97 protein-coding genes (1 of these 97 cut by a window edge) are annotated in these 115,343 nt (G+C 45.3%); 58 read left to right on the forward strand and 39 right to left on the reverse strand.

Going from position 1 to position 115,343, the window contains the following annotated elements; all coding sequences use genetic code 11:
* The 6 genes from PTW35_RS20580 to PTW35_RS20605 all read left to right on the forward strand — a co-directional run.
* Window positions 1-1,725, forward strand: the 3' portion of a protein-coding gene (locus PTW35_RS20580) for a VPA1269 family protein (protein ID WP_281028752.1). Its footprint begins 1,071 nt before the window's first position; the window shows 1,725 of its 2,796 coding nt (coding positions 1,072-2,796); its start codon lies off the left edge, out of view; it ends in the stop codon at window positions 1,723-1,725.
* Window positions 1,725-2,405 (forward strand): gamma-mobile-trio protein GmtX, encoded by a 681-nt coding sequence (gene gmtX, locus PTW35_RS20585; RefSeq protein ID WP_281028753.1) that lies wholly within the window; start codon window positions 1,725-1,727, stop codon window positions 2,403-2,405. The genes PTW35_RS20580 and gmtX overlap by 1 nt, the downstream gene beginning before the upstream one ends.
* On the forward strand, window positions 2,398-2,844 hold the full coding sequence (locus PTW35_RS20590) for a VPA1267 family protein (RefSeq protein ID WP_281028754.1): 447 nt from the start codon (window positions 2,398-2,400) through the stop codon (window positions 2,842-2,844). Before gmtX ends, PTW35_RS20590 begins: the two co-directional genes overlap by 8 nt.
* Window positions 2,841-5,042, forward strand: a complete 2,202-nt coding sequence (locus PTW35_RS20595; RefSeq protein WP_348637743.1) for an AAA family ATPase — start codon at window positions 2,841-2,843, stop codon at window positions 5,040-5,042. The genes PTW35_RS20590 and PTW35_RS20595 overlap by 4 nt, the downstream gene beginning before the upstream one ends.
* A gap of 582 nt (window positions 5,043-5,624) precedes the next feature.
* On the forward strand, window positions 5,625-6,290 hold the full coding sequence (locus PTW35_RS20600; RefSeq protein ID WP_281028755.1) for a QnrS family quinolone resistance pentapeptide repeat protein: 666 nt from the start codon (window positions 5,625-5,627) through the stop codon (window positions 6,288-6,290).
* Between the two features lie 76 nt (window positions 6,291-6,366).
* Window positions 6,367-7,587 carry an amidase family protein gene (locus PTW35_RS20605; RefSeq protein ID WP_281028756.1) on the forward strand — a complete coding sequence of 407 codons (1,221 nt, stop codon included), beginning with the start codon at window positions 6,367-6,369 and terminating at the stop codon, window positions 7,585-7,587.
* A gap of 373 nt (window positions 7,588-7,960) precedes the next feature.
* Here PTW35_RS20605 and PTW35_RS20610 read toward each other — a convergent pair whose 3' ends face one another.
* From PTW35_RS20610 to PTW35_RS20620, 3 genes are all read right to left on the reverse strand, one after another.
* A complete protein-coding gene (locus tag PTW35_RS20610; protein WP_281028757.1) occupies window positions 7,961-8,881 on the reverse strand; it encodes a DMT family transporter in 921 nt (306 codons plus the stop codon).
* 181 nt (window positions 8,882-9,062) lie between these two features.
* Window positions 9,063-10,322 (reverse strand): hydroxymethylglutaryl-CoA reductase, encoded by a 1,260-nt coding sequence (locus tag PTW35_RS20615; RefSeq protein ID WP_281028758.1) that lies wholly within the window; start codon window positions 10,320-10,322, stop codon window positions 9,063-9,065.
* A 95-nt stretch (window positions 10,323-10,417) separates the two neighbouring features.
* Window positions 10,418-10,825, reverse strand: coding sequence for an XRE family transcriptional regulator (locus PTW35_RS20620; protein WP_281028759.1), 408 nt, complete (start codon window positions 10,823-10,825; stop codon window positions 10,418-10,420).
* 102 nt (window positions 10,826-10,927) lie between these two features.
* On the opposite strand from PTW35_RS20620, the gene PTW35_RS20625 reads away from it, so the two are divergent.
* Window positions 10,928-11,836 (forward strand): aldo/keto reductase family oxidoreductase, encoded by a 909-nt coding sequence (locus PTW35_RS20625; RefSeq protein ID WP_281028760.1) that lies wholly within the window; start codon window positions 10,928-10,930, stop codon window positions 11,834-11,836.
* 103 nt (window positions 11,837-11,939) lie between these two features.
* Here PTW35_RS20625 and PTW35_RS20630 read toward each other — a convergent pair whose 3' ends face one another.
* Together PTW35_RS20630 and PTW35_RS20635 are read right to left on the reverse strand one after the other, a co-directional pair.
* Window positions 11,940-12,380, reverse strand: coding sequence for a VOC family protein (locus PTW35_RS20630; RefSeq protein WP_044621275.1), 441 nt, complete (start codon window positions 12,378-12,380; stop codon window positions 11,940-11,942).
* A gap of 41 nt (window positions 12,381-12,421) precedes the next feature.
* The gene (locus PTW35_RS20635) at window positions 12,422-13,099 is read right to left on the reverse strand and encodes a type 1 glutamine amidotransferase domain-containing protein (RefSeq protein ID WP_107291752.1); all 678 of its coding nucleotides are present in this window, start codon (window positions 13,097-13,099) and stop codon (window positions 12,422-12,424) included.
* A 167-nt stretch (window positions 13,100-13,266) separates the two neighbouring features.
* On the opposite strand from PTW35_RS20635, the gene PTW35_RS20640 reads away from it, so the two are divergent.
* Window positions 13,267-13,641 carry a DUF393 domain-containing protein gene (locus PTW35_RS20640; protein WP_281028761.1) on the forward strand — a complete coding sequence of 125 codons (375 nt, stop codon included), beginning with the start codon at window positions 13,267-13,269 and terminating at the stop codon, window positions 13,639-13,641.
* Window positions 13,642-13,697: 56 nt separating this feature from the next.
* Here the strand turns inward: PTW35_RS20640 and PTW35_RS20645 are convergent, their stop codons facing one another.
* The gene (locus tag PTW35_RS20645) at window positions 13,698-14,126 is read right to left on the reverse strand and encodes a MarR family transcriptional regulator (RefSeq protein WP_281028762.1); all 429 of its coding nucleotides are present in this window, start codon (window positions 14,124-14,126) and stop codon (window positions 13,698-13,700) included.
* Window positions 14,127-14,149: 23 nt separating this feature from the next.
* Window positions 14,150-14,779 (reverse strand): cytochrome b/b6 domain-containing protein, encoded by a 630-nt coding sequence (locus tag PTW35_RS20650; RefSeq protein ID WP_281028763.1) that lies wholly within the window; start codon window positions 14,777-14,779, stop codon window positions 14,150-14,152.
* Window positions 14,780-14,919: 140 nt separating this feature from the next.
* Here PTW35_RS20650 and PTW35_RS20655 point away from each other — a divergent pair, with 140 nt between their 5' ends.
* The 4 genes from PTW35_RS20655 (at window position 14,920) to PTW35_RS20670 (ending at window position 18,809) form a co-directional block, all read left to right on the forward strand.
* Window positions 14,920-15,408 carry a cytochrome c gene (locus tag PTW35_RS20655; RefSeq protein WP_281028764.1) on the forward strand — a complete coding sequence of 163 codons (489 nt, stop codon included), beginning with the start codon at window positions 14,920-14,922 and terminating at the stop codon, window positions 15,406-15,408.
* An 81-nt stretch (window positions 15,409-15,489) separates the two neighbouring features.
* The gene (locus tag PTW35_RS20660) at window positions 15,490-16,677 is read left to right on the forward strand and encodes an MFS transporter (protein ID WP_281028765.1); all 1,188 of its coding nucleotides are present in this window, start codon (window positions 15,490-15,492) and stop codon (window positions 16,675-16,677) included.
* A gap of 141 nt (window positions 16,678-16,818) precedes the next feature.
* Window positions 16,819-17,274 (forward strand): cytidine/deoxycytidylate deaminase family protein, encoded by a 456-nt coding sequence (locus tag PTW35_RS20665; protein ID WP_039458964.1) that lies wholly within the window; start codon window positions 16,819-16,821, stop codon window positions 17,272-17,274.
* Window positions 17,275-17,420: 146 nt separating this feature from the next.
* Window positions 17,421-18,809 carry an IS4 family transposase gene (locus PTW35_RS20670; protein WP_281025132.1) on the forward strand — a complete coding sequence of 463 codons (1,389 nt, stop codon included), beginning with the start codon at window positions 17,421-17,423 and terminating at the stop codon, window positions 18,807-18,809.
* 57 nt (window positions 18,810-18,866) lie between these two features.
* Here PTW35_RS20670 and PTW35_RS20675 read toward each other — a convergent pair whose 3' ends face one another.
* A complete protein-coding gene (locus PTW35_RS20675) occupies window positions 18,867-19,748 on the reverse strand; it encodes a patatin family protein (protein ID WP_281028766.1) in 882 nt (293 codons plus the stop codon).
* Window positions 19,749-19,864: 116 nt separating this feature from the next.
* Between PTW35_RS20675 and PTW35_RS20680 the strand changes: the two genes are divergently transcribed.
* A complete protein-coding gene (locus tag PTW35_RS20680; protein ID WP_281028767.1) occupies window positions 19,865-20,377 on the forward strand; it encodes an O-acetyl-ADP-ribose deacetylase in 513 nt (170 codons plus the stop codon).
* 294 nt (window positions 20,378-20,671) lie between these two features.
* Complete coding sequence (locus PTW35_RS20685) at window positions 20,672-21,217, forward strand: hypothetical protein (protein WP_281028768.1); 546 nt, start codon at window positions 20,672-20,674, stop codon at window positions 21,215-21,217.
* A 106-nt stretch (window positions 21,218-21,323) separates the two neighbouring features.
* Here PTW35_RS20685 and PTW35_RS20690 read toward each other — a convergent pair whose 3' ends face one another.
* Together PTW35_RS20690 and PTW35_RS20695 are read right to left on the reverse strand one after the other, a co-directional pair.
* Window positions 21,324-23,003: an RluA family pseudouridine synthase gene (locus PTW35_RS20690; RefSeq protein ID WP_281028769.1), complete on the reverse strand. Its 1,680-nt coding sequence runs from the start codon at window positions 23,001-23,003 to the stop codon at window positions 21,324-21,326.
* A 218-nt stretch (window positions 23,004-23,221) separates the two neighbouring features.
* Window positions 23,222-24,610: a class II fumarate hydratase gene (locus PTW35_RS20695; protein WP_281028770.1), complete on the reverse strand. Its 1,389-nt coding sequence runs from the start codon at window positions 24,608-24,610 to the stop codon at window positions 23,222-23,224.
* Window positions 24,611-24,882: 272 nt separating this feature from the next.
* Here PTW35_RS20695 and PTW35_RS20700 point away from each other — a divergent pair, with 272 nt between their 5' ends.
* Window positions 24,883-25,161 carry a PepSY domain-containing protein gene (locus tag PTW35_RS20700; RefSeq protein WP_281028771.1) on the forward strand — a complete coding sequence of 93 codons (279 nt, stop codon included), beginning with the start codon at window positions 24,883-24,885 and terminating at the stop codon, window positions 25,159-25,161.
* A gap of 99 nt (window positions 25,162-25,260) precedes the next feature.
* Here PTW35_RS20700 and PTW35_RS20705 read toward each other — a convergent pair whose 3' ends face one another.
* A complete protein-coding gene (locus tag PTW35_RS20705) occupies window positions 25,261-26,649 on the reverse strand; it encodes an alpha-amylase family glycosyl hydrolase (protein WP_281028772.1) in 1,389 nt (462 codons plus the stop codon).
* A 364-nt stretch (window positions 26,650-27,013) separates the two neighbouring features.
* Between PTW35_RS20705 and glgC the strand changes: the two genes are divergently transcribed.
* A complete protein-coding gene (gene glgC / locus PTW35_RS20710; RefSeq protein ID WP_281028773.1) occupies window positions 27,014-28,231 on the forward strand; it encodes a glucose-1-phosphate adenylyltransferase in 1,218 nt (405 codons plus the stop codon).
* Complete coding sequence (gene glgA, locus PTW35_RS20715) at window positions 28,221-29,738, forward strand: glycogen synthase GlgA (protein ID WP_281028774.1); 1,518 nt, start codon at window positions 28,221-28,223, stop codon at window positions 29,736-29,738. Before glgC ends, glgA begins: the two co-directional genes overlap by 11 nt.
* A gap of 105 nt (window positions 29,739-29,843) precedes the next feature.
* On the opposite strand, the gene PTW35_RS20720 is transcribed toward glgA, so the two are convergent.
* Complete coding sequence (locus PTW35_RS20720) at window positions 29,844-30,149, reverse strand: metalloregulator ArsR/SmtB family transcription factor (protein WP_281028775.1); 306 nt, start codon at window positions 30,147-30,149, stop codon at window positions 29,844-29,846.
* A 436-nt stretch (window positions 30,150-30,585) separates the two neighbouring features.
* Between PTW35_RS20720 and rsgA the strand changes: the two genes are divergently transcribed.
* Window positions 30,586-31,629: a ribosome small subunit-dependent GTPase A gene (gene rsgA, locus PTW35_RS20725; protein ID WP_281028776.1), complete on the forward strand. Its 1,044-nt coding sequence runs from the start codon at window positions 30,586-30,588 to the stop codon at window positions 31,627-31,629.
* An 80-nt stretch (window positions 31,630-31,709) separates the two neighbouring features.
* Here the strand turns inward: rsgA and PTW35_RS20730 are convergent, their stop codons facing one another.
* The 3 genes from PTW35_RS20730 to PTW35_RS20740 form a co-directional block, all read right to left on the reverse strand.
* On the reverse strand, window positions 31,710-32,306 hold the full coding sequence (locus PTW35_RS20730) for a murein L,D-transpeptidase catalytic domain family protein (protein ID WP_281028777.1): 597 nt from the start codon (window positions 32,304-32,306) through the stop codon (window positions 31,710-31,712).
* Window positions 32,307-32,448: 142 nt separating this feature from the next.
* The gene (locus PTW35_RS20735; RefSeq protein WP_281028778.1) at window positions 32,449-33,384 is read right to left on the reverse strand and encodes a bile acid:sodium symporter family protein; all 936 of its coding nucleotides are present in this window, start codon (window positions 33,382-33,384) and stop codon (window positions 32,449-32,451) included.
* 283 nt (window positions 33,385-33,667) lie between these two features.
* Complete coding sequence (locus tag PTW35_RS20740; protein ID WP_281028779.1) at window positions 33,668-34,447, reverse strand: transporter substrate-binding domain-containing protein; 780 nt, start codon at window positions 34,445-34,447, stop codon at window positions 33,668-33,670.
* Between the two features lie 337 nt (window positions 34,448-34,784).
* On the opposite strand from PTW35_RS20740, the gene PTW35_RS20745 reads away from it, so the two are divergent.
* Both PTW35_RS20745 and PTW35_RS20750 read left to right on the forward strand, forming a co-directional pair.
* Window positions 34,785-35,717, forward strand: a complete 933-nt coding sequence (locus PTW35_RS20745) for an endonuclease (RefSeq protein WP_281028780.1) — start codon at window positions 34,785-34,787, stop codon at window positions 35,715-35,717.
* A 341-nt stretch (window positions 35,718-36,058) separates the two neighbouring features.
* Entirely contained in the window at window positions 36,059-36,370 is a 312-nt protein-coding gene (locus PTW35_RS20750; protein ID WP_281028781.1) for a hypothetical protein, read from the forward strand.
* A 27-nt stretch (window positions 36,371-36,397) separates the two neighbouring features.
* Here the strand turns inward: PTW35_RS20750 and PTW35_RS20755 are convergent, their stop codons facing one another.
* Window positions 36,398-37,078: a hypothetical protein gene (locus tag PTW35_RS20755; protein ID WP_281028782.1), complete on the reverse strand. Its 681-nt coding sequence runs from the start codon at window positions 37,076-37,078 to the stop codon at window positions 36,398-36,400.
* A 380-nt stretch (window positions 37,079-37,458) separates the two neighbouring features.
* Between PTW35_RS20755 and PTW35_RS20760 the strand changes: the two genes are divergently transcribed.
* Window positions 37,459-38,706 (forward strand): SGNH/GDSL hydrolase family protein, encoded by a 1,248-nt coding sequence (locus tag PTW35_RS20760; protein ID WP_281028783.1) that lies wholly within the window; start codon window positions 37,459-37,461, stop codon window positions 38,704-38,706.
* A 291-nt stretch (window positions 38,707-38,997) separates the two neighbouring features.
* Entirely contained in the window at window positions 38,998-39,765 is a 768-nt protein-coding gene (locus tag PTW35_RS20765; protein WP_281028784.1) for a hypothetical protein, read from the forward strand.
* 187 nt (window positions 39,766-39,952) lie between these two features.
* Here PTW35_RS20765 and PTW35_RS20770 read toward each other — a convergent pair whose 3' ends face one another.
* Entirely contained in the window at window positions 39,953-41,275 is a 1,323-nt protein-coding gene (locus PTW35_RS20770) for an anaerobic sulfatase maturase (RefSeq protein ID WP_281028785.1), read from the reverse strand.
* A 198-nt stretch (window positions 41,276-41,473) separates the two neighbouring features.
* Between PTW35_RS20770 and PTW35_RS20775 the strand changes: the two genes are divergently transcribed.
* From PTW35_RS20775 to PTW35_RS20800, 6 genes are all read left to right on the forward strand, one after another.
* Complete coding sequence (locus tag PTW35_RS20775; RefSeq protein WP_281028786.1) at window positions 41,474-42,379, forward strand: transporter; 906 nt, start codon at window positions 41,474-41,476, stop codon at window positions 42,377-42,379.
* 15 nt (window positions 42,380-42,394) lie between these two features.
* Entirely contained in the window at window positions 42,395-43,837 is a 1,443-nt protein-coding gene (locus tag PTW35_RS20780; protein WP_281028787.1) for an arylsulfatase, read from the forward strand.
* Between the two features lie 90 nt (window positions 43,838-43,927).
* Window positions 43,928-44,743: a hypothetical protein gene (locus PTW35_RS20785; RefSeq protein WP_281028788.1), complete on the forward strand. Its 816-nt coding sequence runs from the start codon at window positions 43,928-43,930 to the stop codon at window positions 44,741-44,743.
* Between the two features lie 50 nt (window positions 44,744-44,793).
* Window positions 44,794-45,969: a patatin-like phospholipase family protein gene (locus PTW35_RS20790; protein WP_281028789.1), complete on the forward strand. Its 1,176-nt coding sequence runs from the start codon at window positions 44,794-44,796 to the stop codon at window positions 45,967-45,969.
* Between the two features lie 97 nt (window positions 45,970-46,066).
* The gene (locus tag PTW35_RS20795) at window positions 46,067-47,080 is read left to right on the forward strand and encodes a helix-turn-helix transcriptional regulator (protein ID WP_281028790.1); all 1,014 of its coding nucleotides are present in this window, start codon (window positions 46,067-46,069) and stop codon (window positions 47,078-47,080) included.
* Window positions 47,081-47,239: 159 nt separating this feature from the next.
* Entirely contained in the window at window positions 47,240-47,470 is a 231-nt protein-coding gene (locus PTW35_RS20800; protein ID WP_281028791.1) for a hypothetical protein, read from the forward strand.
* Between the two features lie 761 nt (window positions 47,471-48,231).
* Here PTW35_RS20800 and PTW35_RS20805 read toward each other — a convergent pair.
* From PTW35_RS20805 to PTW35_RS20815, 3 genes are all read right to left on the reverse strand, one after another.
* A complete protein-coding gene (locus PTW35_RS20805) occupies window positions 48,232-49,338 on the reverse strand; it encodes a carbohydrate porin (protein WP_281028792.1) in 1,107 nt (368 codons plus the stop codon).
* Window positions 49,339-49,427: 89 nt separating this feature from the next.
* Window positions 49,428-50,516, reverse strand: coding sequence for a sn-glycerol-3-phosphate ABC transporter ATP-binding protein UgpC (gene ugpC, locus PTW35_RS20810; RefSeq protein WP_281028793.1), 1,089 nt, complete (start codon window positions 50,514-50,516; stop codon window positions 49,428-49,430).
* Window positions 50,517-50,575: 59 nt separating this feature from the next.
* Window positions 50,576-52,210, reverse strand: a complete 1,635-nt coding sequence (locus tag PTW35_RS20815; protein ID WP_281029113.1) for an alpha-glucosidase — start codon at window positions 52,208-52,210, stop codon at window positions 50,576-50,578.
* 244 nt (window positions 52,211-52,454) lie between these two features.
* Here PTW35_RS20815 and PTW35_RS20820 point away from each other — a divergent pair, with 244 nt between their 5' ends.
* From PTW35_RS20820 to nagK, 7 genes are all read left to right on the forward strand, one after another.
* Window positions 52,455-53,357: a LysR family transcriptional regulator gene (locus PTW35_RS20820; RefSeq protein ID WP_281028794.1), complete on the forward strand. Its 903-nt coding sequence runs from the start codon at window positions 52,455-52,457 to the stop codon at window positions 53,355-53,357.
* 194 nt (window positions 53,358-53,551) lie between these two features.
* Entirely contained in the window at window positions 53,552-54,427 is an 876-nt protein-coding gene (locus tag PTW35_RS20825; protein ID WP_281028795.1) for a sugar ABC transporter permease, read from the forward strand.
* Window positions 54,417-55,229, forward strand: coding sequence for a carbohydrate ABC transporter permease (locus tag PTW35_RS20830; protein WP_281028796.1), 813 nt, complete (start codon window positions 54,417-54,419; stop codon window positions 55,227-55,229). Before PTW35_RS20825 ends, PTW35_RS20830 begins: the two co-directional genes overlap by 11 nt.
* 1 nt (window position 55,230) lies before the next feature.
* Window positions 55,231-56,469, forward strand: a complete 1,239-nt coding sequence (locus tag PTW35_RS20835; RefSeq protein WP_281028797.1) for a sugar ABC transporter substrate-binding protein — start codon at window positions 55,231-55,233, stop codon at window positions 56,467-56,469.
* Between the two features lie 4 nt (window positions 56,470-56,473).
* Entirely contained in the window at window positions 56,474-58,339 is a 1,866-nt protein-coding gene (locus PTW35_RS20840; RefSeq protein ID WP_281028798.1) for a hypothetical protein, read from the forward strand.
* 1 nt (window position 58,340) lies between these two features.
* Window positions 58,341-61,364 carry a TIM-barrel domain-containing protein gene (locus tag PTW35_RS20845; protein WP_281028799.1) on the forward strand — a complete coding sequence of 1,008 codons (3,024 nt, stop codon included), beginning with the start codon at window positions 58,341-58,343 and terminating at the stop codon, window positions 61,362-61,364.
* A 68-nt stretch (window positions 61,365-61,432) separates the two neighbouring features.
* Window positions 61,433-62,338, forward strand: a complete 906-nt coding sequence (nagK, locus tag PTW35_RS20850; RefSeq protein WP_281028800.1) for an N-acetylglucosamine kinase — start codon at window positions 61,433-61,435, stop codon at window positions 62,336-62,338.
* Between the two features lie 144 nt (window positions 62,339-62,482).
* On the opposite strand, the gene PTW35_RS20855 is transcribed toward nagK, so the two are convergent.
* Both PTW35_RS20855 and PTW35_RS20860 read right to left on the reverse strand, forming a co-directional pair.
* On the reverse strand, window positions 62,483-64,423 hold the full coding sequence (locus tag PTW35_RS20855) for a hypothetical protein (RefSeq protein WP_281028801.1): 1,941 nt from the start codon (window positions 64,421-64,423) through the stop codon (window positions 62,483-62,485).
* Window positions 64,424-64,728: 305 nt separating this feature from the next.
* Complete coding sequence (locus PTW35_RS20860) at window positions 64,729-65,658, reverse strand: LysR family transcriptional regulator (protein WP_222550615.1); 930 nt, start codon at window positions 65,656-65,658, stop codon at window positions 64,729-64,731.
* Between the two features lie 323 nt (window positions 65,659-65,981).
* Between PTW35_RS20860 and PTW35_RS20865 the strand changes: the two genes are divergently transcribed.
* Genes PTW35_RS20865 through PTW35_RS20880 form a run of 4 tightly spaced genes read left to right on the forward strand, consistent with a single transcriptional unit; the run spans window position 65,982 to window position 69,957 of the window.
* On the forward strand, window positions 65,982-66,932 hold the full coding sequence (locus PTW35_RS20865; protein WP_281028802.1) for a ribokinase: 951 nt from the start codon (window positions 65,982-65,984) through the stop codon (window positions 66,930-66,932).
* On the forward strand, window positions 66,929-67,816 hold the full coding sequence (locus PTW35_RS20870) for a nucleoside hydrolase (protein ID WP_281028803.1): 888 nt from the start codon (window positions 66,929-66,931) through the stop codon (window positions 67,814-67,816). Before PTW35_RS20865 ends, PTW35_RS20870 begins: the two co-directional genes overlap by 4 nt.
* Window positions 67,817-67,825: 9 nt before the next feature.
* Window positions 67,826-69,199, forward strand: a complete 1,374-nt coding sequence (locus PTW35_RS20875) for a glycoside-pentoside-hexuronide (GPH):cation symporter (RefSeq protein ID WP_281028804.1) — start codon at window positions 67,826-67,828, stop codon at window positions 69,197-69,199.
* Window positions 69,200-69,240: 41 nt separating this feature from the next.
* Entirely contained in the window at window positions 69,241-69,957 is a 717-nt protein-coding gene (locus tag PTW35_RS20880; RefSeq protein WP_281028805.1) for an oligogalacturonate-specific porin KdgM family protein, read from the forward strand.
* 509 nt (window positions 69,958-70,466) lie between these two features.
* Here PTW35_RS20880 and PTW35_RS20885 read toward each other — a convergent pair.
* Window positions 70,467-72,533 (reverse strand): hypothetical protein, encoded by a 2,067-nt coding sequence (locus tag PTW35_RS20885; protein ID WP_281028806.1) that lies wholly within the window; start codon window positions 72,531-72,533, stop codon window positions 70,467-70,469.
* Window positions 72,534-72,991: 458 nt separating this feature from the next.
* Between PTW35_RS20885 and PTW35_RS20890 the strand changes: the two genes are divergently transcribed.
* The 5 genes from PTW35_RS20890 to PTW35_RS20910 all read left to right on the forward strand — a co-directional run bounded on the left by PTW35_RS20890 (window position 72,992) and on the right by PTW35_RS20910 (window position 78,399).
* On the forward strand, window positions 72,992-74,008 hold the full coding sequence (locus PTW35_RS20890; RefSeq protein ID WP_281028807.1) for an IS110 family transposase: 1,017 nt from the start codon (window positions 72,992-72,994) through the stop codon (window positions 74,006-74,008).
* A gap of 687 nt (window positions 74,009-74,695) precedes the next feature.
* A complete protein-coding gene (gene modA, locus PTW35_RS20895; RefSeq protein WP_281028808.1) occupies window positions 74,696-75,472 on the forward strand; it encodes a molybdate ABC transporter substrate-binding protein in 777 nt (258 codons plus the stop codon).
* Window positions 75,472-76,161: a molybdate ABC transporter permease subunit gene (gene modB / locus PTW35_RS20900; RefSeq protein ID WP_281028809.1), complete on the forward strand. Its 690-nt coding sequence runs from the start codon at window positions 75,472-75,474 to the stop codon at window positions 76,159-76,161. Before modA ends, modB begins: the two co-directional genes overlap by 1 nt.
* Window positions 76,158-77,243 carry a molybdenum ABC transporter ATP-binding protein ModC gene (gene modC / locus PTW35_RS20905; protein ID WP_281028810.1) on the forward strand — a complete coding sequence of 362 codons (1,086 nt, stop codon included), beginning with the start codon at window positions 76,158-76,160 and terminating at the stop codon, window positions 77,241-77,243. The genes modB and modC overlap by 4 nt, the downstream gene beginning before the upstream one ends.
* Window positions 77,244-77,745: 502 nt before the next feature.
* The gene (locus tag PTW35_RS20910) at window positions 77,746-78,399 is read left to right on the forward strand and encodes a CAP domain-containing protein (RefSeq protein ID WP_281028811.1); all 654 of its coding nucleotides are present in this window, start codon (window positions 77,746-77,748) and stop codon (window positions 78,397-78,399) included.
* Window positions 78,400-78,446: 47 nt separating this feature from the next.
* Here the strand turns inward: PTW35_RS20910 and PTW35_RS20915 are convergent, their stop codons facing one another.
* The 7 genes from PTW35_RS20915 to malT all read right to left on the reverse strand — a co-directional run bounded on the left by PTW35_RS20915 (window position 78,447) and on the right by malT (window position 86,339).
* A complete protein-coding gene (locus PTW35_RS20915) occupies window positions 78,447-79,733 on the reverse strand; it encodes an LssY C-terminal domain-containing protein (protein WP_281028812.1) in 1,287 nt (428 codons plus the stop codon).
* A gap of 3 nt (window positions 79,734-79,736) precedes the next feature.
* The gene (locus tag PTW35_RS20920; RefSeq protein WP_281028813.1) at window positions 79,737-80,468 is read right to left on the reverse strand and encodes a glycosyltransferase; all 732 of its coding nucleotides are present in this window, start codon (window positions 80,466-80,468) and stop codon (window positions 79,737-79,739) included.
* A gap of 65 nt (window positions 80,469-80,533) precedes the next feature.
* Window positions 80,534-81,364 (reverse strand): alpha/beta hydrolase, encoded by an 831-nt coding sequence (locus tag PTW35_RS20925; RefSeq protein WP_281028814.1) that lies wholly within the window; start codon window positions 81,362-81,364, stop codon window positions 80,534-80,536.
* 362 nt (window positions 81,365-81,726) lie between these two features.
* Entirely contained in the window at window positions 81,727-82,008 is a 282-nt protein-coding gene (locus PTW35_RS20930) for a hypothetical protein (RefSeq protein WP_044621242.1), read from the reverse strand.
* Window positions 82,009-82,149: 141 nt separating this feature from the next.
* Window positions 82,150-82,794 carry a hypothetical protein gene (locus PTW35_RS20935; protein WP_281028815.1) on the reverse strand — a complete coding sequence of 215 codons (645 nt, stop codon included), beginning with the start codon at window positions 82,792-82,794 and terminating at the stop codon, window positions 82,150-82,152.
* A 125-nt stretch (window positions 82,795-82,919) separates the two neighbouring features.
* Complete coding sequence (locus PTW35_RS20940; RefSeq protein ID WP_044621240.1) at window positions 82,920-83,597, reverse strand: DUF4336 domain-containing protein; 678 nt, start codon at window positions 83,595-83,597, stop codon at window positions 82,920-82,922.
* Between the two features lie 33 nt (window positions 83,598-83,630).
* The gene (malT, locus tag PTW35_RS20945; RefSeq protein WP_281028816.1) at window positions 83,631-86,339 is read right to left on the reverse strand and encodes an HTH-type transcriptional regulator MalT; all 2,709 of its coding nucleotides are present in this window, start codon (window positions 86,337-86,339) and stop codon (window positions 83,631-83,633) included.
* Window positions 86,340-86,819: 480 nt separating this feature from the next.
* On the opposite strand from malT, the gene PTW35_RS20950 reads away from it, so the two are divergent.
* The 8 genes from PTW35_RS20950 (at window position 86,820) to PTW35_RS20985 (ending at window position 100,097) form a co-directional block, all read left to right on the forward strand.
* Window positions 86,820-89,279, forward strand: a complete 2,460-nt coding sequence (locus PTW35_RS20950; protein WP_281028817.1) for a glycogen/starch/alpha-glucan phosphorylase — start codon at window positions 86,820-86,822, stop codon at window positions 89,277-89,279.
* 84 nt (window positions 89,280-89,363) lie between these two features.
* Window positions 89,364-91,547 (forward strand): 4-alpha-glucanotransferase, encoded by a 2,184-nt coding sequence (gene malQ / locus PTW35_RS20955; RefSeq protein ID WP_281028818.1) that lies wholly within the window; start codon window positions 89,364-89,366, stop codon window positions 91,545-91,547.
* Window positions 91,548-91,602: 55 nt separating this feature from the next.
* Window positions 91,603-93,744: a 1,4-alpha-glucan branching protein GlgB gene (gene glgB, locus PTW35_RS20960; RefSeq protein ID WP_281029114.1), complete on the forward strand. Its 2,142-nt coding sequence runs from the start codon at window positions 91,603-91,605 to the stop codon at window positions 93,742-93,744.
* A 320-nt stretch (window positions 93,745-94,064) separates the two neighbouring features.
* Window positions 94,065-94,847, forward strand: coding sequence for a hypothetical protein (locus tag PTW35_RS20965; protein WP_281028819.1), 783 nt, complete (start codon window positions 94,065-94,067; stop codon window positions 94,845-94,847).
* Window positions 94,848-94,860: 13 nt separating this feature from the next.
* Window positions 94,861-96,048 carry a BamA/TamA family outer membrane protein gene (locus PTW35_RS20970; RefSeq protein ID WP_281028820.1) on the forward strand — a complete coding sequence of 396 codons (1,188 nt, stop codon included), beginning with the start codon at window positions 94,861-94,863 and terminating at the stop codon, window positions 96,046-96,048.
* Window positions 96,049-96,170: 122 nt separating this feature from the next.
* Window positions 96,171-97,313 carry a DUF4056 domain-containing protein gene (locus tag PTW35_RS20975; RefSeq protein ID WP_281029115.1) on the forward strand — a complete coding sequence of 381 codons (1,143 nt, stop codon included), beginning with the start codon at window positions 96,171-96,173 and terminating at the stop codon, window positions 97,311-97,313.
* Entirely contained in the window at window positions 97,306-98,262 is a 957-nt protein-coding gene (locus PTW35_RS20980; protein WP_281028821.1) for a patatin-like phospholipase family protein, read from the forward strand. Before PTW35_RS20975 ends, PTW35_RS20980 begins: the two co-directional genes overlap by 8 nt.
* Before the next feature lie 251 nt (window positions 98,263-98,513).
* Window positions 98,514-100,097 (forward strand): PAS domain-containing methyl-accepting chemotaxis protein, encoded by a 1,584-nt coding sequence (locus tag PTW35_RS20985; RefSeq protein WP_044621231.1) that lies wholly within the window; start codon window positions 98,514-98,516, stop codon window positions 100,095-100,097.
* 82 nt (window positions 100,098-100,179) lie between these two features.
* On the opposite strand, the gene PTW35_RS20990 is transcribed toward PTW35_RS20985, so the two are convergent.
* The gene (locus tag PTW35_RS20990; protein ID WP_281028822.1) at window positions 100,180-101,829 is read right to left on the reverse strand and encodes an ABC-ATPase domain-containing protein; all 1,650 of its coding nucleotides are present in this window, start codon (window positions 101,827-101,829) and stop codon (window positions 100,180-100,182) included.
* Between the two features lie 203 nt (window positions 101,830-102,032).
* Here PTW35_RS20990 and PTW35_RS20995 point away from each other — a divergent pair, with 203 nt between their 5' ends.
* Window positions 102,033-102,272 carry a hypothetical protein gene (locus tag PTW35_RS20995; protein ID WP_281028823.1) on the forward strand — a complete coding sequence of 80 codons (240 nt, stop codon included), beginning with the start codon at window positions 102,033-102,035 and terminating at the stop codon, window positions 102,270-102,272.
* An 82-nt stretch (window positions 102,273-102,354) separates the two neighbouring features.
* Here the strand turns inward: PTW35_RS20995 and PTW35_RS21000 are convergent, their stop codons facing one another.
* From PTW35_RS21000 to PTW35_RS21010, 3 genes are read right to left on the reverse strand one after another with little or no spacing between them, the layout of a single operon-like run.
* Window positions 102,355-103,692, reverse strand: coding sequence for an ATP-binding protein (locus tag PTW35_RS21000; protein WP_281028824.1), 1,338 nt, complete (start codon window positions 103,690-103,692; stop codon window positions 102,355-102,357).
* Window positions 103,682-104,341 carry a response regulator transcription factor gene (locus PTW35_RS21005; RefSeq protein WP_044621227.1) on the reverse strand — a complete coding sequence of 220 codons (660 nt, stop codon included), beginning with the start codon at window positions 104,339-104,341 and terminating at the stop codon, window positions 103,682-103,684. The genes PTW35_RS21000 and PTW35_RS21005 overlap by 11 nt, the downstream gene beginning before the upstream one ends.
* The gene (locus tag PTW35_RS21010; RefSeq protein WP_044621226.1) at window positions 104,338-104,685 is read right to left on the reverse strand and encodes a PepSY domain-containing protein; all 348 of its coding nucleotides are present in this window, start codon (window positions 104,683-104,685) and stop codon (window positions 104,338-104,340) included. The genes PTW35_RS21005 and PTW35_RS21010 overlap by 4 nt, the downstream gene beginning before the upstream one ends.
* Window positions 104,686-104,953: 268 nt before the next feature.
* Here PTW35_RS21010 and PTW35_RS21015 point away from each other — a divergent pair, with 268 nt between their 5' ends.
* Window positions 104,954-106,840: a methyl-accepting chemotaxis protein gene (locus PTW35_RS21015; RefSeq protein WP_281028825.1), complete on the forward strand. Its 1,887-nt coding sequence runs from the start codon at window positions 104,954-104,956 to the stop codon at window positions 106,838-106,840.
* Window positions 106,841-106,900: 60 nt separating this feature from the next.
* Here the strand turns inward: PTW35_RS21015 and PTW35_RS21020 are convergent, their stop codons facing one another.
* Window positions 106,901-108,553 (reverse strand): AMP-binding protein, encoded by a 1,653-nt coding sequence (locus PTW35_RS21020; RefSeq protein WP_281028826.1) that lies wholly within the window; start codon window positions 108,551-108,553, stop codon window positions 106,901-106,903.
* A gap of 631 nt (window positions 108,554-109,184) precedes the next feature.
* Between PTW35_RS21020 and PTW35_RS21025 the strand changes: the two genes are divergently transcribed.
* Window positions 109,185-109,646 carry a TetR family transcriptional regulator gene (locus PTW35_RS21025; protein ID WP_281028827.1) on the forward strand — a complete coding sequence of 154 codons (462 nt, stop codon included), beginning with the start codon at window positions 109,185-109,187 and terminating at the stop codon, window positions 109,644-109,646.
* 113 nt (window positions 109,647-109,759) lie between these two features.
* Window positions 109,760-109,951: a YtxH domain-containing protein gene (locus PTW35_RS21030; RefSeq protein WP_281028828.1), complete on the forward strand. Its 192-nt coding sequence runs from the start codon at window positions 109,760-109,762 to the stop codon at window positions 109,949-109,951.
* Between the two features lie 71 nt (window positions 109,952-110,022).
* On the opposite strand, the gene PTW35_RS21035 is transcribed toward PTW35_RS21030, so the two are convergent.
* From PTW35_RS21035 to PTW35_RS21050, 4 genes are all read right to left on the reverse strand, one after another.
* Complete coding sequence (locus PTW35_RS21035; RefSeq protein ID WP_281028829.1) at window positions 110,023-111,354, reverse strand: NCS2 family permease; 1,332 nt, start codon at window positions 111,352-111,354, stop codon at window positions 110,023-110,025.
* Between the two features lie 40 nt (window positions 111,355-111,394).
* A complete protein-coding gene (locus tag PTW35_RS21040; RefSeq protein ID WP_281028830.1) occupies window positions 111,395-112,495 on the reverse strand; it encodes an adenosine deaminase in 1,101 nt (366 codons plus the stop codon).
* A 151-nt stretch (window positions 112,496-112,646) separates the two neighbouring features.
* Entirely contained in the window at window positions 112,647-113,567 is a 921-nt protein-coding gene (locus PTW35_RS21045; RefSeq protein ID WP_281028831.1) for a LysR family transcriptional regulator, read from the reverse strand.
* A 62-nt stretch (window positions 113,568-113,629) separates the two neighbouring features.
* Entirely contained in the window at window positions 113,630-114,421 is a 792-nt protein-coding gene (locus PTW35_RS21050) for a M48 family metallopeptidase (RefSeq protein WP_281028832.1), read from the reverse strand.
* A gap of 92 nt (window positions 114,422-114,513) precedes the next feature.
* On the opposite strand from PTW35_RS21050, the gene PTW35_RS21055 reads away from it, so the two are divergent.
* Both PTW35_RS21055 and PTW35_RS21060 read left to right on the forward strand, forming a co-directional pair.
* Complete coding sequence (locus PTW35_RS21055) at window positions 114,514-114,945, forward strand: hotdog fold thioesterase (RefSeq protein WP_281028833.1); 432 nt, start codon at window positions 114,514-114,516, stop codon at window positions 114,943-114,945.
* A gap of 2 nt (window positions 114,946-114,947) precedes the next feature.
* On the forward strand, window positions 114,948-115,181 hold the full coding sequence (locus PTW35_RS21060; protein ID WP_281028834.1) for a DUF3389 domain-containing protein: 234 nt from the start codon (window positions 114,948-114,950) through the stop codon (window positions 115,179-115,181).
* Window positions 115,182-115,343: the final 162 nt, after the last annotated feature.

Raw genomic sequence — 115,343 nt, forward strand, 5'->3', positions numbered from 1 at the left:
GTGTTTACCCGACTCTATGACAGTTATGAAAGCACCTATTCAACAGGCTTGTATATCAACTCCAACAAAACAGCCGACCAAAATAAAGACGAATTAGACAGGGGGTATACCATCCCGTGGCAAAATGAAGAGGTGCTTTACTGGCTTGAAAAACTGAGAAATTGGCAAGAGAAATACAATCCGATTTCAAAACCCACCTCCTGTCTGGGGTTAAAAAAGAAACACACAGATGAAAAAAAAACAAAAGCGCAATTAAGTGCTATGGGAGATATTTGTTTCTTGTTTCGTGACGCTTCTGCAAAAGGCTCAGATAAACAAAAGCCGATTAGCAAACAAGCGTTTGCGACATTTTGGTATCAATTATTGTTAGAGCTGGAAGATCAATTAGAAGCCAAAAGCATAACTCTAAAAGACGGAAAGAAACTCAAATTAGTGCGCGATTATCCTGAGGGTACTAGTGTAAGTGTTATGTTCTCCACGCTTTTTCCTCCTCATTCCATTCGTGTATCACTCATTACCGCCTATACAATGGAAACCGATTTACCTCTGCCTGTCATTTCAAAGCTCTTGGCAGGGCATACACGACTTTTGATGACCATCTACTACAACAAAATAACGCCCAGTGTGATGCGTGATTTGATGGATGGAGCACAAACCAATCTGCTTGAAAACGCGGGAGAGCAAACCCGCCTGTTCCTTCGCAACCAAAGCTTGGAGCAGATTGAGTGCAAAATGGTCTACCACGATAACGAAGGCACATTAAGTGCCTTGACGGAGCAGTTACCTGTGGGATGGTCGAACCGCCCTTGTGGGCTGTGCTTGGTAGGCGGTAACACCACTAGAATGGATACAAAAGCACCGCCTAGTGGTTGTTGGAATGGCGGTGTGTTACTTGTCGATAATACACAGAATGGTAATGCCAGACTCTACGAATCCCTTCCTCCCCATAGCTGTACCCGCTGCCGCTGGTTGGTCACTAACGCCTTATATTTGCCAGCCTTAATCGCCCACAACAACCGTTTGAGCTATCAGGTTCATGATGCCGCAAACCTTGCGGTCGAACTGGAGGGTGAGTTGAGGGGGCTAATGGATGAATTCACCGATGCTCTGGAGAATGATGCGGTTTTCACCAAACACGCAGAAATGGAACTCATGGAAAACCGTGTGGAGCAGCAGAATGCGTTAGCCAACGAGCTTGCCAAGGACTACATCGGGACATTCAAGCTGATTCAGCGCATTGTGGATATCGAAAACCAACGCCAAGACGGCGATACCAGCGATAAGTTGGTGGCGCTGGGTGACCAAGATGATGTTGAAATCGCGCTTCAATTTATGGAAACCGATTCGGAGCTATTCCACCTCTCGCTGCTTAGCCACGATGCCGAAGTCTACCCAGCCTTAATGGATGATTTAGTGAAATTGCCCGCACTGCCCCGCCAAGCAAAAACACTCAGTCGCTTCTTGGTGAAGAAAGGTTATGAACCTGTGTTTCTTGAAATGGACGACAAAACCTCCGCTATGGCCGCGAATGCCCTCATGCGTGAAATGGCAAAGATTGCCGACCCTGATAACTTGTTGGAAGGTATGCGCAAAGCCGCGACTTACCTTGAGTCAGGCCAATACCTTGAGGAAAACGGGTTGCTGGAAAAAGGGGTTGCAGGGCTGATAAAGAGCAGCGACACCATTCAATCCAAACTGCTGAAAGACCTAATAGGAGTAAGGTGATGGCGAATGAAATCAACCCTGACATCATCGCTGAAAGCCTAAAGGAAGGTAAGTCAGTGCGGATGCAGAACTCTATCGACAAGCTCAACACCATGCTGAGCGAATACTATGAAAGTGGTGAGCGGGACTTTTCCGTCACCACCATTGGCAGGGTGTCGCAGGATAACGGCGGTGTGGGTTACCAGTCGATTCGAGCAACGAAAAATAAGCACTTTCGTGACTTGATAGCGGCATGGGCAGCCAAAGCCGAAACCACTATGAAAAAGCCGCCTGTCCCCCATGCCGAATCCCGCAGGGAGCCGAAGGATAACGACCTGCTAAAGCAGATTGATGACCCTGTACTTCGTGCATGGATGGGGCAGATTATTGCTGAGCGGAACCGCATTAGGAATGAACTCAATATCCTGAAAAGCCAGACGGAGTTTGTGATAGACCGTAGGCCAGTCCGGCAGTTTGATAACCAAGCACCGGATAACCCTGTTGAGGAGCTGCCCGCTTTCACGTTGACAGAAATGGAGAAGATGGCACTAAAGGCACTGTTCGATAAGGAGCGCCTAGAAGAGAACGGTTGGGAAATTCATGAAAATGGTCGAGTAATGGCAACCGAGTACGATACGGAGGTACTTCCACGCCCATTCGCCAAGGTCATCAAAAAGGTACTGGGAGATACAGATGAGTAAAGCTAAGGGCGAGGAATTCGTTAACACGTTCTTGGTGTGGGCGGAGACCCAGTCTAAGGGCGATATTGAAGCGATAACCTACGGCGGGCGGCTTAACCGCACTGACTTGCAAGCGGCGATTGGGTGCTCTGGGAACGCCTTAAAACCCAAAAGCGGAAATAAGCAGTTACTCCAAGAGATTGAAAAGTTTGAAAATAAATTAAGGAAGAACAAATGGCTTCCCCCGTTTAACGATAAAGGCAAGGCGAAGCAAGAAAGTCATACGCCTAAACGTTATGACAGCTCAGAAAATGAAGTGGTTAAACTGAAGGCACGGAATGCTGAGCTGGAAAGAGACTTGATGGAAGCAAAGGCTGAGATAGCTGGACTCAAAAAAGCGAATAAGAAATTCAAGGAAATGTCCCAGTATATTGCCGAGATGGGAGTGATGCCACGATGATGCAATCGAAGGAAGAGTCATTCAGGATAACCAGTATTCCATTGCAATTACGTGATGTAGTGGTTCTGCTAGGTGTACCACTCAAGCGAGATAGTTACCGAATCAATAACGGCAAATACATGGTCAGCGTAAAGATGAACCCCAAAATGCTACCCGTTAAACCCGCTATCGGTCAACACTGGGACATTGAAGGCCAGTGTGAGGTTAAATCAATGTCTGTAGGCGACTTTGATATGCAGGAACACGCTTTTGAGTCCCCTGAGAAAATTAAATGCACTCTTCCTGAAACACAAGAAGCGCTTGTGCGTTTCATTGCCTCTCAAACGACCTTTAAGGGTATAGGTGAATCTAAGGCTAGGGAATTGTGGAAAACATTTGGTAAGAAGCTCTACACGCTTACAGAGGAGGACACAAAGGCAAACCGTGAGGTGTTAAGGGCTGTTTTAACTGAGACCTCGATTTCAGCGCTGTATGAGGGATTCGACCAGTACGCAAACCTCAAAAGTGCAAACTGGATGACTGAGCATAGCATTCCACAGGACATCCAAGCGAGGTTATTTAAACACCACGGAAAGGAGTCCGTTAACGCTATAAAGTCCGACCCGTTCAGGTTAATGACTTTCGGCTTGCCTTTTGCTGAAACCGAAAAATTGGCGCGCGATAAGTTCTTTGTGTTACCCGTCGATACACGCAGGCTAATTGCAGCGTCTGAAGCCGCAATCATGAGAACAATGGATGGCGGTCATACATGCGCCTACCAGAAAGATTTGCGTTACGGGTTAAGCAAGTATCTCAAAGATGATGAGCTGGTAAAGCTTGCTGAGAAAGCCAGTTTTGATGAGTGCCGTTGGGTTTACCATGAGGCGTCAAAAGCCTATCAATCAACAGCAATGTGCCTGATGGAGCATACGGTAGCCGAACGGTTCGCCACGCTTTCGGTAAACAATGATTTATTTGATGAGGTGGTCAACAATGCTTACGTGAAAGCTGTTCATGGATTACCGTACCCACTCACCCAGAAGCAAGAACAAGGCATTATGAATGCCTTGGACAACAGTATTGCCACCATTACGGGCGGAGCGGGAACAGGTAAGACAACGGTTTTGCGCACCGCTTTGAAGGCTTTCAAGAACCTCGGTTACCAGATCCATGCATTGGCACTATCAGGTCGGGCAGCGAAGCGTTTGCATGAAAGCATCGGACTGGAAACCAGCACCATAGCAGGGTTCTTGCGCAAAGGTGAGGAGCAGTCACCCGATGAAAAGCACCTCGTGGTCATTGATGAGGCGTCGATGGTTGACTTGCCGACCATGTTCCGTATCGTGACATCCATCCCCCCTGAAACGCGTATTCTTCTGGTTGGTGACCCTAACCAGCTCCCCCCTATAGGTGTTGGGCGAATCCTATATGATGTGATTGATTCAGGCGTTATCGTTAACACAACCCTTGATATTGTGAAGCGCCAAGAAGGCTCAACAGGCATCCCAGAATATTCGAAAAGCATCAATGAAGGTGAAGTCCCTACCAATTTAACAACAGGCAACATTACCTTCCACCAAGCATCATCTAAAGAAAAAATGCTTGAAATCACGACGAAGTTATTTGCCCTGAAGCCTGACGAATCCAGAGTGGTTGCACCCACAAAAGCGCTGGTAAAAGAGTCTAATGCCAACATACAAGCTGAGGTAAACCCTGATGGAACCTGTATGCTGTTTCAGTTGGGGATCGAGTATTTTAATCACGAGCTAAAACAGAATGACAGGGTTATTTTCATCAGGAATAACTATGACCTAGGTATTCAGAACGGGTCGTTAGGTCAGCTCATTTCCGTCACCCAAGATGGCGATACGTTAGGTGAGGTTCGTACCGATGAAGGCCACATAGTACCGATTGACCGTAACATAATTGATGATGTGAACTTGGGGTATTCAATGACCTTGCATAAAGCCCAAGGCTCCCAGTTCCCCCGAATCATTATTATCGTGCCGAAATCTCGGTTAGTGGACAGGGCTTGGTTATATACCGCAGTGACAAGGGCAGAGAATGAGGTTCACATCATTGGTGATAAAGAAGTGATCTGTGAAGTTATTGAGGCTGCATCACATACTTCCACTCGGAACACTATGATGGCTAACTTGATTGAGTCTAAAGTCGTAGAAAAGCTGAAGGGCTGTCAAGTCGATTCGGTGAATGCCTAGCGAGTAGTGAGCTGCGCGAACGTCAAGCCGAAGGCGAACGAGTGGCTGAACCTAATCTGCTTTACAGCATATCCTTTGATAGCCTATTGGGTAGGTGTAGGCACAGGATGTGCCACCGCCTTACCAAGCCCAGTGGCAGAGCCATAAGCGTGTATCAAATAAAAAAATAAGGCTCTGTTGTTACGTGTTGCTGGACAATTGCAGTCAGGAGGGAAAACACAGTTCTGCCCCAAAATGTTATAGATAATTCCATCAATAGTGAGGGGCTGCATTTTTTCATTACATTCTTAACCTGAACTTGGAGCTGTCTAGTTTCTAGCTGGCGATTCACTAAAGATAAAATGGGACTGTGGCCAAGCGCTTACTAATAAAGCACAGCTCGCCTACCCCAATCTAGAGCGAATAACTTTTTTCAACAGCGCCGCATACTAATGTTAAAGCGATAGACGCTCTACGCGCCAATTTGCCCCCTTAAAACAGGCAAATTGAGGGGTTTCAATGCATTGATTTTATAGGTTTTTATTTTGATGTCTTTTCATGAGCACAATGCTAGTCTTGCCTTCAGTTCAGCAAGGAGTACTCATGGAAACCTACAATCATACATATCGGCACCACAACTTTTCACATAAAGACTTAAGCGCTCTCACGTTCACTGCTTGCACATTTATTCGCTGCGACTTTCGACGCGCTAACTTGCGCGATGCGACATTCGTCAACTGCAAGTTCATTGAACAGGGTGATATCGAAGGCTGCCACTTTGATGTCGCAGATCTTCGTGATGCAAGTTTCCAACAATGCCAACTTGCAATGGCAAACTTCAGTAACGCCAATTGCTACGGTATTGAGTTACGCGAGTGCGATTTGAAAGGTGCCAACTTTTCCCGAGCAAACTTTGCCAATCAAGTGAGTAATCGTATGTACTTTTGCTCAGCCTTTATTACTGGATGTAACCTTTCCTATGCCAATATGGAACGGGTTTGTTTAGAAAAATGTGAGCTGTTTGAAAATCGCTGGATAGGAACTCACCTAGCGGGTGCATCACTGAAAGAGTCAGACTTAAGTCGAGGTGTTTTTTCCGAAGATGTCTGGGGGCAATTTAGCCTACAGGGGGCCAATTTATGCCACGCCGAACTCGATGGTTTAGATCCGCGCAAAGTCGATACATCAGGTATCAAAATTGCAGCTTGGCAGCAAGAACAGATTCTCGAAGCGCTGGGTATTGTTGTTTTTCCTGACCAATTGCTTTGATGTGTGATTTTATACGCTCAAAATTTATAAAACGAATAATATTCTAAACCTTGCAATAATAGACATAGGAACAACCTTGTATAATTTTCTATCCTCTGGCGCATTTGTTGAAACCTTCACAATAGAGCCATATAGCAGTGGGTCACTTAATGGGCTTAAATTTGCCGTTAAAGATAATATTGATATTGCTCAGTATAAAACATCATATGGTAGCCCATCTTGGCAAAGTAAACATAAGGCTGCCATTTATAATGCCTTGTGTGTTGATCAGCTATTAGGCTCTGGGGCAACCTGTTTAGGGAAGACGGTATCCGATGAATTCACATATAGTTTAGATGGCGAAAATTTCTTTTTTGGAACACCTATCAACCCAAAAGTGCCAGATAGAATACCGGGAGGCTCATCTAGTGGTTCGGCTTCTGCTGTTGCGTGTGGTTTAGTGGATTTTGCCATTGGAACCGATTCAGCAGGATCAATCCGAGTGCCTGCAAGTTTGTGTGGCGTTTACGCAATGCGACCAACCATGCATCGAATATCGGAGGCAGGTGTCTTACCTTTCGTCCCTAGCACGAGTACGGTTGGGGCTTTTGCCAATGATATAAATGTATTGGGCGATGTTATGCAAACGCTATTAAAGAGTGAAAGCGTGGTATCACAAAAAATAGAGACTATTTACCTGCTTGAAGATGCCTTTAATACCTCTGATGCTGAGGTATCAACTCTGATAAAAGATAGTATCTACAATTTATTGGTTAATATTGATGCCAATGTTGTCTCTATTACACTGAGCGATATTCTTGGCGAAGAAGCAACCCTTGATATGCTTAATGTTAATGCATTAAGACCATTGCAAACTTTTGAGTTCTTAAACACTGTCGGTAACTGGATTGAACATGAATCGCCTGAACTTAGCCCATTTTTTGCCATGAAATATGAAACGGTGCGCAAGTTTGATCGCAAATCGGTTAGCGATTCTCTCCGGCTTTGTGAGCGATATTTTCTAGAGATCTCCTCGTTTCTTAAAAAGGGAGATTTAGTTTTATTTCCCACAGTACCCACGATTGCACCATTAAAACATTCGCTTGAGGATATGGAAACAGCGCTAGATTTTTATGACCGAACAATGTCGATCACTTCATTTTCTGGTATTGGTCGTTTGCCTGAAATATCGATACCAATAGCAAATATAGATAACGCACCTGTTGGACTATCTGTGGCCGCAGGCTTTTATCAAGATGAATTTTTAATATCCAGTGTAAAGCAGTTACTTTGTGGGGGGGATATCACCTCAAACTAAGTGACTAAATTCACTATGCAATTGATACAAGCTACTCATGCTGCCCTAACTCATTTCTGTCCAAATGTGTGCCAGAGAGGGTCATTATCAATGTGACCCTGACTAGCTCATTGCAACGTAGCTACTAGCTCTGTACAGCTGTGAAGTGTGATTATACTTGCCGTTGTGAAGCCAGTAACACGTAACTACAGCAGGATCAAAATACACACTGATAGTACATAGTGAACATCAGTGTGTATTTTATACTTTGTTGGGTTTAATCCTTGCTAAGAGTAGCACCACCCACCCACCCAACTTTTCAGTACATGCTTTTTAGGCGGTACTCTCGAAAGGCGGTCTTTTTTAGTTTTGGTTCTGGTTATTATACCGGTAACTACTTACTCGGCGCCGCACGCTGGCTACCGAAAATGTTTATAAGCGTACCGACAATGATCAAGCTGCCGCCCAGTAGCGTCCAGACTGAAGGCAGCTCATTAAATAGGAATGCGCCGAGCAGGATCGAAAAGACCACTTGAATGTAGGAGTAGGCGGTAGCCTTGCTTGCCGCTTCGGTTTGCATGGCTTTGGTCAAGCAGACTTGGCCAATTTGGGTGAAGATACCAACCAATAATAACAAGGCGGCCTCGAACAATGTTGGCATTTGGATTTCGCCACCCAGCAGGGTAAGAGACAACGGCAGAGCGATGAACGGAAAGTAAAAAACGATGACCGAGCTGTCCTCGCTTCTGCTCAAGCGTTTGACAATGGTATAGGCAACCGCACTGAAAAATGCACCCAACATGGCGATACTTACGGCAAAAGTAGGAAGTTCAACCGCGCTACTGGCAAGCATATTGGGTTTCACGGTAATGATGAGACCAATGATGCTCAGCACAATACAGGCAATGGTCGACAGTTGGATCCGTTCTTTAAGGAAGAGCAGTGCCAGTACAGCGGTAAATACCGGATGCAGGTATTGTAGGATCGTTGCTTCAGCCAACGGCAAATGCGCAATCGCATAGTAGACACAGATCAGTCCCAGTGTACCGACGGTACCCCTCGCGACTAAGAGTGGCTTGTTGTTACCCCACACCGGGATTTTTTTGCGCTTGATGTCGAGGTAGCTGATTATGAGTGAGATAAACGCCCTTGCGGCTACAATTTGGAAGATAGGCATTCCCGTGCTGCTGACCAGCTTGACACAAGCGGCCATCAGGGCAAAGCCAAGTGCTGAAAGCAGCATATACCTCAGCCCGACAGGGAGTTGGCTGAAGATGGAGTTCCTAAGGAATGGTGGGACAAGGGTTTTGTACATTGGTGAAATTGAAACCTCAGCTGTGGTGTAGCGAAAAACGCTGATCCAAATGATAATGGGAATCGCTGCTGCAAGTTTGCCTGAAAAAAATGCATAACGCATTAGATATGTGTGACAAATAGTCTAGAAATAATAAAACGCCCTAGCATGGTGGCTAGGGCGTATTGATTGTTTGGCGAAACTAGCGAGCCAGTTTATGGTGAGCGCGCGAGAAGTGGCCGGCGCAGAAGGCCCCAACAATCGATAGCTCACCGGCCAGGCACAGGGCTGCACACACTTCTGATAACGCTTGGGAATTTCCGCTGCCGTGCAGACCAAGCAAATCCAGGCAGGCCTTTTGGCTTGGTAGCGATGTTCCGCCACCGACGGTCCCCACCATCAGGTTAGGTAAGGTAACAGAAGCATATAGACCGCCGTGTTGATTCACTTCAATACGGGTAATACCGACAGCAGACTCAGCCACACAGGCGGCATCCTGGCCACAGGCAATATAAAAAGCTGCGAGCGCATTGGCATAGTGGGCGTTGATACCAATACTGCCACTCAATGTACCGCCGATGGTGTTCATGCGGGCAAATTCGGCCATTTTCTGTGGGGTTGTGTGCAGCATTTTTTCGATCAGTACTTTGTCGATATTGATTTCGGCGGTCACTTTCTTGCCCCGCACACCGCGAAGGGTCTGTGCTGTGGCCTTCTTGTCACCAGACAGGTTGCCATCGAGGAAGGCTTCAAGTGGTTTGATCGGGGAGTGAGACAAGATATGCTCGAAGACGGCATTGGTGGAAATGGTGACCATATTCTGGCCAGATGCATCGCCAGTGAGGTATTCAAAAACCAGATAAACATGGTTACCCTCGATATTGACGCTAATATCAGCCAGTTTGCCGTGGCGGGTAGTTGATTCGGCGATAGAGCGGAATTCGTCATACTGGGTAACAACCCAAGCCACAAATTGGCCTGCCTGTGCCAAGTCAAAAAACGCAAAGCAAGGCGTTCGGGTCACCCCTTCATTGAGTAGCATGGCACTTGCCCCGCCGGCCTGGGTAATAAGCTGCGATCCTCGGTTGTAGGAAGCAACAAGGGCGGCTTCGGTTGTGGCGAGTGGTACGTGAAAGTCATCCTGGGCAAACAGGCCGTTTACTCGAAGCGGTCCGGCGATGCCTATGGGCATCTTGACCGTGCCGATGAAATTTTCGATGTTTTTGTTATAGCAGAGCATCTGCTCTTGTGTATGTCCATCGAGCAATTGTGCTTTGGCTTCATCGTTATCGAGCATTTGCCAGCGACGCTCGACCGCTTTGGGCGTGAGGTAAGGCGTGCGTGGCTGTTTCTTTTCCGGCTTGGCAAAGTTCGAACCAAGTCGTTGCTGCAGCTCGTCGGCAGTGAAGTCATTGACCACGGTTGTCATATGGTCACGTCGATGGAGATTAAGTTTTGGCATAGCAGTACTTCTTAGCTAATGACTGCGGCGGATTGTAACCCCCTAATATAAAAACACTACTCCTGCCAGTTGGGAAAATCGGCTACTGACAGAAATCATTCAGGTTTTTTTTGTTTTGCGACATTGAGGAATGTTGCCATCCCGCTGATATCTAAATAACCATCAGATTTTTTATGAGTTCGGAGGTATTGATAGCCAGTCACAATTTTTAACAGTTTATCTGCTTCAGTATTGCTGATCTTTTTACCGTTTACATGCTCAAAAGCGGCATTGAGCGCCGGTTTGTCGACAACTTCGGCTTGGCGGTAGAGATAGCCGCAGCCTGTCGCCAGCCACTCCAGCGAACAATTCGCCCGCATCGCTATTTGGTTAGCCTTGGCCAAACTCGGCTCGCTGCCTTTTAGGTATTTGCGGAGCAAGGCTTCGCTAATTTCCACCTTGCGGGCAAAACCGCTGATACTTTCTTCGCCGATAAGCGTTCTAAGGCGAGAAGAAAAAGACATAGTTCGTACTCCAGTTCGAGGGTTTGGAGTTATAGCATTGCCTCCAGAGCAGAACAAGCCTAGGATGAATGGCGATTTTTGAGTAAATGGAGTTAAGTCCTGATGGTGGCAAAAGTTGAACTCATCCCTAGCGGGCAGACGTTTTCTGAATTAGTTCAAGGGTATTGGCGTCTTGCAGACTGGCAGATGAACCCGCAGGAGCGATTGAGCTTTCTAAAGCAGCATATTGAGCTGGGTGTCACGACCGTGGATCATGCCGATATATACGGCAACTATAGCTGCGAGCAGTTGTTCGGTGAAGCACTGGCGCTTGATCCGAGCGTGCGCGAACACATTGAAATTGTGACCAAGTGCGATATCAATCTGTGCTCGGAGCTTGTGCCAGAGCGCAAAATCAATCACTACGATACCAGCAAGCAGCATATCGTTAATTCGGTGAACAATTCATTGTCTCGCCTCCAGGTCGAGAATATCGATGTCTTGCTGATCCACCGTCCGGATGTGCTGATGGATGCGGACGAAGTTGCTGAAGCCTTTGCTGAGCTCAAGCAACAAGGCAAGATAAACCACTTTGGTGTGTCAAATTTCACCCCTTCGCAGTTCGAGTTGCTGCAATCTCGTTTGGATGCCCCTCTGGTGACAAACCAGGTGGAGATTAACCCGCTGAACTTTGACGTTGCCCACGACGGCACGCTAGATCAACTGCAGATGAAGCGTATTAAACCTATGGCGTGGTCATGCTTGGGGGGCGGTGCGATTTTCTCAGGCCAGTCGGAGCAGCAAGTCCGGGTGCGCCATGAACTGGATGTCATTCGAGAAGAAGTCGGGGCGCAGAGTATTGATCAGGTGATCTACGCCTGGGTGAGACGTCTGCCATCGAATCCGCTTCCGATTATTGGTTCAGGTAAAATCGAACGCGTGCAAGCTGCGGTGGAGGCACTGGATATCAACCTGACTCGGGAGCAATGGTATCGCGTGTGGGTTGCCTCGAAAGGTCATGGTGTGCCATAGGGTTGTGTATTTGTGCCAAGCAGGCTCTATCTAATATAAAAGCCCTCAGGCGGTATTACGTCTGAGGGCTTTTTTCAAGCAGGCTTTTAGCTTGCTGCAATAACTACCAGGTACCGGTGTTTTCCATTGATATCCAAGGCTCGGCAGGCGCCAGCGCTTCACCTTTTTGTAGCAGCTCTATGGAAATGCCGTCTGGCGAGCGGACGAATGCCATATGGCCATCACGGGGAGGGCGGTTAATGGTGACACCATTTGCCTGGAGGTGGGCACATAGGTCATAAATATTATCGACGCGGAAAGCTAAGTGTCCGAAATTACGGCCACAGGTATATTCTTCAGGATCCCAGTTATAAGTCAGCTCAACTAAGGGCGCGCTGGTGGCTTTCGCATTCTCTGCGTCACCGGGAGCAGCAAGGAATACCAGCGTAAAGCGGCCTTTCTCACTCTCTTTACGGTTCGTTTCTACCAGGCCAAGTTTGTTGCAGTAGAAATCAAGCGATGCGTCTAAATCGCTGACTCGTACCATAGTGTGTAAATATTCCATTGTACTTCCTGTTGTTGGTGGTGTAGCCCAACGCTAAGTTACTATTCTAGCAGTAATTCTGCAACGGCTTCACCAACGCCAGTCGCTGATTGCGGATTCTGGCCAGTGACGAGGCGCCCATCAATAACCACGTTATTTGCCCAAGCTTCAGCGGATATAAAGTTGGCATTGGCTTGTTTGAGCTTGTCTTCTAGCGAGAAAGGGACAACTCCGGTCAGTCCAATAGCCTCTTCTTCTTCATTGGTAAAGCCGGTGACTTTCATGTTGGCAATCAAATGGGCACCATTGGCATAGGTCATATTGACCAAGGCGGCTGGTCCATGGCAGATAGCGGCAAGAATACCGTTTTGTTGATAGATGGCAATGGCAACACGTTTGACATGTTCGTCTTCGGGAAAATCCCACATGGTGCCATGCCCACCTGCAAAAACAATCGCTTGGTAGTCTGAAGGCATGATGTTGTTTAGCGAATGGCTATTTTTTAAATGATCGACAAGCGTAGGATCGGCAAGGAAGCGGGCATTGAGCGGATCGGCTTCATCCCAGCTCTTGGGATCGACAGGTGTCTCGCCTCCGGCTATTGAGACGATATCGACATCAATGCCTTTATCCACCAGGGCGTAGTAGGGGTGTGTTAATTCCGAAAGCCAAAATCCGGTTTTTGCACCGGTATTGCCTAATGCAGCATGACTGGTAAGTACAATTAATGCTTTTGCCATAATGTGATCCCCCAAGCAGAGTTAAAACTTACAGCGAAAGCATAGTATATCTGTATGATTTCATGTATCAGCCTGCTGCGTCATGGCTCGCCAATGCTTCCGCGATACCTTCTCACTACACTTTACATAGGTGTGTCTTTTCTGTTTGACCCGAGGAGGAGGTGGAGATGCCCAAGCGTAAGTTGACCATCTTCTATGATGGCGCCTGCCCGAGTTGCGTTGATGATCGAGATTGGTTTGAGCACCGTGTTAGACAATCTGAAAATATTGATTGGTTTGATATTACGGGTAGAGAGGATGAGTTGAGGGCGTTGGGAATTGACCCCTATCTTGCTGTCAGGGAGTTGCACGTGATGAATGCAAAGGGGGAGATCCTCAAGGAAATGGACGCCTATATTCTCTTGTGCCGGCAGTTATGGTATCTGCGTCCATTGGCATGGTTTATGGGGTTGCCGTTTGTGAAAATACGGCTTTCGCGCTGGTATAGAAAAACGGTCGACCGGCGATTAGCTGCGCAGGGAAGGACAGAAAGCGAAGAATGAAGGTAAGTAAGCCCTTAGCTTTAATTACCTTCAGAGAGTATGATTCGCCTCGAACTCTAGAGCGCTTTTACCATCTTCTGTAACAGAGAGATAAGTTGCTTTTGCTCATCTTTATCAAGGCTGCTGAGTATCTTATCGTTGATAGCAACAGGAATGGGGATTAGATTGGATTTCAACTCGCGCCCTTTATCAGTCAAAAAGATCCGGAACGATCGGCGGCTGTTTGGGTCATTTTGCCTTTCTACCAGCCCTAGCTTTTCTAATTTGTCGATAGTGCGCGTTGTCGTCGAGTTCTCGACCTTGGATTTCTGTGAAATTTCAGTCTGGGTGACCCCCTCTTCTTCCCACAGGCACATAAGCGTTGGCCAAAGCGCTATGGTTAGGCCATGTTTTTTCAGCTCGGCATCGAAAGTCCTGGATGCATTGTTGGCGACGACATTGATAAGCCACCCGAAGCTGGACCGTCGGTCAAAATCTTGTGTCATAAGGAAAGGTGACCCTTCATGGTTTATAAACTAGCAACTATTGCTATTGTAACTGATAGGGCAGCAACAAACAGTACCAATGCTTTTAAATTACTGGCAAATTCAAGAGCATCCGGCTTTACAGACGCTTGATAACCCTGCTTGCCAGTAATCATGGCGAGCACCAATGACTTCTTGCGCAATTTGTAAATCAAAATTGCAGCAAGATGGAGCGCCACAAGCCCAACCAAAGTGTTCGCAACCAATAGGTGGACACTTTCAACTATGGAATAGAACGTATCATCCAATACCCCTTCCAGGAACGAGAAGTTATCGAACCAACCGGCAAGGGCCAACCCGCTTAAACATTGAACAATCAACATGGTGAGAAGAGTAGAGACCATCAAACCACCAGCTGGATTATGCCCCGGTTTTGGTGAGTATTTTCCCATCAGGTAGAGCAGTATCACACGGGGTGAGTGGACAAATTGCGAAAAACGACTCGTTTCACTGCCGAATATTCCCCAAGTTATACGCCAGAGCAATAACGAAAGTAGTGCTAACCCGAAAGTGATATGTGGGCCTCCACCGTTGAAGCCGCTCATCGCTGCTAGGGTGAAGAGTACTGCTTGCATCCAGTGATATAGGCGAGTTGGTAAATCCCAAACTTTCATAGTTGTTGACCTTTTCAGTAATAGCTATCGGTTGATAGTTATATTCACACAGCAACAGTTGTAATTGCAACTGTTGCTGTGTGAATATACCTAATCAAAACTTGTTACCTAGAATAACCAGCTGAAAAGGGAGTATTGAAATGAAGAAGAAGCAATTACAGACAGTGATGCTGAGTGTAGGTTTAGGGCTTGCCCAGATATTCTCTGTAGCTTCGATGGCGGCGGAAAGTACCATTGAGGAAGCCGCTGACAAAAGTCTCGAGCATAGCATTGCACAACGTCAGCATGCGTTTGGCCAGATTGAAAGAGGAGTGAAACAGGCAGGAAAGGAGCTCAAAAATAAGCAGGTTCATTGGGAGAGCTTGGAGCAAGTATCTCTAGAGTTGCATGAATCTTCGACCAGCTTGCTGCCATTGTTCCCCGAAGGAAGCCAAGATGGCAGCAAAGCCAAGGAGAGCGTTTGGCAAGACAAAGCGAAGTTCGATAGGTTGCTTCATGAAATGGATAAGGGGTTCGAGCAGCTTTATCGGGCAGCAACAAATAAAGACAATACTTCCGCTCTGCAAGGGCTCAAACAAGCACAGTCAACGTGTAAATCGTGTCACCGGCAGTATCGCTCTCGTTGGTAGTGGCAATGATTTTACATAGCCTTTTTTGGTCGGGCTGTTAAGCTAGTTGAATATTCGTTTATCAGTAACAGTAGGGAAGCTATGCTCGCTAATCGCCAAGTTCAGGGTTGGAAAACACCACAGAACTTTTTGATCTTAATTTCAATTATTGTTCCGGTTGCTTTTTCAAGCTGGCAGGCGCTACTTAATAACTTTGTGATTGAAGAGGCTGCTTTTACAGGCGCTGATATCGGCTTGTTACAAAGTGTGCGTGAAATACCGGGGTTCTTGGCCTTTACTGCCGTATTTGTTCTGCTGTTTATTCGCGAGCAGCGGTTTATGATCCTTTCGCTCGCAATGTTAACGCTCGGTGTTGCACTAACAGGTTTTTTCCCTTCTGTGGCCGGCTTACTAATGACAACCCTGTTGATGTCTACAGGGTTCCACTACTTTGAGACGCTTAAACAGTCCCTTTCCCTGCAATGGCTGCACAAAGATGAGGCGCCAGAAGTTTTGGGCAAACTGATTTCGGTCGGCGCGCTAGCTTCGCTATGTACCTATGGAGCCTTATGGCTGATGCTGGAGCAGCTTCAATTGTCGTTTAAGTGGGTTTATCTCGTAACCGGGATGGCTGCTTTTGCCGTGTTGGTATTTGTCGCTTTGGCTTTTCCAGAGTTTAAAAGTGAAACTGTACAGACTAAGAAACTGGTTTTTCGCAAGCGCTACTGGCTGTACTACGCGCTGACGTTTATGAGTGGTGCGCGCCGGCAGATATTTATTGTCTTTGCCGGCTTCCTAATGGTTGAAAAGTTCGGCTATTCTGCCGCGGACATTACCCTGTTGTTCTTAATCAACTATCTGTTTAATTGGCTATTTGCGAAAAAAATCGGCCGTTTTATCGGCAAAGTGGGCGAGCGTAAGGCCTTGGTGTTTGAATATGTGGGTTTGATTTGTGTGTTTGCTGGCTATGCCATTGTGGAGCAGGCCGAGATGGCGGCAGTATTGTATGTCATCGACCATCTGTTTTTTGCCCTGGCACTGGCGATGAAAACCTATTTCCAGAAAATTGCCGACCCTGCCGATATGGCTTCCACCGCCGGAGTGGCATTTACCATCAATCATATTGCAGCTGTTGTTATTCCGGTTAGTTTTGGGTTGCTTTGGTTATCGTCACCCTCTGCTGTATTTTTCGCCGGTGCCGCCATGGCCGGCGTGTCGCTGCTGTTATCGCTGAATATTCCGGCTAAACCAGAAGAGGGCAATGAGGTGAGGGTATTAGCTTGGCGCTAAAAGACACATTCATTGACAAGGTCGGACTTGAGTGACAAGCATAAGTTTTGCATCATATATCCCATTGATTTCAAGACTGGCTGTTTGGCGTATCTTGAACTCGTGGAACAATACCGATAAAGAGTAAAAAAGGTAAAGATCATGATTTCGAAATGGGCAGTGCGCTTTTTTCAAATGGCGGAGCTAGTTGGCTCATGGAGTAAGGATCCCTCTACGCAGGTTGGTGCTGTGATCACCAAAGGAAACCGTATTGTCTCTGTTGGTTTCAACGGTTATCCTCATGGCGTTTCAGACAGTGCCGACACGGATGATCGTGAAATGAAGCTACTGAAAACACTTCACGCAGAGGAAAACGCCATTTTGTTTGCTAAGCGTGATTTGGCAGACTGTGACATTTGGGTCACTCACTTCCCTTGTCCTAACTGCGCCGCAAAGATTATCCAGACGGGCATTTCAACGGTCCATTGTCCTGAGCAGACGGAAGACTTCCTGTCACGCTGGGGCGATAAAATTCAAGTTAGCCAGGAGATGTTTGAGCAGGCAGGGGTAAGTGTAAACTGGCTGCCGCTTAATGAGCTGGATCGCAAGGCTAATTAAGTTCAGTGACATCACTTGGTAAGAGAAAAGGCTGCATTGGCCTGTCTCTTATGCACAAATCCCCGAGCATGCTCGGGGATTTTTTTTTGAACTCACTTTCGAAGTTGTGATCTGATCATTTAATAGCTATTAAATGGATGATTAAGATGGATAAAAATACTCATGAACAATGGGCAGATATGCAATTTGGGCAAGCTAACCTCAACGACCCTAGACGAACTCAGCGTTTAGTCTCTTTAGCGGCTTCACTTGCTCAACAGCCAGGAGTTGCTGTGTCAAAATTATCCCTCTCACCTGCTGATATGGAAGGGGCATACCGGTTTATTCGTAATGACCATATCGAACCAAAAGATATCGCTGAGGCGGGGTTTCAAGTAACTGCTCAAAGAGCCGCAACCCATCCCATTTTACTCGCCCTTGAGGATACAACCGCTTTAGTCTTTAGGCATCAATCGGTTAAAGGTGAACTAGGGCATATTAATCAGGGAGATAATAATCGAGCCATCTTGGCACATTCGATTTTGCTTTTTGCTCCACAAAACCACGATATTGTTGGCTTAATTGAGCAGCAAATGTGGACCCGTGACATATTGAAACGAGGCCAGCGACATCAACATGCTTCGCGGCCTTACAAAGAAAAAGAGAGCTATAAGTGGGAAAAGGCCTCTCAGAACATGGTTGAACGATTAGGCACTAATATAGATAAAGTGATTTCAGTATGTGACCGTGAGGCTGATATCTACGAATATCTGGCGTACAAAGCGCAAAATAATCAACGATTTGTTGTGCGTTCAATGCAGAGCCGATGTATCAAAGAGCATGACAACAAACTCTATGACTATGCTGAGCAATTACAAAATGCGACGCCTAAAGTCTTGCATATACCTCAAAAAGGGGGACGTAAAGCGAGAGATGTCGTCCTTGATATCAAGTACGCAAAAGTCACACTGAAAGCACCAGCCAATAAATCATCTCAGCCCGATACCGCTATGTATTATGTCAGTTGTGTTGAACAAGGCGATAGAAAAGACAAGCTCGCTTGGCACTTACTGACATCTGAAAGGGTCACAAAAGCAGAAGATGCGGAACGCATTGTCAGCTATTACGAACACCGCTGGTTAATTGAGGACTACCATAAGGTCTGGAAAAGTGAGGGGACAGGAGTTGAAGAGCTCAGAATGCAAAGTCGAGATAATTTAGAGCGGATAAGCGTCATTTTAGCATTTATAGCCACACGTTTATTACAGTTACGCTTTATGAGAAAAACGTGTTCTCAGGCTGATCATAACTGTGAAAAGGTATTGAGCACACAAGCTTGGAAGTTGTTGTGGTTGAAAATGGAGAAGAAAACCATTCCCGAGTCGCCACCCAATATATCTTGGGCTTATGAAAACCTTGCAAGAATGGGGGGATGGAAAGATACCAAACGAACAGGAAAGGCATCAGTGAAAGCCCTATGGGAAGGATGGTTCAAGTTACAAACCATCCTTGAAGGCTATGAGCTAGCAATGTCTCTTGACCATCAAAACTTGTGATCAAGAGACAGGCATTGGCAGCCTTTTTCGTTAATGGCAAAGTGACTCTGGCCACCGTCAGATGCAAAAGTGACAGTTCTCTTCGGTAAGGCCGTGCCGGCCCATAAGATTAGCTATATGTGAATGCCCAGCTTCAACGCCCATCAAGTACCCCTCTTCTATTGTTCCTGGCTTCATCGTCAGGCGTTTGACCGGAAAATTCTCTGGGGGGGCAATGACTTTTACTACCGAGTCAGCCGGCGGATTGCGGATAAATTCCAGTGAGGCGTTATAGTTCTCAGCACGGTGCAGTATCGCCTCGGCAACCCCGGGATAGCGTGACAATAATTTTTTCATCAACCAAGGGTGCTTGGTTGGGTTCATGTGATAACTCAAAGGGTGTGAAAGAATTACCGTAATATCTCTTGCTCCGCGACGGTAGGCCTCTTTCACGGGGATTGAATCGGCAACCCCTCCGTCGGTGTAACACCCCCCAGAAAAACAGGGTGGGGTTTTAACTGCAATCGGTAATGCTGCAGATGCAACCATCACATCCTTTATGTTGGATTCGGTAATGCGATAATAGTCGGCATGGCCATTGGAGACATTGGTGACGGTTGCCCAGATGGGAATAGAGCTGAACAAGGTTCGTTTATCAATAGGGTAGCGGCGATTAGATTCTTTCCATAGCCAGTTTACATCGACTAAATCCCCACCTTTTAAAAAGCGTCTGGGGTTAAAGAACCTGTTGCTTGTCGCCAACTCTGTGATCACGTTATAGCTGCGCTTGGGTTGATGAGAAAGGTAGCCTAGCAGGTTGGAAGCACCGGCTGAAACGCCCATTGCAAAATCATAAGGGCGAAAGTCGGTGGCCATAAAGGCATCGAGTACACCACTGGCAAAAATTCCACGCATTGCACCGCCTTCTACTATTAATGCGCGGCTGTTATCAAACACCATACAAACCTCATTATCTCGAATATGCGCTAAGGTTACGCTGAGCACTTCGGAAACGATATTTGGTTTTATTTATTGCTGTAATCAGTGTTTTCTAACATGCCAGTGGGGAGGGGGAGATGTCTATCAAGATCATTCAAGGTGATATCACATCGGCAGCCGTAGATGCGATAGTCAATGCAGCCAATCCAACCATGTTAGGGGGCGGCGGGGTTGACGGAGCCATTCATCGTGCTGCAGGCCCGCAGTTGTTGGAAGCGTGCCGCAAGGTTCCCGTTATCAACGGGGTGCGCTGCCCATTCGGAGAGGCAAGGATCACCCCAGCTGGAAAACTACCAGCAAAATTCGTGATACACACCGCGGGGCCTATTTATTCACAATCCGCAGCTCCAGCAGAGGTGCTGGCTTCCTCGTACCGTAATGCTTTGCGGCTAGCACTGGGTAATGGATGTAAGAGTATAGCGTTACCCGCAATATCATGCGGTGTATACGGTTATCCTCTGGATGAAGCGGCTAAAATTGCAGTTAGTGTGTGTTTGGAAGGAGAATTCAAATGCTTAGATAAGATTTTTTATCTATTCAGTGAAGAAGTTGCGAATGTATGGTTGCGGGAATTAAACCGAAGTATATGAAATTGCTTTAATATGGTGAGCTATAAACAGGATTAGCCACAAACTATCCCCAGAAAATGTGGATAACTCTTTTTATTGCCTGGGCGAATACATTGGTCGTTTTTTGGCGGGCTGGGGAAATGTTTTGTAAATCAACGTTATTATGTATTGTGTGGGATTTTTAAGTCTATGTTAATGGCTGGTTTTCCGTTTTCTTTTAGTGTTTAATTCTGTTTCAGTTATCGAAAACGCTTGTTTCGTCAGGTTTTCGCCATTAGTATCTACGCCGAATTTTACCTTTTTGGAGATACTTGAATGGACTTTATCGTCGAAGTGCTGGGCTGGACCAGTGTCGCTTTTTATATTTCACTGACTATTTTCAATAGTATGAAAGCAACACGCTTTGCCGCGTTTGGTTCTGCTGCGAACGATACGGTTTGGGCTTTGTTGATGGGCTGGTATCCAAAGGTAATTCTTAACCTCGCAGTAGCGAGTATTAATACTTATCGCTACGCGAAAGATTTCATGAGCGTATCCAAGACGTTACTGATTGCATTGGGTAGCGTAATGGCGGCGGGTATCGGTTACATTCTCTATGTTGCAGTCTCTTCATTTATTGCAGAGCCGACGTTGGCAGTAGGCTTTCAGTTCTTGGATTTGGGTATTATCCTAACGGCCATTTACATGACTAGCCTGCGTAAATACCGCGTACTTATGCTGATGTCGGGTTTCGTCGGTATGGTTGGCTACTATGGCAATCCTCAGATGATGATTATCAAGGCGTTGGTGATTGGTATCATGTCTTATAAGCTATACAAAAATCAGGATGACAGCACGCAAGCAGTTGCCGCCCAGTCTTAATAGCATGCATTGAATAAGCCCCGGTACCGCTTTGGTACCGGGGCTTTTTTATGGTAATTACTTTGATGATAGAGCTGTGAATGACTGCTCTATCATGGTACGAGAGTTAAAACTCAGCGTCGACTTGGAACGTCATCGGCTCACCGGTAATCGGGTGGCTAAGCTCCAATCGTTCTGCATGCAGGTGAAGGCGGTTGGCTTTGACGCCATAAAGGTCGTCACCAATAATTGGCATGTTTAACCCCAAAGAGTGGGCGCAATGAACTCGTAGCTGGTGAGTTCGGCCGGTTTTCGGATACAGGTGCACTTTGGTGTACTTGTCGGTACGGCTGATCACTTTCCACTTGGTTTCGGCAGGTTTTCCGTGCTCGTGGCAGATCAACTGGCGTGGTCGGTCATCAAGATCGCCACGCATTGGCAAGTTGATGTAACCAGTATCGTTCTCCAACACACCATCAATCAAAGCGGTGTAGCGTTTCTTGACCGTGCGCTGGATAAATTGCTTCTGCAGGCTCTTGTTGGCACGTTTAGATATTGCGATAACCATCAAACCCGATGTCGACATATCCAAGCGATGGACAATTAATGGCCCCGTGGCATCAGGAAATTGATGCTTCATCCGCAAGTAAACCGAGTCTTCAATGGTTTTCCCCGGTACAGACAAAAACTCAGCAGGCTTGTTGACCACTGCCATATCATCATCTTGATAGATAATCTCAACGCTTTTCCCTTCCGCTGGGTTAGTTAGCAACGGGTTGTCGTCAAGAGCCATACCTTCGAGCATGTGGGTAAGGATCGGCTGGCATTTACCCTGACATGCAGGGTAGTAATGCTTGTGGCGACGTATTTCAGATTTCGGCGAACACCCCCACCAAAACTCAGCCATCGCTAATGGTGTCATGTTGTGTTTGAACGCGTAATGTAGCAGTTTTGGGGCTGCACACTCACCGGCGCCCGCGGGTGGGACACCTTGCGCTGTGCCGGTGAAGAGTTCGCCAAGGCATTTCTCTCTACCATGGATATTGAGAAAGCGGTATTGTTCAAACAACCGCTGTTGTAAAGATGAAGACAGATTACGGCGCTCTTCAATCAGTGGGTCAATGACATTCTGCATTTGATCGAGTTGCTGCTGCTTATTGGCAATCTCAGCCTCCCAGTAAAGCTTAAGATCGCGCAGTTGGAGCTTTTCGATCACACTTTCCTGGCTGAGCTGCTTTTTCAGGTCATTGCGTTCTTCAGGAGCAAGATCGGCTCCAGCCGCACGTTTAGCCTTGCGCACTTTTCTCGCTTCAACCATGTTACTGCGATGCTTCGCCAGCGCTTCATCGGCCGCGGCTTGAGCCTGCATCAATGCCTGTTTGGCATTGGCTAACTCGGGGTTGGCTTCTAGGCTCCGGATCTGCTGGGTAAGCTCAGTGATTTCGGCTTGGCCGCTGAGGAAAAAGCTGCCTTCTGCGAGCATATCGAAGACAGGTGGGACAAAATGCGGCAACAAGTTTTGGTCGGCCATTTTCCCCGAGAAGGCAGAAAGAAAGCCAATGTCGCCCTGCTGGTTCTTAACCAGCAAAACGCCGAACATTTTCCCGATAGCATTATTTGTATCACCATCCAGGCCAAAGTTATGCTCCCAGTCGCTTTGCGTCTCAAGGTGCTGTTGGAGTTGTTTGGCGGCAACGAGGCATAGCGGGTGTGGTTCGTAGTAGAACGGGTATGTAAAACGCTCGGGCAGTGAATAGTGCTCGATAGAAGAGGTAAAAGGCGTAAAACAGTGTTCCGGTGCGTGCATAAGCTGATCTATGGTGAAGTTATCCGGTCCTATCGCTTCAGTGAGAGGCGATAGGGATTAAGGGCGGCAATTCTACCTGTTCAACGAAGTGAGATCATCTTTGGTGAGGATTTTCAATAACGGCATGTGTAAAGTCGCACCAGTAAGCGTCGCAATGGGGGGGATAGTCAAGGCACGCCTGTTTCCACCCCTGCGCTACCCAGTTATCAATTGTTGTTTCATTTATCGGCTACACCGCCTTGGGTTAAATGGCGGGGCTCCAGCAGTTTCTCCAGTTCGGCTCGGCTGAGATCGGTTTCTTCCTCTGCAACATCGATGATATCGCGTTTCTCTTTGTAAGCTTTTTTGGCTATTTCGGCGGCTTTCAGGTATCCAATAATCGGGTTGAGTGCTGTGACCAAAATAGGGTTTCTGGCAAGGGTGTTATTCAGTGATTCCTGATTCACTTGGAACGAATTAATGGCTTTGTCGGCCAGAAGCTCTAATGAACGGGCGAGCAACTCGATACTTTGCAAGATATTGTAGGCAATTACGGGGAGCATGACGTTGAGCTGGAAATTACCCGACTGACCTGCAATTGAGATGGTTGTGTCGTTGCCAATCACTTGCGCAGCCACCATCGCGGAAGATTCCGGGATAACCGGATTTACTTTCCCCGGCATAATTGAAGATCCAGGTTGCAGCGACTCAAGCTCAATTTCACTCAGCCCGGCTAGTGGACCAGAATTCATCCACCTCAAATCATTACTGATTTTCATCAATGCAACGGCTGCGGTTTTGAGTTGCCCAGATAGGCTGACAATCGCATCCTGGCTACTGATGTTATAGAAGAAATTGTCACTGACCGAAAAATCCACTTCGGTTGACACAGATAGGTTATTGACAAAAATAGCCGGAAATGCGGGAGCTGAGTTGATTCCTGTACCGACAGCCGTCCCTCCCTGACCCAATGCAACAACATTATCCAGTACCATTACGATCCCCTGGCAAGCCTTGCTCAACTGGGTCTGCCAACCTTCCATTTCTTGCCCCAAGGTCACTGGCATTGCATCCATTAGGTGGGTTCGACCTGTTTTGGTGATATGGCCAACTGCGAGAATTTTTTTCTCGAGGGTATCGATAATATGATCAAAGGCTGGAAGTAATTGTTTATGGCAGGCGAGGGCAGCGCTGACTTGTATCGCCGTGGGGATCACATCGTTACTGCTTTGCCCCATATTGACATCATCATTAGCGCTCACCGGTTTGTCGAGTTTTTGTGTGGCCAGAGTGGCAATGACTTCATTGGCATTCATGTTTGAGCTTGTACCGGACCCTGTTTGGAAGATATCAATCGGAAAGTGCTCGAGATGCATGCCATCTATGATCTCCTGGCAGCTATCAATGATGGCATGGGCTTTGTCGAAATCGAGTAATTCTAGCTCTAGGTTGCTCCTTGCTGCGGCTTGTTTAATGAAAGCCAGCGATTGGATGAACAGGTGGGGCATGGGAAGGCCGCTTACCGGAAAGTTATCAATCGCGCGCTGTGTCTGGGCACTATACAGCGCCTTGGCTGGGACTTTCACTTCTCCCATGCTGTCAACTTCTTTGCGGTATCGTGATGTCATTGTGTCCCCCTACGGAAACAGAAATGAAGCTGTTACCGACAAGCTTAGATGTAATTCATGAAACTGAGATAATTTACTGAGAATTGACGTGCCGAGAGGGAACTTTAGTTAGAATCGCGAAAATGAAGCGCTATATACGCATTTTTGGAACCATAATCAGCGTAAAAGAATAAAAATGCGTGATGTATTTCACACCTTGCTTGTCGTGTAAGCAAGCTATTGCGTTTAGTTTTGATATTATGCGCTGAGTAGTCATAGTTACAGGTGGATGTATGAAAGTGTTGTTCAAGTCTCTGTTGGCGGTGCTCACAGTAAGTAGTTTTGCTCTGCCTGTCTATGCTGATCCGGTAGAACCTTCTGCAACACCGGAGCTAACGGTACCAAAGGCAATGCGAATGCTACAAAGTCAAGGATATCACGATTTTCGCAAGATCAAGGTCGAGCGAGATGAACATGAGATTGAAGTAGAAGCCAGAAATGCCGATGGCCATAAAGTCGAAATCGAGATGGACCTATTTAGCGGGAAGATCCTTGCTGTAGAACGTGATTAACGAGCAAGCTTTAACCCCTTAATTTTGAAAAGCCGCGCTAACTGTTCTGTCGCAGAACGGTGTTATACGCGGCTTTGTTGTTTCGATAGATACCAATGACTAATTGATTACGCTTGAATTTACCAACATCGCGCAGCTACTCGGCTCTAGTCGGTAACTTCCAGCTGTTTGGCTGCATGACGCGCCATTGCTACCGGTGTCTACCAGTACTGAAAATTGGCCGGCAGGAAGCTCAATGTTCAATGGTTCAGTCCCTCGGTTGATAGCGACAATCCCTTTTTCTGCCCGGCAAAAAATAAGGTGATCTTCTCCTTTGGAGAGTACAGCCATAGGCTGTCCCTGCATCAAGTTATGGAAGGCAATCATTTTGATCAAAACCGGATCCTTCCAGCAGTCTTTCCATCTCGGTGAGCCATTGCTAGCCGTAATGTCACTGGTGTCTAAATCACTATAAATTAGCGGTACCCCTCCATCACGCCCCAAAATATAGCAGTAGGCGAATAGCTCATTGTGTTCGGCCATTACTTGATCCAAGAACACATCATTGTTGGGAATATCATGCGTGATGGCAAAGGTTATGGCCCTATCAAAGGCTAACGCTTGTCCGACTGAGTAGGGGTTGCTTAATTCAGACAGGGGCTGACCTTTTTCAAACACATTGTACATAGCATGAAACAGTGGGAAGTCATACGCTCCTAAGCTGGTCCCTTTTAGGTAGGGGGCTAAGAAAAGCTCATACTCTTCCTTGGATGCGCCCCCATCAGTAATGATTTCACCGAAAATATGGACATCCTTACTGGCTTCCTTGTCCCAGACGAGCTGGATATGTTCGAGTGTCAGGTGTTTGGCCGCATCAATGCGGAACCCCTTTATCCCTAGCTGTTTTAAGCTATTAATATAACATTTCTGTTGTTTTATTACATTTTGGTTGCATTTTAGTGTAGGTAAGCCGGGATCCTCATTACCGCCACTGATCCTGCCGTGCTGGACCTCCCAAGGGTCAGCCCAATTTTTTATCGGAAACGCTTTTACGAAATCCTGCTCAGTAAACAGAGGCTTGGTGATGTCTCCAAATAATTTCAGTTTATCGTAATGATCTGCTGCCTGGTGATACTCATCCAATATCTGCTTCGAGGGGTAATTAAGATCCTGTCTGGCCTTTGATTCGTTGGCCATGTGGTTAAAGACAACATCGACATAAACATGCACGTCATGCGCATTCAATATGGCTGTCATTTTTCTGAAATCGTCGGTGTTGCCCAGCTGGTTGTCTATCACTCGATAGTCTTGAGGTTGGTAGCGCTGCCACCATTCAGTACCATCCTCATGTTTGTATGATTTTAGCGGAGGAGAGACAAGGACGGCTTTATAGCCTGCATTCGCAATGTCTTTAGCATACTGCGTGACTCGATTGTACGGCCAGTCAAAGGCGTGAAGAATGACATTGGTCGCTTTGATTTTCGTCATAGTAGTATCGCTGGTTGTCATGGTTAGTGTCCCTTCAGTGAACTGAGCGCAGTCTATCGTGGTGTGATGAAAAAGTATTCAGCTGTTTGATTAAAAAAAGGGGAGGAGATGCGGGGGAGTAGTTCGAAATTATTAAGGAGCTGTTTAAATAATGCGCATACTGTAAACAAAAGAATATTTTATTGGTATTTTTTTGTTGTTTGGTTTATTGATATTCCTACCACTAAGGATGAGGTGGTAGTAGGTGAAGTAAAAAGCAGTGTTCAAAATGTAATTTTACTATATTTTTGAAATTATTCACCAAATTGCAGTGAAAGGCTATTCTAATCCCCCATTGGAATATGTTATATATGACTATGATTGCTTACTAACAAGGAGGTACACCATGGCTGGTGTTTTAGGAATGATTTTGGCAGGTGGCGAAGGTTCACGTCTGCGTCCATTAACAGATACAAGAACCAAACCTGCGGTGCCATTTGGTGGCAGTTACCGCCTTATTGACTTCGCACTGAACAACTTTTTGAATGCTGATCTGATGAAGATCTATGTTCTGACTCAGTTCAAATCTCAATCTCTGTACGTGCACATGAAGAAGGGCTGGAATGTTTCTGGGATCACGGGGCGTTTCATTGATCCTATTCCGGCACAAATGCGGATGGGTAAGCGCTGGTATGACGGCACTGCTGATGCTATCTACCAGAATCTGCGTTTTATTGAACTTGAAGAACCTGATCAGGTTTGTATTTTTGGCAGTGACCACATCTATAAAATGGATGTGAAACAAATGCTTGATTTTCACCAAGAGAAAAAAGCCGAGCTAACGGTGTCTGCCTTGCGCATGCCTGTAAGTGAAGCAAGTGCCTTCGGTGTTATCGAGGTTGATGAAAATGGTTGCATGGTTGGTTTTGAAGAAAAGCCCGCTAACCCTAAATCAATTCCTGGTGACCCAGAGCATGCACTGGTATCGATGGGTAACTACATCTTCGAACGGGAAACCCTGTGCAAGGAGCTGGAAGAAGATGCGATTGATGAAAACTCAAGTCACGATTTCGGCAAGGACATCATTCCGAAATTATTCCCACAAGGGAAGGTTTTTGTTTACGACTTCACAACCAATATTATCCCTGGAGAGAAAACAGCGGGTTACTGGCGTGATGTAGGTACGATCGAGTCTTACTGGCAGGCGCACATGGATCTGCTTTCGGAAGACGCGCCGTTCTCGCTTTATAACCGTCAGTGGCAACTACACACCTATTACCCACCGCTACCACCTGCGACCGTTCTAGATAGCGATGACTGTAAAGTTGATATCAACAACTGTATGATTTCGGCAGGTAGTTATATCCGTGGTGCTAAAGTACACAGGTCTGTGCTGGGTTTCCGTACCAATGTAGATCATGACACCACTATCAGTGAGTCAGTGATCTTAGGTGATGTGAAGATCGGTGCTAACTGTTCCATCCGTCGCGCGATCATTGACAAGAATGTGATGATTGCTCCGGGAACAGTGATTGGTGAGAATCTGGAAGAAGACAAGAAGAAGTACCACGTATCTGACGAAGGGATTGTTGTGATACCAAAAGGAGCAAAAATTGGTTACTAGGAAGAAATCTAACTCTAAGCCACTGCAAATCTTGTTTGTAGCTTCAGAGGTAGACGGATTGGTCAAAACCGGAGGTTTGGCCGATGTCGCCAAGTCATTGCCTTCAGCCTTAAAGGAATTAGGGCATGATGTGCGTGTAGTGATGCCTCTTTATCGTAAAGTACCGAATGCAGATGAAGCGGTTGAACTGCTTGATACTGAGCTGGTGGCAACAACTCAGCCGCAGCCAGCACCGTATAAAGTTAAACAGCTTCACAATGGTGATGTACCGGTATACACCATTGATGCGCCAGGGTATTTTGACCGCCCTGAATTGTATGCAGAAAATAACGAAGGTTACCGTGATAACGGGGAGCGCTTCGCTTTCTTTAGTGCTGCGGCCTTGGATATGTGTGAAAAGCTGGGTTTCAAGCCTGATGTTGTTCACTGTAACGACTGGCACACAGGCCTGGTTCCGTTTTTACTCAAAACACGTTATGCCGATGATGCGTTTTACGCCAATACTCAAAGCGTCATCAGTATCCATAATGCAGTGTTCAAGGGTACCTTCAATTACGACCAGTACAGCTTGATCCCTGAATTGATCCAGAAGCGTTATCTGCAACTTGAAGATGGCGCGGCAAATATTAGTATGCTTAAGGCGGGTGTGCTATTTGCCGATAAGGTTAATGCTGTGAGCCCCAACTATGCCAAAGAATTGCTTACTGAACTTGGCTCGCACGGTATGGCGGCCGATTTCCAGTGCCGTTCTGATGTGCTCTACGGTATCGTCAATGGCTGTGATTATGGCGACTGGAGCCCGGAAACGGATCCGTACATCAAGCAGCATTTCAAAGCCAGTAAAGTCAGTCTTTCTCGCGGCAAGAAGGCGTGTAAGCGTGATTTGCAGCAGCAGGTGAGCCTGCCGCAGGTGGATGTGCCGGTATACGGTATGGTTTGTCGCCTGACTGAGCAAAAGGGGATTCAATATCTTCTGCCTGTACTGCGTGACTTTTTGGTTAACGACGTGCAGTTGGTACTGGTGGGCAGTGGCGACCCGAAACTGGCTGATGCACTTCGTGAAGTGAGTGTCGACTTTGCCGACAAGTTTGCCTTTATCGAAGCCTACGACAATCCACTGGCACACTGCGTTGAAGCCGGTTCTGATTTCTTTCTGATGCCATCACAGTTCGAGCCTTGCGGTTTGAATCAGATCTACAGCCTTGCATACGGTACATTACCGATTGTTCGTGGTGTGGGAGGCCTCAAAGATACCGTTATCGATTACGATGCTACACCGCAGTTTGCAACAGGCTTTGTTTTCGATGATCCGACACCGGAGGCACTGCTTATCAAGATGCAGCGCAGTTTGCTTTTTTACTGCCAGCGTCCTCAAGAGTTCAAGCGCTTGCAGCAAAATGCGATGGCGTGCCGTTTTGAGTGGAAAGATGCTGCGGAGCAATACCTGCGGATGTATAAAGGTGAAGAAGAAACGGTACTTGAAAAAAAACAGTCTGAGAGCGCTTAACTGTTTGACTTTGTAGTGTTTTGAGTTGATAGAGCCCTCGTTGTGAGGGCTTTTTTTGTGCGGTAAGGCTATTGGTAATAACGTTCTCTTGAACCGCGCAAATGGCTATTTTTGCTCTGTGCACTTTTCGTCAATACAGCATTCATCTTTTAGAAAACCAATGACAGCGTCAAGCTGTTCGTATTCTGCAACACAATATAGGGTGCGGCCTTCGCGGCGTTGAGTGAGCAGGCCAGCTGAAACAAGGCTTGCAATATGATGGGAAAGTGTCGAGCCCGGAATAGCGAGTCTTTCCTGCAAGCTACCTACCGGTATTCCCTGAAAACCAGCACGAACAACAGCTTTATAAATGCTTAGACGAGTCGGGTGACCCAGCTCTTTGAGCGCCTTTGCGACAATTTCAATTTCCATAGTCGGTTATTCCAGAAAGAATCTTGATTCGATATTACTGGAACGATTTCTTCTTCGCCAGAGAAAGGGATAAAATCTTGCCTGGAGACAAAGCATGAGTGATAGCTGGCTAGCCCTGGAAGTAAAAACGAACACTGAGGCTAGCCATTTACTGTCTTTCTGTTAACATGCAGAGAAAGCAAATTAAATAGATAGGAGATAAAGATGATTGTATTTCGTACCCACTCGGCAAAGAATGTGAAGACAGCGCGATAAGCGATTTGGTGTTGATAGTCACAATCAACAGTAATCAGCGATACTGACGTAAGTTTTTTCACTTCCTTTCTTTTGCCCGGTGTTTTCTACCCGGGGTCTACATAAACTTATTTGACCCTAAATTCTCTTTGATACGCATAATCAGAGCCAAACATGTATCGGCTTGTGCGTGGGGAAAATAATGAACTCAATTATTACACTTAGCCAACTTGGTTGGCAGCCAGTTTTTCAACAGCAACTAACGCTTGAAGACTACGAACAAGCAAAAATCGCCCGCATTTTAGCGCATCACCGCAATGGCTATGCCCTGCAGACAGAAAGTGGCTCGGTTTTGCTTGAGATCCACCACTCTTTGCCAGCAATGACAGTAGGGGACTGGGTACTGATTGATAGCGATAACCGCTTTATTCGTCTTTTGGAACGCGTTTCTTTATTTAGCCGAAAAGCCGCTGGTGCCAAGGTTGCTGAACAGTATATCGCCTCGAATGTCGATACGCTGTTTATCGTCTGCTCTTTGAACCAGGATTTTAACTTAAGCCGCATTGAGCGCTATTTAGCAATTGCCCGTGAAGCGAATGTAGAGCCAGTAGTGATCCTGACCAAAGCGGATTTGTGTGAAGATGGCGATATTAAACGCCAACAAGTACAAGCCCTTGACCCAATGCTGATGGTCGAGGTGCTTAATGCGTTGGATGCATCATCATATAAGGCGTTGGAGTCATGGTGCCGGATAGGTAAGACAATCGCATTCATGGGGTCGTCCGGCGTGGGCAAATCAACCCTAGTCAATACGCTGATGGGGGGGGAGGTGCAGCAAACGGGCAGTATCCGCGAAGATGACAGTAAAGGGCGCCACACGACAACGTCACGTTCATTGCACTTTATGCCTTCCGGAGCAGTGTTAATTGATACTCCTGGAATGCGCGAGTTACAACTGACAGACTGTGAAAGTGGTGTGCATGAAACTTTTGCTGATATTGAAGCGCTCAGCAAGCACTGTCGCTTCAGTGACTGCCAGCATCAAGCTGAACCAGGTTGTGCTATTCAACTGGCGCTGGAAAGTGGAGAGATAGATGAGCGGCGACTGCAGAATTATTTCAAGTTGCTAAGGGAGCAGGCCAGAAATACCGCGACCCTGAGTGAGCTTCGAAATAAAGATAAGCAATTTGGCAAGTTGTGCCGTTCAACACAAAGCCAGAATCGGCAACGCAAGAAAGGCTACTAGGCACAGTTAAATAAATGAAGTTGTAATGACAAAGCCTTGCTAGGTTGTTTAGCAAGGCTTTTTATTCAGCTATGCGCGGGTTAATGGTGTACGAAAATATACTCACTTTCCTTAATCCTATCGATCACATCTCTTAAGTTATCAAACGGGATCGCAAAGCATCCTTCGCTACGCCCTAGCATTCCATTGTGTTCCAAATACTTTTTACTGACGTAGTGGGCACCATGTACCACAATAAAACGGCTTCGTGCTTTGTCGTTTATCCCAACTTCGAGTCCATCAATACGGAGTGAGTAGCCATTGACGCCAAAATACGTTTCTCCGGTTTTGAAAAGCCCTCCCGATGATTGATTGGAGCCATACACATTAGAAAACTGTGTGGGGAGTCGGTAGCCTGATTGTTTGGCATGTGCCACTAAGCTTTGGTGCAAGATGTGACCTGACTCTGCGTCCACAATGAATAACCGTTCCACCTCTGATGTCAGGGTGTAATCGATAATAGTAAAGCTGGTAGCATCTATTCCTAGACCGTTTGAGCGCGAGATAGCATGGTCAATTAAATTTGATTTGAAATGTGCGGGCTGTGAAAGAGATACACCATGGTTTGGTGAAGATGAGCTACAGCCTGATAGGATGCTGATAATGAGGAGTAGCCTAGTAATATCAAAATAATTCACGTTTCACTCATAAAATTATCAATTACTTATGACTGTCTTAGAGCGACAAATTATTGTCATACTTAAATGTTGATGTGGGAATGAGAGGTTAACGAGAGGGGACAGGAAGGGCACGGCGCTGTATTACGCCGTGCCTCAGATACTAACAAGCAGGCGAAGCTTTGTTTTGTTTGTTTTGCTTGTTGGCCCAGTAGCCGGCCAGCAGTGAGCCGGAAATATTGTGCCAAACTGAGAAGATGGTGCCAGCAATGGCGGAAGCCGGAGAGAAGAATTTCATTGCCAATGCTGTTGCAAGTCCTGAGTTCTGTAGACCTACCTCGAAGGCGATAGTGCGGCAGGTTGACTCTTCAAAGCCGAGCAGACGACATGAATAATAGCCTGCAATTAAGCCAATTCCGTTGTGGAGGATGACGGCTAGGGCAACTACCGAACCAATCTGGCTTAGGTTATTGGCATTAAGGGCAACCACAATTGCGATTATCAACACGATAGCAACCATTGACACCAATGGCAGTAGGGAGTGAATTTTTTCAACGGCTTTTTGGGCAAAGGTATTGATAACAAGGCCAATGCTAACTGGAAGCAAAACAATTTTCACTAGACTCATCAGCATTGCTGAGACAGGGACATCAACGGTTTGCCCCACCAAAAGCTCAACAAGCAGCGGGGTAACAATGACGCCGAGCAGGGTTGATATAGCTGTCATGGAAATCGACAGAGCAACATTTCCTTTGGCCAGAAAAGCCATTACATTGGAAGAAGTACCACCAGCGACACTGCCAACCAATATCATACCAACCGTCAACTCGATACTGAAACCCAATAGCAAACTGATAAGCAAAGCGGTAAGAGGCATGATCAGAAATTGCAGGATTACCCCAATGCCCACGGCTTTTTTGTGCTGAGCCACGTTGACAAAGTCTTTGGGTGATAGGCTGATGCCCATCGCCAGCATAATAATGGTTAGCAACGGGACGATTTGTGTTTTTAGCCCGACAAAGAGGCTGGGTGAGATATAAGCCAGTACCGCAAACAGTACAGCCCACACGGGGAATAATTGGGTGATCCTTCCTATCATTATGGCTTCCTTTTAATGTTATCGACTAAATTTGGGAATGGATTTTTTTAAATGTGTGACAAATATATTTCCATAAAGCCTATTGATAGAAAAGTGAAGAAATGGAATAAAGCAAAAGATATTATTGAAAGCTCAGTAGCGTAATGGATATAGCAAGTTGAATAATCAGCCTGGTTATAAACGTCTCGATTCAACCTTATGCTAGAGAATCATGCTGGTGGTGTTAGCGAAGGTATAGGTACAGTGCCACGGATTGCCGTGGCACTATTGCAATACGAAAGGGTTAGAGCTTTATACCCATATTTTTATCAATAATTTGCTCGAGCTGGCCATTTTTTTCGAGTTTGGTCAAAATTGCATTGATGCGTGCTTTTAGCTCGATATCCTTGGGCATCATTGCCGCAATGGTTGATTCTGTGAACTGCTGATCAGGCATAGAGCGGCACAGCTCCTCATGATGCCTGGCACGGTAATCGGCTTCGACGGAGTCGGTGATCATCAGATCGACTGTGCCATCAAGAATGCGGTCGTATACATATTTGTTAGTTGGCTCAACATGCAGTTTGGCCTTTGTTAAGTTAGCACGGGCAAATTGCGCATTCGTGCCGCCCTCGTTAATGACAACTGTCGTCGATGGTTGGTCAATTTTCTCCAGTGTATTGTACTGATCGACGTGCTCGCATAATGTGATAGGGCTTTTCCCGTAACTGTAATAGCTCGAAGAAAAATCAGCATACTCCAGGCGAGCTGCATTAACCGAAATCCCGCTCATGCCAAGGTCGTATTTACCAGCCTTGAAGTCTTCCATCAGGGTTGGCCAACTGGTCGGCACCAAGGTTAATTTTACGCCCAGCTCATCAGCAATGATCGCCGCGAGATCATGTTCGATTCCGACATAGCTCCCATCACTGAGTTTTTCGGAAAACGGCATGTAGTCGCCGGTCACACCAATGCGGATTTCATTGTTTTGCGTGATTTTATCTAGCGCTTCACCGGCTAATGAAGGCATGGAAACTAGGGTTGCAGCCCCAAGCAAAGTGGCAGTTAAAAATGTTGGCTTCATGTTCACTATCTTATGTTGTGTTTGGTCTGGTCTTTCTTCGTACACTGCTGAAAAAAGGTGTAGCGGGGCTGTGATGGGCCTCTGTCTGCTTTCCAAACCAACATAATTGAACTGGAAAGTAAGCGCAAGAGAAAATGTCAATGGTGTTGGTGTTTTCGGGTGTTTTGTTTGGTGTAATTATTTCGTTACAGTGTGTTCGGGGAGGGTAGAGATGCGAAGTCGTTGCATTTACGCTTTACGCCAGATGATTACCCATAACAACTTAATCTACCTATCGAATTATCTATAGTGTTGTGTCATTCTAGTGCAACTTATCAATACCTTTGCTGCATGAAATATGACAAAAAAACTGCTTCTACCCATATTTGCTCTTCTTTTATCGACAACTACCTCAGCGACACCGAATAATTTTAGCCATGCCAAAGTGTTAGCGAAGGAGAATGTTTATTTCGACCGTACTGACAACGGTACGTTTTATTGTGGCTGTAGCTATACCTTCATGGGAAAAAGTGGTGGGCGCGTTGACCTCGATAGCTGCGGTTATGAGGTGCGCAAAAACCAAAACCGAGCCCAACGGATCGAGTGGGAGCACATCGTTCCCGCCTCAAACTTTGGCCGCGCGAGGCAATGCTGGCAGGAAGGTGGCCGTAAAAATTGCGTGAAGAATGATCCTGTTTTTGCTGCTATGGAAGCAGACATGCACAACCTGACACCTTCTATAGGGGAAGTTAATGGTGATCGTTCGAACTTTAACTTCAGCCAGTTCAGTGCTCCGGCCAGTCAATATGGACAGTGTGAGTTTAAAGTTGATTTCAAAAGCCGCTTGGCTGAGCCGAGGGACGAAATCAAAGGCCAGATAGCACGAACCTATTTCTATATGTTTGACCGCTACAACCTAAATATGTCGGACCAGCAACAACGACTGCTGGTTGCGTGGGATAGACAGTTCCCTGTCACTCAATGGGAGCTTGAGCGTAACCGACGTATCACAGAGCAAATGGGCAATGATAATCCGTTTGTGACAGGGAAGAAGGTGTGGAATATCGGCCATAAGAATAGCGGAGATGGGCTGAAAACATCGTTAACCGGAAGCAAAGAAGCGGATGTTGAACCGCTAGAGCTGATCCGAGGGAACAAGAACAGCAAGGTATATCACCTGCCTGTGGGGTGCCCGAGCTACGATCGGGTGAGCCCAAAGAATGTTGTTGATTTTAAGTCAGAACAAGAGGCCTTATCGGCAGGATATCGCAAGGCCGGCAATTGTTCATAAGTAATATGTAAACATGGCTGGGTTAGCAAACCCAGCCAATGTCCTTTTGGTGTTGCCCCTTCTGAACTATAAATGCATTCTTTGAACGTATTTTGTTCTTCAAAATAGAGAAATGAGATTGCAGCAATTGAGGGTTTTACTGGCTTGTTAGATATAAATGCTGAAATCAAAGAGTGTTTCTAAATGTAATTTCTTATACGGTCTCATTTCTAGCTATTTGTATTGGTAAAAAAATGTAGCCGATTGAACGGACGGACACGGAGCAAATCTGAGCTTTTCGATAATAAAATCTAATGATAATTTTGTTTTAATTCAGAAATGTTGATACGTTAAGGAACGTCATGGAAAGCCTAGTGGTATTGTTAGCTGCGATCTTATGGACTGCCGGACGGTACTGCGTACACACGGCTGCTGAATGGCAAGCAAAGCCTTGGTATATCAAAGGCCTTGCTATAACTTTTGCACTTTTTCCGGCACTGCTTTTTTTCCATTGGGAGCAACTCGTCACCTCCGCAGCTTATTTGTCTAACAACCAGGTAATTGCCTGCGAAATATCAATGCGCTTGTTTCTTATTGTTATGGCCATTCAGAGCCTAATGGGAATCGTGTTTATTGTCAGTTCCTACCAAGCTAAGAAAAGTGAAAACGATTAGTACACCTGTGCCGGCAATCCAAGTGGATTACTCTTTCTCCGGATCTCTTGTTGAAGGGAGGCTGATCAACCCTGTTCCGGCATCTCGAATAATGTTTACAGGAGAAAGGAGTACGCCTTTGACCGCACCTTGCGTCGCTTGCTGAGTAAGTTGTTCACTTTTTTCCACAAGCTCATCGGTTTTCGCCAGCATAATCGGTACATCATTTCGCAATTGCTCTGATTCAGCAATGATCGCGGGGATGGTGGTTTTCCTATATCCCTTGCTTTCAATGATGACGGCCGGAATGACATTGGTTCGATATTGTTTTAGTTCATCTAAGGCGACAGGCAGCGTGGTGCTGTTTACCGTCTCGACTGTTTGCACCAGTAATGGAATGGTTTCATTGCGGATGACTTTGACTTCATCTAACAACTGTGGAATTTTTTTATCCACGGAGGCAACAGTTTGATTTACTCCATCGATTGTGGCCTTGATATCATCAGCAAGATCCAATGCCTGTGGTGATAATTCTTCAAAGGTTTTTGCCAGTAATAACCATTGTTCAATTTCAAGTTTGTCTGCAGTCGTGTTGATTTCAGCCATCATTTGCGGGTAGGTATCAACTACCTTATTTATCGTATTGGTAAAAGAATAGATAGTATACCCCAAATAAAAAATTGAAGTAGCAAGAACAAGCTGTATCGCGGTGCCCAATCGGTTTTGCATAATTATGTCCGTGTTGTCTGACTCAAATTAACAAATTATAAGCTTTTACATGTAGATTAGCATGAAAACAATGTGTTACGACACATTGACGCTTTACGCCCGTTAATTGACACTTCGTGATCTTTATACAGAAAAATATATTTAAATTGCATGTGAATTTTTGCTTTTGTTTGATTAGAGTTATTACACTACATGAAGGGTAATACATGTATAAAGCACGATTTTGATGGTTACTGAAGGGGCCATGCAATATCTAGTGCACAAGCATTAATTTATCCGCCAACTTGCATATTTAGAGACCTAATTGCACGTATTAGGTTGCATTTTATTACAGAAACAAACCATCACCCCTTAACAATAATTAACAAAAGTAGGTAAAAATGAAAAATTCCATTTTATTGCTCTCTATACTGCTGCCAATGGCTTCTTACGCGTTGGAAAGTGAACTGCTGACGCCGGAGTCAATTACCGCTGAGGACGTCAAAAGTGTCCAGTCATCTGAAACATACACATATGTCAGGTGCTGGTATCGTACAGGTGCCAGTCATGATGACTCGGCTACGGAGTGGGAGTGGGCATTGAATGACGACGGCAGTTATTTCACGATTCCAGGTTATTGGTACTCATCTGTTTCCTTTAAGAACATGTTTTATACCAGCGAGTCCCAGGACAATATCAAGCAGCGCTGCGATGAGACACTGGGCGTTACGCATGAGGTAGCCGACATTACATATTTTGCAGCTGATAATCGTCTCTCTTACAACCATTCAATTTGGACCAATGACAAAGAATCCCAGCCTGCAGCTATCAATAAAATGGTGGTATTTGGTGACAGCCTGTCGGATACCGGCAATATGTTTAACGGCTCCCAGTGGGTTTTTCCAAACCGGGACTCGTGGTTCTTAGGCCATTTTTCCAATGGCTTTGTCTGGACCGAATACCTAGCTCAAAACAAGAACATTCCACTGTATAATTGGGCTGTGGGTGGCGCGGCAGGTACAAACCAGTACATTGCACTTACCGGTGTTTATGATCAGGTAACCTCATATCTGACTTATATGAAAATGGCGAAAAACTACCAGCCAGAAAACACCTTGTTTACGCTGGAATTCGGCTTGAATGATTTTATGAACTACGACCGCGAAGTGCCAGAAGTCAAAGCCGATTATAGCGCAGCGATGATACGCCTGACGGATGCTGGGGCGCAAAATATCTTGTTGTTGACGCTACCTGATGCAACCAAAGCACCTCAGTTTAAGTATTCAACACAGGAACAAGTGCTGTTGGTGAGACAAAAGATTGAAGAGTTTAACCAATATATTCGCGAACAGGCTGAGTACTACCAAAGCAAAGGCATCAACGTGGCATTGTTTGACGCGTACAGCCTGTTCGAAGCAATCACCAGTAACCCGCAGCAACATGGCTTCCATAATGCGTCAGAGCCTTGTTTGAATATCAACCGTAGCTCAGCCTTGGATTACCTCTACAGCCACAGTTTGACAAACGAATGTGCTTATTACGGTTCTGATTCGTATGTATTTTGGGGGGTGACACATCCGACGACAGTCACGCATAAATACATTGCCGATCGTATCCTTGAAACGGTGATTAACCAGTTTACCTTCTAAGGGCTCACTTTAACTTTTTTAGATCAGCCTCGGAATAGTGAAGGGCAGTGCTGATAGCAAATATAAAGGAACAATTGGCAATGTTAAGAGACGAACATTGCCAATTTTAATATCGAACTACAGATAACGTATTCTGATGCTTGCACCAAGTATGAGTTAGGTACAGAGGAACACTCCCGTGGGATTTGATTAAGTTACTTTAGCTTACATTTATCAGGTAAGACTTGTTTGTCCTTTGCTTTCCTATTCTTTAATATTCGCGGCGTTTATTTTTTAGCTGTAGAGTGCAGTATGAATCGCCAAATTCTTTGTCAAACGTTCCAGGTTGCCGCAACCGCTTTGTTACTTGTTGGTTGTGGCAGCGATAGCGATTCGACAACCATTGACTGTTTTAATCCCGATGTATGGCGTGACGGTGAGCATCTATCAGAGTGGCATTATGCAGGTAATGGACGCCTAGCAGAAAACCAAACTCAGGCCCTCCGCTTTGAGGCGGGGCAATACTATGTGGGTTACAGTGATCTGATCAAGGTTTCGATGATAACTGGCAACGGTGAACCTGCTCCTTATGCCGAATATACATTGCTTGATACGGTAGATAGGCGAGCTGAATTTGTTGGCTATGAAGAGTATATGAGTGGTGAAGTTCAATATTCTGGAGAGTACTCGCCACCAGCTTATTACTTACTTCACGGTGTTGCTGTCGGTGAGCAGGAGGAGCGGGTGAGCTTTCTTGTTGACAGGCGCCATGGTGACGGTGGACGTGAGCAGCATACCGAAGTTAGGCAGGTATTTTCTAATCAAGGCATAGTGACTTTAGAACTACCCGGTGGTGAAGAGCTGCAGGCTTGCCATTTCCGTTTAGACGAGCAGCGTATACACCTCTTAGATGCCGGAGAGAATGAAAGTGGAGTTGGCTATACCGAACTGTGGGTCGATACAGCGACAGGCCTGACAGTTAAGCGCGTCCGAGAGTTTGACTACCAGGGCCCGCGGGACGCGCTGCAGACTGAGGAACTGCTAATTTCTTATCATATCGATGGGGTGAAAGTGTTCTAATTAATATCCAGCAATTTCGAATGCGTCAGAGCCTTGTTTGAATATCAACCGTAGCTCAGCCTTGGATTACCTCTACAGTCACAGTTTGACAAATGAATATACCTACTAAGGTCTTGGTTTAATCTCTAAGCGAACCGTTAGGGGGGGCTGTTAACTTTAAAGTATTGGTGTAATGTCTGTTGCTCGATTAGATAGTTATAGACGAACAACATTTCTTATATTTCTTACCGCTACCACAAAAACAAGGTGCATTTCTTTTTGTTTGATCTTGCAAGGTGAGTAAGCGCTGTTTTCGAATAGCCATAATAGACCGAATATCTTCACCGTTTTTATACAGCTCATACATTAATCTTAAGTAGGGTGCTGAGTGGTGAAAAAAGGACTTATAAGCAGGGCAAAGATAATTTTGCTCTAGTTTCCCTTTTGACGATAAGGCGAACCGATGTTTAGGGCAACCACCATTACACGCATTTCTAAACGTACAATCCAGGCAATCCTGACTTAGAGAAAGCTCCTTGTCTTGGCCGAATGCTATTGCTTTTTTTGAAGAATTCATCACCTTTATAGAGTTAATATGAATATTTCCGAGTTTATGCTCAGGGAATACGTAATGGTCGCAATTATAGAGATCACCATTAGCCTCTAGAGCCAGAGAGTGGCCGCATTGTCGGGAAAATATACACAGTGACGGTGTATGTCCGAACCAGGTATCAAGCGCAACCTCAAACATTTGGACAAATATTTTACCTACATCTTCGGATATCCAAGTATCAAAGATTGTATTGAGGAACTTTCCAAACTTCTGGGGAGATACTGACCACTCTGTGAGCAAACCTTCGGAACTTAAATCAGGGTTTATGTAGGTCAGTCCATCGGCTCTGGACTTTTTGCTCTCTCTTTCTACTAATGGTATGAATTGTAAATGTTCAGCCCCGAGTTCTTTTAGGTGTCGGTATACCTCAAGAGGAGCATCTACATTGTGAGCACTGACAACAGTTAGGGTATTAAATGGAATGTTAAAACGGCGAAGTTTCTCAATAGCCATAACAACTTTGGAGTAGGTTCCCTTGCCAGAACGGTTAATACGATAGTGATCATGGAGATATGCTGGACCATCAATTGATATTCCAACCAAAAAATCGTTATCTTTTAAGAATTTGCACCACTTTTCATCAATTAATACTCCATTTGTTTGTATAACATTACTTACTTTTTTCTTCCCTGCATGCTTGGCTTGTAATGATACGGCTTTCTCAAAAAAAGCGATTCCCATTAATGTAGGCTCTCCGCCTTGCCATGCAAATGTCACCTCATTGCTCGACTGTGCTTCTATCAATTGGATGATGTACTTTTCCAACGTTTCATCGTCCATTTTCCAATTCTGCGTACGGTCGGGATAGAGCTTTTCCTTCTCCAGATAAAAGCAATAAGAACAATCAAGGTTACAGACTGCACCTGTAGGCTTGGTCACTATATAGCAGTTTTGACTTGTTGGTTGTTTCGTATACATAAGCCGTCCGAATGTAGGGTTGGTGACGGTAGCTTAGGTGTATTGAGAGTTTTGTCAGTTATTTGGAGTAATTATGTCACTCTGGTATTTGTTTTCGACCTATTCATTCCGTTTTCACATCTGTCATCCAAGAATCCCTATATTTGTCACATCGCTTAATACATAGACAACATAGAAACTTTAGAGATCTTGGTGCTTATGGTTAGAAAACAATTAATTACCGCCATAATATTGGCTGGTACTGCTTTTACAGCTGCAGCTGATGGTTTGAATGGAAGCGGCCACTATACCCCTGGTGTTGGAAATATCCGTGACTTCACGATGCCCGATCAAGCGGGGTTTATCTATGAACAATACAACCTCTACTATGCTTCTGACGATTTTAAAGATCGCAATGGCAACTCAATTGGACAGGGGCAAGAGCTGACAACAGGTGCTGTTGCTCCACTACTAATGTGGGTGACAGATAAAGAAATCTTAGGCGCTCGTTATTCGTTTTATATAAACCCATCCTATGTAAATACAGAGATGGATAACCAAGGCGTTGGTGGCGGTGTCGGTGATTTGTATGTACAACCTTTGTGGCTTGGTTGGTTGAATGAACAATATGACGTCACGCTTGGCGCTGGGGTTTACATACCTATTGGTGATGATGATGTCACCTTAGATATGTGGACAGCACAAGTACAAGCTGCGGGATATTACTACTTTATGGATAAAGCATCGGCTTTAATGCTCGCTGCAACATATGAATTTCACGGTGAATCTGATGCTACCGGGGTTAAACCAGGTGATCACCTGACTCTTGAGTATGGTTATAGCCAGTATCTTACTCAGCAACTGGAGATAGGTATCAGGGGCTACAGTCAATGGCAAACAGAATCTGACTCGCTGCCTGCTGATATGAAAAATGTCAACCACATGTTTGGCACTTCTCTGGGTGAAAAATCCGAAGTTCATGCTCTTGGTTTGCAGGTTGGTTATTGGTTCAACAGTAACTGGAATATAACTGCAAACTACTCGAAAGAATACTCTGCTAGTGCAAGGTATGAAGGGGAGATTTTCTCGCTCAATTTAACTTATTCAGGCAATCCTGTTTATTAATCGAGAGGTATAAAATTGAAAAAACGAACTAAGTCTATTATAGCCAGTACAATATTGGCATGCTCTTCGGCGGTGAGCGCACAGACGTCCCCCAACGTCGTTCTTGTCTTTATGGATAACTTCGGCTGGGGCGAACCAGGTTTTAATGGTGGAGGGGTTACGCGTGGTGCTCCAACACCACATATCGACAGCATCGCTGACGAAGGCTTACGACTTACTAACTTTAATGTTGAAGCTCAATGTACACCATCTCGTAGCGCAATAATGACGGGGCGATATGCTGTACGAAGCGGAAATAGCGGCGTGCCGCAAGGCAAAGGTGTTTATGGCCTTGTGGATTGGGAATATACGATGGCTGAAATGTTCTCAGATGCTGGTTATAACACTGCCATGTTCGGCAAATGGCATTTGGGCCGAACAAAAGGTCGTTTTCCTACAGACCAAGGGTTTGATGAATGGTTTGGTATCCCCAACTCCACTGACGAAGCTGCTTATACAAGCTTAGACGGTTTTGCAGCAAGCGGTGTTGATGAAACTTACGTAATGGAAGCGACCAAAGGCCAAGAGCCGACTAAAATTCGTCCTTATCGTTTGGATTACCGTGCTGAAATTGATCACGATATAACGGAAAGAGCGTTGGAGTATATGGAAAGAAAATCAAAAGAAGATAAGCCATTCTTTCTCTTTATTCCTTACACCCAGACACACTATCCGTCAATCCCTCACCCAGATTTCAGAGGAAAGACTGGCAATGGTAACTGGGCTGACTTATTGCATCAAGTCGATACTTATAACGGGCGATTACTCGATAAGATTGAAGAGCTAGGGATTGAAGAAGAAACAATTTTTATTTTTACGGCTGATAACGGCCCAGAAGCAACCAACCGTGGAAGTAATACTTTAACGGTTGAGACTTCTGCTCATGGGACTGCCGGGCCATGGAGAGGGACATTATTTACTGGCTGGGAAGGTAGCTTGCGTGTACCGTTCGCAATTAAGTGGCCAGGAAAGATATCTGCTGGTACTTCAAGTGACGAGATGGTACATGCAATGGATTTATTCCCAACACTAGCAAATATCGCTGACGGTAAAGTACCGACTGATCGAGCAATTGATGGTATCGATATGGCCGATTTCTTCTTAGGGAAACAACAGCAATCAGGTCGAGATTCAATTGTTGTTTATATGGGGGATGAAATTTGGGGCTTGAAGTGGAAGAACTGGAAGCTCAATTTTATTGAGCAAGATACTGTTTTTAGCGAAACGAAGCATTATGCAATGCCTCGAGTATATAATTTGTATAATGATCCTGGCGAACGTGAAAATGTTCTATTCCCTCATACATGGGTACCTAAAGCAGCGTTACCGCACTTAAACGCACATATAAAGTCCATGGCTCAATATCCAGTAATAAAAATGGGGCAACCAGATCCATATACACCGCCAACTGCTAAATAGAAAACATTCAAAATTAATCCAATATTTAATTAAATGTCAGTACTTTAGTAAAAAGTACTGGAGTGCTGACGTCTTTAAAAAGGTAATGCTTTGAAAAATTACAAAATAAAAATACTTACCTCCTTGGTTGCCATTTCTTTTAATAGCTACGTGAGTGCTGAAGAACAAAAGCAGCCTGCAGATATGTCTGATCCAATGGCGGTGTTCAGTCAATTTGGAGCATCGGCAGGAACAAATGGTCTAAACTTGAAGTTTGTTAAGGCATTAGATACTGGTGTTGATGATGAAATGTCCATGTTTGCTTTGGAAGCAAAAAATATTATGGGAAGTTGGACAGATGATTCAGGATCAAGTCAAGATAACCCAGAGTTAGCCGATGATGGAATTGATGAGCTTCGTTTTAGATTGTTTAGTGTAAATACCAATAATGGTCTTGGTTCATATATAGATATAACACACAACGTTGATGATGGAATGGGGTTTGCGTCATACGGTTTAATGCAAGCTTTACCAAAAGTTGGCTTTTGGCAGGCTTATCCAATTCTTGCTGGCGGCGTACAGTATAGTGATGGTGAGCTTAATAGAGAGTTAGTCCGTTCAGGTATTGCTTCTGATGATGAAGTAGGTACAGGAACAGGAATAAACTCTTTTTATGGTCAGTTTATTGTATATAACAAGTTCACAATTACAGATAAAATATGGCTTAACTACAATCTAACGTATACCCATGCTATTTTTGGTGACGACTACTGGGTAGATAAGTTAAGAGATGGTGATGGTTTAAGCCATGAATTTATTGCTAGTTACCAAATTACACCAATAAATAATGTCAGATTATATTATTCTGCTGGTCATGAAAGTTTTGAGGATGGTGATTGGAGGTTAGAATATAACCATCAGTTTTAATGTTATTGTGAATGGAATGCTGATGGAATCACCGTCAGCATTATTTAATCATGAAAAAATACATATATTCTTTGCTATTCTTATGTGCATCTTTGACTGGATGTACACAAGGTATTCAACACAATAGTGTTCCTGAGTCTTTGACAAATTCGGTAAAGCCAATATCAGGTGAAATGGTCCGTGTATGGGGAGATATAACTAGTGAAGATAAACTGGCAATGGTTGCTGAAAAGCTTGCTCAGCATAGAGGTCAATCCGAAGAAAAGAACATGCTGGCATTATCGGGAGGTGGGGCTAACGGAGCATTTGGTGCCGGTGTTTTAGCTGCGTGGACTGAATCGGGACAGAGACCTGATTTTGACTTAGTAACAGGGATTAGCACTGGAGCAATTATTTCTGTATTTGCATATCTTGGGAGCCAGTATGACTATGAAATCATCGACTTCTACACCAACTACACCGATAGTGATTTGTTTAGAAAAAAATCGTTATTTTCTATTTTTCATAGTACATCACTGCTTGACATAGAACCCTTTGAGCAAATGGTGCGAGATACAATTACACCTGAGCTGTTGTCGAAAGTTGCAAGCAAACATGATAGTGGTAAATACCTACTTATAGGTACAACAAACTTGGATACTCAGCGACTATCTGTTTGGAATATGGGGGCTATTGCAAAAATAGGCTCTGTTGCTTCCGAGCAGCTATTTGAAAACATTATTTTAGCATCTACGGCCGTACCAGGTGCAATGCCTGCTGTGCAGATAGATGTAATGTATAATGGAAAGATATATCAAGAAATACATGTAGATGGTGGAGTAGCACGACAAGTTTTTTTATTTCCTGACTCCTGGGACATTTCTTCTATAGCTAATAGAAACCAGAATAACCTTAACATCTATGTCATTCGTAACGGTGAGTTTCTACCTCATTGGGCACAAACAGAAATGACGCTTCACAGTGTGGCTGCTCGTTCCCTTGATACTATTATAAAGTATCAAGGACGTAGTGACGTTATACAGATATATCAGCAATCGTTGGCTGCTGGAGGAAAATTCTTTTTTTCCCATATAGATAGCGGTTTTCAGATAGAGAAAGACCCAACACTTCAGTTTGATCAGTATTATATGCAAGCTCTGTATCAACATGGCTATCATTTAATGGAAACGGATAAATTGTGGCACCGCGAGCCGCCGATTTTCGGGACGCAGAAAATTAACAAATGATATGTCTTTTATGGTTTTTCTTCTATTATTTGATTGATAATGTTAAAGTAATGAGGAAACCATAATTTATGGCAATGAATGATTTGGATAAATCGTTATGAATAATAAAATTAGTTTTTGTCGATCTGGGATTTTTAGAGTTTTATTGAAAGCTGTAGAACGTCAGTATCCGGGGACATTGAATAAAATTGATTTGCCTGATGTTATTTTTGAAAATCCAATGAGGCTAATCCCTTTACCGGAAATAAGCAGATATTTTAATAAGCTAGCCGAAAAAACGGAAGATAAACTTTTTATTGTTCATTGTGGGCCTCATATTTCATTGCATGATTGTAATCATCTAAACTACCTCATAGCTAGTTCCAATGATTTGTTTACAGCTATTATGCGGTTCAATGCTGTACTTTCAACATTTCAATCAAACTCTGAAGCTTTCATGATTCGAAGTGGAAGCATCAATAAGTGGCGATACAACGATATTAGTTTTCGTGATAAGGATAGATTATTTGATGGTATCATAGCAATGTGGTTTTTTATCCAATTATTGAGAACTTTTCATGGTAAGGAATATCTACCAAGAAGGATACTATTACCTGGTAATCAAATAGGTAAGGATGGTGAAGTAGAAAATTTTATTGGTTGTTCGATAGATTGGAATCAGAAAGAAACTCAAGTTTGGTTTACTTATGATGAATTAGTGAAAAGGAAGTCGTATGTTCAGCAACAGTTATTTGGTTCAAAATTAGATCACCAAGAAATTTTAAGCTATATTGATATGCCATTATCAAACGATTTTTTACGATGTATATATGAAGTTATTAACTACAGTAAAGATTTTGGTTTTCCTAAGCTTGAAAATGTAGCAAAATTAATAAATCTTTCACCACAGCAATTACAGCGTAGATTAAAAAAAGAGCATCTTTCTTTTACAGAACTAGTCAACCATCAACTTTTATGTAACCAAGCTCCTCGTTTATTAAGTAAATATTCAATTAGTGAAGTATCAAGGATGTTGGGCTACCAGAGCGAACAAAGCTTTACCAAGGCTTTTCGTCGCATGCATAAATTAACCCCAAGGCAATATATAAATGAGTTAATTGAGCGTTGGTAAACGGGGGTAATTCATTATTTCAACATCATTTACCTCCTCTCTAACATTCGCGGCTTTGTTTCGACGATAACTGGCAACGGTGAACCTGCTCCTTATGCCGAATATACATTGCTTGATACGGAAGATAGGCGTGCTGAATTTGTTGGCTATGAAGAGTATATGAGTGGTGAAGTTCAATATTCTGGAGAGTACTCGCCACCAGCTTATTACTTACTTCACGGTGTTGCTGTCGGTGAGCAGGAGGAGCGGGTGAGCTTTCTTGTTGACAGGCGCCATGGTGACGGTGGACGTGAGCAGCATACCGAAGTTAGGCAGGTATTTTCTAATCAAGGCATAGTGACTTTAGAACACCTGGTGGTGAAGAGCTGCAGGCTTGCCATTTCCGTTTAGACGAGCAGCGTATACACCTCTTAGATGCCGGAGAGAATGAAAGTGGAGTTGGCTATACCGAACTGTGGGTCGATGCAGCGACAGGCATGACAGTTAAGCGCGTCCGAGAGTTTGACTACCAGGGCCCGCGGGACGCGCTGCAGACTGAGGAACTGCTAATTTCCTATCATATCGATGGGGTGAAAGAGTTCTAATTAATATCCGGCATAATATTCTTTAATACGCATATCATTGTTTATGGATTGGCCGTTAAACTCAAGATCAACAGTGAAGCCTTTGACGATAGGCCTTGCTTGGCGAGATAACTGCGCATCGAGACATTGAAATGTTCCACACCTCGGTATTGCCAATATTAGAATCGGATAAGCACTACGCATCATCACACCTCGCAGTTGGAACCGTCGAAGACAAATGAAAAAACTATGTTTCCATTAAAACAATAATATGAAAATCTAACTTCAATATTGTTTAGGAATAAATTGCGGACAAACTCGTCGTTTCATGATGCCTTTGCTATTACTGCGGTCATATGATGATCAAACGAATCAACATTCATGAGATTAAAGTTTAGGTTTAAATATAATAATTAAGTGATGCAATAATTTTATATAATAAATCAATAGTTATATCTATCAAATCTATTAGATAATTTATATTGCACCACTTACAGGTATAGAACATTATATATCTAGGTTAATTAAGTTTTGATTTAATTAAACTCATCGATGTCTTGTTATTTTAATTTTTTTAATTTTGGTAATTTACCAGAAGCTATAATAAATCCGAATTCTTCCACCGGCTTCACTCATATCACTGAAGTTTGCAGACAAGTTAGTACCAGAATCCGTTAAGTTCGAGTAATATGCACCGACTGCAATCTTTAACCCTTCAAGATCAAATGCTTCTTTAAACTCATAGGAAGAATAGACGGTATCAATTTTAATTTTTCCATCATAAAAATTTGAGCTGGCATCAAAATCATTAATCGCTCGGGCATAGGAGAGACCAAAGTTTTTATAGATTGCATTAATACCTGTTGTTAAGTCTTTTTCATTTAGAGCATCTAAGTAAGCAATGTTACCTTGTAACTGAAAATCATCATTGAAGCGGTAGACAATATGGCCGCCAAAACCTGTTCTGTCTAGCACGTCGCCATCACTCGTTAGGATTGCATCTGAGACTAGGTTCTTTTCCATTGCAAGAGTCGCGGTAAATGATTCATTTTCGTACTTAATTAATGGACGAATAAAGAAGGCATCTTTCTCAGACACAAGCTCTTTACCGTGGTAGGTTCCCTCTGTGAATAAGTTGATCCTATCTCCTAGCATCGCGGCAAGCTCAAAATAAACATTATTATCAAACTGGTTAAAGATCATGAACTGACCACTGTCTGATGCTCGCCCCTGAGCCTCGTTCATCTTGTAGAAATAGGCGCCATTATCATTATAACTATCGTCTGATGTATTTCCTGTATGCTCAACAAATGTATCTTGTCCCATCAAATAAACATCAGTGGCTTCAAGTCGACCAACTCGGATATGCCAGCCATCATTTTGTCCTATTTGAACCCATGAATCATCTATGAAAAGGTTTCCGCTGGTGTCAAACAGGCCATCAATTTTGAAGGAAACATTAAAATTACTATTGACCTGCTCTCCCATCAAACTTGCTAGTACGCGGCCGCTCTGATTATAGTTTTCACTTCTATTATTATAAATATGGTCATAATCTTTATAGTTGATATCCATTTCTGCATCACCACCAAAAGTAAAAGTGGTTCTATCATTAACAATAAAACTGGCAGAGTTAGCATTAAAAGAAATAGCTGAAAGAATAGAGCATACTAGTATTACATTTTTGCGTAACATGTTAATTCCTTCTGTGTTCATTGGTATATAAGTTGTCTAGCAGATGACTTACCTGCTAAACAGAAATGATTTATTTGATTTTGTTTTATTTATAGAAGGTGAATAGATTTTCCACTTTCATCAAATAGATGGAATTTGTTTTTTTCAATTGTTAAGTTGACGATATTGTTACTTGAAATATCTATATCACCACTTAAATGTATTTTTATATCGTTGTGATTGGCAACTTCACCAAATAAATAAGTACTGCCACCTAGACGCTCTGAAGAGGTTGGAGTGAATTGCAGCCCTGATGATGCGTCTGTACCCATTGTGATATCTTCTGGACGAATACCAACTTCGACGGGCATTCCAATCTTTAAGCCTGAATTGGATGGTGGTAGCTCTAGGGATTGACCGTCACTGAGTGTAACAACCGTCATACTAGAATCACTTTGCTGGACAGTGGCTTTGATAAAATTCATCTTCGGCGAGCCAATAAAGCCTGCAACAAATCGATTTTTTGGGGATTTGTATAGTTCGATTGGTGAGCCAACTTGCTCAATACGGCCTTGGTTTAGGACAACAATCTTATCCGCTAATGTCATCGCTTCAACCTGATCATGAGTGACATAAATCATCGTGCGCTTTAGTTTGCGGTGTAGTTCAGCTATCTGTCGGCGCATTTCTACTCGTAATTCTGCGTCTAAGTTAGATAGTGGTTCATCAAATAGGAAAACATTGGGATCCCTTATAATGGCGCGCCCGATTGCTACACGTTGACGCTGACCTCCAGACAGTGCTTTAGGTTTCCGGTGCAAGAGGTTCTCCAGTTGAAGTATGGCTGCAACTTCATTGACCCTACGTTCAATTTCAGCTTTGTCTTTCCCGTGCATTTTCAGCGCAAACCCAATATTGTCTTTGACCGTCATATGGGGATACAACGCATAGGATTGAAACACCATGGCAACCCCTCTTTCAGAAGGGGCAACCTCATTCATGACCTGTTGATTAATCTGCAATGTACCATCTGAAATAGACTCTAGCCCTGCTATCATCCTAAGTAGTGTTGATTTACCACATCCTGATGGCCCAACAAACACTACAAATTCGCCATTTGATATATCGAGATCAACTCCGTGTATGGTCTGGGTATCACCGTATTTTTTGAATATACCGTTTAAATTTATGTCTACCACGATGTGATCCTTTTTCCGGGGCGCTGCCTTCTGCTGTGAAGGCAGCTACATATAAATAGTTACTTAGCGCGAATTACGAATGATTCGTATGGTTTCAGGCTTAAGTGGTTTGATAGTTCCCAAATATCTGAATAGTTCGAGATAACGGGCTCACCACTAAAATGAGCTATTTCCTCTGGCAGACTTAGGTCAACATGCTTGTCAGAGAAGTTGGACACGACAAGTAAGGTGTCACCCTCGAGCGTGCGCTTGAAACAGAAAACGTCGTTGTGGTCTTCTAAGTAAGGGATAAACTCACCGTAGACTATCGTAGGGATAGATTTTCGAAGCTGAATGAGTTGCTTATAGTGGAAAAAGATAGAATCAGCGTCATTGAGAGCCGCTAGCGCATTGATACTCTTGTAATTTGGGTTGACTGCCAGCCACGGTTCACCTGTGGTAAATCCTGCGTGTGATTCATCTGACCATTGCATTGGTGTACGAGCATTATCACGGCTGTTTTCATGCAGAGCCAGCATCATGTCATCGATGGAAGTGCCGCTTTGTGTACGATCTTTGTAAAAGTTAAGCGTCTCTATATCTTGATAATCATCGATACTCTCAAATTTTACATTAGTCATGCCAAGCTCTTCTCCCTGATAGATATAGGGAGTGCCTTTCATCATATGAAGAGTTGTTGCTAGCATTTTGGCTGATTCAATGCGGTATTGTTGGTCACAGCCAAATTTTGAAACAGCGCGGGGCAGATCGTGATTGTTCCAGAATAAAGAGTTCCAACCATTGTCGGCCAGTTCAACTTGCCACTTTGTAAGGATCTTTTTGAAGGCAGGCAGATCTAATGGAACAGGTCTCCACTTATCTTCACCATCGCCCCACGTAAGGGTGATATGCTCAAATTGGAATACCATCGAGAGCTCATCACGTGAAGGGTTACTATAAAGTTTAGCGATCTCAGGTGTTGCTCCCCACGTCTCACCGACGGTCAGTAGGTCTTTGTCTCCAAACGTCGCCTTGTTCATCTCCTTAAGCATTGGGTGTAGATCTTTACCGTTGCCAGTAATTAAGTTATCTACATCCTTGGCAATGAGGTCAATGACATCGAGACGGAAGCCTCCAACGCCTTGATCAATCCACCAGTTCATCATATCAAATACTTTTTGACGAACTTGGCTGTTTTGCCAGTTAAGATCGGGTTGGCGCTTTGAGAATAGGTGTAGATAGTACTCCCCTGATTCTTCATCCAGTTCCCAGGCGCTACCAGAAAAGATCGAGGTCAGTTCATTAGGGGGATTACCGTGTTCGTCTGGTTTTCGCCAGATATAAAAATCACGGTAAGCGTTATCCTTCGACTTACGTGCTTCGATAAACCAAGGGTGTTCATCAGAAGTGTGGTTGACCACAAGATCCATAACGATACGGATGTTACGTGCTTTGGCCTCTTCTAGCAATTTCTGCATATCAGCCATGGTGCCGAACTCATCTGCAATATTGCAGTAATCAGAGATGTCGTAACCGTTATCATCCATCGGTGATTGATAAACTGGGGATAGCCAGATGACGTCTATACCAAGGTTTTGTAAATAATCCAATTTACTGATAATGCCAGGAATATCACCAATACCATCACCGTTGGTATCGCAAAAGCTTCGCGGGTAAATTTGGTACACAACAGAGTTGTGCCACCATTTAGTCATCTTTTCCACTTGGTTCTCCCAAAAATAAAATCAAAAATGTGTGAGTTAAGTGTCACAGTGTTAGCCAGTGCGGACATAATAATCTTGAGAGACCTATGTGGGAAATAAACCCCATAACCCATGATATTAAAATTCTTAATATCATAATTTCGTTTTGTGATCATATTCACAGATGATGCGACTTTCAATATTTTGGGAGAATTCATCTGTATGATGTCGGTCACAAACAATATTAGGAGCACAAATGAACAAGTTATATAGTCATTTTATCCTTGTTGCACAAATGAAAAATATGAGCAAAGCAGCAGAGGTATTAGGGGTTAGCCAGCCGACATTAAGCCTTAATTTAAAGAAATTAGAAGCACAATTTGACGTTAATCTTTTTGTCCGACGCTCTAAAGGAATTGAGTTATCTGAATATGGTGAACTGTTATATGAAGAAGCCATGCAGATACAGCGCCAGGAAACAAATTTGCAAACAAGAATGACCAAACTAAAAGCCCGTAATCTTGATCAATTAAAAATTGGAACTGGTGATGTTTGGTGGGAGCTCTTTCTCAAAGAAGCCGTAGCTCGTTTTTGCCGAAAACACCCAGCCGTGGCAATCAATTGTGCCTTTGGTAATCACCTCAAGTTAATGGATATGTTGATTCAAGGTGAGGTTGACATGTTTATAGGTCATGAAATCAAGGGGTTATCTAGGAAGTGTAATGTTCAGTTCATGCCGCTAGTTCAAGATAAAGAAGCTTTTTTTGTCAGTAAATTTCACCCGTTGACACTGAAGCAGAAGGTCACCTCTGATGATATGTATGATTATCCTATGGTGTGCGTTACTCCAGATAGCCAACGCTACAACCATTTACTGGAAGACTCTCAACCCAAGCGAAATGATATGGAAGAAAAGAGTGCGTCTGAACGAATTCTATATGAGATTGAGTCTTTGCAAGCAAGTATTGACATGCTTAATATCACTAATGCGATCATGCCTTATGCCTCTCATATTCAGGGCTATCTTGAGAACTGTAACTTAGTGGCTTTAGATGTTGTTGATCTAGAACTAATCAGTACGATTGGGATCTATATTCGCAATGGTGAAATAGACGCAAAAACTCGCGACATCATCAATGAAATCCCCAATTTGGTATAATTAAATTGCTCGTAAAGTGGGAAAATATGAGACCAAAATCACCATATTGATTTTCAGGTATAGACATTAAAATTATTTATACCGTAGTCTCCAAATCTGAAAGCCTTGAGTTAGATTTGAGCTTAGCTCAAATATCGTTTGCAGTGTTAGCCCGTTGCATATGGTATTGCAAAATTTAACTTCACTGAGGCTCTATGAATTTTTACTCGAAAAAAGTTATCTTGCTTTTTTTGCTGCCTTCCTTCATTGGGATAGTGGTCTTTAAGATCGTTTCCATGCTGGTGGCAGTAGGTATCTCGTTTACAGACTGGAATCTGCTAGGGGCGCCAGATTTTGTCGGGCTATCAAATTACAAGCGGATCCTACATGATCAAAATATCCACCTAGCACTCAAAAATACCTTCTATTTCATCATTGGGTACATTCCATTTGTTATCGCCATTGGCTTAGGGTTAGCGTGTCTACTTAATCGTGCACTGAAAGGTGTATTTGTGTTTAGAGGCATTTTCTTCCTATCAGTCATAGCCTCTTGGGTGGCTGTCTCTGTCATTTTTAAAGGGCTTTTTAATACCGAATTGGGCTTGATCAATCAAATCTTCAACTTCTTTGGTCTTGCGGGTCCTGGCTGGCTGCAAGATCCCAATTTCACCATGAAGGCTATTGTCACTGCGAGTGTATGGAAGGATGCCGGGTTTATAGCTGTTATCTTCTTGGGAGGGCTTCAATCGATCTCTAAAGATGTCTATGAAGCGGCAAAATTAGATGGGATTAAATCCTCACAGCAATTTCGCTACATAACCCTGCCTCTACTGTCGCCGACATTGTTCTATGCGTTGATGATATCCGTCATCAGCTCTTTCCAGGTCTTTGATCAGGTCAACATTATGACCGCAAACGAGCCGAGTGCCCAACTTCTGCCTGTAATGGTGACAGAAATCTACAAGCACAGTTTCCGCTATATGGATATGGGTTATGCAACAGCACTTTCGTTTATGTTGTTCGTGATTATTCTATTTGTCACTTTTGTAATGAATAAGCTTCAGGCTAAGTGGGTGACTTATGAAAGCTAATAATACATTAAACTATACATTTTTATCCTTAGGTGCTGTCATTATTATTGTCCCTTTCCTTTGGATGGTGGCGATTTCTGTGAGTTCTACGCACACAGTATCAAGCTTGGATGTAGGGCAGTTTTTTAAGAGCCTCCATTTCAGTAGCTTTAGTAAGCTATTTTTAGAGTATAGTGTTTCAATCTATATTATAAATAGTTTCATTGTTTCACTTTTTTCCACATTAGGGCAGGTTATCTTATGTGCCCTTTCTGGATATATCTTTGCCAGGGCCGAATTTAAATACAAAAACATTATTTTTATCGTTTATTTAGCAACGATGATGATGCCTGTACAAGCAACGATAATCCCACAATATATTTTAGTAAGTAAAATGGGGCTGACTAACACCTATTTAGGGTTAATTATTCCTGGGCTATTTGCTGCTTTTGGCACATTTCTGATGAAACAGCATTTCTCATCGATACCCAAAGCGATAGAGGAGGCCGCTATTCTTGATGGCATTCCGCCATTAAAGATCTTCTTTTATATTATGCTGCCTCTTGTGAAACCTGGTCTAGCAGTACTGACAGTGATGAGTTTCATGGCTAGCTGGAATGATTACCTTTGGCCACTGATGGTTGCTTCAGATCAAGGACATACCACCTTGCCTTTGTTTCTTGCTCAGCTACAGGGAGCCTGGTATGTCGATTACTCCGTGTTAATGGCAGGCACGCTCATTTCGGTCATTCCTATTCTGATTGTTTATTTATCTGCGCAAAAGCACTTTATACAGAGTGTTGCTAGTGTGGGAGTAAAGTAAAATGAATAAATTAACGCAACTAATCGTAGTATTGTTTTTTTTCATCTTCTCTTTGACTGGGTGTGAACAAAAACAGGATGACGGAATTATTACATTGACGATGGCAATGTATACACCGGGCGGTGGTCATCAGAAGACAATGGATGAAATAATAGAAAGATTTCATCAGCATCACCCTAATATTCGGGTCCAATATGAGTTATCTGGGTTTGATAGTTATTTTACAAAGATAAAAACACAAGCTGCTAGTGGAACTCTGCCAGATCTCTTTGAATTGAATTTTGAAAACTTTGCCATGTTTTCTCACGGCGGTGTACTACTCGATCTGAGTGATTATGCCCAAAAGGATGGGATCAGCTCTGAGGTAATGCTGGGTGATAATTTTAATAACTTTGTGTATCAAGACCGTTTATATGCTCTAACCAGCAAGGTTTCTACGGTATTAACTTTTTATAATAAAGAGCTTTTTGAACGTCATGGTTTAGCTTACCCAGATGAACACTGGACTTGGGATGATGAAATTTCAATGGGGCAAGCTATTACCGATGGACGTGTTTACGGCTCATATGCGCCTGTTACTTTCAATGAAATGTATAAGGTTATTGCTCAAAATGGTGGTCGTTTCTTTGATGAAGATGGCAATCCAGACATTGATTCTGAGCAAAATATTGAAGCGGTCAAATACATGATTGATAAGGTACTTGAGTACCGCATTCAACCAAGCCCTGGCGTGATGAGCGGACAATCTCCAGAAGATATGTTCATGAACGGTGAGATAGCTATGCTTAGTACCGGTACATGGATGTTTGGATTGTTTGAACAAGCTGATTTTGAATGGGATGTCGTCCCTAATGCTGTTCATACTCACAATGCACAACACGTGTTTGCTGATGCTATTGCTGCGTCTAACCGCACAAATCATCCAGAGGCGGCTTGGCAGTTTATTAAATTCTTTACTTCCTCGCCTGAGGTCGCTGAGTTGCGAGTACAAAGGAATTGGGATTTAGCTGCATTAGATAATGAAACCAGCCGTACGCAATTTTTGGAACAAAAAACTCCCGCAAACCGCCAGGCTGTCTTTACTGCATTAGATCATGGCGTTATGCCGCCACTGACACCGCGATTTGTCCAACTCGCTGACATTATTGATCGTGAGTTGAGCCTAGTCCTACTAGGCAAAAAAAATGTCGATGAAGCCTTATCACAGGCACAACAAGAAATGAGCAATATTGTAGGGTAATAAAATGCTAGATAAACCATACCGTGGCATTGCCATGCTAGGAAATAGCCAACTGTCATCCATTTATACATTGGATGAAGGTATCTCAGATATTAATGGTGTCGGGATCTACCACCTTTATTATCGTGACTATAGTGAGGATCTTGTTCAATCAGCGACTTCAATGGTTAGGGCTGGCGAACATCTGTATGTAGGTAACAAGCATTATCAGCCTGATACGCATCATGAGAATATGCGCCCGAAACATTCAGAGAACATCAATGGTTACCAATTTTGCGATACGTTTTCTCTTGATGCAATTGATATCGAGAAGACCGACCGTGCTTATGGATTTGGTGACAATGCCATCATATTTGAGTGTGAGGTCTTAAACAAAGGCAGCCAAGCAAGAGAGATTGAATTGCTGGGGTATACCCATTTTAGAAACATCACCAATAATACCGCTAAGGTCATTTCGAGTGATCTTACGCGCGTGACTAAGGGACAAAAAGTCTTGGGGATGGTAACGGCTGATTCTCCGCTGCACTATCTCTGTGCTGATTCACCTACTGATTTTGCCCATACCATTTTTGGCAAGGTATTTAGTCAAGAGGAGCAGCATGAGGACGTGGAGACACCACGACGACTTGCGTTAGCCAAGGGTAAGCGAGTGACTCTTGAACCCGGCGAGTCATACTGTTTTCGCTTTGCGCTGATCGCCGCAGAAACGGAGCAGAACCTTGAAGATATTGGTTCGTCATTAGCTACTAACTTCAACAATGCTCCAGTACACGCTGAGGCCTACTGGCAGGGCTTTTTTGATAAGTCGAACTTAAATCAGTTTGATTTAACGACACAGGATTATGTGAAGGCTAACTTGGTCGCAATCAAATCCGCCAATCTTAATGGTTTTATTCCGGCTGATCTAACCGGGCACTATTACGACAAGAGTACGAACTTACCTTGCTACTATGCTCGAGATTCTTTGATGGTAGCGCGTGCTTTTCTTCATTCAGGTCATGTGACAGAAGCGCGTGAGATTATTGCTTACCTAAATGATAGGGAGCGAAATGAACATAATGAGTTCTTCCAACGTTATAACGGCCTTGGTGAACCCAATGAGGGAGCAAATAATGATGTCTTCCACCAAATAGATTCCATTGGGTATTTCTTCAGGATGGTGGATGAGTTTTACCAGCAGACAGGTGAGATGCTGACAGACAAATCCACATTAACGTCTTTGATTGAAGTACTAGAAAACGCGAAATCTCGAAATGGGATGCTAGGTGAAGAAGGGGGAGTAAACGAGGGGGTTTATGGTCCAGCGTATATTACCTCATCGAATATGTTTATCTATGGCGGATTGAAGTCAGCCCAAACACTGATGGAAACGATGGGAGAGCAAGCATGGTCTGCGCGATGTGAAAAGCTTCAAAAGCAGATTCTATCAGGCATTGAATCAACCTTTAATGAGAGTTTGGGGCGCTATGATTATGGCTATGTTGCTTATCAGCCTGAAACAGTAAAACGTTATGATACACCTCAATATTTCGGTGTCCTGTATGGTTTTGACAATACCGAAGCTATGGAAAAAACGCATGCTTACCTGAGCAAAAAAGCCAGTTTTCATGGGAATGGTATTGGTTACTCGGAACAGGAATATCACCATGGCCCTTGGCTGTTTAATACCGCAGCATGTGCCCAGTACTGTGCCTTGACGGGCAAACACAGTGAATACCATGATAAGTATAAGTGGCTGATGGGCCACAGTAATGCTTACGGCTTAATGCCGGAAGCCGTAGATGCAACGGATGAGTCTATCTGCTTTATTAACCCGCTGACTTGGGCATGTGCCGAGTTTATCGCCGCAAGCTTTGTAGAGATCAAATAATATGTACGTATCCCTTATTCCACATTTCGACATTTATAAGAGCATTATTAATAAGCAGCTGGACAAGGCTGATTTGCTCGACACTATGCTTGCTCAAGGATGCACACATTATTTCGAAAAATGTTTCTTGATTTACAATTTGGCTAATTATGTTCGCATTGGTAAAGACCCATCATTACTCGAAAAACACCTAAGTAGAGTTAATGCGTATGTTGAAGATATTCAACAAAACTGCCTGGAACAGCAGGAGAGTTATTTTTATCCCGATCAAGGTGTATTCACCTCGTTGGTTGGTGCAGGCTACGGGGCGCTTTATAACCTTAACTTGGTACATTACCGAGAGGATGTCGCTCAGTTCATTATTGGCTTGAAAGCGACGATGTATGAGCGCAACACCGATATGGGTAAGCTCGTTAACAAATCTGAAGACGGCGTGGTTTGCCTGGATATTCTGTTCTCAGTTATACCTTTTACTCTGTTCACGCCGGAAGATTTGGTGCTGATTGAAGCGTTAGAGGAAATGCACGATAAGCTTATTACTGATGATGGAGCCAAAATGTGTGCGGAAGCACAACAAACGGAATTTGCATCAGCACTTCTTGCGCTTTATTACACTGAAAAAGCCAACCATAACATCGCGCTATCTTTCCTTTCTCAAGTGAAGAGCGAACCTACTGCCTTAATTGTTAAAGACACTGTCTTGGCGCTGAAGGCATCAAAAGGGGTTGAAGAGTCACAGGTCATCCATAAACCCCTGGGCAATGAAAACCGTTATGAGCCACAGCCCTTTGAACGTTCACCATGGCATGTGCATCAACAGGAAGGATTTGTCGTTAATGCGCTAATCCAAGGAGGCCTTAATATTGATGATGTGAGGCTTCAGCTTAACAACGGTGATGAAGTTTCACTGTTAGCGCCAACCACCATTCAGGGAGATCGGATTTCATTTGTTGTAGAGCCAAGCCAATGGGCAACAGAAGTGACGTACAGTTTCGTTATTGATGGTCTACCTGTCTCACAAGAGTATACTTTTTCACCTGTTGAAATCACAACGGTGACACAACTAGAAAACATTGAAGTAGATGATTACGCTTTGACAGCGGCATTTCGCATTGGCCAAGAGAGCTACCGAGTAAGTGTTGAAAGGCAAGGTGGTTTATTGCTTCGTGTTGAGTCACAGGATAGTTTTCAACCTCTAGCCAACAGAGAGTTGTTGGATTGCCAATTAGACACTCGCGAGGGGATACTCGCCATTAATGATGCACATTGTCAGCTGGTAATAGAGAGCATCTCTATTTCTAGCCAGGGTGAAGTTAGCATCAGTTTTATCAATGATGAGTCAACGGGTTATTATGGTTTTGGGCAGCGATATAATCATATTAATCAGCGTGGGAATATTGTCGACAACTATGTCTACAATCAATACAAAGACCAAGGTATCAAAACCTATATACCGATGCCTTACTTCCTAACAAACCGTGGTTTCGGAATGTTACTCAATCAGGATGAGTACTCTGAGTTTGATCTTCAAGCAACCCAAAAGGGAAGAATGCGCATTTCCCTAGAAAGAGAGAAACTCTCCCTTTCTATCTTCACCGGGAGCCCTTATGAGCAATATCATCAGTTTTGCCAAAAGGTAGGCCAGCCTGTGATGGTGCCTGAGTGGACATTAGGCCCATGGATGTCCAGTAATAACTGGGATAATCAACGTGAAGTTGAGTTCCAGCTTGAGCAAACCTTGAAGTATGACATTCCGTCGACCGTATTGGTGATTGAAGCATGGTCAGATGAAGCAACTTATTACATATTCAATGATGCTACATATCAGAATAACGATGGTGGTAAAGCGCTCAATTACGACGACTTCACTTTTCCTGAGTGGGGGCGTTGGCCAAACCCGAAAGCGATGGTTGAGAAGTTGCATGAGCAAAATATCAAATGTGTGCTTTGGCAAATCCCAATCCTCAAAAATACCAATGGACTGGCACACGTTCAGTTAGACAATGACATTGAATTTGCTACTGAAGCGGGATTCACCGCTAAAGATACGGCTGGCAATCCCTACAAAATGCCTGAGGGTTGGTTTACCGATAGTATCTTGTTTGATTACACCAACCCAGAGGCGTGTAAATGGTGGTTTGATAAACGAAATTACCTAGTGGATGAATTAAAGATCGATGGTTTCAAAACCGATGGTGGCGAATTTGTCTTTGGTGATGATGTTATGTTCCATAATGGTTCGACAGGTAAACAGATGCGAAATGCATACCCAAATCTGTATATTTCGAAGCATTACGAGCAAATACAGAGAAACGATGGCATTACTTTCTCTAGAGCTGGGTACACAGGAGCAGGACAAATGCCGGCCCATTGGGCAGGGGATGAGCGTTCGACGTTTTCAGCCTTCAAGAGAAACTTGTGCGCAGGGATCAATGCCTCAATGAGTGGCATTGTTTTTTGGGGGTGGGATTTAGGGGGATTCTCGGGTGAAATTCCGACTGCGGAATTGTTTGCTCGAAGCAGCGCGATGGCGTGTTTCTGCCCGATCATGCAATACCATGCTGAAAGTAAAGCCGAGTTTAACCAGGATCGTACCCCATGGAATATCGCTGAGCGGACGGAGTCCCCTTGGGTCATTGATATGTATCGTGTTTTCGCTCACCTACGCATGTCGATGATAGATTACATTGCCAGTGAATCTAAAAAGGCTATCAGTGAAAGCAAGCCTTTGATGAGAGCGATGTTGTTTGATTATGCGGAAGATGAGAACGTTTGGGATATATACGATCAGTATATGTTCGGTGATGATCTGCTGGTTGCACCAATTATCGAAGAGGGTTCGCAGTCACGGGAGGTCTATTTGCCTGCAGGTCAGTGGGTGAATATTTTTACGGGAGAGACATTCTCTGGTGAGCAGACGGTAAAAGTTACGGCCACTATGAGCGAGATACCGGTATTTATTCGACCTAGTTCAGCCTATCACTTTGTCTGGGACAATGAGCTACTGAAAATGCAGCTTAAGTAAATCAGGTTAACATTCAGGAGAAGCCTTTCTGGCTTCTCTTATCCTATTCCTTCTCTTGAGACGTTGAAATGTATTACGGATTAGATATTGGTGGAACCAAAATAGAGTTTGGTGCGTTTGATGTGAACTTACAGCGAGTAATGACTAAGCGTATTCCTACACCGCAAACGAGTTATCAAGCGTTGCTTGATGCGATTGCAGAGCTGGTTGAACAAGCAGACTTACACTTAGCGTGCCGGGGAGCAGTAGGTATTGGTCTACCGGGGATGGAACAAGTCGACACAGGGAAAGTGTTGACGGTCAATATCGCTGTAGCCAAAGGTAAGACGCTTAGAAAAGATCTCGAGTGTCGTCTTAACAGGCCTGTAGCTTTGGAGAATGATGCTAATTGTTTCGCTTTATCTGAAGCCAATGATGAGCGACTAGCAAATTATTCAGTTATTGCTGGTTTGATAATGGGGACCGGATTTGGCGGCGGAGTGGTCATCAACGGTCAGGTTGTATCTGGTCATAACCATGTTGCTGGTGAAGTTGGCCATATGAAACTATCTCTTCCAGCGTTAGAACATTTAGGTAGTAACCCACCGATATTTTATTGTGGCTGTGGGGCCAAGGGGTGTTTGGACAGTTACCTCTCCGGCCGTGGCTTTGAGTTACTTTATAATCACTACTACTCCGAGGAATTATCAGCTGTAGAGATAATCTCGAAATTCTCCGAAGGTGATGGCAATGTAAGTGCCTTTGTGGATTTTTATCTTGAGTTAGTGGCAATATGCTTGGCCGATTTAATGATGATTATTGATCCAGAAGCCATTGTGATCGGAGGGGGATTGTCAAACTTTGATGAACTATATCAAAAAGTGCCATCAAAATTAGATAAACACTTACTTTCTGTCGCAAAAGCCCCTGAAATCATTAAAGCAAAGTACGGTGATGCTGGTGGAGTTCGAGGAGCTGCTTTTTTGAACCTGTAGTGGAGAGCTGTTTTAGGTTGGATAAAAGGAGTAATAATATTTGTGCAGTGTCAATATTCAACCGCGATATTGACACTCCAAGACTGACTGACCGAAAAGCGAAATACTTGGTCATATGCAGTAACGCCTCGCCCCCTTTAATGACTACTCTACTAGTGAATTTGAACGAATTTTCCCGGTTAAGGTTCCGGATTCACAAGTAATAGTAAAGTCTACAGCAAGTTTCTGGTATTCGATGGGATTACCGGTTTCGCTATTAGTTCCCTCATGTACCATCTCATTTTCCAGAACATCCAATTGTATGCTCGACTCCATACAGTTGGATGTTAGTGATGAACCATCAATCGAGAAGGAAAAATCACCGGTAGTGTTTGGGCCATAATAATCCTTATACACGTAACCGTTGGTCATGTTATCAACGTTTAAGCTATACGACTCTGACAGGTTGTAGCCATTGTCATAAACATTAGCGATGTATGCATCGGAGCTTGTAATGTTACCGGCAGATTCAATCACTTTTATATAGCTTTCATTAGGAGCACGCCAGAGGTGGTCAGTTTCATAAGAGATATATGAGCTGCCTTTCAGCGGATCTTCGACCATAAGCGAGACTACATGAATGAATTCTCTACCAAAGGGATCTGTTATTTCAGCTTTGAACTTGTAGATCTCACCCGGTGTCATTTCTGATGGATCGATTGTCGCTTCTTTTGCGTTGTTCTGGTTCACCTCAATCTGATCGTCTTTTACTATCTGTGTCCAGCTAACAGTGAAATTTTTACTCTCATCAGTAACCTTTACAGGTTTAAGAGTGAATGGTGCAAGATCCCTTATCACCTGATCCTGGTTCACCGAAATTTCATAGACTTCTTCTGTGTTGAAATCAACGCTGGCGTAATCGACACCATCACCGTTTAATAGTCTAAGGGTAAAATTAGCATCGACTGGCAGATCTTTTAGCACCCGAACTGTAACCCATGGGCCATCTGCGGTTACGCTATAATCGTCTGGCGATATTGTGGAATAGTCATAACGATTATAAAACTCACTGTTAGTTAACTGATCGGGAGTAGGGGCCGGGATTATCAGCAACGTTTGCTCAGGTTTTAACGGATTGTCAGCTGTTTTTACCACTTCTGGTGACTGGTTGCTGTAAAGCTTCGGTTCATCAGAGACATAATAAGAATTAAACTCTCCTGGAGCTGAGGCTCGTCTTGACGGAAACGCAATAATTGCGCCGGAAGTCATGTCTGACCAGCTTACTTCTACATAATCAGATGAGCCACTTTCCTCAATTTTTGCCCAATCATCGGTGCTGCCAGGACTGACCGAAGCGTAACTACCGTTAGCCCCATGAATTTCGTACTTACCCCGAGTTGGGTATCGGAGGATATTTCCCTGTAATGCCTCTGATGTACGTAGAGCCAGAGAACCATTAAAAATATGGGGGGCGGTGATATCTGCGTAAGCCGTTGCAGAATATGTTCCCAACATATAGTCAAGAACCTTAACAACTTCACTATTGGAAAAATAGAGCGGTATTCCATTTACGTAAATAGCTTCGTTACCCCTCAAAGCCATTGCTAGTTTTACCTGGTGGCTTGATTCAAGTTCCTGAGTAACAGAAGCGTTATATTTAATCGTATATTGCTGACCATACTGATCGTAATTGAGTACACCTGTTTCAAGCTCACCTTTAAACTCTAGGTATTGGCCATGCTTGCTCAAACTGTCAAATGTAGCAGTAACGGAGCCTGTGATTTTCTCTTTGCCGGTTATATCACATTCGTTCAGTTCAATGGTTAATACCGAGTCGATAAGACTTGCAGAAAAGCTACCTATTTCCGAGGAGCTAGTGTTACAGTCATCCGATATCTTACCTTCTTTAGCTGATAACTGATGCAACACACTAATGATAAAGTTGCTCATTGCTACTGGCTGTTCCAACGTTTCAAGGCTGATAGCGGCAACCTCAGCACTCTCTTTACTTAAGGTTGCCCCCTCCTTAGAGCCACCGCCACCGCCGCCTCCACAGCCACTGATCAGCCCAACCAGTACCGCCATTGTCAGCAATTTATTCTTCATTATTAATAGTCTCACTTAATATACTGTTATTTATGACTCTTATTAGTCAGATAAGTCGCATCTATCCATTTCAATCGGATGTTAACGAAACAAGCCAGTTCGCACTTGATTTCTATCGATGTTCAAAGCACCGAGCAAGATATCGCAACTAGTCATATACAGAATGTGATAGAGTTATAACTCTAAAAAAAGAGAGGGTATAAGTGGCTTTGGATTGGGTCAAAAACTGTGTGTGAACGTAACACGGAAAGGCTTATACATTTCTTATCATAGTGCACAAAGAAAAATGTAGTTACTGTCATTGACTAAGTTTTAGCTTTAAACGATACAAGTTCTTGCTTGATGTGTAGCAAGAAAGTGTTTAGTACGGAGTTCTTGCTTCTGTAATCAAATAACGCAGATAGATCGCCGGGGATGGTTTCTCTTAGCTTTACAAAATGAACATTACTCCAGCGGTGATAACTGAAAGTTGTCGGAACGATAGCAGCTAGGTTGCTGGTGCCAACAATAGACATTAGCGTATTTGGTTCGTATACCTCTTGGTTGACGCTGATATGATGGCCGTGAGTCATGAAGGTATCGATGATGAGCTTTGAAGACGCCGAATCCTGTCTTTGCATGAATACGAAACCTTCATCCTTAATCTCGTCGATTGAGATGACTTTGCGATCTTTGAATGTGTGGTTATTCGCGACCACTAAGCACATTGGGTCTGCTAGCAGTCTTTCAGAGACGAGTGGTGAGGTATTGATAGTATCAGCAAATCTCAGTAATCCGACATCGATCTGTTTATTCAACAGTGCTTTCTTTTGTTCTTCGGGGGTCATTTCGAAGATATTAAAGGTATAGTCCGGGTAGGTGTCTTTAAAGCTCCTCAATGCCTCACCCAGCCCAGCCCAGAAGAACGAGCTCACAAGGCCTACATTGATAGTTGAAGCCTCGTTACGACCTGCTTCCAATACCTTCATTATCGAATTATCAAATACACGAAAAATCGTCTGACACTCATCAAACAAACGCTCACCGATCGTGGTGAGTGCAACCGTCCTGGTATCTCTAACAAACAATGCAGATCCAATGAGGTTTTCCAGCTCTTTGATCTGGCTACTCAATGGAGACGGTGAAATATTCAGTTTTTTCGCTGCACGTCCAAAATGTTTCTCTAATGCTACTTCATGAAAGTAACGCAGCATCTTCATGGTGATTTTCGACGAGGGATTGTTGAATCGATTCATTCTACTCTCATTTATATAAGTGCCAGTTAACAAACTGAAAATGTAGTTTGATATACCTCTCATTTTTTCACGAAGCGGAGGTATCGCTGTCACGGTAGTAAGAAAGGTATATCACAGCCTACATGTTGAGTTAAAGCCCTGAAAATCAATGAAACAGTCAGAGATTGCAGAAAAAAACTCCGTTTGATTTCTGTGATTTTGTTATGTCTATCTCTTTATTTTGCTGAAAAATAGCATAATAACCCTGTTTTTTGAAATATACAAAGGAGTGGCACTTCGTAGAATCAACGCAAATTTCGCAATCTTTAGTTGGTAATCAGTAAGTGAAACAGACTAAATCATCAGGCGCTGTATTTGTACTTGGTTCATATAATGCAGACATTGTTTCTTATGTTTCTGCGTTTCCTAAACATGGACAGACAGTAACGGCAGACAGCATCAAAATACTTCCAGGAGGGAAAGGCGCAAACCAAGCCATCGCCAGCCGCCGCCTTTGTTCTGACACGCATTTTTTGGTGAAAGTCGGTAATGACGAATTTGGTAAACAAGCCAAGGCAGTACTTGAAAGTTACGGTTTTGCCGGGCTGTACCTCAATAAGAGCCACAATAGTAACACCGGCACGGCCAATATAATTTCATCCTCCCATGATCGAAATAATATGATTGCCATTGATCTTGGTGCCAACTGTACGGTAACTCAAGAAGAGATTGATGTTGTTGAGGGAGTCGTTAGGCAATCTACTGTTGTGTTGACTCAACTTGAAAACAACCTTGATGCTATCAGTCAGGTGCTCCAACTAGGTTCAGAATCAGGCGCCAAGACCATTCTCAATCCGGCTCCTTACCACCCAAAAGCTCAGCAACTGCTGCCCTGGGTACATATTGTCACTCCCAATGAAACAGAGGCAAGCAGTTTGAGTGGGATAGAGGTTGTCGATATTGAATCAGCAACTTCTGCCGCTCAAGTTATCCAAGAGATGGGAGCCAAAGTGGTGATAATTACTTTGGGCAGTAACGGCTGCTTGCTGCACACCCATGAAGAGACGACACATTTCCCTGCCTATCCAAGTCATGTCACTGATACTAGCGGCGCTGGCGATTCATTTAACGGAGCGTTGGCGGCATCACTGGCGGCCAATCAATCCATTGAGGAGGCCGTTAACTTTGCCAATGCATTTGCTGCATGCGCGACGGAAAAGTTGGGGGCTTCGAATATGCCGACGCTGGAAGAAGTGAACACTAAGTTGTCAAATCTGACAAGGAACATAAAGTGAGAAAAATAATTATTGATACCGATATTGGTGATGATGCCGATGATGCGTTGGCGATTGGACTCGCGTTGTCAGCCAATCAATTCAATATTCTGGGTATTACTACGGTATATAAAAATACGCAAATGCGGGCAAAGATGGCAAAACACCTTGTTACATTAGCTGGCCATGACAATATTCCTGTTCACTCGGGGATGGGGCATTCACTAAATAATGAAAATACAGTCGATGAAATTCCGTGCCAATATCGTAAGGAAATGGAGCATGTCCACTATGACGGTGAGGATGCTGTAGAGTTTATTGCGGAGCAGCTACGTAATGAAAGGCTGACAATCGTTGCAATAGGGCCTCTTACCAATATTGCTATGTTAATGACTACCTATCCTGAATTGATTGGGCGTATCGAAGAGCTCGTAATAATGGGAGGGTGTTATTACCGACACGTCAATGAGTGGAACATTGTTTGTGACCCTGAAGCCGCCGATATTGTATTCAAATCAGGTGTAAATATTAAGGCCGTTGGGTTGGATGTCACAACGAAGTGTCACTTCAACGACGATATATTGAAATCCGCTTATGAAAAGGCTGACACCCCACTGAAGCAATTGATGATTGATTGCTGTGAAGCCTGGCTGAAGAAGACCGGGTTTACTCCCATACTTCATGATCCGTTAACCATCTTTGCTTTAATGAACGAATCCGATATTCAATTTTCTCCCGAGAATATCCAAATTGAATTAACGGGGAAATTAACCCGTGGAATGACCGTGTGCTCCGAAGATGGGATCTGGGGGCGAAAACATGAGTCGCCAACCGCCGTTGTTGCAACAGCATTGGATTATCAGCGTTTTATTCAAATATTTCATTCCAATTTATTTCTCAATTAAGGTCTTTCCATGTCAAAAATCAGAATGACTACCTTACAAAAAATAGGGTTCGGGGCTGGTGACTCTGCCATCAATTTATCCATGATCTCAGCTGGCATGCTCATTTATGCTTTTCATGTTCAGATAGTCGGTCTTACTCCTGTTGATGCCGGTTGGTTGCTATTACTTGTTAGGTGTATTGATGCCGTTACTGATCCTGCAATGGGCTGGATGACCAACAGATACAAGACACGCTTTGGCCATTACCGTCATTGGATAGGTTTTGCAGCTATCCCGATGGGGGTTTCGATGTATCTGATGTTTACCACCGTTGGCGATACCTATAACGTCAAGTTGGCATGGGCATATACGACTTACATATTCAATACGTTGATGTTTACGATGGTCTCTATCCCATATATCTCGATGATAGGCGTGATCACCAATGATCCAGACGAGCGTATTACGGCGAACTCATGGCGATTTACTATGGCCAAGGCAGCAACATTGCTATGTACCTCACTGGTTCCATACTGGGTGACATCACACGACAACCAAGTCCAAGGCTATGCGACATCATTTATGATCCTTGGAGTAATTGGTGCTGCCTGCCTGCTGTTCTGTGCTTACCATACTAAAGAAGTGGTTGATATTGAGCCCAATAAACAGCCTGTTAAAGAGCAACTGAAAAGCCTACTAAGAAACGACCAATGGGTTGTCCTTTGCGCGGCCTGTATCACTCTCATGCTGGCATTTTTAGTACGGGGCAATATTGCCTTCATCTATGCGACGGAGTTTGCCGGTGCCAGTTTTGGCCTTCAGGTTTCAATTTTCCTAGGTATGTGGTCGGTTGGTGGGATCCTGGCTGCAATGGTATCTAAGCAACTGACCAGGCGTTACTGCAAAATCAAAGTATTCAGGTTTTCGATGTACGCATCAGCACTGATGGGAGTATCAATCTACTTCTTGGTGAGTGAAGGGCAATACATACCAGCTGTGCTTTGCTATTTCCTCTATTGCTTCCTGACGGATCTGAATACACCTATTTTTTGGGCATTGATTTCAGAGGTGAGTGACTACGGAAAGAAGAAAACCGGTATCGATGCCTCGGGTATCTCGATGGGTGCAATTTCATTTTGCCAAAAACTGGGAATGGGATTGTCTGGTATTGTTACGGGTTACACCTTGCAATATTTTGGCTATTCCGCAGACGCAGAAAAAACAGCAGATGTCTTAAATGGTCTTTCTTTATCTCTTTCCATTGCCCCTGCTTTATTCTTCTTGCTGACAGGACTGATCATCAAAAAGTATTTCATCACAACGGAGTACTACAACAAGATGATGAATGGAGAAATACAACCATCAAAGACAGTTAGTAATACCACAATCAAGTCACAGGCTTAATGTTATTAGCCAATGCAACAAATATAAAATAAGTGAATAAAATGAAATATAAAGCAGTACCGTTCTTGCTTCTTGCCTGCTCATCTTTACCAATTTATGCGAGTGAAAGCGAACCAGAATATAACGAATCAAATCCATTATGGATTGAGGTATATACCCGATACGAAGAGGACAAAGATCTTGGCCTTCAAGGTATTATTGGACGCATCGATTTTCCAGAGTTTTGGGGAACTTACTTTGCAGCCGAGCTAAACACTGATGGTTACTATGAGTGGGCCGTTGGCAAAGGTTTTGGTATAGGCGATAACGCTTATATCGATGTCTACCTTGGTTATACAAAATGGAATTACCGCTTGTCTTTGCGTACAGGCTATAACTTCGATAATGGCCTTATGCTGAGTGCCCGTGTCCGTCCTGAATTTGGCTATGATGACTGGATCGGCGAAGACAATGAGGGTAACACCATAAACTATGGAACCAATTTAGGAGTTCGTACTGACCTGTTTCTCGGATACAACAGCACCGATTACGAGTTTTTCTATAACCGAGTTGATCACTTTGAAACTGACGAAGAGATTGCAGATGCCTTTAAACATGGTAAACAGCACACAACAACGGATCACGAATTCAGAATTACTTATACCAAGAATAAGTGGCGACCATATTTTCAATGGGTTTATATGGAGAACGGTCTGTATACACCGGAATCATACAAAGATGATATACGCTGGCAGTTAGGTTTTACACTGCCGATGTAGAAACGAGCAGAAAAGCGCCTAATAATTTAGGCGCTTATCTACATGACTGCATGTTATATATTTTAATGATGAAAGTTTTACTATATTAACCCCTCAAATAAATCTGGAATAAAGAATATTTAAAACAAAGCAGTTCAATTGTTGGTTTGCCATCGTTGTAACCATCATGAATTGTTACCAGAAGCATATAGAAACGTAAGCGCCCCGTGGGATCATGGGGCGCTTACGATTTTCTTTTTGACTTAGCAGAACTTATTCGAACTTGCAGCGCCACGAAAAGCTCATAACACGGAAATGTCCAGCGACGTGTTACAGCTAAAGGGCGTAACAGTGTAAGGGCGTAACAGCGGTTTCAGCCAACACTGATTATTTTAGAGGCGATAACACATAAATCTATTCGCCTGAATAGAGATACATATAAATCTTCTATCAGCATAAATCTGACAGACTCCGCGTCGAAAAGTGGGTAACTGCCAGATCAGGTCTGAATTAGTACAGATTAGTGCACATTACAACTGTAGAGTGATTTCTCTACTTGAGGCTTTGTTCATATCGATAATATGCTCAACACCATCAACAGTCACTTTATACTTACCATAATAGGCGTTGATTACTACATTGCCTTGATTGCTGGTTTTAAGTGTTGTTGGGTGAATCCAGTGTTTATGATAGAAGAAATTGACAAAAGCTGCGCCAGATTTGTAATGAGTGTTGCTATTTTTAAAGTGAGTAGTTCTCTCTTTAAAGCCAACGATAGGCTTTCCGCCTTCAACAGCATACCAATTCCATAGCATGAAACCAGTGTAGTGTTCATTTGCGAATATAACACTTAGCAAATCAGCCATGAACTGAGCGTGCACCTCATCATTGTATACTGGTAAATCGAACTCTGTAATTTCAAACTCTTTGTATTTTGGTAGTAAATTTGTAACATCTTCTAGTCTTTGGATTACAGATGGAATACTGTGGAAACCTTGGTAATGCCCTTGTAAGCCGAAAGTTAGCAGGTCTATACCATGAGCTTCTGCTCGGTTAGCTAAATCATTCCAAATAACCGCACGTTTACCAATTTCTTCAGTGTCGCCAAAGTCTTGGTAAAGGTGTCGGAGGAATACGTAATCATTGACTGCCATTTCTGCATTAGGGTTAAGAGTTTTGATGTCATTTAACCAATCGAGTTGAATAGACTTATCAAGTAATCCATCATCTGAGTCATCATTAACGTTCTCACCAAAATAGTCTCTACCATCGGGTAACTCATTAATAACGTCCCATTCATTTACAAAATGAGCTGTCTCATTAATAGCGCCATGAGTTCTAATATGAGTTTGTTCACTTAAGTATGCAGAAGCAGCACTGTCACCAGATTCTGCTTTTAGACGCTCTACCTCATCCCATATTGCACTTGGGGTTGTACTACCTTTTGGCCAATGTACGGCGTGACCTCGTACATGCATACCTGTGTCTATCCAATATTGCCATGTATAATTTAGGTACTCATTCCAGTAGTCATTTGTCATCATTTTCCATTTAAATCCATTAGCCATACCAGCATTGTTAAAAATGCGAGAGTGTATAGCTAACATTTCATCAAACTTAACTAGGTTTCTTTCTGGGACTTGAGATTGCCATAGACTATTATTGATCGCACCTCCGATTTTGAACTCATGTTCAATTTGTTCGACTTTCATTTCTTTGTTCTTTAACACTCTTCCTGAACTGTTCAGTACAGAAATAGTGAAGTCATCCTTACGATTTAACGCAATTTGTTGTTCGGCTGTGTCGCGCCAAGGCGCATCGTGTTCCATTCCTTCATAATATGCATATGTATCAGGAAACTCTTCATAACTGACTGATGAAGTGTAGTTTTTAACTTCTACTCCACCAATAACAAAGCTATTTGCAAAATCCTCCCTAGTTCCCCACTTTATTGAAACTTTACTGTAGTCACTCGAAGTTGGTTTTAGAGGTAGTTGAATTTTATGCCATTTGTTTAAATTAGGTAAAGTCACATGATATTTCATCTTGTAAGAACTAGAACTATCTGGATCTTGAATAGTAACTGGCACGCCATTTTGTGCATTATTAAATGATGTTGGCTTAATATAGAAAGTAATGGCCAATGTATCTCCAGTATCATCAGGGATACTGCCATCAATAGGGTCTGCACTATTACCAAAATGAATATCTAGGGTACAGTTTTTCACAGTACCATCCCATATACGGGCTTGTGTAAACCCAATAGGGTTACCTTCAATATCTAACTCAGATGGATTGATGTCGTCGGTAACGGTACCAAGACAATTACTATTTTTGGAATAAACTCCTACGCTTGATAGCGTGGGTTCACTCAATACATTGAGAATACTCTCATTTGTGAACATCAATGTTGAAGGAAGAGCGTCTAATTGTTCGGGAGTTAGGCGCGCTCGAGATATGCCTACTGCGGGCTCTGGTATTTCGACAGTAGGGCTTTCTGATGGTGGAGTGTTAGTTTTTACGTTTTCCTGTGTATCACAACCAGTTAAAAAAATAGTAGGCAGCAAAAAAGCCACTTTGGAAAGATTGTTGTGCATTATAAACTCAATATTTATAGGTGAAATACCCAAGAATATTACATTATAAAGCCACTATATACAGGTATACCCGTAATCAATGATGATGCTTGATTTCTTCAATAATGACGACCACTACAAGACTGTTAGTTTCAAGCGCAAAAAGAAGGCAACATACTGGACCTTCATCTTATGCCCATATACGAAATATTATGAATGACATGGTTACTTTGGGGATGACTGGAAGGAGGGTTGATTCTCCAGAGACTCTTATTAATTCCTAGTATTGAAGAACACTGTCTTTTTATGGGTAAATATTTAGAATATCTTGAGGGTGATAACTAAAATAAATCGAGCAACATCCATACTTTTTCTAATACGTAATAGTCTGAATAGAGTAAATCGCTTAACCACTAATTAGATGGTACGCCCCATCCCTTCCCTACAATTGGGTTAGGTGACCACTGGGAGAGACCATCATGCAAAGCACTGTGATCATAGGCATTGATATTGGTAAAAATCTTTTTCATCTCGTCGGCAGAGATAAGGTTGGCAGGGAGATTTTCCGTCATAAGTTTAACCGAACCAAGCTTATTCAGTTTCTTTCGTGTCACGAACCAGTGGTTGTTGCAATGGAGTCTTGTGGTGGCTGCCACTGGTTAGCAAGGAAGTGCGCGAGTTACGGGCATACACCAAAGCTCATTCCTCCTCAGTATGTTAAGCCGTATGTAAAATCACATAAAAATGATTTTATTGATGCAGATGCGATTGGAGAAGCAGCATCACGACCTCATATGAGATTTGTCACGGCCAAGTCAGAAGAAGCACAAGTGCTAACTGTTATTCGGCGTGTCAGAGCGGCTTATATAAAAGATCGCACAGCATGCATGAACCGTATTGGTTCGATGTTGCTTGAATTTGGGATCAGCTTGCCCACAGGGCATCATCAAATGAAAAATGTTTTCCAACGCATTATGGATCATGATGAACTCCTTCCTCCTTTGCTTCTTCTCGAAGTAAAGCAGCACTTTGACCATTACGAGTTGCTCAACTCAAGAATCAAAGAACAAGAAGATAAGCTACAAAGGATTATGCGACAGCAAGAAACAGCCAAGCTTCTGCAGACCATACCAGGTGTTGGTCCAATAACAGCCTGCTGTTGTTTGTCCGCTGTTGCTAACCCTCAAGATTTTAAAAATGGACGCAACTTTGCTGCTTGGATAGGCCTTGTTCCCTATCAATATTCCACGGGCGGTAAATCAAGGCTGCTTGGCATATCAAAGCGCGGGAACAAAGAACTCAGAGAGATGTTTGTTCATGCCGCTAGAGCTGTGATGTGGCGTGATGAATCAGCCGAAAAGTACTTCGGCATTTGGCTCATAGAGCTCAAACGAAGAAAGCCATTTAATGTCGCTGTTGTTGCTTTGGCTAATAAAATTGCACGTATAGCGTGGTCAGTGATGGCTGAACAAAAGCCATTTGAAATTAGAAACTAATACAGAGTTTGCAATGATAATCATTGATGACAAAACGGTTAGACCACCAGATTGAAGACCTGATGGACAGAACAGCAATAGCATGCTTTCTCACTTTTGAGGACAATCTGGCGCGGATCTCATCGTAGAGCTGGGACTAATGAAAGTTTCTAACAGACTCTGAATACATTAGCGCAAACCAACTCCGTTATCGGGTTTATCACTTGCAAAACGGGGCGTACCATACATTTTTGTCCAGAACCGTGCTGACGGGCTAGTTCACTGTATGTGAATTTTTACCCGTTGCTTTAGGTTGACAGCTGAAGGACGTAACTACAACTATCAGACCTTGAGCTTTCAGTGGCTCTGTTTTTTCGTTATGTAAGCCATATCTCTTGGTGACCGCGTAACAATGCCATATCTCTCATTTTTAACAATTGTTATCCACACGGTCTAAATTAACGGTTTTTGAAAAAGCCTTTTTGACATTTTGATGATTTGTCAGATTTTGTATGCCATAACCTTATGATTATAAACATATTAAATCCTCAATGGGTGGTATGGCCATCTAGAAGTCCTTCCGGCTTTCTTTGGGAATTTCCGGTTTATTACCTTCTTTCCCACCAACTTCTATCCCCATCTGGGTATTTAGTTTTAGCGTTATATACTTTAGTATATAACGGTGTTTTTGCTCTTAGGATCACCAAGATGAAGTGCTGGAAGGGGACTGTAGCTGCCATCGTTATGTCAGCTATGTCTGTTATGCCGTTTTCAACTATTGCCGCCGAGAAGGTTACCGTGTTTGCCGCCTCGTCGCTGACCAATGCGATGAACGATGTCGTGTCAGCCTATGAGCAAACAACGGGTGAAAAACCAGTGGTTTCTTACGCATCGTCCTCGGCGTTGGCTCGTCAGATTGCACAAGGCGCACCAGCCGATATCTATGTCTCGGCCAATGAGAAGTGGATGGACTACTTGTCAGAGCAAGGTGCGATAGAAGATTCGACCAGAAAACCGCTATTGCACAATAGCTTGGTGTTGGTTGCCCCCAACGATTACCCTCAGCAGCAGGTTACGTTGAGTGCTTCGCTCGATCTTACAAAAGCCTTAGATGGTACCCGTCTGGCAGTAGGTGATCCGAACCATGTACCCGCAGGGATCTATACCAAAGAAGCCTTGCAGAATATTGGCTTATGGCAGCAAGCTCAGCGCCTGCTGGCTAGGGCCAATAATGTCAGAGGTGCATTGTTGCTGGTGGAAAGGCAAGAAGCCTTACTGGGTGTGGTATACAAAACAGATGCACTGGTTTCCAACCGAGTGAAAATTGTCAGCGAATTCCCTGCTGATAGTCATACAGCTATCCGTTATCCGGTTGCTATGGTGAAAGGGCGTCACAATAAGAGTACACAAGGCTTTTATGATTTTCTCAATTCAGAAGAGGCGGCGGCTATTTTCACCGAATACGGATTCGGGGACGTTAAGTGATGCTGACAGAGTATGAAGTGCAAGCGTTAATGCTGAGCCTGAAAATCGCCAGCGTTGCTGTTGTCGTAAGTTTGCCTTTTGGTGTTGTTTGCGCTTGGTTGCTCGCCCGCTGTCAATTTGTGGGAAAGTCATTGCTCGATGGCCTAGTGCATTTACCTTTGGTACTTCCTCCGGTGGTTATTGGCTATTTGCTACTGGTGGTTATGGGACGTCAGGGCATTATTGGAAAAGTGCTTTATGAGTGGTTCGGCCTAACATTTAGCTTCAGCTGGCGCGGGGCCGTACTCGCTGTTGCGGTGGTCTCTTTCCCATTGATGGTTCGTTCTATCCGGTTGGCACTCGAAGGCGTTGATCACAAACTGGAGCAGGCGGCGCGAACTTTGGGCGCCAGTCCGCTAAAAGTGTTTTTCACGATTACACTGCCGCTTACTTTACCAGGGATACTGACAGGGGCCATTTTGGCCTTTGCCCGTGCCTTGGGCGAATTTGGCGCGACCATTACCTTTGTGTCCAATATTCCGGGGGAGACCCAAACCATCCCGCTGGCGATGTATTCCTTTATCGAAACCCCGGGGGCCGAGGAGCAAGCAGCTAGGCTCTGTGTGATCGCGATTGTTATTGCGCTAGCATCAATACTGGCGTCGGAATGGCTGTCGCGTGTGGCTAGGCACCGTTTGGAGGCCAGATGATCGTTATTGATGTGAAGCAAAAGCTGGGTGAGCTGGATATGGATATCAAGCTTGAGTTACCCATGCAGGGGATCACGGCTATCTTCGGTCGCTCGGGAGCAGGCAAAACCTCCTTGATCAACGTGCTTAGCGGCTTGTCGAAGCCCGATTCCGGTTCGATTTCACTCGGTCAGCACGTCCTGTATAGCCAGCAAGCAGGCATTAACCTGCCGCCCGAGAAGCGCCGGATCGGTTACGTATTCCAAGATGCCAGACTGTTCCCACACTATACCGTTGAGGGAAATTTGCGCTACGGCTGCAAAAGTGAAAAGTCCGGTCAGTTTCATTCCGTTACACACCTGCTGGGTATCGAGCACTTATTAAAGCGCTATCCCGCCTCTTTGTCTGGTGGTGAGAAGCAGCGCGTGGCAATAGGCCGCGCGCTGCTGTCCAATCCATCACTGTTGCTGATGGATGAGCCCTTGGCATCACTAGATCTACCCCGCAAGCAAGAGCTAATGCCTTATCTGGAGCGGCTGGCCAAAGAGGTCAAAATCCCGATTGTCTACGTCACCCATAGCTTGGACGAAATTCTTCGTCTGGCCGATCATATGGCGATGATTCATCATGGGAAGGTTGTGGTCTCTGGTCATATCAACAGTGTTTGGGGCTCTCCTGAAATGCGGCCTTGGCTACCGGCCAAAGAGCAGAGTTCGCTGTTGAGTGCTCGCATTAACCATCACCACCCGCACTATGGTCTTACCCAGGTAATGCTCAACCATGATGCCTATTTGTGGGTTAATCGCTTGCAAAGTGTTAGGGGAGAGTGGGTTAGGGTTCGTGTTCATTCGAATGATGTGTCGCTGACCAAGGCTAAACCTGAGCAAACCAGCATTCGGAATATTCTCGCAGCAAAGATAGATAAAATTCATCCGGTTGATGAACAAGAGCGTGTTGAGGTGCGCCTGCGGGTCGGGGAGGCACAATTGTGGGCCAATATCACCAAGTGGGCCGCAGATGAGCTGCATTTGTCGGTTGGAGACAAAGTCTTTGCCCAAATCAAAGGGGTTAGTGTCACACAGGAAGACTTGGCGTCCATGTAGCCACCATCGTCTTGGAGTGTATTTGAAAAGTACCGATTAATATTGGTACTTTTTTATTTATAAATCGGACAGTATTAAAATTAATTAAGTGTTAATGTTTATATATTTGCTTTTTTTATTATTGTTTTTTTGTCTTTGCTTTTTATTTTACGTTGTTAGTTTTGTTTTTTTATCTTCGTTTTGAATGGAATGCTGGACATTTGGGTTTGCTTAGTCTTGCATTAGCAAATATGGTATCACCATTCATTTAAGTTATTTTAATTCAAAATCTTACTCTTGATTTTATCAATGAAGACACGACGGCTGATTGTTAATTGTTTGTCAGGTTGGTGAGAATATCACCGTTGCATATTGAATGGTTAAGGAAGGATTAAGTATAGTGTGTTTCGTAAAAAGTGAGTAGCAAAATTATTTATTGTGTTTTATTAGGCTAAATAAATACTATTCTTATATTGTTATTATTGTGCCTAATAAAACATATCAAATGCAAACAAGGTATGTTATGAAAGTTTTACCCTTATTCGTTTTGTCATCATTGTTATTAGTGGGATGTGGTTCTGGTGGTTCGAGCTCTTCTGCATCTTCTGATAGTGATAACCCTGGTACCCCGTCTCATTTGCCTGAAAGTGGTGGTGATGACTCCGGCACAAGTCCTGGTGACGATAACAATGCCGGTAGTGGCGGCGATGATAACACCGGCGGTGGTGACGAGGGTAATACAGACCCAAGCCCGGGTGATACGTTTGCCGAGCAGATGCTTTATGCGGTTAACCAAGCGCGCTCACAATCACAAGTGTGCGGCTCTACAACTATGCCTGCCGTTCCAGCCCTAGAATGGGATTATGACTTGGAGTCGGCGGCGATACGCCATTCCAGCGATATGGCGAATAATGGCTTTATGAGCCATACAGGTTCAGATGGAAGCTCTCCTGAAGACCGAATCAATGCGACAGGCTACTCATGGAGTACCTGGGGAGAGAATGTAGCGGCTGGCCAGAAAAGTATTGATGCTGTTATGGCTGCATGGATGAAGAGTGAAGGCCACTGTAAAAACATCATGAACGGTAATGTCACTGAGATGGGTGCAGCATTTGTTGAAAACCCAGATACTCAATACGGTATTTACTGGACGCAGGTGTTTGCCAAGCCGCGTTAATTAGCATTATCATAAAAAGCCGCCAACAATTGGCGGCTTTATTCTATTTAATTAGGCATGATAACCGCAACTTTTCCATCACTAAAATAATGATTGGATTTGGAATAAGCGATAGGCTCTGCTAAGTTTCTTAATTCGGTGCGCCAAGCTAATACTTCAGCATTTTTCATTAGCGTGTCCCGCTCTTGATCGGTGTCTGGATCAATGCCGTGTAGAATGGTGATTAATCCCTTGTAATGAGCAAGTTTGAGTCTGTTATCATAACTAATTGAAGCAACCCAAATATCCCGGCCTGTCTGTTCTGATTTTCCAGCAAACCACCATCGGATATGCCGGCGGTTAATCAAGTCGCCTTTAATTTGATAGGCTAATAATTGCGGTTGTTGGTTCCAATATAAATCTGAAATTGGTGGCTGTTGTTTGGCTATTAATTCAAGGTACTGAGATAAATTCAGAGTATCACGAGAGAAGGTTTTGTTTTTCACCCAGCCTAGCTCTTCCATTAAGGTACTTGGGTGTTCGCCATATAAAACCACATTTATTGGTTGCGCTTTATATACCGGAGACAGCCCCGGATAAACGGTGTAGCTTAAATTATCTAGTGTGATTTTGTCATCCTGCAAGGCTGTAATATTACTGTTAGCTTGTGCCTTGGAGAGCCATTCAATTTGGTAGGCATCGCTATGAAAAAAGTGGTAGTAGTTTGCCGCGCCCAGTGCCGTAAGCCAGCAGCAAGCTATCAGCAACCATTTTCTCCAGCGATAAACACGGTAAAGTATTACCGTTGCTAGCAGAGAAATAAGGCATGCTGTTAGCAGGACACTGTGTTCTTGGAAAAATAACCCTATGGCCTGCCAACTTGGTATTACATCAATTCCTTTGCCGATAAAGAATCCAGCAAGCGTGAATTGGCCAACTCCCAGTATCAAACCGATGGATGAATATAAAGTGAACGTTGACCATCGCATGGCATAGCTGCCTGCGATAAAGGGCATTATCCAGGCGACAGGGCCAAGTAGACGTGAAGCTGTCACAATCCATGGCCCTTTTGTTTGCAGGATTAATCGTGCTTTGGCGATCGGACGTTTTGTTTTGCTGAATTTACTCACTAACCAGCGTCGCCCTCGAGCGCCAAAGCGGCGACCAATGAAAAAGCTGATTTGATCGCCAATGAAGCCCCCGGCGAGTACTGCCAGTACCCCGTAGATAGCCCCATGACTGAGTAGGTAACCAGCAGCGAGCAAGAAGGGTTCACCAGGAAAAAACAGATTGGGACCGATCAGGGCATCAAGCAAGCTGCCGCCAAAATACCACCACCAAGCAACGTCATGCATGACTTATTTAGCATCCTTGTAATGATCAAATTTATACTCCATTTCGCTGTTGCGCATTTCGCCCATGAAAAAGCGGTGGACATTGGCTCTAAGGTAGGTCAGGCCCATTTTGACCAAACCATCTTGCTCCAAGCGGCGAGGGTCAAACCAAAAGCTCACCGGGATCATTCTATAACGCCAGGTTTTAGCTGCTCGCTTGGCGTAGTCGCAGTCTTCACAAAGCACGATGCTTTGGTCAAAACCGCCAATCTCTTTGTGGGCACGTTTGGTTGAAAACATGCAGGCGCCGACGGCCGTGGGGAAGAAAAATGAGGTAGTGAATAGCCCGGCGTTAAATAGTGCATATCCAAGCCGATAACCAATCGATAAGTCTTTGGTCGTCATATAGGCCCCTGCAACTTCAAGTTTGCGGTTATCTAACTCGTAGAGTGCATTGGTCAGGAATGTTGGGCTCAAGCGCACGTCGGCATCAAGAAAAATTAGCCGTTCATGCTTGGCAAGTTGTGCGCCTGTATTACGACCAAGGCTGGTCCCCCGCTCGTGCATTTTGTGGACGGTCAAGCTGGGTAGGGCTTGTTCAAAACCTCTGGCGACCTCACAAGTGTTGTCATCACTGTTTGAATCAACAACGATAACTTCAAATTGCTGATGACTTTGTTTACTCAGATCCTCCAGTAGGCGACCAATACGTTTCTCTTCATTAAGGGTGATGATCACGATGCTTACAGTTGTCATAACTATCTCCAGTTGTTGGTACTGGAGATAGTTTGCAAGGCTTTGATTGAATTATTGCTGAGGGCTTAATTCATTTCGCATTCATATTCTTTGTCTGGCACTGCTTGGCGCTGGTAGTAAAGTTGTATTTTATCGATTAGCCAGTCAGGGTCGTCGGTAGGCAGGTCGTGGCCGGCCTCGGGGTGGAGCAGCAAGGGGATATTCCATGCCTTGGCTAAGGCTTTACTGCACGAAATATCCACCAGGGCATCTTGTTTGCTGCCGATGAGGAGAGTAATGGCTGTCGGTACAACAGCGTATTGATATCGGCTAGCAGCATAGAGTTGACGTAATGCATTAGAGGCTGAAATCGGGCAGGCTACTCGCCACTTGATCCAGTTATTGATAATACTTGGTGGAGATTGCCTGGTGGTCATGGCAAAAATGAGTGCTTCACGTTTTTGCTCGGAAATAAAGAAGTAGCGCACGATATTTTTGTATTGCTGCCATTTGAGCCTTTTATAAAATGGGGAGTAGTTGCCAAGGCTGGAGTTAATTAAAATTGCCGAATGGATCTCTTGCGGAAACTTACGCATCCATTCCAGGGCGATCATACCGCCAAGAGAAATTGCGATGATATCAACGCCATCTTCTGCGCTGAGAGTTTCAGCCGAGCGGTTGGTGTGTGATTGATAGGCAGATAGTTGGCATCTCAGATCATCAACCATCTCCGACACACTGGTAGCAGATTGTTCGCGGTAACGAGGTCCGTTGCCAGCGATATCCAATGTGATGATTTCACGTTTGGGAAAAGTGGCCTTGAGCATAACGAGAAATTTACCCCAGTGACGGGTTTCACGAAGTAAGCCTCTTATGAGCAGAATAGGGCGATTGGGATCAGTAGTTATTCGATTCATGATAATTCGGGGCTGGTTTGTAAATTGGCAAGCTCAATAAGATCAATTTTTGGACAGCTGATAACCCGGCTGTTTATTGGGGTGAGGGCTAAGGCTGGAGTCGGGTGGCTAACCTGCCTCTCTAGCCCTACGAGTTCGGGTAAGCGTCGGTATATGTCTTCTTTACTCAATACTCTTCACTCCTTTGCCTAGCTTCAAAAGTTACAAAGCGAAATCTCGCCCTCAATAGAGAATACTAGCGACTGGGTATTACTGACTAATGTCAGTATAGGAGCTGTATGGTGGAATAGGGGATCGCAGGGGGTGCAATTGCTACAATTTGGATGGAGAGCAAGCTTTTATTGTAGCAATTGCAGAGAGCATTAGTGGGATTGGCTGTATTTCTTCGCTGATTCCAGCTGGTACACTTCGATACTGTGTACCCACTTTGGACGGCTGATGAATCTAGCTATAGCGATACAAGGTAGCAAGAAGAAAAATAACGGTAATGCTTCATGTAAATAGGTATTGGCCAATACTTCTTCGTGAGTAATGAAGTTCAAAGCAGCCAAAATGCAGAAGATTAAGCCCAGAACAACCAGAATCGCAGAGATCACCAAGCCAATGCCCAATAAATCCCTTAGATATAGTTTAGAAGCATTCATATCCATTTCCTCATACAAATCTGGATAAAAATATACGCTTATTTTTGCTTCTCGTTGTGATATCGATCACATATCTGATTGGGCTAAAACATAGTTATTATTTTCTTGATTCAAGGCAAATTCTCAGCAAGTTGCTCGATTTTAGAACGCGTAGCGAATACCAAGTTGATAGTTGGTCATCGAATATTTATCGATTGTCGCATAGGAGAAATTAGCCTCAATCTTCATATTGTTCGAAACATTGAAGACATTACCTACGCGGTATTCATTATACTTTTCGTCAAGCTGCTCAAAGCGGAATGATGGCTCTATCATCCAATTGTCCAGCAGAAGGAGGCGTAGGCCGATGTCGGCACCCGCACCGGAATCACTGTATTTTTTATCCTTATTTCCGATGCTCTCTCCCTGTTTTAAATTGAGGTTGGCAATACCCACGGTCGAAAAGAGCGAAAGAGATGGCGAAAAGGGTTGGTAGAATCCAATACCTGCCATTTGGTGTGTGAGTGATACCTGGTTGCGCTTGGACAACTCGACTTTTCCTGCCACGTATAGTCGATGTGCGAAGTTCCAGCTTCCTTTCAGGTAGGCTCCTGCCATGCTGTCAGCAACAGTTGTTCCATGGGTATTGTCATAAAAATAATGGGAGGTGGTAAACTCATGGCTAAGCGCTGTGTATTGAAAGCCACCACTTATATAGTCGAATTCAGTTGTTGAAGTCTGAGCTTGGGCAAGAGTTGGGCTGAGTATCAAGGTCAATACAGAGAGTCTGGTCAGGATATTATTCATGGCTATATTTGGCAGCTACTTAGTTTTGCTGCTAATCATACAAGCATAAAAACATCGTTCAATATTTTATTGAACGATGTTCGTATTTAATTGTAAGCGATATTGTAATCTGGTGTTTTTTCGACCTAAAGGGCCCATTTGAAAGCGCTGTGGAAGATTGCCTTTCCGCCAGACTCAATGTTATGGCCATGGGATAGAATAATCCGGTCAAAAGGCCAGGTAAGGATTTCCTGCAGCGATTGCCGTAACCTGGTTTTGTTCTTGAACGTCCAGCGCCAATAAAGTGGCATGGCAGGGTGCTGATAACAGCTATTAGCGAGAGCCAGCGCAATCGTAAATACATTGGTGGAAGAGCGGAACCAAGCAAGGGTATCACCGACGATCAAGGTTTTGGATTCAGGATCACAAAAGATCACTTCTTCCATCCGGTCGCTGCCTCTCAGTAAAGTTTGATAGAGCTGGTGCTGCCAGATTTCAGGGCTTTTAGCACCAAGGGCATCATCAAATACAAGGTCGGTGCGTTTGTTTTGGAGGCCCGGCGGGGCAAAAAAATACGCCTCGGGATAGGCCAGCCACCACTCAGAAAGAAATAAGTGGTGGTTCATATTGGGGGTGACAATAGCTTGGATGGCACCAAGCTGGCTAAGTTCCAACTGGAGCGCGGTTGTCAGTTGGATTGGTGAGTGAATGAGCAGTTTGCCGTTATCAAGCCGGATTACTGTCATCCTTGCACCAACAGGTATGCCATTCAACTTGAATGGCATATCCTGATACCAGAGTCGATCCTTACTCCATTCTTTCATCGGTTATCCTTAACCAGATTTACTAGTGTTAGGCTAGAAGCCCATTAATTTTAGTAAATTTTCCGCCGTTTCAATAGCCTGCTGTCTATTTGCGATATTAAGTTTTTGGTACAGGTTACGAATGTGGGTCTTGATTGTCGTCGATGCCACATCCAGCTCCGAGGCAATCTGCTCATTGCTGTAACCGGTATAGATCAGCCCAAGTACCTGCCACTCCCGTTGGGTCAGTGGGCTGGTACGGATGAGTTCGGGTACATCTGGCAAGTTGAGCAGTTTTTCGACGAAGTTTTCATCAAAGTGAACTGAGCGGTTACGCTCCTTGCTTGTCATTTCCCTGAGCAGTTGGCGCGCACGGTGAAGCTCTAGTTCGTTGAGTGCTTTAGTGTCAACTAACTCCTGGATCAGATCGCAGATCTGGCTACCGTCACACAGGAAGATACCCACCATGCCGGTACTGTTCGTCAGCTCGAGCGCTTGCTTGATTTGCTGCAGGGCTAACTCTCTGCGCCCCTGGCGTTTGCTCAGTACGGCTTGAACCACAAGGTTGCGGTTCTTATCAGTGATCAGGTTGTGTTTATTACAGCTCTCATCCAGCATAGTGAAAATCGCTTCGGCACGGTCGAATTCACCGATATTGACACACGCACGGCCAATGTTGCGCCACTGTAACTGCTGGAAGTGGTTACAGGCTGCTTCCGGTTGCTCTGCATGCAGCAGCCATTGCTGGATGCTATCCATATCACTGGTCATTTGCCAGAACAACAAATTGGCCAGATCAGTATTGGCGCGCCAGTCAATGTGGTAGACCGAGCGGCTCATCAAGCTGTTACACAGGTCAAGATAGCGGCTTGCTTTGTCTATCTCGCCACGGGTGATGGCGATTCGCGCCAGCATCGAGTAGGCATGAAGTGACTTGGTCTCGTCATAGGGGGCAAGCACTTCTAAGCTTTTCAGGGCTGATTCTTCGGCTTCCTCAAGGCGATTCCAGCACCAGAGGATTTGCGCTCGAAGACGAAGCAGGAACTCGTGAAGTGGTACTTGCTGCAGGTGTTGCTCTTTAACTAACTTGAAAGCTTGTTCAAGCAATTCATAGGCATTTTGTACATAGCCTTGGGCCAATAAAATTTCAGCCTGCTGCAGTAGCGCCCACAAAGCTTGGTGATAGACATGGTACTGGCGGGCCATTTTCTCAGTCTGCTGCATCATGGGCAGTGCACGGCTTAGGTTGCCCAGGCAGTGATGGACTTCACCCACAACGGACGTTGCGACAATACGGCTACGGTACGTTGTCGATGGCAGTTGGCCTAGTGCTTGCTCGGATAATATCAGTGCATCGTCCGGTTTACCTTGGTTGATGGCCACTTGTGCTCGAAGGGCATTGAACTCACCCTGCAGGGCATCATCGAGATCGATGTTGCGTTTGGTAAATTCGGCTTCTGTCTCCACAATCATGTCGCCAACATCGTTGTATAAATGCTGGCTTTGCAGTAGCCACATGTGGAGAAGGTTGAGGCGCGGCTGGGTGTAAAGCTCTTCGGCGTCGATTTTGCCCAAGGCATCCTGCAGTAGCTTCATTTCACCATGGTGGAACATTTCCCAGCCAAAATCGCACAGGATGTCGATAACCAGTTTGGTATCTCCACACTTCTGCGCATGAAGTAACGCCTGCTGCGGTGAGTTTTGTTTCAACCAAGCCTTGGCCGCCAGTGCATGCAACTCCGCCCGCTGTTGCGGAATTTGGGAGTAGCGCTGGTGGCGGAGGAATTCGGCAAACAGGTTGTGGAAGCGATACCAGTTGTTGTCCCCCTCAAGAGTATTGAGGAACAGGCCGAAGCGGTTGAGCGATTCGAGAATGGCCAGTGCGTCACTACGCCCTGTGAGGTCGGTCACCAATTGTGCATTGAACATATCAAGCACAGAGCACTGCAACAGGAACTGCCGGGTTTCACCGTCAAGTAGGTCAAAAACTTCTTCAGCGAGGTAATCCCACAGATGGCCGCGATTGAAGCTTGCCATCGACTCGGCAGACTCTACCAGGTTATGGGGTTTTTGCTGGGCGTGAAGGGCAATTAGCTGTAAGGCGGATGGCCAACCTTCGACTTGATGGTGCAGGGACTTCAACACGTTGGCTTCGATATTTTCACCGATACGTTTATTGAAGAAGCGTGTGGTTTCTTCTTCATCGAATGCCAGCAGATCGTTATCTACTTCGATGAGCAAATCTCGAATACGCAGGTTGGCTGTACCCAGCGGCGGCAGGGTACGGCTGGTCACAACTAGCGTCAGGTTGTCAGGCATGTGCTTGAGGAAAAAGCGCAGGCCGTCATGTATATCGTCATTGTTGATCAGGTGGTAGTCATCAAGAACAATGTATGTTTGGTCATGGTATTCAGCTAACTCGCCAAAAAGTTCGCTAAATAGCGTTGATAAGCAAGCAAACTGGCGGCGCTCTGCCATAGCCTGGGTTTTCAAGCATGCGTTGTTGGTGGCTTTGTTTATTGTTTGGAGAAGATAATTTGCAAAGCGGAAGGTATCGTTGTCGTTTTCGTCAATATTAAACCAACCGGTATGCGGGTGCTCATTCAACCATTGGGCTGCCATGGTGGTTTTGCCATAGCCCGCAGGAGATCGAAACAGCACAAGACGGTAGAACGGAGCCTGCTCTAGCGATTCCAGCAAACGGGGACGTAGTATCGCATTATGAAGGCGTGCTGGACGAGTTAATTTAGATGGTATCCACATAGTCTTGCTATCTTATTCTAAGGTTTCAGTTCCATTGTTGCTCAGGAGCGTAGCTCTGAATGTAATATGTTATCTGAGCATTTATGCCATGTAATCCTGGTTATCATTTCAAAAAATTGCAGTATGGCATTTGATCTAGTCGATAACTTTGACAGCGCATCAGGTTGAATTCAGCAAAAGTTGCTAACTCATCCCTATATTTATGACACGGTTCACATATCTCAGATCTTTCAACATCACCTATCTATCTAATTGCACATGGAAATGTAGTCTGTAGTTGTGACTTTAAATGCATATGGATGGGCGTTTAAGTCTTTCTCCACCCCAGATTTTTGCATCATGTCACAGAAAGTGGGGGAGTTTCATAACTACGCCCCTACCACTCATCCCTACTCCTCCCCGAATCGGGAGGATGTTAGCGCTGATAATTACAGGCAAGATTGTCAGCAGTTGGAAATAATCCTAGAGCGAGATTGAACCATGCCTAAGAATGGTCAGACACAACAATTCAATAAAGCTGCTTTTAAAGCGGCAGTAGAAAAACACCTAACAACAACTTACGCAGCAACAGATGAAACGGCGACGACTCGCAGTTGGTATTTGGCAATGGGTAAAGCGCTGGCTGAAATCAGCACCGGCAACCTATTGGCGACAGAAAAGAATCTTGCTGAGCAGAAAGCACGCGGTGTGAACTATCTTTCACTGGAGTTTCTGATCGGCCGCCTTACCGGCAACAACCTAATCAGCATGGGTCTATACGAAAACGTTGCTGAAGCTATGGAAGAGATGGGCCAGAACCTGACTGACCTGTTGGAAGAAGAGCGTGACCCTGCACTGGGTAACGGTGGTCTGGGTCGTCTAGCGGCTTGTTTCATGGATTCCCTGGCTGCACAAGAGTATCCAGCAGTTGGTTACGGTCTTCACTATGAATACGGTCTGTTCCGTCAGTCTTTTGTTGACGGTCGTCAGGTTGAAGCACCGGATGCATGGCGTGGTATCGAAGGCTACCCATGGGAAGTACTTCGTCCTGAGCTGGCACAAGAAGTTAGCCTATACGGTCATGTTGAAGCTTACACCGATGAAAACGGTGTTGAGTGCCGCCGCTGGGTACCGGGTATGACGGTAGAAGGTGTGGCATGGGACCTACCGATTGTCGGTTACGACAACAAGAGTGTTTACCCGCTACGCCTTTGGGAGTGCCGCTCAAACGCGCCGTTCAACCTAGCGCGTTTCAATGATGGTGACTATGTTGGTGCACAGTACTCGGCACTAGAAGCAGGTAACGTCACTAAAGTTCTATACCCGAACGACAACCATGATCAAGGTAAAGCACTGCGCCTGATGCAGCAGTACTTCCACTGCGCTTGTTCGGTTGCTGACATCCTTCGCCGCCACGAAGCTGCGGGTAACACTATCGAGTCACTAGCTGAACTGGAAACTATCCAGTTGAACGATACTCACCCAACTATCGCTATCCCTGAGCTTATGCGCATCCTTTTGGACGAGTACAAGCTAGGTTGGGACAAGGCGTGGGAAATTTCGTCGAAGACGTTTGCCTACACTAACCACACCTTGCTGCCAGAAGCGCTGGAAACATGGAGCGAAGCACTGATCCAGCAGATGCTGCCTCGCCACATGGAGATCATCTTTGAAATTAACCACCGCTTCATGAAGCTGGTTGAACAAACTTGGCCGGGCAACAACGAAGTGAAGCGCAAGCTTTCCATCATTCAGGAAGGCCCACACCGCATGGTTCGCATGGCTAACCTCTGCGTCGTGAGCACTTACGCGGTGAACGGTGTTGCAGCACTGCACTCAGAGCTGGTCAAGCGCGATCTGTTCCCTGAGTTCAACGAGCTGTTCCCTGGCCGTTTGACCAACGTGACCAACGGTGTAACGCCACGTCGCTGGATCAAATACTGTAACCCAGGCCTTTCTGCGCTGATCAGCGAGAAAGTGGGTAACGACTGGCCAGCTAACCTCGAGAAAATCGCAGGCCTAGAGAAATTCGCTGACGATGAAGCGTTCCAGAAGCGCTACATGGCAGTGAAGAAAGAGAACAAGCAGCGTTTGGCTGACTGGGTAGAAGAGAATATGGGTATCGAACTGGATACTGATGCTATCTTCGATATCCAAATCAAGCGTTTGCACGAATACAAGCGTCAGCACCTTAACTTGTTGCACATTCTGGCGCTGTACCATCGCCTACTGAACGATCCAACGTTCGATATGCACCCGCGTGTATTCTTCTTCGGGGCGAAAGCTGCTCCAGGTTACGCACTGGCGAAAGACATTATCTTTGCGATCAATAAAGTGGCAGAGAAAGTGAACAACGACCCGCGTCTTGGCGGTAAGCTGAAAGTGGTATTTATTCCAGATTACCGCGTCAGCCTGGCTGAAATCCTGTTCCCTGCTGCTGATGTATCTGAGCAGATTTCAACTGCCGGTAAAGAAGCATCAGGTACGGGTAACATGAAGTTCGCTATGAACGGTGCACTGACTATCGGTACGATGGACGGCGCAAACGTCGAAATGCGCGAAGAAGTGGGCGATGAAAACATCTTCATCTTCGGCCTACTGGTCGATGAAGTACAAAAACTAAAACAAGAGGGTTACGACCCTTACCGTTACTACCATGCTGATAGCCTTCTACGCGCAGCACTGGATTTGTTAGAGACTGATGAATTCACACCAGGCAACCCTGGCCAGCTAGCGGCAATTCGCCATAACTTGCTGGACGGCGGTGACCCATACCTGGTACTGGCTGACTTTGCCGATTACGTGAAGACGCACGAGAAGATCGATGCTGAATACCGTGACCAGAAGACATGGGCTCGCAAGGCCATTCTGAACACGGCACTGATGAGCAAGTTCAGTTCAGACCGTAGTATTCGAGACTACGCTAACAACATCTGGAAACTAGAGCCAGTTTCACTGTAACGGCTCTATCCTGCACAAAGTACGAATTGATATCAGCAAAACTTTAACATCGTAGCGGCCGAAAGGCCGCTAACGGAGAGAACGATGAAAGACGATCAAGTATTAAAACAAGTCGCTGACATGGTAGGCATTGCCGATAACTATGTCAGTGCTTGGGGGGATGAAGCGCAAGTTGACAGCGATACAATCCGTCGCCTGTTGGCAGCGCTAGGTTATGACACCAAAAGCGATGAAGCCTTGCTGGAATCAGCGAACAAGAAACTGCGCCCAGATGTTCTGGCACCTGTTAAGGTGGTACGCAGCGGTGAGCCAATGCACATTGAAATGCATTTGGGGCAAAGTGCACGTATCAGCGATTTCAGCTGGCGCCTGGAAACCGAGCAGGGTGAGGTGCTGGAAGGCTGGCTGCAGTCTCAGCTTGTAACAGACGAGCGTGCAGACGGCGGGACGTTGGTATTTGCTTTGCCGGATGACTTGGCCTGGGGTTATCACAAGCTAGAGGTGTTCCGTAAGCGTCGTAAATCTCCTTTCGAAATGACTTTGATCGTTACTCCGACTTCTTGCTTTAAACAGGAAGATCTGCTGAATAACAAGAAGCTCTGGGGTACTAGCGTTCAGCTGTATTCAATTCGTACTAACCACAACTGGGGTATTGGTGACTTTGGCGATCTGAAGCAGCTGGTTGCCGATGTCGCTGCCCGTGGTGGTGACTTTGTGGGTTTGAACCCAATCCACTCCTTATTCCCAGCTAACCCTGAAGGTGCGAGCCCGTACAGCCCATCTTCACGCCGTTGGCTGAACCTGATGTATATCGATGTTAGCTCGGTAACCGAGTTTGCACAGTGTGATGAAGCGCAGCAACTTGTGGGCAGCCCTGAGTTCCAGCAGCGCTTGAATGAAGCGCGTAACGCGAACTGGGTGAACTACAGCGAAGTGTCTTGTCTGAAGATGGCCGTTCTACCTTTGCTGTTCAAAACGTTCAGTGAGCGTCATCTTGAGAAAAACACAGCACGTGCTCAGCAGTTCCTGAAGTTTGTCGAACAGGGCGGTGAGAGCCTATTGCACCAAGCGGCATTCGATGCACTGCATGCCGAGCTGAAAAAAGAAGACGAAAATACTTGGGGCTGGCCTGTTTTCCCAGAGCAGTACCGCCACTTTGACAACGCTGCGGTCCAGACTTTCATCAAGAAAAACTACCAACAAGTACAGCTATTCATGTACCTGCAGTGGCTGGCCGATACCCAATTGGCTGAGGTCAATGAGTTGGCTAACGAGAAGGGCATGACGATTGGTCTGTACCGTGACCTAGCTGTAGGTGTCTGTGATTCTGGCTCAGAGACTTGGGCTGACCATGGTGCTCTGTGTCAGGACGTTAGTGTGGGCGCGCCGCCAGATATTCTTGGCCCTCTAGGCCAGAACTGGGGTCTGCCGCCGCTGAACCCTGAAGTGCTTAAAGAGCGCGCTTACGAGCCGTTCATTCAGCTTCTTCGTGCCAATATGCGCAGCTGCGGTGCACTACGTATTGACCACGTTCTTGGTCTACTTCGCCTATGGTGGATCCCTAAAGGTGAATCGGCGAAGAACGGTGCGTACATGTACTACCCGGTTGAAGACATGATGTCGATTTTGGCACTTGAAAGCCACCGTTACCAGTGTACGGTTATTGGCGAAGACCTTGGTACTGTTCCTGACGAAATTGTAGATAAGTTGGCAACAGCTGGTATTCACTCATACAAGGTGTTCTTCTTCGAAACAGCCGAAGACGGTGGCTTCTACTCACCTAAGCACTATGCAGAGCAGTCTATGTCTGCCCTGTGTACGCATGATATGCCGACCCTACGTGGCTTCTGGCACTGTGATGACCTAAAAATGGGTGAAGAGCTAGGGTTATATCCGAACAAAGAGCAACTGGCTGGTTTGTTCGATAGCCGTGCCGAAAGCAAGCAAAAAATCCTTGATAGTTTAGCTTGGCATGGTTATCTTCCTGAAGGGGTTGGGCATAATGCTGCATATGTGCCGATGGATCAGCACTTAAGTGAAGCCATGCAACTCCACCTAGCTGCCGGCTCTAGTGCATTGTTGAGCCTACAGCTGGAAGATTGGCTAGAAATGGACAAGCCTGTCAATATTCCGGGTACGGTTGATGAGTATCCGAACTGGCGCCGTAAACTATCGACGACTTTGGACGATATCTTCACTCGCCAGAATATTGTTGACTTGACTCGTCGTTTGACCGAAACACGAGAAGAAGCATCAAAAAATAAGTAATATCAGGAGTAATGCGTTGGACACATCTACAGTGACCCGCAGTGATAAGGAATATATGCAGCTCGAGAGAGCTGCATTTTCAGACCCATTTTCATTTTTAGGCCCTCAATACCAGTCAACGGATATTGCACTTCGTGTGTACATGCCGGGGGCTGACTCTATTGAAGTAATAACTGAAAACGGTGAACGTTTTACCCTCACACGCGAAGCCGATAGCGGTTTTGTGCTTGAAGGTGATTTCGATTTTACCACTGCATTATATCAACTTGTCGTTAACTGGCCGCAAGGCGAACAAACGATTTACGATCCTTACCAGTTCCATAATCTGATTCAGTCAGGTGACGTGCTAACCGACCCATCGCTCATGCACAGTGAGATGGGGGCCCAGCTGATCACCCTGAACCGAGGTCATTCATCCGTCTCTGGTGTACGCTTTCTTGTTTTTGCACCGAATGCCTCTGCAGTAAGTGTCGTTGGCCACTTCAATGCATGGGATGGCCGCCGTCACCCAATGCAGCGCCTTGATGATGGTTTGTGGGGGCTATTTATTCCTGAACTGGAAGAAGGTACCCACTATAAATTTGAACTTAAAGACAGTGCCGGCGAAGGGTTACCACATAAAGCGGATCCTTGGGGCTACGAGTCTGAGCAATACCCGTCTTTTGCATCAAAAGTCTACGACCAGGCGAAATATACTTGGCAAGATGGTGTATGGCAAAACCGCCCGGTTACGGCTAAGCACCAGCAGGCTTTGTCATTCTATGAACTGCATGCCGGTTCATGGCGCAAGAACGACCAAGGCGAGTTCCTTAACTACCGTGAACTGGCGGAAGAGCTTATCCCGTATCTGAGCGATATGGGCTACACCCATGTTGAGCTGATGCCTGTATCTGAACACCCATTTTATGGTTCTTGGGGTTACCAGCCAATCGGCCTGTTTTCGCCAACCAGTCGCTTCGGTTCGCCGGATGACTTTAAGTACTTCGTAGATAAGTGCCACCAGGCGAACATTGGCGTGGTATTGGACTGGGTACCAGCCCACTTCCCATCTGATGATCACGGTTTGGCAAACTTCGATGGTACCGCATTGTTCAACGATCCGGATCCGCGTCGTGGCTGGCACCAGGATTGGCAGAGCTATATCTATGACTATGGTCGCGACCATGTCAGACGCTTTCTTGTCTCAAATGCGCTGTTCTGGTTCGAGCACTACCATATTGATGGCCTGCGTGTTGATGCGGTTGCCTCTATGCTCTACTTGGATTACTCCCGTGAACACGATCAGTGGATCCCTAACCACGAAGGTGGAAATGTTAACTTTGATGCGGTGAGCTTGCTGCGATGGGTCAATGAGGAGGTTTACCGCCATTACCCGAATGCAATGACCATTGCTGAAGAATCGACAGCATTCCCGGGCGTCACTAAACCGACTGACATGGGCGGTTTGGGCTTTGGCTTCAAGTGGAACATGGGTTGGATGCACGACAGCCTTTCCTATATCAAGGAAGAGCCGATTCATCGTAGTTACCATCACAACACCATTACTTTCCCTATGGTGTATGCATTCAGTGAAAACTACGTGCTGTCGTTGTCACACGATGAAGTAGTGTACGGCAAGGGTTCGTTGCTGGATAAAATGCCGGGTGACGAGTGGCAGAAAACCGCCAACTTGCGTGCATACATGGGTTACATGTATGGCCAGCCGGGCAAGAAGCTTAACTTTATGGGTGCTGAAATCGCCCAGAGTGCAGAGTGGAACCATGACGGCCAGCTGGAATGGCACTGGCTTCAGTACCCACGCCATAGCGGCATGCAGGCACTGGTTAAAGATCTGAATGCCTTGTATACCTCAGAGCCAGCGATGTATGAGCAAGATTGCGATCCTGCCGGTTTTGAATGGCGAGTTCAAGACGATGCCGGTAATAGTATTTTGGCCCATGAACGTATTGCGCTTAATGGTGACAAGGTACTTGTGGTATCGAACTTTACCCCGGTACCACGTGAAGGCTATTTGCTTGGTGTGCCGGCTGAAGGTGAATATGAATTGCTGCTTAATACGGATGATGAGAAATACTGGGGTAGTAATGCACCGGTTAAGGCATCTATCGCGACAGAGCAGGTTGCCAGCCATGGCCTTGAGCAGTCTATTGCTGTTGACTTGCCGCCATTGGCGACAGTGTTCTACCGCTTTAAGTAATCGCTAAACTTCATAGATAAAAAACCCGCAGACTTTGCGGGTTTTTTTATATTTGTTGTCGGCATAATTCTACCAATGACAAACGTAACAATTTTTTTGAGAACTATGTCACTTTTTTAGTGCGCGGTTCAGTAGTGGTTAATTAATGAGGTGCAACGATTTGTAACAAAGAACCCCGTGAGGGATTTCACTAAAATGAAGAAAATATTTTGAAATTTAAAGTTTTATTATCATTAGCCGTAATTATTTCCCCTCTCAGCTTTGCCCAACAGTCTTTTTTTCCAATTTGGGGCGATGAAGCTGAAAAGTTAGGTTACACCTTGCCAAAGCCATATGGCTTTTCATTGTCTTACATGGATATGAGCAACCCTATCACGGTAAATAGTATTGCTCTAACCGGCCACCCTTTGCTAGAAGCGATTGACGTTGATGCCAATCACGCCGATTTTACAGGCTCGAACATTACCCTGCGCGGAGATGTGTGGGTTTTCCCGTTTATGAACCTCTACGGTATCCTCGGTTATACCCAGGGTACCAGTAAGGCCAAGATAAACTCTTTGAGCTGTGATGCATCATCCGTTTCAGGTCTTAACAAGCCGCTGTGCATGCTGCTTAATGCTGCCGGGGACAATCTTCCGGATAATGTCATGTTTGAGTTGGATATGGATGGTGGTACTTACGGTGTTGGTACAACTCTGGCCGGTGGCATGGGTAACTGGTTTGCACTGGTAGACATGAACTACACCTACACCAAGATTGCGGCTATTGATGGCAACATCAAGACTTTTGTCGCGGCTCCGCGTGTCGGTCATCGCTGGGAATACGATGGTGGCCGTGAACTTCGTGTATTTGTCGGTGCGATGTATCAGGATGTTCAGCAAGAGTTGTCAGGTGACCTGAAGAGCTTAAACCTTCCAGATTTTCTCGACCCCATTATCGATAGCGCCCCTGACGCGGGGTTTGAAGTTAGCCAAAGCGCGGACGAAAAATGGAATGGTATCGTAGGGTTTCAATATGCCTTCAATCGCGATTGGGACATTTTAATGGAAGCAGGGTTTGGACAGCGAGAGACGCTCTTCTTTGCCTTAGGTCGCCGATTCTAACAATTAATAAATAATGAAAAAAATACTTCCTTTTGTTTGCTTGGTATTGTCTGGCACCAGTGCTGCAACGCAGACCGAGCAAGAGTCCGTCCAGCATGAGCCAGAGCTAACCGCGTACCAACGCTACCAGCAATGGCTTGATGGTATGTTGCTTGAACTAGGTGCCGATGGTGGTTTCAATCCTGAAAAGGGGATCGACTGGAGCGTGATGCCAGGGCCGTTTTATACGCCGGAGAAAAAATTCGGTATTGGCGTATCGGCGGTAGGTTTGTATATGCCAGATATGAAAGATACCACCACGCAACCAAGCTCTATCACTCTCAATGGCTTTGGTTCGATCAATGGTGCCTATGGCGTCGCGATACGCAACGCAAACTACCTAAAGAACGACAAGTACCGCTTGTTTATCGATGCTGAACTAATGGACTCACCAGATATTTTTTACGGTATTGGTGTTGATGCCGGTATGAACAATGAGCGTGTCGATTATGATCGCCGTACCTATTCTGGCTCAGTAACGGGTATGGTACGCGTCCTGCCATATACCTATCTTGGCATGGGCGTTGAACTGTCCCGTAATGAAGCGTCAAATGCTAAGCAGGAGCATCCGGATACACCTTGGGTTGGGGCCGGTGTTGCCAATTTTCCGGAAACCCAGCGTAATGTCGGCGGGATGATCAGCCTGACTTACGATTCCCGTGACTTTGCTCTTAATGCGTCAAAAGGGCGGCTGATTCAACTTGAATACCACAATTTTAATACCGCATTGGGTTCAGATAATGATTTCGAGCGGATAAGCCTTAACTACAGTGATTACCACTCATTGTCGCTTATCCCTGGTGTCCTTGCATGGCAAGCCCGGGTGGAATCAAATTTCGGTGATGTGAGTTGGGACCAAATGGCGTTGCTTGGAGGAGCCGAGGCACTGCGTGGTTACGAGCAGGGCCACTACCGTGACCGGAATTTGTTTATTTCCCAAGCAGAGTACCGTCAACCGCTGTCAGGCCGCCATGGTATGGTGTACTGGATAGGGGCGGGGACATTGGCCGAGGAATTTGATCAACTGGGCGAAGAGGACTGGCTTTACTCCGTGGGGATAGGCTATCGCTTTGAAATCAAGCAGCGCGTCAATTTGCGCCTAGATATGGGCTTTGGTAATGACCAAAGCGGATTTTACTTTGCTATCAACGAAGCGTTTTGACAACAATGAGCTGTTCACCTTTTCGCCCTTTTTTTGCTACCGCTCTACTTTCATTACTGGTTGGATGTTCATCCAATACGTGGCAAACCTATGCAGTGCCAAGCAATGCTGAAGTGACCGAGATGCTAATAGAAGGCAAGTCGACAAGCCAGCCATGGCAATTGCAAGAAGCCCGTTACCCGCAGTTAACCGTGCCTCAAAACGTACGTCCGTGCTGTGCCTTCGGCGATATGCAGAAGGTAAAGCTTGGTTTGGTTTCGGTGCCTTTTTTTCGCCTAAATAACGTGGTAGGGCTTAGCGATATCGGCCCACATAAATTTGCCAGTGGGATTTATTACTACACGTCAGCTTCCTCTTCGGTATTGGATCATGGTGGTAGTGAAAATAACGGCATTGTGTACACCCAACAAGGCGGCTTTATAGATCTTGCCCATGTACGCGATACTGCAGATGACACCATTGGTTTATTCTTCGAAATTTTGGCTAATTTGGGACAAGCCCACCGCATAGACTTACCTGCCGAGCTTGGACCTCGCTATATTGAAATGAGGGCTTTCGATGTATCAGCGCTGACTGATAAGCAGCAGTGGTCAGTAGCTGCACATTTGGCCGCCCGATTGGCATACTTTAAAGCGGAATCTCATGAAATTGCCCAGTGGCATGGCTATACCAGTTTTTCTGGTTGGCCAGAAACCATTTCTGCCTATTCGCTTGAAGATCTGTACTCCAATATGCTGGGTGCAAAGATTGTACTTAACTTGATCCAACATCGTAACGTGTTGAGTGAACAGGAATACAATCAGAATGTAAGCTTATGGCTGAACGCAAGCTTGCAGGAACTAGGTATAGTCGATAAGGCGCAGGCAAAACAGGTTCTCGCTGCTGTCGATGGCAAATGGTGGAGCTCGAAAGAGTCTATTCCAAACAAATATATGGTGTTGAAGCGCCATTATGAGCTGGGTGATCAGCAAACCCCTTATTTACTAACGCCAGAGTTATTGGGGGATCAGTTTGAGCACCTTGCTCCAGTGGCGAAAACGTCTGCAATAGCGCTTTCATTGCCAGCCTATGCAGAATCGCTAGAGCTGGATAATATCGCCACGTTAGTACTTGAAATCATGCCTCGTTATGCTGCGACATTTAGCCATATTCCTGAGCAGTTGTGGTCTGAGCGTATTGTTCACACCGAGTTCCCAGTGATTGCTAGATATGCCAAGCAACAGGACAGCAAAGAAATGGAAGCAATAGGAGTTGGCAATGAATAACACCGCGTTTAAAAAAGTAGTCCGTCACTTTATTTCTCTGTTGCTGTTGACTGGCTTATACGGGTGCTCAACTGTCAATAAATACGATGACCTTACGGCTGTCGATATTAACATGGTGTCAACGGCAGAGGCGATGCCACAAGTTATGCACGGGCGATCTTCAAAAGACGATAAGCCTAAGCTGGCTATTGCGTTCGGCGGCGGTGCGTCTCGCGGCATGATGCACCTGGGGGTGATGAAGGCCTTGGAAGAAGCCGGAATCAAAGCTGATATTGTCACCGGCACATCGGTGGGCTCGATCGCTGCTGCCCTATATAGCAGTCACGAATACCCTGATGTTGAACGTAAGATGTTTGAGTTTGCCGAGCATGAGATTGTTGATATCAATCTCTCTCGCAAGGGGCTGATAAAAGGCAAAGCCTTGGCAAGATGGGTGAACAAGCATACCGGGTATAAAGATATCAGCGATTTGCCTGTCACAACCGGTATTGTTGCTACCAACTTGACCCAGCAGAAGGCTGTAATGTTCACTGCAGGAGATATTGGTGAAGCCGTGCAAACTTCATCAAGTGTACCTGGGGTGTTTGTGCCAATTTATCACAATGAAGATATCCTGGTGGATGGGGGAGTGCTGTCACTGGTGCCAGTCTATGCAGCTCGCCAACTTGGGGCGGATATTGTGATTGCTGTTGATGTGTTCTGTAGCTTGCCACCACCTCTCAAGTACACTGCTGTTGATACTATGGCGAACACCTTCTGGATCCAAAGCTGCATAGCCACCAAAGAAGAAATTGATAGTGCAGAGATAGTGCTGGCGCCAGTATCACCCGACCCGAGTTTAGTAAATTTTGGTGGTTCAGTAGAACGCACCGCCGCGATGAATGTTGGTTACCAAGCCATGAAACAGGCATTGCCAGAACTCAAGGCTTATCTGGGGCAAGGGGATTAGATTGCCGCGGTTGCAAACCGAGCATAAAGATTAAAAACGACGAGGCAATGGCCTCGTCGTTTTGATCTGTGGTTCGGGTTTAGGAATGAATATGGCTAAACACGCGTACAGTTGGTTGATGCCTTTAGAATAATTAATATAAATCAAATTGATACTTTGGAATTAATGTCACAATAAGCGGCTGCGAGAAGCGATAGTTTGCTCGCCTGAGTGTTTTTATTAGAACCGGTAAAAAACAATAAGTGACAGAAATGAAAGCGGAAAACACACATTTTCAGAATATTTCGCAGCCAGGGCAGGAAGTCGAATATTCATCCTCTTGGAATCTGATCTCAACGACGGATCCCACTAGCACCATTACTTATGCTAATACCAGCTTTTGTGACGTCGCCGGTTATAGCAACCAGGAATTAGTTGATAACCCGCATAATATAGTAAGGCATGCGGATATGCCCAAAGCGGCATTTGCGCAGCTTTGGCAATATGTCAAAGCAGGCAAAAGCTGGATGGGATTGGTGAAGAACAAGTGCAAGAACGGAAATTACTACTGGGTCTCTGCGTTCGTTACGCCAATCGTCAACAGCGAAGGGCAGGTGATTGAGTACCAGTCTGTACGCAGTCGGCCAAGTAAAGAAGAGATAAAGCGCGCAGAGGGCACTTATAAAGCCATCAACGAGGGCAAGCGTGGTAGCAGCGGCTTTCGCCTGAGATACGGGGCGCTACTGAATGTACTGCTCGTTATTACAGGGCTACTCAGTACATTTCAGGCCGTAACTAGCTATTCAGTTATTTCGATACTCACAAGTGCCGCACTGCTGCTAGGTCTAATGGTTAACCTGTATGCGCAACAACGCTTGTCTGCGGTTACTGCGCTGGCCCGTGAAGCGTATGACAATTCACTGATGGAGCCGATCTATACCGGAAAGTATGACGATTATTCTGGGATAGAGTTGGCGCTGAGGATGCGGCGGGCCGAGGTGCGAGCCATTGTCGGGCGAGCCAGTGAAACGTCAGCGGATATCCTGCTGTCGGCCGAGGATGAATTTGCTCACACGCAGCAAATCAAAACTAATTTACAAGAGCAGACACTTGCAACAGAGCAAGTTGGGGTGGCGATAGATCAAATGGCCTCAACCGTGAGAGAGGTGGCGGAAAATGCATCGAATGCGTCTGAAATGACGGTGAAGGCGCAGCAAGTCGCCAATAGCGGGCTAGTGCGGGTAGAGGAAACCATTACGTCGGTTAATGCTTTGCACAATGAGCTGGATGACTCAAAAAGGGTGATTAATGCATTGTCAGAAAGCAGCCGCCAAATCGAGGGTATTCTCGATGTGATTGGGACTATTGCTGACCAAACTAATCTTCTGGCCCTCAATGCAGCAATAGAAGCCGCTCGTGCCGGAGAGGCGGGAAGAGGCTTTGCTGTGGTTGCCGATGAAGTCCGTTCATTGGCACAGAAAACCCAATCATCGACCGGTGAAATCCACCAGATGATCACCCAGCTTCAGGATATTGCCGGCCAGGCAGTCGCCGCTGTAGAACGCGGTGGCGAACAGTCGGAACATTGCCGTCAACAAGCCCTGGCAATGGGGGAACAGTTGAAGGAAATCAACCATGTCCTGGATGTTGTAACGGATAGCAGCCATCAAATCGCCGCGGCGGTTGAGCAACAAGCGGGGGTGAGTGCCGATATCTCTGAGCATATCCAGAAGATAAATCTATTAGGCAATGAAACAGAGAAAACCAGTGATATTTCGGTGGAAAGTACCCGGATGCTGGTGGAGCGCTTGGAAGGTCTAGAGCGGTTGATGAATCAGTTCCAGCGTCGCCATTAATCAGAATGAAACCTAACGGATTACCGGTGTAAAAAAGCCCACAACATGCAAATGTTGTGGGCTTTTGATTATGTAGAATGAATTATTTGAATTCAGCTTTGCGCATACGGTTCAGTACAGCCATGACTTCAATCACTCGCGGCTTGGCGATATCACCGTAGTTCGGCATGGTACGGAACCACTCATCACTCGCCAGCATCTGGCTGAAGGCTTTACTTGGTGATTTTTCCCAGCCCTTGCCCTGTGCAATCTGGAACCATAACCAACCGATAGCATGCAGTTGGCTCGAGTCGGCGACTTGCTCCAGTGCTTGAAGATCAATGAATTCACGGCCGAAGCGCATAGACGTCTTGTCTTTGACCTGGATACGGAACTTGCCGTCTTCCAGCTGTGCTTTTAGGCCGGCACGGTTGAGCTTACGCGTACGCGGACGGGCGATTTCACTACTTCCCTCCAGCTGGCGGCGGGTAGGGTGAGACGCGACCACCTCTTTCGCTTTCTCGGTCACATCCAGTGCCTGATAGTTGTGCATCTGGATAACTGTATCGGCGACGTCCAGGTAGTCACCTGAGCCTCCCATTACCAGCAATACCGATACGTCCAGCTGGTCTCTTAGCAATGAAATACGATCGACAAGCGGGGTGATGGGTTCGTCGTCCTTGGCAATTAGGGCCTGCATACGCTCATCACGGATCATGAAGTTTGACGCAGAGGTGTCTTCATCAATCAGTAGGGCGTTAGAGCCGGCTTCGATAGACTCTTGTAGCCATGAGGCCTGGGAAGTGGAACCTGATGCATTCTGGGTAGAGAACATGCTGGTGTCCTTGCCCATTGGTAGGTTGCTGATGTATGGCGTTAGATCGACGTTGTGTACACAGCGGCCGTCTTCTGCACGGATCTTCGACGCTGATTCATCAGTAACAATGTACTCTCGGCCATCACCAGGAATATGGTCATAGACCGAGTTCTCGATGGCATTTAGCAAGGTTGATTTACCGTGGAAGCCGCCACCGACAATCATGGTAATACCTTTAGGGACACCCATACCGCGAATCTTGCCGCGGTGAGGTGCTTCCAGTTCAACCGCAAGGCTCTCTGGGCTGACAAACGGAAGGGCGTCAGCCATCGGCAGGTCACTGTTACCGGCCAGACGAGGAAGGATACTGTCGTCTGCAACAAATGCCATTAAGCCTTTATCCGCAAGCTGCTTGCGCAGTGCCACCTGATCTTCGACGGTTTCACAATGACGCTTTAGCTCGTCCATCGGCAATTCACGGGCGATCGTGGCGCGACGGATGATCTTTGGCATGGTGAACGTCAGTAGGTTTGCCGTTTTCTTGGCAATGATTGTACGGCCGTCTGATGGCAAATCTACGCGAAAGCGCAATTCAAGTGCGTCATCGTCAAAGACAACGGCGGTGCGGTCTAGAACGGCTTGTCCCGGGCGGTCGATTTGAATCTCGTTGATCTGCTGGGCCAGTTCAGCGAAATGGCGGGCAATGAAGTCACGAGCTGCACGCTGGTAGTCAGGGGACTGCTCTTTTAGCCATTCAAGATCGGTCAATGACCACTTGCGGCGTGCACGCACACGTGACGCTGGCGCAAAAGGGTCTGATTGAGTGATATCAATGAAGAAATCGAAGTCAACGAAATGGTATTCACCGCGCAAGCTGGAGTAGCTGCGGTAATTATGACGGTCAATTTTATGTAGTTTTGCTTCGAGTAATTGCATGTCGCCTCGATACCTTCGTTAGAAATTCCGGGGGCAGGATTCTACACTAAACGCCTTGAATAAGCATACAAACTTTACTAATAGCTGCATTTTTTCTTAAAGCCAACACCCGAATGGGACCTAGACCTCTACCTTGGTCTAATTGAGCAATGGGTGGGAATGGCATTTAATCAGAGTGTAGATGATGAAAAAGGGAGTACACCATGCTGCAGTTATCAATGACCGTTGCCGAGTACCTGTTGATTCTGGCTGGGCTAGCCATGGTAGGAAACGGGATTATTTTGTATGGCCGTCGGACAAGCGACTGGACTGGTGTTTTGAAGATGTTTTATAACCGTATTGGCATGTCCGTCGAAGAGTTCAAATGGTATCGGTTGGGCGTGGCCTCTCTCGTGTTGGGTGTGATTGTCAGAATAGTGAGTCTGATTATTTGGCCGTTATAGCCATAATAACCACTAGAACCATTGATAAATAGCGGCGAGCGCTTGCTCGCCTAATGGTCTTTTGTCGTGAGAATTGGCTTTGTCATTTTCTTGGTTTGGGCAGCGTTATCGATGCTTTCAACCCGCCAAGCTGACTCCGGCAAAGGGTAAGCTCACCACGATAGCTATGGGCTAACTCGGTGACAATATTCAATCCCAGACCTGTTCCGGGCGTGGTTTCATCGAGCCTGACGCCTCGTTTGATTGCGCTTTGATAAGCATCATCGTCAATCCCGGGGCCATCATCTTCAATAACCAGCAATACAGACTCCGAAGTTTGCTCTGGCTGGTGGACCCTTATCAAGCTATTGGCCCATTTGTAGCTGTTCTCAATCAGGTTACCCAAGATCTCGTCGAGATCTCGCTTTTCGATTGCGACCTGCAAATCACTGTCCAGCTCGTTAACGAGCACAACGCCCCTGTGTGCATATACCTTGTCCATCGCCATGGAGATAGCATCAACTCGGCTTGAAGGGGCAGTTTTAGCTGACAGGATGTTACTTGCCCCTGCCATTCGTGCCCGGCCGAGGTGGTAGTCGATGTGCTGCTGGAGCTGCTGCAGCGACGGTTCAAGTTTTGAACGCTCCTGAACATTGAGGTGGGCGACCTCATTATTGAGTACAGCGATCGGTGTCTTCAGGGCGTGCGAGAGGTTGCCCGCGTGATTTCGCGCCCGTTCTAGCAACTCTTGGTAATGAAATAGCAGGGCATTCAAATCATCGACAACAGGTCGGATCTCGGCGAGATAGATGCCACTCAATTCCGAGGCTTCCCCTTCACGGACTTGTTTCAAGCTTTTTTGCAAGCGCCGCAGTGGCCAGAGTGACCAACTTACCTGCAGCCAGATTAAGCACAGGATACCGCCTGCCATGACAAGTAAAATAAGCCACAAGCCGCCGGTGAGTTGGTTGAGGGTTTTCAGCAATCTTTCTTGGTTGATTGCAACCGTCAAGGTGACAGGCTCATCCAGTTCGGGCAGAAGAATATTTCGGGTCAAGACAATTAGCGATTGCTTGTTGGGGCCAGCATAACCTGATTCCTCATCACCGGTGATACGGGTATCCCACAATGAGCGAGAACGTAATTCGTTATCGGCAACATTCAAAGTCCAGTACAGACCGCTATAAGGTTGCTGGAAGCGAGGGTTAGACAGGGCTCTTGGGGGGATCAAATTCCCTTTGTTGTCGACATCTATCTGTGCGGTTAATTCGTCAAGATAGATATAAAGCTGGTGTTTTTCCTGATCAACCAGGTAAGTTTTGATGAACGAGGGCATCAGGTAACCAGCGGCAAGGGTAATACCTAATAGCCACACAGCCGCGGCAATAAGCAAGCGGCTGCGTAAGCTTGGTAAAGAGGTGTGTGGGGCTCTAATCGGCATTGATACGATACCCGAGTCCTCTTACGGTTTTAATAACATCACCGCCGATTTTGCGGCGTATGCGGCCAATGAACACTTCAATCGTGTTGGAATCGCGGTCAAAGTCCTGCTTGTAAATATGCTCAACCAACTCGGTACGGGAAATGACTTTATCGGCATTGTGCATCATGTACGAGAGCACCTTAAACTCCAACGCGGTAAGATCGATACTCTCACCATTGTGCATTACTTTTGAAGTGCGGGTATCGAGGCTAAGACCGCCGATTTGGATAACGGGTGAGGCATTGCCGGTAGAACGTCGGACCTGTGCACGCAAACGGGCTACTAGTTCAATCATCTGGAAAGGTTTGGTCAGGTAATCATCGGCACCGGCATTTAGCCCTTCGACACGCTGGGTGAGTTCGTTACGGGCACTGAGAATAATGACGGGGCAGGTGACGTTCTCGTCGCGAATGCCTTTGAGCACCGTCAGGCCGTCTAATTTAGGCAGGCCTAAATCGAGGATGATACCGTCCCATGGCTCAGAGGTGGCACGGTATAAGGCATCGATGCCATCACTGGAGAGTTCGGCTACCCAGCCGCTATGTTCTAAACCTTCAACAATTTGTTCGCCCAAGGCTAATTCATCTTCAACGACGAGTATTTTCATTGGTCTACCTTGATAATGTTTTCAAGACCCCGGCCTTTTATTTCGAGAATGGTTAACGTTTTCGCATCGTATTCCACTCTGACAATATTATTATTGGGGTCGATAAGCTTTAATTCATAGATCCAAATGTCATCATCCTCTTCTAACTCGACACGAATGATCCGGCCGTGAAGCTGTTCATCGACTTTGGATTGTAGAGACGAAAAAGGCTGTACCAGCCCTTGTTGAACAGCTCGCATAACGTCGTCGTGGTCTTCTTCAATTTCCAGCTCAACGCTTGCCAGTGCTGAAACTGCAAAAAAGAGAAGTGACAAAATGGCTATGTATTTGCTTTTTCTATTCATACATTGAATTGTAACTGATTGTACGTGAACCGAAAATGAATATACCCAAGTGATTGTATGTTGTATGTGCGAATACAGACAAAATGCCATTTATTTCTTGAATATTATGAGGAGTTGGTCGTTATAAATAGAAATGACCGCTAGAAATAGCTATGCATACCTGCTTGATTTTTTTGAATAAGCCAGGCGTTTTTAGTGGTAGATCATGATATTAACTCGTGCCACACACTATAATCGCACCAATTTTGTTTCGAGATAAAGGGACGTTATGCAATTATCCTTAAAAACAAAACTGTTATTGTCGAGTTTTGTTGCCATTTCTATTACCGCTATAGCCCTTGGCGGTTTCTCTTACCATTCAATGAAAACCCAGGCTTGGCAATCGATTGAAAGTGAAAGCCGCAATACCTCGGTAGCGGTCACCAAAGGGATCGGTGACTGGCTAGCCAACAAACAGGCTGCTGTTAACGCTGTGGTAAAAACGATGGCCGGCAATAATGCGCCAGATATCGTTGAGCATTTGAAGCAAATGCATGTCTCCGGCGATTTCAGTTTGAGTTTTTATGGCAACCAGCAAGGTGATATGTACCGCCAAGATCCATCCCTGAACCGTGCAGGATATGATCCACGTGAAAGGGGCTGGTACAAGGAAGCTTCATCAGCGCGCGCGGCAGTCGTTACAGCACCGTATATGAGCCATACCATGCAGACGTTGGTTGTTACCTTGGCCGAGCCTGTGATGCAGGGTGGTCAGCTCAAAGGTGTCGTAGGTGCTGACTTGGCACTCGGTGACTTGATGCGTGATGTATTGAATATTCCGGTACTGGGACAAGGTTATGCCATGTTACTTGATATGGATAACCAGGTGATTGTCGCTCACCCTAACCGGGATATGCAGCTAAAGCCCATTACTGATCTGAGGCTGAATTCGCATATGCTGCGAAGCGAAATGCAGGATGACGGTTATTTCCTTAGTGATTTCGATGGGCGCGAGCGTGCCGTAGCAATTCATGCAGTCCCTAATTCGGGCTGGGCGCTGGTAATGGTGATGGATAAGTCTGCGCTTGAAGCTCCGCTCAAGAGCATGCTGATTGACGAGCTGCTTATCGGTCTGGTGATTCTGGTTGTGGTGTGCGGTTTGATCAGTTTACTACTAACAAAGCAGCTGAGTGAATTGAAAAAAGTATCAGCAGCCTTGGCAGATATTGCCCATGGGGAAGGGGATCTAACCGCCCGGATCCCGGTAAACAGCCAAGATGAGGTTGGCCAATTGGCCGAAAGCTTCAATCAGTTTGTTTCGCATCAGCATGTGATGGCGTCTAAACTGCGTGATATCGCCTTGGAGCTAAACCGTAACGCTGCCGATGCCGCGACCGCGTCAACTCAACGTAGCCATAATATCCGCCAGCAGCAAGATGAGATCACTATGGTGGCGACGGCGGTAACTGAAATGGCAAGTGCAACACAGGAAATCGCAGGCAATGCTGAGAATACGGCGAAAACGGCAGAGCAGGCAGTTTCGCTGGCGGGGGATGGGCATCGCCAAGTAGGGCAAAGTCAGCAGTCGATTGGTAATTTGGCCAATGAAGTGACCAATGCAGCTTCCATTATTGAAGATCTCAATGAGCATGCGTTGAAAATCAGTACCATTCTTTCGACCATTCGCGCTATCGCTGAGCAGACCAACCTGCTGGCGCTCAATGCTGCCATTGAGGCCGCTCGTGCCGGAGAGCAAGGACGAGGTTTTGCGGTTGTTGCCGATGAGGTACGCGTCCTTTCTCAGCGAACCCATACTTCAACGCAAGAAATCCAAACCATGATTGAGACTTTGCAGACGACAACGCATAACGCCGTTACAGTGATGAACGATAGTCATCAGTTGGCTGATACCAGCGTACAGGATGTTGATGCTGCAGGTGAAAGTATCAATAGTATTGCCAGCGAGATAAATGTGATTAGTGACATGGCGACGCAGATTGCCTCTGCGGCCGAAGAGCAATCGAGTGTTACCGCTGAAATCAGCCGCAATACCGAAGGTGTCCAGGAGGTTGCTAACCAAATGGCACAAGAGGCCATGGAAGCCGCTCGACAAGCTGAGTCCCTAAAAGCGTTAGCTGGGCAGTTAGAGCAGGAAGTACAACGCTACAAGCTCTAATCTCTGGATAAAAAACGCCCCCGCTAATGCGGGGGCGATGTTTTCATGGTTAGTCAGACGTTATTCTTCCCACTGTACCAGTTTATCTTTCGGCCAGTTAGCGCCAATATCGTGATACTTCTTCTCTAGAAGATGGCGCTTGATTTTCAATGTTGGCGTCAGAATACCGTTTTCAATACTCCAAGGCTCTTTGATCATCAGCACCCCCTTAATCTTGGCATGTGACTCAAGCTCTTGGTTGAGGGTATTAATAACGCGCTCAGCCGTACGTGCGTAACGCTCGCGGTCAAAGTTGGGGAAGTCATGCGGTACCGCTAGCAAGATGGGGGCAGGCATACCTGAACCCACCACACACATCATTTCGATATTGGCAAGCTCGAAGATACGCTTCTCGATTGGGACCGGTGAGACAAATTTCCCTTTGGCAGTTTTAAAGGTGTCATTTTTACGCCCCTGAATTGACAGGTAGCCGTCCTCATCCATAAAGCCGATGTCACCGGTATGCAGCCAGCCATCCTCATCGAACATTTCTTTGGTTGCTTCTTCGTTTTTGTAATAGCCGGAGAATAACCCCATACCGCGGACCAAGATTTCTTCATCGGCTGAGACCTTGATTTCGACGCCAGGGCCGGCATTACCAACGGTACCGATTTTATCACTGCGGAATGGGTGGTTGAGTGTGCTGTATGCAAAGCTCTCCGTCATCCCCCAAGCTTCGGTTATGTTGAGACCGATGCTTTCGTACCAACGCAGCAGGGCTGGCGACACAGGTGCAGAACCACAGCCTAGGACTCGAGCCTTGTTCAAGCCCAGTCCGTCAGCTAACTTGCGTTTTATGACGCCCGAAATGAACGGAATCTTAAGCAGGATGTTGAGTTTAGCTTGCGGCAGCTTTTCCAAAATACGTTGCTGGAACACTGTCCACAGGCGCGGAACCGAAATGAACAGGGTCGGGCGGTGCATTTTAACGTCGTCGATAAAGGTATCGAGTGATTCAGGGAAGGCTACTTGCATTCCTGACATCACGGATGAGCCGAAAATATAGACGCGCTCGGTTATGTGGGCGAGTGGCAGATAAGAGAAAAGGCGCTCGCCCTCTTGCATGCCGATGTGGTCAACCAGTCGTTGTGCCGACCAGGCAAATGAGCCATAACTTAGCATTGCCCCTTTGGGTAGCCCTGAAGTACCGGAGGTATAGACAATTGACATCAAATCATCTTGCTGGTGCTTGGGACGCTCTTCAGAGGGAGCGTGTTGGGACAGCAAGGTATTGAAGTCGTGGTCACACTTCGGCGCAGATGGGTAGTTGAAGGCAATGGAAAGAATATCAGGGTGTTTTTCCATTACCGAGATAGCGGCCTTGCTATCATCAAGCTTACCGATCAGCACTGCTTTCGATTCACTGTGGGTCAAGCAGTGCTCGATCGTTTCCGGGCCGGCCGTGGGGAAGATCGGTACGCTGATATAGCTTCCCAGCATCAGTGCGAGGTCGGAAATGAACCATTCAGCACAGTTCTTGGACATCAGGGCGATACGATCACCAGGTTTGAACCCTTGGGCACGGAGAGCGCTGACAAGCCTCAACGCTTTGTCAGCTACCTCTGCATAGGTGAAATCTACAAATTGTCGGTTGATGATCTGGCGAAGATACACATCATCTGCGCGTTCTTCTGCCCATTTGAGAATCATTTCATTTGGCAGTGGTTGAGTCATCAGAGTGTCCCTTAAGCGATCCGATTGCAGAGGTAGAGTCATACTTCGATCCTTCCATGTTGTGTTTTTGTTAAAGTAATGCTAATTCCATTGTTTGGTCAAGTAGTTATTTGCGATTAACCTGTCACGAAAAACCACTGGACTTGAGCAACATCGATAAAAATAATTAGTTATCAAAGATTAAAATAGAACAAAATTCAAACAGGTGTACAATATTTTTACAATTGATGGCCTATCTATAAATTGCTGTTTCTATTACAATAGTGACAATTTTATGTCATGAATGAAGTTATTCTTGGTTGTGGAATTACGTTAAATTAGTCGAAAGTGCTGAAGTGATGTGCCAAGGCATGTGAATAAGTTGTCTTATGAATGATGAGTGGTCGTTTGTAAACAAAGGATCTGTGTAAGGGCTGAGCTCTTTATTTCATGACATTTTCGGACTTGAAACTGTGGGTTAAACGGTAATATTATCCATTAACGGAATGATATCTTGTATTGTGTGACTTGTTACTTGTAACAAAGTGGCATCAAGTAGGGTTTCAACACATTTGCTTAAATGGTTACGTAGCCCGCTTTGGAGTTCGGCGGGTCTTTGGGTGATCAATTAGAATCATAGAGTCAACGCATTATGCCAAAGCGTAGTAAAGAAGATACTGAAATTACCATCCAAACGATTATGGATGCGGTGGTGGATCAAATTTTGACGTTGGGATACGACAAAATGTCTTACACCACCCTGAGCAAGCAAACGGGGATCTCTCGTACAGGCATTAGCCACCACTTCCCTAAAAAGCAAGATTTCGCCACTGCATTGGATGGCCGTATTTTCCGGTTGTTTGTCGAGAAGCTCGATCTTGATAATGGCTTGGCTGGCTTTTCTTCAAGCTGGATTACGGCACTGGATGATGAAAAGTTTAAAGCGACATTGCGTCTTCTGTTTCATCATATTGCCTCTTCAGAAACGACCAGTGAATTTGCTAAGCGTGGCATTGATAGGCTCTATAATCTATGCCTTGAGCGTTTTGGCGAGGAAAGTCAGAAAGAGCTTGAGTGGTTGCTGGGCAAGTCGTTAATTAGGCTGGTTCGCTAATATATTGTTTAATAAAGCAGCTTCTTCGGAAGCTGTTTTTTGTTTGAAGTTATATAATTTAATTAGAGGCGGGAATAGCCTCGTTAGATTGGGTTTGCGTAGAGAAGATTACGATGTTGAAATATATAGTATTGGCACTGGTTGGTTTGGGGGTTTATATCGGTGTGACTTATAAAGATCAAATAGAAGATCTCACCAATTCACGTTCATTCGAAGATGTACAGGATGTTTTTGAAGACGTTTCAGACAAAGCTTCAGATACTGCCAGTGAGCTGAGTGAAAAATTCGAAGAGCTGAAGCAATAGTAGTTGGTTTATCTGCTTGCTTGAATGTATAAAAAATACCGGCGATTTGCCGGTATTTTTTATGTACATAATTAATGTGAAGAGATGATATAGAAGTAGTAAATCATCGAAGAGGCAATCACATATACAGACCAGTGATCTTCCTTGTACCGTCCTGTGGCTAGCTTTAAGAAGGCGTATACCAACATAGCGGCTGCAATACCATTCCCCGCGTTAAAGCTAAAGACGCTCATTACCACACAAACGAACGCAGGCAGATATTCTGTGATGTCGTCATAGTTGATTTTCTTCATTGAGCTCATCATTGCTATACCGATGTACATCAGCACAGGCGCTGTGGCAACGGTAGGTATCATTCCTGCCAAAGGGGCAAGAAAGAGGGTGAGGCAGAAGCAGGCAGCGGTCACTAAAGCTGTGAAGCCAGTACGCCCACCAGACTCAACCCCGGCCGAACTTTCTACATAGGTTGTCATAACTGGGCATGAGAAAAGCGCGCCAAAGGTTGTGGCACTGGAGTCAACATGAAAGTTCTTTTCGATACCCGGTAGGTTGCCGTCTTTATCCAAGTAACCTGCTTGCGCGCCTATCCCGAGCATGGCTCCCAGTGTAGAGAAGAAGTCAGGAATAAAGAAGGCCAACAAAAATGGCAGGTATGCAGGACTGAGGGCACCTAGCACGTCGAGCTGGAATACCATGTTATCAATACTGCCTGGTACGCTAAAGAAGTTAGCCGGAATAGATGTGATCCCCAAAGGAAGGCTGAGAAGGGTGGTGAGGATAACAGCCAGAATGATACCGCCTTGGATCTTCCGAGAAACGAAGAAGAGGACCATGAAAAAGCCGAGTACAGCGGTGATTACTTCCATTGAGGCGAGATCCCCGAAAACCAGCACATTCTTTCGGGGATCGGCGATAACAATACCCGCCTGCTTAAATCCCAACAGGGCGATAAACAAACCGATGCCGACACCTACAGAAACTTTCACGCTGTGCGGGATAATCCGGACTACAAAGTCGCGAACGCCGAGGAAGGAGACCAGCATGAACAATACGCCGCTGATAAAGACAATACCGGCAGCGATACTGAGAGGGACGTCATTGCCTAGCAGGGTGAATGAGAAGATCGCAACGCTGCCAAGACCAGGGCCCAGGACAAAAGGCCGGTTGGTGTAAAGTGCCATCGCAATCGTCGTGATCACTGTCATCAATACCGTGACGGTCAGCGCGCTCTCGAACGGAATACCGCCTTTGCTCATCATTCCCGGAACGACAGCGACCATGTAGGCCATAGTCGCAAACGTGGTGAGACCGGCGATAATTTCGGTTTTTAAATTGGTGTTATTTCCCTTAAAGTCAAACCACTTAGCAATACTCAAAGCTGGTTTGTCAGCGATAGTTTCCATGGATTCCCTCTACATGTCTTTATAATATTCGTCGATGTGATTAGCGTCGGTAGCAAATTTTCATTTCTGGCGAGATGCTTGGCTCAGCGGTTAATTTTGATCTGAGCAGATCGAACTCATCGCTCCATTCCGCTAGCCATTGTTGCTTAGTACTGTCAGGCATCCAGCAGGCTTCAATACTGTTGAGCATCATTTGTTTCAAACTCTCAAGGTCAAAACCAAAGTCTTCGACCATTACCCTGTAACAGTTGGCACTGTCTGTGTTGTGTATATGCCAGTCGTCGGTACAGGGAATGATGTTCATACCAGCCTTGGCCATCGCCCTGATAGGGTGATGCCAGCACCAGTCTTGGTAGCGCGGCCACTGTTTGAAGTAGTAGGTATTGGATGGGATAACGGTAAAAGGGATCCCTTTCTCGGCGTACTCTTTGGTCAGGGCTGGATTATCAATGATGGTATAACCATGATCAATACGATCAACGCCGATCAGCTCAATGCCGGTTTCGACGTTGCGCCAATGTAAGCCAAACTCAGAGCAATGGGCTGTCAGTTTGTAGCCATGCTGCTTTGCCAAACGGTATGCCTTCCAAAACTTTTCAACCGGGGCGTCGTGCTCTTTGTAGTCAATGCCGATACCAAGCACATAGGGGTGGGGGGCAGCAATCATGTCCTCCACCATGGCGATGGCTTGTTCCGGTGACTTCTCGCGGTTGATAGAAGGGATCAGGCGAATAACGATTCCCATGTTCTGGTAAGCACTGTCAATCGCATCAGCGAGTGCACACGTGACTTCGGCGTAGCTCAGGGGGGTATCCGATGGGTTCCAGAATGTCTCGATATACTTAACACCACAAGCATGGGCGTCTTCAGCGACCTCCAGCAGTACTTTGGCATAGTCGCTCGGTTCACGCATTAACTGGTAGAGGAAGGTAAGTGCCTCAATGCCGCCTTTTACAATTCCCGTTTCTGCTTGATAAGCACGGTAGTAGGCTTTGGCTTCAAGTTCACTGAGTACAATGTCGTATTTGTTTGCAAACCACAACATAGTTTCAAGCCTAACCCCACCTAGCAGGTGGTAGTGAAGATCGGCTTTAGGAAAGCGGTGATAGAATTCTGTGAGCGTGATTGGAGCTGTTTTCACGGTTACCTCTTTGACGCAACAATTTGCGCAAACGTTTGCCTTTGGGCGGGAGTATCGCTCTGATCAACTGTAAAGTGAAATGCAATTATTGGTATGCCAGTGCCGATTCGGCACTAGCCTGGGTGGGAATAACGCAATTGGCACTAATGTATTAGTTGGGCTGCCATGACCGGTTGATTTGCCAACCTGTTTTTACGCTGTGTTGCAGATAGTCCCATAGTTGCTGGGCATCTTGTCGTAAAGGGGCGGAATTGCGGTATAGCCTGATCTGGTAAGGAAGCCGGAATTGTTGCGGGGAGACGGCAATCAGCTTGCCGGTATCCAGTTCTTGGCGTATTTGGGCATCGGGTAACCAAGCCAACCCTTTTCCCCTTAATGCCATATCCTTATGGAGTTGACACATCGAACTTTCAAACACCGGGTAAGTATTGAGTGATTCGAATTTCGGTTGATACTGCTCGATAAGCCTTGCACTGTATGATTCTGCGCTGTATTTGAGTATCGGGCATTTCATTTCCAGCGGGTTGTATAGTGCACCTCCTCGTTCGTCTGCGGCGGAAACCAGCAGAAAGTCACCATGGCCGATACACAGGTTCTGAAATGGCGGCTGAAGCAGCGAGAGAATTTCGAAGCCTAGCAAAAAATCGCAACTTGCTTCGGTTAGCGCCTCCACGGCAAAATCAACCCGTAAAATATCGATAGAAAAGTGTAGGTTGTGCTCTTGATTGATGAATTCTGTCAAATCCAGCAGAGTCGGTGATGACAGCGAGTGGGGCGTGGCGATGCGAATCGGATTTTGCAGGGGTTGCTCAATGCCATTGAGCATCTTTACTCCTGCCTCCATCTGTGAAACCAGGTTTTGGGCAATGGTTCGGAATTGTCTGCCAGCGGCGGTGAGGCTAATAGGTGTTGTCGTTCGGTCAATCAATGTGTGGCCGACAGCTTTCTCCAGCGCTTTGATATGGCGGCCAAATGCAGGCTGGGTGATATGTCTGGCTTCTGCTGCTCGGGAAAAATGCTGCATGTCTGCCAGCATTAAGAAGTCTTCGAGCCATTTTGTATCTAGGTTCATCGCATCTGTATATAGTGGTTACGAGAAGTAGGAGTAAAGCACCGCATTAGGGTGCTTCACAGTTACATTCTACATTGTGGTTTTGCCGTGCTGTAACTTGGCAACTTGGCGATTTCCGCCCGTAAGTCATCGATCCGGCTTGAGTGAGACGGGTGGGTCGATAGCAGTTCTGGCGGTTGATTGCCTCCTGATGCTTTCGCCATGTTCTTCCATAGGCTGACGCTTTCATTTGGGTCGAAGCCAGCTTCAGCCATTAATCTCAGGCCAATAATATCTGATTCAGATTCTTGGGCTCGGCCGTAAGGCATCAAGACACCATATTGCACTCCAAGGCCTAAGCCCGCCATTGCCGCATCATGGTAATCAGCTCCGCCCATAGCGGCGCTGGAAATTTGCAGACCCATGTTGGCAAGTTGAGTTCGCGACAGCCGCTCGTTGCTGTGCTGGGCCAGGACATGGCCAATTTCGTGGCCAATGACAGTCGCAAGTTGATCTTGATTGGTCGCAACGTTCAACAGGCCGGTATAGACGCCGATTTTACCTCCGGGCAAGGCGAAGGCGTTAACCTGGTCGCTGTCAAAGACTACGACTTCCCATTGCCCTGCAGCCTGAGATCCACCAAGGCGGGTTGTCAGTGCATCAGTAACACATTGAACGTACTGATTGGTTTTTGCGTCCGTATGGACTTTTTCTTGTTCTTTTAAGGCATCGAATGACTGTGCCCCTAACTGAGACATATCTTGTTCAGAGAACAGCAATACTTGCTGCCTGCCCGTCGGGGAGCTACTGCAAGCTGTAAGTGCGATTGCCGAGGCAATAATGCCCGCAGTCGCGAGAGGTTGAAAGCGATTCATCTAAGACTCCTTTCATTTTCATATAAACCGCAATAGCGGAATTATACAGTTGCTGTATCATTCTCTCCAAATAAGATTGTTTGGATAACGTGATGAGTATTTGGAAAAAATCCTTCACTCTTGAAAGTTTAAATGAGACGTCCGTAAATACGCTAGTCGAGCACCTGGGAATTGAGTATTCGGCGTTTGACGACAACAGTCTCTCTGCGGTTATGCCTGTTGAGCCTCGTACACATCAACCACTAGGGATGTTGCATGGTGGCGCCTCGGTAGTACTAGCCGAGACCTTGGGCTCTCTGGCTGCCAATATGTGCGTCGATGACGGTAAATATTGTGTCGGTCTTGATATCAATGCCAACCACCTTCGAGCAATGCGTAGTGGTCATGTTGTCGGCAAGGCCTATCCAGTTCACCTAGGGGCGACAACCCAGGTATGGCAGATTGATATCAAGGATCCACGGGGCCGAATGGTATGTACCAGCCGGTTGACGATTGCGGTAATGAGACACAAGAAGGCGGTGTAAACATGACGATTGTTTTTTCAGCTGGCCGCATCATTGCCAATCAGCATGAAGTCGTGGTTCGGCTCGATGGGACTGCCCGGGTGTCGTTACAAGCCGCTGTTGATGATATTACACTGCTTGGCAAGGGAGCGAATGTGGTAACTGCCTTGGGCTCAGGAGTTAACTGGTCCCTCCGTTTAGACTCCGAGCAGCAACTCAAAGATTTGGCTAATGTCATTGGAATTGCCATTCAGTGATCGGATACCCAAGTAACTTACGTTATTTGGGTATTTTTATGAGAGCTTGAACTCATATTTGACTATGGCAACCACAAATTGGCTTCTAACAGGTTATTGTATAGTAAGGTTAGGTAAAACAAATAGTTATATAAAATAATCGCCTTAACCTGTATAGGAAAG

It is taken from the genome of Photobacterium sp. DA100, assembly GCF_029223585.1.
Classification (GTDB): Bacteria; Pseudomonadota; Gammaproteobacteria; order Enterobacterales; family Vibrionaceae; genus Photobacterium.

Bases quoted from the DNA above. Each gene is read 5' to 3' on its own strand.
- PTW35_RS20680 (WP_281028767.1), top strand. From the start codon at position 19,865: ATGTCTATCAAGATCATTCAAGGTGATATCACATCGGCAGCCGTAGAT.
- PTW35_RS20655 (WP_281028764.1), top strand. From the start codon at position 14,920: ATGAAGAAGAAGCAATTACAGACAGTGATGCTGAGTGTAGGTTTAGGG.
- PTW35_RS20755 (WP_281028782.1), bottom strand. From the start codon at position 37,078: ATGCAAAACCGATTGGGCACCGCGATACAGCTTGTTCTTGCTACTTCA.
- PTW35_RS21035 (WP_281028829.1), bottom strand. From the start codon at position 111,354: ATGGAAACTATCGCTGACAAACCAGCTTTGAGTATTGCTAAGTGGTTT.
- PTW35_RS20980 (WP_281028821.1), top strand. From the start codon at position 97,306: ATGAATAACACCGCGTTTAAAAAAGTAGTCCGTCACTTTATTTCTCTG.
- PTW35_RS20915 (WP_281028812.1), bottom strand. From the start codon at position 79,733: ATGCATGACGTTGCTTGGTGGTGGTATTTTGGCGGCAGCTTGCTTGAT.
- PTW35_RS20820 (WP_281028794.1), top strand. From the start codon at position 52,455: ATGAACAAGTTATATAGTCATTTTATCCTTGTTGCACAAATGAAAAAT.
- malT (WP_281028816.1), bottom strand. From the start codon at position 86,339: ATGTGGATACCATCTAAATTAACTCGTCCAGCACGCCTTCATAATGCG.
- PTW35_RS21015 (WP_281028825.1), top strand. From the start codon at position 104,954: ATGCAATTATCCTTAAAAACAAAACTGTTATTGTCGAGTTTTGTTGCC.
- PTW35_RS20845 (WP_281028799.1), top strand. From the start codon at position 58,341: ATGTACGTATCCCTTATTCCACATTTCGACATTTATAAGAGCATTATT.
- PTW35_RS20770 (WP_281028785.1), bottom strand. From the start codon at position 41,275: ATGTATACGAAACAACCAACAAGTCAAAACTGCTATATAGTGACCAAG.
- PTW35_RS20595 (WP_348637743.1), top strand. From the start codon at position 2,841: ATGATGCAATCGAAGGAAGAGTCATTCAGGATAACCAGTATTCCATTG.
- PTW35_RS20630 (WP_044621275.1), bottom strand. From the start codon at position 12,380: ATGGAATATTTACACACTATGGTACGAGTCAGCGATTTAGACGCATCG.
- PTW35_RS21010 (WP_044621226.1), bottom strand. From the start codon at position 104,685: ATGAATAGAAAAAGCAAATACATAGCCATTTTGTCACTTCTCTTTTTT.
- PTW35_RS20610 (WP_281028757.1), bottom strand. From the start codon at position 8,881: ATGTACAAAACCCTTGTCCCACCATTCCTTAGGAACTCCATCTTCAGC.
- PTW35_RS20920 (WP_281028813.1), bottom strand. From the start codon at position 80,468: ATGACAACTGTAAGCATCGTGATCATCACCCTTAATGAAGAGAAACGT.
- PTW35_RS20885 (WP_281028806.1), bottom strand. From the start codon at position 72,533: ATGCACAACAATCTTTCCAAAGTGGCTTTTTTGCTGCCTACTATTTTT.
- PTW35_RS20700 (WP_281028771.1), top strand. From the start codon at position 24,883: ATGAAAGTGTTGTTCAAGTCTCTGTTGGCGGTGCTCACAGTAAGTAGT.
- PTW35_RS20615 (WP_281028758.1), bottom strand. From the start codon at position 10,322: ATGCCAAAACTTAATCTCCATCGACGTGACCATATGACAACCGTGGTC.
- PTW35_RS20600 (WP_281028755.1), top strand. From the start codon at position 5,625: ATGGAAACCTACAATCATACATATCGGCACCACAACTTTTCACATAAA.
- PTW35_RS20735 (WP_281028778.1), bottom strand. From the start codon at position 33,384: ATGATAGGAAGGATCACCCAATTATTCCCCGTGTGGGCTGTACTGTTT.
- PTW35_RS20760 (WP_281028783.1), top strand. From the start codon at position 37,459: ATGAAAAATTCCATTTTATTGCTCTCTATACTGCTGCCAATGGCTTCT.
- PTW35_RS20590 (WP_281028754.1), top strand. From the start codon at position 2,398: ATGAGTAAAGCTAAGGGCGAGGAATTCGTTAACACGTTCTTGGTGTGG.
- PTW35_RS21020 (WP_281028826.1), bottom strand. From the start codon at position 108,553: ATGACTCAACCACTGCCAAATGAAATGATTCTCAAATGGGCAGAAGAA.
- PTW35_RS20685 (WP_281028768.1), top strand. From the start codon at position 20,672: ATGGACTTTATCGTCGAAGTGCTGGGCTGGACCAGTGTCGCTTTTTAT.
- PTW35_RS20875 (WP_281028804.1), top strand. From the start codon at position 67,826: ATGTCAAAAATCAGAATGACTACCTTACAAAAAATAGGGTTCGGGGCT.
- PTW35_RS20935 (WP_281028815.1), bottom strand. From the start codon at position 82,794: ATGAATAATATCCTGACCAGACTCTCTGTATTGACCTTGATACTCAGC.
- PTW35_RS20790 (WP_281028789.1), top strand. From the start codon at position 44,794: ATGAAAAAATACATATATTCTTTGCTATTCTTATGTGCATCTTTGACT.
- PTW35_RS20995 (WP_281028823.1), top strand. From the start codon at position 102,033: ATGCTGCAGTTATCAATGACCGTTGCCGAGTACCTGTTGATTCTGGCT.
- PTW35_RS21005 (WP_044621227.1), bottom strand. From the start codon at position 104,341: ATGAAAATACTCGTCGTTGAAGATGAATTAGCCTTGGGCGAACAAATT.
- PTW35_RS20675 (WP_281028766.1), bottom strand. From the start codon at position 19,748: ATGGTGTTTGATAACAGCCGCGCATTAATAGTAGAAGGCGGTGCAATG.
- malQ (WP_281028818.1), top strand. From the start codon at position 89,364: ATGAAAGACGATCAAGTATTAAAACAAGTCGCTGACATGGTAGGCATT.
- PTW35_RS21025 (WP_281028827.1), top strand. From the start codon at position 109,185: ATGCCAAAGCGTAGTAAAGAAGATACTGAAATTACCATCCAAACGATT.
- PTW35_RS20740 (WP_281028779.1), bottom strand. From the start codon at position 34,447: ATGAAGCCAACATTTTTAACTGCCACTTTGCTTGGGGCTGCAACCCTA.
- PTW35_RS20745 (WP_281028780.1), top strand. From the start codon at position 34,785: ATGACAAAAAAACTGCTTCTACCCATATTTGCTCTTCTTTTATCGACA.
- PTW35_RS20720 (WP_281028775.1), bottom strand. From the start codon at position 30,149: ATGGAAATTGAAATTGTCGCAAAGGCGCTCAAAGAGCTGGGTCACCCG.
- PTW35_RS20940 (WP_044621240.1), bottom strand. From the start codon at position 83,597: ATGAAAGAATGGAGTAAGGATCGACTCTGGTATCAGGATATGCCATTC.
- PTW35_RS20840 (WP_281028798.1), top strand. From the start codon at position 56,474: ATGCTAGATAAACCATACCGTGGCATTGCCATGCTAGGAAATAGCCAA.
- PTW35_RS20860 (WP_222550615.1), bottom strand. From the start codon at position 65,658: ATGAATCGATTCAACAATCCCTCGTCGAAAATCACCATGAAGATGCTG.
- PTW35_RS20950 (WP_281028817.1), top strand. From the start codon at position 86,820: ATGCCTAAGAATGGTCAGACACAACAATTCAATAAAGCTGCTTTTAAA.
- PTW35_RS20930 (WP_044621242.1), bottom strand. From the start codon at position 82,008: ATGAATGCTTCTAAACTATATCTAAGGGATTTATTGGGCATTGGCTTG.
- PTW35_RS20750 (WP_281028781.1), top strand. From the start codon at position 36,059: ATGGAAAGCCTAGTGGTATTGTTAGCTGCGATCTTATGGACTGCCGGA.
- modB (WP_281028809.1), top strand. From the start codon at position 75,472: ATGCTGACAGAGTATGAAGTGCAAGCGTTAATGCTGAGCCTGAAAATC.
- PTW35_RS20890 (WP_281028807.1), top strand. From the start codon at position 72,992: ATGCAAAGCACTGTGATCATAGGCATTGATATTGGTAAAAATCTTTTT.
- PTW35_RS20625 (WP_281028760.1), top strand. From the start codon at position 10,928: ATGGTGGCAAAAGTTGAACTCATCCCTAGCGGGCAGACGTTTTCTGAA.
- PTW35_RS20765 (WP_281028784.1), top strand. From the start codon at position 38,998: ATGAATCGCCAAATTCTTTGTCAAACGTTCCAGGTTGCCGCAACCGCT.
- PTW35_RS20800 (WP_281028791.1), top strand. From the start codon at position 47,240: ATGAGTGGTGAAGTTCAATATTCTGGAGAGTACTCGCCACCAGCTTAT.
- PTW35_RS20645 (WP_281028762.1), bottom strand. From the start codon at position 14,126: ATGACACAAGATTTTGACCGACGGTCCAGCTTCGGGTGGCTTATCAAT.
- modC (WP_281028810.1), top strand. From the start codon at position 76,158: ATGATCGTTATTGATGTGAAGCAAAAGCTGGGTGAGCTGGATATGGAT.
- PTW35_RS20815 (WP_281029113.1), bottom strand. From the start codon at position 52,210: ATGACTAAATGGTGGCACAACTCTGTTGTGTACCAAATTTACCCGCGA.
- PTW35_RS20640 (WP_281028761.1), top strand. From the start codon at position 13,267: ATGCCCAAGCGTAAGTTGACCATCTTCTATGATGGCGCCTGCCCGAGT.
- PTW35_RS21055 (WP_281028833.1), top strand. From the start codon at position 114,514: ATGAGTATTTGGAAAAAATCCTTCACTCTTGAAAGTTTAAATGAGACG.
- PTW35_RS20665 (WP_039458964.1), top strand. From the start codon at position 16,819: ATGATTTCGAAATGGGCAGTGCGCTTTTTTCAAATGGCGGAGCTAGTT.
- PTW35_RS20805 (WP_281028792.1), bottom strand. From the start codon at position 49,338: ATGTTACGCAAAAATGTAATACTAGTATGCTCTATTCTTTCAGCTATT.
- PTW35_RS20775 (WP_281028786.1), top strand. From the start codon at position 41,474: ATGGTTAGAAAACAATTAATTACCGCCATAATATTGGCTGGTACTGCT.
- PTW35_RS20990 (WP_281028822.1), bottom strand. From the start codon at position 101,829: ATGCAATTACTCGAAGCAAAACTACATAAAATTGACCGTCATAATTAC.
- rsgA (WP_281028776.1), top strand. From the start codon at position 30,586: ATGAACTCAATTATTACACTTAGCCAACTTGGTTGGCAGCCAGTTTTT.
- PTW35_RS20975 (WP_281029115.1), top strand. From the start codon at position 96,171: ATGCTAATAGAAGGCAAGTCGACAAGCCAGCCATGGCAATTGCAAGAA.
- PTW35_RS20795 (WP_281028790.1), top strand. From the start codon at position 46,067: ATGAATAATAAAATTAGTTTTTGTCGATCTGGGATTTTTAGAGTTTTA.
- PTW35_RS20910 (WP_281028811.1), top strand. From the start codon at position 77,746: ATGAAAGTTTTACCCTTATTCGTTTTGTCATCATTGTTATTAGTGGGA.
- PTW35_RS21050 (WP_281028832.1), bottom strand. From the start codon at position 114,421: ATGAATCGCTTTCAACCTCTCGCGACTGCGGGCATTATTGCCTCGGCA.
- PTW35_RS20855 (WP_281028801.1), bottom strand. From the start codon at position 64,423: ATGAAGAATAAATTGCTGACAATGGCGGTACTGGTTGGGCTGATCAGT.
- glgC (WP_281028773.1), top strand. From the start codon at position 27,014: ATGGCTGGTGTTTTAGGAATGATTTTGGCAGGTGGCGAAGGTTCACGT.
- PTW35_RS20690 (WP_281028769.1), bottom strand. From the start codon at position 23,003: ATGCACGCACCGGAACACTGTTTTACGCCTTTTACCTCTTCTATCGAG.
- PTW35_RS21030 (WP_281028828.1), top strand. From the start codon at position 109,760: ATGTTGAAATATATAGTATTGGCACTGGTTGGTTTGGGGGTTTATATC.
- PTW35_RS20830 (WP_281028796.1), top strand. From the start codon at position 54,417: ATGAAAGCTAATAATACATTAAACTATACATTTTTATCCTTAGGTGCT.
- modA (WP_281028808.1), top strand. From the start codon at position 74,696: ATGAAGTGCTGGAAGGGGACTGTAGCTGCCATCGTTATGTCAGCTATG.
- glgB (WP_281029114.1), top strand. From the start codon at position 91,603: ATGCAGCTCGAGAGAGCTGCATTTTCAGACCCATTTTCATTTTTAGGC.
- PTW35_RS20705 (WP_281028772.1), bottom strand. From the start codon at position 26,649: ATGACAACCAGCGATACTACTATGACGAAAATCAAAGCGACCAATGTC.
- PTW35_RS20650 (WP_281028763.1), bottom strand. From the start codon at position 14,779: ATGAAAGTTTGGGATTTACCAACTCGCCTATATCACTGGATGCAAGCA.
- PTW35_RS20635 (WP_107291752.1), bottom strand. From the start codon at position 13,099: ATGGCAAAAGCATTAATTGTACTTACCAGTCATGCTGCATTAGGCAAT.
- PTW35_RS21060 (WP_281028834.1), top strand. From the start codon at position 114,948: ATGACGATTGTTTTTTCAGCTGGCCGCATCATTGCCAATCAGCATGAA.
- PTW35_RS20620 (WP_281028759.1), bottom strand. From the start codon at position 10,825: ATGTCTTTTTCTTCTCGCCTTAGAACGCTTATCGGCGAAGAAAGTATC.
- PTW35_RS20970 (WP_281028820.1), top strand. From the start codon at position 94,861: ATGAAAAAAATACTTCCTTTTGTTTGCTTGGTATTGTCTGGCACCAGT.
- PTW35_RS21045 (WP_281028831.1), bottom strand. From the start codon at position 113,567: ATGAACCTAGATACAAAATGGCTCGAAGACTTCTTAATGCTGGCAGAC.
- nagK (WP_281028800.1), top strand. From the start codon at position 61,433: ATGTATTACGGATTAGATATTGGTGGAACCAAAATAGAGTTTGGTGCG.
- PTW35_RS20670 (WP_281025132.1), top strand. From the start codon at position 17,421: ATGGATAAAAATACTCATGAACAATGGGCAGATATGCAATTTGGGCAA.
- PTW35_RS20660 (WP_281028765.1), top strand. From the start codon at position 15,490: ATGCTCGCTAATCGCCAAGTTCAGGGTTGGAAAACACCACAGAACTTT.
- PTW35_RS20835 (WP_281028797.1), top strand. From the start codon at position 55,231: ATGAATAAATTAACGCAACTAATCGTAGTATTGTTTTTTTTCATCTTC.
- PTW35_RS21000 (WP_281028824.1), bottom strand. From the start codon at position 103,692: ATGCCGATTAGAGCCCCACACACCTCTTTACCAAGCTTACGCAGCCGC.
- PTW35_RS20925 (WP_281028814.1), bottom strand. From the start codon at position 81,364: ATGAATCGAATAACTACTGATCCCAATCGCCCTATTCTGCTCATAAGA.
- PTW35_RS20880 (WP_281028805.1), top strand. From the start codon at position 69,241: ATGAAATATAAAGCAGTACCGTTCTTGCTTCTTGCCTGCTCATCTTTA.
- PTW35_RS20695 (WP_281028770.1), bottom strand. From the start codon at position 24,610: ATGACATCACGATACCGCAAAGAAGTTGACAGCATGGGAGAAGTGAAA.
- gmtX (WP_281028753.1), top strand. From the start codon at position 1,725: ATGGCGAATGAAATCAACCCTGACATCATCGCTGAAAGCCTAAAGGAA.
- PTW35_RS20825 (WP_281028795.1), top strand. From the start codon at position 53,552: ATGAATTTTTACTCGAAAAAAGTTATCTTGCTTTTTTTGCTGCCTTCC.
- PTW35_RS20985 (WP_044621231.1), top strand. From the start codon at position 98,514: ATGAAAGCGGAAAACACACATTTTCAGAATATTTCGCAGCCAGGGCAG.